The organism is Pseudarthrobacter sp. NPDC059871 (assembly GCF_042731175.1).
GTDB lineage: Bacteria > Actinomycetota > Actinomycetes > Actinomycetales > Micrococcaceae > Arthrobacter.
On sequence record NZ_JBHWJV010000010.1, the window covers coordinates 1 to 111,821 of the forward strand.

General features: G+C 64.7%; 120 protein-coding genes, 3 tRNA genes and 1 pseudogene (1 of these 124 running past the window's edge). 45 read left to right on the top strand and 79 right to left on the bottom strand.

The genetic code is table 11. The features are described from left to right. Positions 1–320 precede the first annotated feature (320 nt). Complete coding sequence (locus ACFV4R_RS13895) at positions 321–794, top strand: hypothetical protein (protein WP_377227112.1); 474 nt, start codon at positions 321–323, stop codon at positions 792–794. Positions 795–859: 65 nt separating this feature from the next. Here ACFV4R_RS13895 and rpsI read toward each other — a convergent pair whose 3' ends face one another. Next, positions 860–1,366: a 30S ribosomal protein S9 gene (gene rpsI / locus ACFV4R_RS13900; protein WP_056075274.1), complete on the bottom strand. Its 507-nt coding sequence runs from the start codon at positions 1,364–1,366 to the stop codon at positions 860–862. 39 nt (positions 1,367–1,405) lie between these two features. After that, positions 1,406–1,849, bottom strand: coding sequence for a 50S ribosomal protein L13 (gene rplM, locus ACFV4R_RS13905; protein WP_015937805.1), 444 nt, complete (start codon positions 1,847–1,849; stop codon positions 1,406–1,408). 318 nt (positions 1,850–2,167) lie between these two features. Here rplM and ACFV4R_RS13910 point away from each other — a divergent pair, with 318 nt between their 5' ends. The 11 genes and pseudogenes from ACFV4R_RS13910 (at position 2,168) to ACFV4R_RS13960 (ending at position 10,215) form a co-directional block, all read left to right on the top strand. Continuing rightward, positions 2,168–2,812, top strand: a complete 645-nt coding sequence (locus ACFV4R_RS13910) for a prepilin peptidase (protein ID WP_377227113.1) — start codon at positions 2,168–2,170, stop codon at positions 2,810–2,812. 279 nt (positions 2,813–3,091) lie between these two features. Beyond that, the gene (locus ACFV4R_RS13915) at positions 3,092–3,292 is read left to right on the top strand and encodes a Flp family type IVb pilin (protein WP_377203021.1); all 201 of its coding nucleotides are present in this window, start codon (positions 3,092–3,094) and stop codon (positions 3,290–3,292) included. Between the two features lie 81 nt (positions 3,293–3,373). Next, entirely contained in the window at positions 3,374–3,772 is a 399-nt protein-coding gene (locus tag ACFV4R_RS13920) for a TadE family protein (protein ID WP_377203022.1), read from the top strand. Then, positions 3,760–3,936: pseudogene (locus tag ACFV4R_RS13925) on the top strand (pilus assembly protein TadG-related protein); the annotation flags it as partial. The gene ACFV4R_RS13920 and the pseudogene ACFV4R_RS13925, both read left to right, overlap by 13 nt. 96 nt (positions 3,937–4,032) lie before the next feature. After that, positions 4,033–4,728: a hypothetical protein gene (locus ACFV4R_RS13930; RefSeq protein ID WP_377203186.1), complete on the top strand. Its 696-nt coding sequence runs from the start codon at positions 4,033–4,035 to the stop codon at positions 4,726–4,728. A gap of 18 nt (positions 4,729–4,746) precedes the next feature. Further along, complete coding sequence (locus tag ACFV4R_RS13935; protein ID WP_377203023.1) at positions 4,747–5,514, top strand: Flp pilus assembly protein CpaB; 768 nt, start codon at positions 4,747–4,749, stop codon at positions 5,512–5,514. Continuing rightward, on the top strand, positions 5,511–6,710 hold the full coding sequence (locus ACFV4R_RS13940) for a CpaE family protein (protein WP_377203024.1): 1,200 nt from the start codon (positions 5,511–5,513) through the stop codon (positions 6,708–6,710). The genes ACFV4R_RS13935 and ACFV4R_RS13940 overlap by 4 nt, the downstream gene beginning before the upstream one ends. Beyond that, complete coding sequence (locus tag ACFV4R_RS13945; RefSeq protein ID WP_377203025.1) at positions 6,707–8,161, top strand: CpaF family protein; 1,455 nt, start codon at positions 6,707–6,709, stop codon at positions 8,159–8,161. The genes ACFV4R_RS13940 and ACFV4R_RS13945 overlap by 4 nt, the downstream gene beginning before the upstream one ends. Continuing rightward, on the top strand, positions 8,161–9,111 hold the full coding sequence (locus tag ACFV4R_RS13950) for a type II secretion system F family protein (RefSeq protein ID WP_377203026.1): 951 nt from the start codon (positions 8,161–8,163) through the stop codon (positions 9,109–9,111). Before ACFV4R_RS13945 ends, ACFV4R_RS13950 begins: the two co-directional genes overlap by 1 nt. Before the next feature lie 10 nt (positions 9,112–9,121). Next, positions 9,122–9,994 carry a type II secretion system F family protein gene (locus ACFV4R_RS13955; protein WP_377203027.1) on the top strand — a complete coding sequence of 291 codons (873 nt, stop codon included), beginning with the start codon at positions 9,122–9,124 and terminating at the stop codon, positions 9,992–9,994. A gap of 8 nt (positions 9,995–10,002) precedes the next feature. Continuing rightward, a complete protein-coding gene (locus ACFV4R_RS13960) occupies positions 10,003–10,215 on the top strand; it encodes a Flp family type IVb pilin (protein ID WP_377203028.1) in 213 nt (70 codons plus the stop codon). 147 nt (positions 10,216–10,362) lie between these two features. Here ACFV4R_RS13960 and truA read toward each other — a convergent pair whose 3' ends face one another. From truA to ACFV4R_RS14000, 8 genes are all read right to left on the bottom strand, one after another. Further along, entirely contained in the window at positions 10,363–11,256 is an 894-nt protein-coding gene (gene truA / locus ACFV4R_RS13965) for a tRNA pseudouridine(38-40) synthase TruA (protein WP_377203029.1), read from the bottom strand. Positions 11,257–11,288: 32 nt separating this feature from the next. After that, complete coding sequence (gene rplQ / locus ACFV4R_RS13970) at positions 11,289–11,876, bottom strand: 50S ribosomal protein L17 (RefSeq protein ID WP_377203030.1); 588 nt, start codon at positions 11,874–11,876, stop codon at positions 11,289–11,291. 69 nt (positions 11,877–11,945) lie between these two features. Next, entirely contained in the window at positions 11,946–12,956 is a 1,011-nt protein-coding gene (locus tag ACFV4R_RS13975) for a DNA-directed RNA polymerase subunit alpha (RefSeq protein ID WP_013601812.1), read from the bottom strand. Positions 12,957–13,083: 127 nt separating this feature from the next. Then, the gene (rpsK, locus tag ACFV4R_RS13980) at positions 13,084–13,485 is read right to left on the bottom strand and encodes a 30S ribosomal protein S11 (RefSeq protein ID WP_009358720.1); all 402 of its coding nucleotides are present in this window, start codon (positions 13,483–13,485) and stop codon (positions 13,084–13,086) included. A gap of 54 nt (positions 13,486–13,539) precedes the next feature. Then, complete coding sequence (gene rpsM, locus ACFV4R_RS13985) at positions 13,540–13,914, bottom strand: 30S ribosomal protein S13 (RefSeq protein WP_003803743.1); 375 nt, start codon at positions 13,912–13,914, stop codon at positions 13,540–13,542. A 184-nt stretch (positions 13,915–14,098) separates the two neighbouring features. Next, on the bottom strand, positions 14,099–14,212 hold the full coding sequence (gene rpmJ, locus ACFV4R_RS13990) for a 50S ribosomal protein L36 (protein WP_009358722.1): 114 nt from the start codon (positions 14,210–14,212) through the stop codon (positions 14,099–14,101). 69 nt (positions 14,213–14,281) lie between these two features. Further along, on the bottom strand, positions 14,282–14,503 hold the full coding sequence (gene infA / locus ACFV4R_RS13995; protein WP_009358723.1) for a translation initiation factor IF-1: 222 nt from the start codon (positions 14,501–14,503) through the stop codon (positions 14,282–14,284). Positions 14,504–14,670: 167 nt separating this feature from the next. Further along, the gene (locus ACFV4R_RS14000; protein ID WP_377203031.1) at positions 14,671–15,627 is read right to left on the bottom strand and encodes a P1 family peptidase; all 957 of its coding nucleotides are present in this window, start codon (positions 15,625–15,627) and stop codon (positions 14,671–14,673) included. Between the two features lie 177 nt (positions 15,628–15,804). Here ACFV4R_RS14000 and ACFV4R_RS14005 point away from each other — a divergent pair, with 177 nt between their 5' ends. The 5 genes from ACFV4R_RS14005 to ACFV4R_RS14025 all read left to right on the top strand — a co-directional run bounded on the left by ACFV4R_RS14005 (position 15,805) and on the right by ACFV4R_RS14025 (position 19,945). Continuing rightward, positions 15,805–16,767, top strand: a complete 963-nt coding sequence (locus ACFV4R_RS14005; RefSeq protein WP_377203032.1) for a carbohydrate ABC transporter permease — start codon at positions 15,805–15,807, stop codon at positions 16,765–16,767. Then, positions 16,764–17,678, top strand: coding sequence for a carbohydrate ABC transporter permease (locus ACFV4R_RS14010; RefSeq protein ID WP_377203033.1), 915 nt, complete (start codon positions 16,764–16,766; stop codon positions 17,676–17,678). The genes ACFV4R_RS14005 and ACFV4R_RS14010 overlap by 4 nt, the downstream gene beginning before the upstream one ends. Positions 17,679–17,784: 106 nt before the next feature. Next, positions 17,785–19,143, top strand: a complete 1,359-nt coding sequence (locus tag ACFV4R_RS14015; RefSeq protein WP_377203034.1) for an ABC transporter substrate-binding protein — start codon at positions 17,785–17,787, stop codon at positions 19,141–19,143. Positions 19,144–19,232: 89 nt separating this feature from the next. Further along, a complete protein-coding gene (locus tag ACFV4R_RS14020; RefSeq protein WP_377203035.1) occupies positions 19,233–19,724 on the top strand; it encodes a DUF2975 domain-containing protein in 492 nt (163 codons plus the stop codon). Then, on the top strand, positions 19,724–19,945 hold the full coding sequence (locus ACFV4R_RS14025; RefSeq protein WP_377203036.1) for a helix-turn-helix domain-containing protein: 222 nt from the start codon (positions 19,724–19,726) through the stop codon (positions 19,943–19,945). Before ACFV4R_RS14020 ends, ACFV4R_RS14025 begins: the two co-directional genes overlap by 1 nt. Positions 19,946–19,998: 53 nt before the next feature. Here ACFV4R_RS14025 and map read toward each other — a convergent pair whose 3' ends face one another. The 23 genes from map to rpsJ all read right to left on the bottom strand — a co-directional run bounded on the left by map (position 19,999) and on the right by rpsJ (position 33,123). Next, complete coding sequence (map, locus tag ACFV4R_RS14030) at positions 19,999–20,826, bottom strand: type I methionyl aminopeptidase (RefSeq protein WP_377203037.1); 828 nt, start codon at positions 20,824–20,826, stop codon at positions 19,999–20,001. A gap of 73 nt (positions 20,827–20,899) precedes the next feature. Beyond that, complete coding sequence (locus tag ACFV4R_RS14035; protein ID WP_171908938.1) at positions 20,900–21,469, bottom strand: adenylate kinase; 570 nt, start codon at positions 21,467–21,469, stop codon at positions 20,900–20,902. A 5-nt stretch (positions 21,470–21,474) separates the two neighbouring features. Next, positions 21,475–22,785: a preprotein translocase subunit SecY gene (gene secY / locus ACFV4R_RS14040; RefSeq protein WP_377203038.1), complete on the bottom strand. Its 1,311-nt coding sequence runs from the start codon at positions 22,783–22,785 to the stop codon at positions 21,475–21,477. Positions 22,786–23,014: 229 nt separating this feature from the next. Then, the gene (rplO, locus tag ACFV4R_RS14045; protein WP_015937838.1) at positions 23,015–23,500 is read right to left on the bottom strand and encodes a 50S ribosomal protein L15; all 486 of its coding nucleotides are present in this window, start codon (positions 23,498–23,500) and stop codon (positions 23,015–23,017) included. Then, positions 23,501–23,707, bottom strand: coding sequence for a 50S ribosomal protein L30 (gene rpmD, locus ACFV4R_RS14050; protein ID WP_091721973.1), 207 nt, complete (start codon positions 23,705–23,707; stop codon positions 23,501–23,503). Between the two features lie 2 nt (positions 23,708–23,709). Then, positions 23,710–24,426 (bottom strand): 30S ribosomal protein S5, encoded by a 717-nt coding sequence (gene rpsE, locus ACFV4R_RS14055; protein WP_015937840.1) that lies wholly within the window; start codon positions 24,424–24,426, stop codon positions 23,710–23,712. Further along, a complete protein-coding gene (gene rplR / locus ACFV4R_RS14060; protein WP_015937841.1) occupies positions 24,423–24,806 on the bottom strand; it encodes a 50S ribosomal protein L18 in 384 nt (127 codons plus the stop codon). The genes rpsE and rplR overlap by 4 nt, the downstream gene beginning before the upstream one ends. Positions 24,807–24,808: 2 nt before the next feature. Then, the gene (rplF, locus tag ACFV4R_RS14065; RefSeq protein WP_056075367.1) at positions 24,809–25,345 is read right to left on the bottom strand and encodes a 50S ribosomal protein L6; all 537 of its coding nucleotides are present in this window, start codon (positions 25,343–25,345) and stop codon (positions 24,809–24,811) included. 18 nt (positions 25,346–25,363) lie between these two features. Then, positions 25,364–25,762, bottom strand: a complete 399-nt coding sequence (gene rpsH, locus ACFV4R_RS14070) for a 30S ribosomal protein S8 (protein ID WP_015937843.1) — start codon at positions 25,760–25,762, stop codon at positions 25,364–25,366. 79 nt (positions 25,763–25,841) lie between these two features. Continuing rightward, on the bottom strand, positions 25,842–26,423 hold the full coding sequence (gene rplE / locus ACFV4R_RS14075; RefSeq protein ID WP_015937844.1) for a 50S ribosomal protein L5: 582 nt from the start codon (positions 26,421–26,423) through the stop codon (positions 25,842–25,844). Beyond that, positions 26,423–26,785, bottom strand: a complete 363-nt coding sequence (gene rplX / locus ACFV4R_RS14080; RefSeq protein ID WP_015937845.1) for a 50S ribosomal protein L24 — start codon at positions 26,783–26,785, stop codon at positions 26,423–26,425. The genes rplE and rplX overlap by 1 nt, the downstream gene beginning before the upstream one ends. Before the next feature lie 3 nt (positions 26,786–26,788). After that, on the bottom strand, positions 26,789–27,157 hold the full coding sequence (gene rplN, locus ACFV4R_RS14085) for a 50S ribosomal protein L14 (protein ID WP_003803789.1): 369 nt from the start codon (positions 27,155–27,157) through the stop codon (positions 26,789–26,791). 613 nt (positions 27,158–27,770) lie between these two features. After that, positions 27,771–28,076 (bottom strand): 30S ribosomal protein S17, encoded by a 306-nt coding sequence (gene rpsQ, locus ACFV4R_RS14090; RefSeq protein WP_015937846.1) that lies wholly within the window; start codon positions 28,074–28,076, stop codon positions 27,771–27,773. Next, positions 28,073–28,402, bottom strand: a complete 330-nt coding sequence (gene rpmC / locus ACFV4R_RS14095) for a 50S ribosomal protein L29 (protein ID WP_015937847.1) — start codon at positions 28,400–28,402, stop codon at positions 28,073–28,075. Before rpmC ends, rpsQ begins: the two co-directional genes overlap by 4 nt. 2 nt (positions 28,403–28,404) lie before the next feature. Beyond that, on the bottom strand, positions 28,405–28,821 hold the full coding sequence (rplP, locus tag ACFV4R_RS14100; protein WP_015937848.1) for a 50S ribosomal protein L16: 417 nt from the start codon (positions 28,819–28,821) through the stop codon (positions 28,405–28,407). After that, positions 28,822–29,652, bottom strand: a complete 831-nt coding sequence (rpsC, locus tag ACFV4R_RS14105; RefSeq protein WP_056075369.1) for a 30S ribosomal protein S3 — start codon at positions 29,650–29,652, stop codon at positions 28,822–28,824. It lies immediately after the preceding gene. Next, positions 29,653–30,018, bottom strand: coding sequence for a 50S ribosomal protein L22 (rplV, locus tag ACFV4R_RS14110; protein WP_009358304.1), 366 nt, complete (start codon positions 30,016–30,018; stop codon positions 29,653–29,655). 38 nt (positions 30,019–30,056) lie between these two features. After that, the gene (gene rpsS / locus ACFV4R_RS14115) at positions 30,057–30,338 is read right to left on the bottom strand and encodes a 30S ribosomal protein S19 (protein WP_003803803.1); all 282 of its coding nucleotides are present in this window, start codon (positions 30,336–30,338) and stop codon (positions 30,057–30,059) included. A 12-nt stretch (positions 30,339–30,350) separates the two neighbouring features. Beyond that, a complete protein-coding gene (rplB, locus tag ACFV4R_RS14120; protein ID WP_015937850.1) occupies positions 30,351–31,190 on the bottom strand; it encodes a 50S ribosomal protein L2 in 840 nt (279 codons plus the stop codon). A gap of 29 nt (positions 31,191–31,219) precedes the next feature. Then, positions 31,220–31,525 (bottom strand): 50S ribosomal protein L23, encoded by a 306-nt coding sequence (gene rplW, locus ACFV4R_RS14125; protein WP_056075372.1) that lies wholly within the window; start codon positions 31,523–31,525, stop codon positions 31,220–31,222. Further along, positions 31,522–32,142: a 50S ribosomal protein L4 gene (rplD, locus tag ACFV4R_RS14130; RefSeq protein WP_056075375.1), complete on the bottom strand. Its 621-nt coding sequence runs from the start codon at positions 32,140–32,142 to the stop codon at positions 31,522–31,524. The genes rplW and rplD overlap by 4 nt, the downstream gene beginning before the upstream one ends. Before the next feature lie 4 nt (positions 32,143–32,146). Further along, on the bottom strand, positions 32,147–32,797 hold the full coding sequence (gene rplC, locus ACFV4R_RS14135) for a 50S ribosomal protein L3 (protein ID WP_015937852.1): 651 nt from the start codon (positions 32,795–32,797) through the stop codon (positions 32,147–32,149). A gap of 17 nt (positions 32,798–32,814) precedes the next feature. Then, entirely contained in the window at positions 32,815–33,123 is a 309-nt protein-coding gene (gene rpsJ, locus ACFV4R_RS14140; protein WP_003803825.1) for a 30S ribosomal protein S10, read from the bottom strand. A 433-nt stretch (positions 33,124–33,556) separates the two neighbouring features. On the opposite strand from rpsJ, the gene ACFV4R_RS14145 reads away from it, so the two are divergent. Beyond that, on the top strand, positions 33,557–34,996 hold the full coding sequence (locus ACFV4R_RS14145) for a GH1 family beta-glucosidase (protein ID WP_377203039.1): 1,440 nt from the start codon (positions 33,557–33,559) through the stop codon (positions 34,994–34,996). Positions 34,997–35,051: 55 nt separating this feature from the next. Here the strand turns inward: ACFV4R_RS14145 and ACFV4R_RS14150 are convergent, their stop codons facing one another. The 9 genes from ACFV4R_RS14150 to ACFV4R_RS14190 all read right to left on the bottom strand — a co-directional run bounded on the left by ACFV4R_RS14150 (position 35,052) and on the right by ACFV4R_RS14190 (position 52,787). After that, a complete protein-coding gene (locus ACFV4R_RS14150; RefSeq protein WP_377203040.1) occupies positions 35,052–35,177 on the bottom strand; it encodes a hypothetical protein in 126 nt (41 codons plus the stop codon). A gap of 29 nt (positions 35,178–35,206) precedes the next feature. After that, positions 35,207–39,169 (bottom strand): hypothetical protein, encoded by a 3,963-nt coding sequence (locus ACFV4R_RS14155; protein ID WP_377227114.1) that lies wholly within the window; start codon positions 39,167–39,169, stop codon positions 35,207–35,209. Between the two features lie 416 nt (positions 39,170–39,585). Further along, entirely contained in the window at positions 39,586–40,776 is a 1,191-nt protein-coding gene (gene tuf, locus ACFV4R_RS14160) for an elongation factor Tu (RefSeq protein ID WP_056075385.1), read from the bottom strand. A 263-nt stretch (positions 40,777–41,039) separates the two neighbouring features. Next, positions 41,040–43,154 carry an elongation factor G gene (gene fusA, locus ACFV4R_RS14165; RefSeq protein ID WP_268156658.1) on the bottom strand — a complete coding sequence of 705 codons (2,115 nt, stop codon included), beginning with the start codon at positions 43,152–43,154 and terminating at the stop codon, positions 41,040–41,042. Between the two features lie 69 nt (positions 43,155–43,223). Further along, a complete protein-coding gene (rpsG, locus tag ACFV4R_RS14170) occupies positions 43,224–43,694 on the bottom strand; it encodes a 30S ribosomal protein S7 (RefSeq protein WP_013601837.1) in 471 nt (156 codons plus the stop codon). A 1-nt stretch (position 43,695) separates the two neighbouring features. After that, positions 43,696–44,070: a 30S ribosomal protein S12 gene (rpsL, locus tag ACFV4R_RS14175; protein ID WP_011692814.1), complete on the bottom strand. Its 375-nt coding sequence runs from the start codon at positions 44,068–44,070 to the stop codon at positions 43,696–43,698. 427 nt (positions 44,071–44,497) lie between these two features. After that, positions 44,498–48,397, bottom strand: coding sequence for a DNA-directed RNA polymerase subunit beta' (locus ACFV4R_RS14180; RefSeq protein ID WP_056075391.1), 3,900 nt, complete (start codon positions 48,395–48,397; stop codon positions 44,498–44,500). 100 nt (positions 48,398–48,497) lie between these two features. Beyond that, positions 48,498–52,007 carry a DNA-directed RNA polymerase subunit beta gene (gene rpoB / locus ACFV4R_RS14185; RefSeq protein WP_377203042.1) on the bottom strand — a complete coding sequence of 1,170 codons (3,510 nt, stop codon included), beginning with the start codon at positions 52,005–52,007 and terminating at the stop codon, positions 48,498–48,500. 306 nt (positions 52,008–52,313) lie between these two features. Continuing rightward, complete coding sequence (locus ACFV4R_RS14190; protein ID WP_377203043.1) at positions 52,314–52,787, bottom strand: hypothetical protein; 474 nt, start codon at positions 52,785–52,787, stop codon at positions 52,314–52,316. Between the two features lie 247 nt (positions 52,788–53,034). Here ACFV4R_RS14190 and ACFV4R_RS14195 point away from each other — a divergent pair, with 247 nt between their 5' ends. Both ACFV4R_RS14195 and ACFV4R_RS14200 read left to right on the top strand, forming a co-directional pair. After that, a complete protein-coding gene (locus ACFV4R_RS14195; protein WP_377203044.1) occupies positions 53,035–54,234 on the top strand; it encodes an acetyl-CoA C-acetyltransferase in 1,200 nt (399 codons plus the stop codon). Next, entirely contained in the window at positions 54,234–54,737 is a 504-nt protein-coding gene (locus ACFV4R_RS14200) for an aminoacyl-tRNA deacylase (RefSeq protein WP_377203045.1), read from the top strand. Before ACFV4R_RS14195 ends, ACFV4R_RS14200 begins: the two co-directional genes overlap by 1 nt. A 125-nt stretch (positions 54,738–54,862) precedes the next feature. Here ACFV4R_RS14200 and rplL read toward each other — a convergent pair whose 3' ends face one another. The 9 genes from rplL to ACFV4R_RS14245 form a co-directional block, all read right to left on the bottom strand. Further along, positions 54,863–55,240: a 50S ribosomal protein L7/L12 gene (gene rplL, locus ACFV4R_RS14205; RefSeq protein WP_056075402.1), complete on the bottom strand. Its 378-nt coding sequence runs from the start codon at positions 55,238–55,240 to the stop codon at positions 54,863–54,865. 77 nt (positions 55,241–55,317) lie between these two features. Then, positions 55,318–55,911, bottom strand: coding sequence for a 50S ribosomal protein L10 (rplJ, locus tag ACFV4R_RS14210; RefSeq protein ID WP_377203046.1), 594 nt, complete (start codon positions 55,909–55,911; stop codon positions 55,318–55,320). A 291-nt stretch (positions 55,912–56,202) separates the two neighbouring features. Then, complete coding sequence (locus tag ACFV4R_RS14215; protein ID WP_377203047.1) at positions 56,203–57,321, bottom strand: GNAT family N-acetyltransferase; 1,119 nt, start codon at positions 57,319–57,321, stop codon at positions 56,203–56,205. An 8-nt stretch (positions 57,322–57,329) separates the two neighbouring features. Then, positions 57,330–58,472 (bottom strand): GNAT family N-acetyltransferase, encoded by a 1,143-nt coding sequence (locus tag ACFV4R_RS14220; protein WP_377203048.1) that lies wholly within the window; start codon positions 58,470–58,472, stop codon positions 57,330–57,332. A gap of 109 nt (positions 58,473–58,581) precedes the next feature. Beyond that, positions 58,582–59,289, bottom strand: a complete 708-nt coding sequence (gene rplA / locus ACFV4R_RS14225; protein ID WP_015937867.1) for a 50S ribosomal protein L1 — start codon at positions 59,287–59,289, stop codon at positions 58,582–58,584. A gap of 178 nt (positions 59,290–59,467) precedes the next feature. Continuing rightward, entirely contained in the window at positions 59,468–59,899 is a 432-nt protein-coding gene (rplK, locus tag ACFV4R_RS14230; RefSeq protein WP_003803853.1) for a 50S ribosomal protein L11, read from the bottom strand. 128 nt (positions 59,900–60,027) lie between these two features. Further along, positions 60,028–60,831 (bottom strand): transcription termination/antitermination protein NusG, encoded by an 804-nt coding sequence (nusG, locus tag ACFV4R_RS14235; RefSeq protein ID WP_377203049.1) that lies wholly within the window; start codon positions 60,829–60,831, stop codon positions 60,028–60,030. 115 nt (positions 60,832–60,946) lie between these two features. After that, the gene (gene secE / locus ACFV4R_RS14240) at positions 60,947–61,231 is read right to left on the bottom strand and encodes a preprotein translocase subunit SecE (protein WP_043794078.1); all 285 of its coding nucleotides are present in this window, start codon (positions 61,229–61,231) and stop codon (positions 60,947–60,949) included. A gap of 83 nt (positions 61,232–61,314) precedes the next feature. After that, positions 61,315–61,387, bottom strand: a tRNA-Trp gene (locus ACFV4R_RS14245). 276 nt (positions 61,388–61,663) lie between these two features. On the opposite strand from ACFV4R_RS14245, the gene ACFV4R_RS14250 reads away from it, so the two are divergent. Beyond that, positions 61,664–62,881, top strand: coding sequence for a pyridoxal phosphate-dependent aminotransferase (locus tag ACFV4R_RS14250; protein ID WP_015937870.1), 1,218 nt, complete (start codon positions 61,664–61,666; stop codon positions 62,879–62,881). Positions 62,882–63,018: 137 nt separating this feature from the next. On the opposite strand, the gene ACFV4R_RS14255 is transcribed toward ACFV4R_RS14250, so the two are convergent. Beyond that, positions 63,019–63,699: a LuxR C-terminal-related transcriptional regulator gene (locus ACFV4R_RS14255; RefSeq protein ID WP_377203050.1), complete on the bottom strand. Its 681-nt coding sequence runs from the start codon at positions 63,697–63,699 to the stop codon at positions 63,019–63,021. Continuing rightward, on the bottom strand, positions 63,696–65,156 hold the full coding sequence (locus ACFV4R_RS14260; RefSeq protein WP_377203051.1) for a PspC domain-containing protein: 1,461 nt from the start codon (positions 65,154–65,156) through the stop codon (positions 63,696–63,698). The genes ACFV4R_RS14255 and ACFV4R_RS14260 overlap by 4 nt, the downstream gene beginning before the upstream one ends. A 125-nt stretch (positions 65,157–65,281) precedes the next feature. Here ACFV4R_RS14260 and ACFV4R_RS14265 point away from each other — a divergent pair, with 125 nt between their 5' ends. The 5 genes from ACFV4R_RS14265 (at position 65,282) to ACFV4R_RS14285 (ending at position 69,439) form a co-directional block, all read left to right on the top strand. Then, positions 65,282–66,880, top strand: coding sequence for a PspC domain-containing protein (locus ACFV4R_RS14265; RefSeq protein ID WP_377203052.1), 1,599 nt, complete (start codon positions 65,282–65,284; stop codon positions 66,878–66,880). Between the two features lies 1 nt (position 66,881). Then, entirely contained in the window at positions 66,882–67,181 is a 300-nt protein-coding gene (locus ACFV4R_RS14270) for a hypothetical protein (protein ID WP_377203053.1), read from the top strand. A gap of 3 nt (positions 67,182–67,184) precedes the next feature. Next, positions 67,185–67,436: a PspC domain-containing protein gene (locus ACFV4R_RS14275; protein ID WP_377203054.1), complete on the top strand. Its 252-nt coding sequence runs from the start codon at positions 67,185–67,187 to the stop codon at positions 67,434–67,436. A gap of 192 nt (positions 67,437–67,628) precedes the next feature. Next, complete coding sequence (locus tag ACFV4R_RS14280; RefSeq protein ID WP_015937876.1) at positions 67,629–68,654, top strand: ATP-dependent 6-phosphofructokinase; 1,026 nt, start codon at positions 67,629–67,631, stop codon at positions 68,652–68,654. A 68-nt stretch (positions 68,655–68,722) separates the two neighbouring features. Further along, positions 68,723–69,439 (top strand): GNAT family N-acetyltransferase, encoded by a 717-nt coding sequence (locus tag ACFV4R_RS14285; RefSeq protein WP_377203055.1) that lies wholly within the window; start codon positions 68,723–68,725, stop codon positions 69,437–69,439. Here the strand turns inward: ACFV4R_RS14285 and ACFV4R_RS14290 are convergent. The 6 genes from ACFV4R_RS14290 to ACFV4R_RS14315 all read right to left on the bottom strand — a co-directional run bounded on the left by ACFV4R_RS14290 (position 69,401) and on the right by ACFV4R_RS14315 (position 74,926). Continuing rightward, entirely contained in the window at positions 69,401–70,930 is a 1,530-nt protein-coding gene (locus ACFV4R_RS14290; RefSeq protein WP_377203056.1) for a DHA2 family efflux MFS transporter permease subunit, read from the bottom strand. The genes ACFV4R_RS14285 and ACFV4R_RS14290 overlap by 39 nt on opposite strands. Before the next feature lie 49 nt (positions 70,931–70,979). Beyond that, positions 70,980–71,426 carry an ankyrin repeat domain-containing protein gene (locus ACFV4R_RS14295; protein ID WP_377203057.1) on the bottom strand — a complete coding sequence of 149 codons (447 nt, stop codon included), beginning with the start codon at positions 71,424–71,426 and terminating at the stop codon, positions 70,980–70,982. After that, positions 71,423–72,508 (bottom strand): YgfZ/GcvT domain-containing protein, encoded by a 1,086-nt coding sequence (locus tag ACFV4R_RS14300; RefSeq protein WP_377203058.1) that lies wholly within the window; start codon positions 72,506–72,508, stop codon positions 71,423–71,425. Before ACFV4R_RS14300 ends, ACFV4R_RS14295 begins: the two co-directional genes overlap by 4 nt. Positions 72,509–72,626: 118 nt before the next feature. Further along, positions 72,627–73,349 (bottom strand): flavodoxin family protein, encoded by a 723-nt coding sequence (locus ACFV4R_RS14305; protein WP_377203059.1) that lies wholly within the window; start codon positions 73,347–73,349, stop codon positions 72,627–72,629. Positions 73,350–73,379: 30 nt separating this feature from the next. Then, a complete protein-coding gene (locus ACFV4R_RS14310; RefSeq protein WP_377203060.1) occupies positions 73,380–73,988 on the bottom strand; it encodes an FABP family protein in 609 nt (202 codons plus the stop codon). A 170-nt stretch (positions 73,989–74,158) separates the two neighbouring features. Then, positions 74,159–74,926, bottom strand: a complete 768-nt coding sequence (locus ACFV4R_RS14315; protein ID WP_377203061.1) for a permease — start codon at positions 74,924–74,926, stop codon at positions 74,159–74,161. Positions 74,927–75,174: 248 nt separating this feature from the next. Between ACFV4R_RS14315 and ACFV4R_RS14320 the strand changes: the two genes are divergently transcribed. From ACFV4R_RS14320 to asd, 11 genes are all read left to right on the top strand, one after another. After that, entirely contained in the window at positions 75,175–75,873 is a 699-nt protein-coding gene (locus ACFV4R_RS14320) for a response regulator transcription factor (RefSeq protein ID WP_015937885.1), read from the top strand. Positions 75,874–75,905: 32 nt separating this feature from the next. Next, on the top strand, positions 75,906–76,877 hold the full coding sequence (gene mshD, locus ACFV4R_RS14325; protein ID WP_377203062.1) for a mycothiol synthase: 972 nt from the start codon (positions 75,906–75,908) through the stop codon (positions 76,875–76,877). A gap of 129 nt (positions 76,878–77,006) precedes the next feature. Continuing rightward, entirely contained in the window at positions 77,007–79,256 is a 2,250-nt protein-coding gene (locus tag ACFV4R_RS14330) for an RNA degradosome polyphosphate kinase (protein ID WP_091722041.1), read from the top strand. 10 nt (positions 79,257–79,266) lie between these two features. After that, positions 79,267–80,235: an NUDIX domain-containing protein gene (locus ACFV4R_RS14335; RefSeq protein ID WP_377203063.1), complete on the top strand. Its 969-nt coding sequence runs from the start codon at positions 79,267–79,269 to the stop codon at positions 80,233–80,235. Positions 80,236–80,352: 117 nt separating this feature from the next. After that, on the top strand, positions 80,353–81,939 hold the full coding sequence (locus ACFV4R_RS14340) for a hypothetical protein (protein WP_377203064.1): 1,587 nt from the start codon (positions 80,353–80,355) through the stop codon (positions 81,937–81,939). Next, on the top strand, positions 81,936–82,340 hold the full coding sequence (locus tag ACFV4R_RS14345) for a GntR family transcriptional regulator (RefSeq protein ID WP_377203065.1): 405 nt from the start codon (positions 81,936–81,938) through the stop codon (positions 82,338–82,340). The genes ACFV4R_RS14340 and ACFV4R_RS14345 overlap by 4 nt, the downstream gene beginning before the upstream one ends. Next, positions 82,330–82,824, top strand: a complete 495-nt coding sequence (locus ACFV4R_RS14350; protein ID WP_377203066.1) for a DUF1648 domain-containing protein — start codon at positions 82,330–82,332, stop codon at positions 82,822–82,824. The genes ACFV4R_RS14345 and ACFV4R_RS14350 overlap by 11 nt, the downstream gene beginning before the upstream one ends. 9 nt (positions 82,825–82,833) lie before the next feature. Then, positions 82,834–83,637, top strand: a complete 804-nt coding sequence (locus ACFV4R_RS14355; protein WP_377203067.1) for a thymidylate synthase — start codon at positions 82,834–82,836, stop codon at positions 83,635–83,637. Beyond that, positions 83,634–84,218 carry a dihydrofolate reductase gene (locus ACFV4R_RS14360; RefSeq protein WP_091722054.1) on the top strand — a complete coding sequence of 195 codons (585 nt, stop codon included), beginning with the start codon at positions 83,634–83,636 and terminating at the stop codon, positions 84,216–84,218. Before ACFV4R_RS14355 ends, ACFV4R_RS14360 begins: the two co-directional genes overlap by 4 nt. Positions 84,219–84,222: 4 nt before the next feature. After that, positions 84,223–84,441, top strand: a complete 219-nt coding sequence (locus tag ACFV4R_RS14365) for an NF038396 family protein (RefSeq protein WP_377203068.1) — start codon at positions 84,223–84,225, stop codon at positions 84,439–84,441. Between the two features lie 124 nt (positions 84,442–84,565). After that, entirely contained in the window at positions 84,566–85,708 is a 1,143-nt protein-coding gene (asd, locus tag ACFV4R_RS14370) for an aspartate-semialdehyde dehydrogenase (protein ID WP_377203069.1), read from the top strand. A gap of 99 nt (positions 85,709–85,807) precedes the next feature. Here asd and ACFV4R_RS14375 read toward each other — a convergent pair whose 3' ends face one another. Next, positions 85,808–86,944, bottom strand: a complete 1,137-nt coding sequence (locus ACFV4R_RS14375) for a winged helix DNA-binding domain-containing protein (RefSeq protein ID WP_377203070.1) — start codon at positions 86,942–86,944, stop codon at positions 85,808–85,810. Positions 86,945–86,998: 54 nt separating this feature from the next. On the opposite strand from ACFV4R_RS14375, the gene ACFV4R_RS14380 reads away from it, so the two are divergent. Further along, complete coding sequence (locus tag ACFV4R_RS14380) at positions 86,999–87,499, top strand: hypothetical protein (RefSeq protein WP_377203071.1); 501 nt, start codon at positions 86,999–87,001, stop codon at positions 87,497–87,499. Here the strand turns inward: ACFV4R_RS14380 and ACFV4R_RS14385 are convergent. From ACFV4R_RS14385 to ACFV4R_RS14420, 8 genes are all read right to left on the bottom strand, one after another. Then, positions 87,480–88,547 carry a UDP-N-acetylmuramate dehydrogenase gene (locus ACFV4R_RS14385; RefSeq protein ID WP_377203072.1) on the bottom strand — a complete coding sequence of 356 codons (1,068 nt, stop codon included), beginning with the start codon at positions 88,545–88,547 and terminating at the stop codon, positions 87,480–87,482. The two genes, ACFV4R_RS14380 and ACFV4R_RS14385, sit on opposite strands and share 20 nt — an antisense overlap. Before the next feature lie 49 nt (positions 88,548–88,596). Beyond that, the gene (locus ACFV4R_RS14390) at positions 88,597–89,868 is read right to left on the bottom strand and encodes an MFS transporter (RefSeq protein ID WP_377203073.1); all 1,272 of its coding nucleotides are present in this window, start codon (positions 89,866–89,868) and stop codon (positions 88,597–88,599) included. 9 nt (positions 89,869–89,877) lie between these two features. Continuing rightward, the gene (locus tag ACFV4R_RS14395) at positions 89,878–90,315 is read right to left on the bottom strand and encodes a MaoC family dehydratase (protein ID WP_015937899.1); all 438 of its coding nucleotides are present in this window, start codon (positions 90,313–90,315) and stop codon (positions 89,878–89,880) included. A gap of 2 nt (positions 90,316–90,317) precedes the next feature. Continuing rightward, positions 90,318–90,779, bottom strand: coding sequence for a MaoC family dehydratase N-terminal domain-containing protein (locus ACFV4R_RS14400; RefSeq protein ID WP_377203074.1), 462 nt, complete (start codon positions 90,777–90,779; stop codon positions 90,318–90,320). A gap of 60 nt (positions 90,780–90,839) precedes the next feature. After that, positions 90,840–91,064 carry a DUF3188 domain-containing protein gene (locus tag ACFV4R_RS14405; RefSeq protein ID WP_045729544.1) on the bottom strand — a complete coding sequence of 75 codons (225 nt, stop codon included), beginning with the start codon at positions 91,062–91,064 and terminating at the stop codon, positions 90,840–90,842. 58 nt (positions 91,065–91,122) lie between these two features. After that, on the bottom strand, positions 91,123–92,064 hold the full coding sequence (locus ACFV4R_RS14410) for a DUF2797 domain-containing protein (RefSeq protein WP_377203075.1): 942 nt from the start codon (positions 92,062–92,064) through the stop codon (positions 91,123–91,125). A 29-nt stretch (positions 92,065–92,093) separates the two neighbouring features. Beyond that, entirely contained in the window at positions 92,094–92,957 is an 864-nt protein-coding gene (locus ACFV4R_RS14415; protein ID WP_056075502.1) for a CoA ester lyase, read from the bottom strand. A gap of 113 nt (positions 92,958–93,070) precedes the next feature. After that, the gene (locus ACFV4R_RS14420; RefSeq protein WP_377203076.1) at positions 93,071–94,171 is read right to left on the bottom strand and encodes a DUF1648 domain-containing protein; all 1,101 of its coding nucleotides are present in this window, start codon (positions 94,169–94,171) and stop codon (positions 93,071–93,073) included. Between the two features lie 135 nt (positions 94,172–94,306). Between ACFV4R_RS14420 and ACFV4R_RS14425 the strand changes: the two genes are divergently transcribed. Both ACFV4R_RS14425 and ACFV4R_RS14430 read left to right on the top strand, forming a co-directional pair. Beyond that, positions 94,307–94,741, top strand: a complete 435-nt coding sequence (locus tag ACFV4R_RS14425; protein ID WP_091722086.1) for a VOC family protein — start codon at positions 94,307–94,309, stop codon at positions 94,739–94,741. 5 nt (positions 94,742–94,746) lie between these two features. After that, entirely contained in the window at positions 94,747–95,388 is a 642-nt protein-coding gene (locus ACFV4R_RS14430; protein WP_377203077.1) for a winged helix-turn-helix transcriptional regulator, read from the top strand. A 38-nt stretch (positions 95,389–95,426) separates the two neighbouring features. Here the strand turns inward: ACFV4R_RS14430 and ACFV4R_RS14435 are convergent, their stop codons facing one another. The 8 genes from ACFV4R_RS14435 to ACFV4R_RS14470 all read right to left on the bottom strand — a co-directional run bounded on the left by ACFV4R_RS14435 (position 95,427) and on the right by ACFV4R_RS14470 (position 102,248). After that, on the bottom strand, positions 95,427–96,368 hold the full coding sequence (locus ACFV4R_RS14435; protein ID WP_377203078.1) for an aldo/keto reductase family oxidoreductase: 942 nt from the start codon (positions 96,366–96,368) through the stop codon (positions 95,427–95,429). A gap of 34 nt (positions 96,369–96,402) precedes the next feature. Continuing rightward, on the bottom strand, positions 96,403–98,115 hold the full coding sequence (locus tag ACFV4R_RS14440) for a glycoside hydrolase family 13 protein (protein WP_377203079.1): 1,713 nt from the start codon (positions 98,113–98,115) through the stop codon (positions 96,403–96,405). 140 nt (positions 98,116–98,255) lie between these two features. Further along, positions 98,256–99,827, bottom strand: coding sequence for a Na+/H+ antiporter (locus ACFV4R_RS14445; protein ID WP_377203080.1), 1,572 nt, complete (start codon positions 99,825–99,827; stop codon positions 98,256–98,258). A gap of 15 nt (positions 99,828–99,842) precedes the next feature. Then, entirely contained in the window at positions 99,843–100,499 is a 657-nt protein-coding gene (locus ACFV4R_RS14450) for an SDR family oxidoreductase (protein WP_377203081.1), read from the bottom strand. A gap of 16 nt (positions 100,500–100,515) precedes the next feature. Continuing rightward, entirely contained in the window at positions 100,516–101,091 is a 576-nt protein-coding gene (locus ACFV4R_RS14455; protein ID WP_377203082.1) for a dihydrofolate reductase family protein, read from the bottom strand. A gap of 67 nt (positions 101,092–101,158) precedes the next feature. Next, a complete protein-coding gene (gene yidC / locus ACFV4R_RS14460; RefSeq protein ID WP_377203083.1) occupies positions 101,159–101,947 on the bottom strand; it encodes a membrane protein insertase YidC in 789 nt (262 codons plus the stop codon). A 94-nt stretch (positions 101,948–102,041) separates the two neighbouring features. Beyond that, positions 102,042–102,115, bottom strand: a tRNA-Met gene (locus ACFV4R_RS14465). 61 nt (positions 102,116–102,176) lie between these two features. Beyond that, positions 102,177–102,248 (bottom strand) — tRNA-Thr (locus ACFV4R_RS14470). Positions 102,249–102,638: 390 nt separating this feature from the next. On the opposite strand from ACFV4R_RS14470, the gene ACFV4R_RS14475 reads away from it, so the two are divergent. Continuing rightward, complete coding sequence (locus ACFV4R_RS14475) at positions 102,639–103,274, top strand: GNAT family N-acetyltransferase (RefSeq protein ID WP_377203084.1); 636 nt, start codon at positions 102,639–102,641, stop codon at positions 103,272–103,274. 95 nt (positions 103,275–103,369) lie between these two features. Here the strand turns inward: ACFV4R_RS14475 and ACFV4R_RS14480 are convergent, their stop codons facing one another. Both ACFV4R_RS14480 and ACFV4R_RS14485 read right to left on the bottom strand, forming a co-directional pair. Next, the gene (locus tag ACFV4R_RS14480; RefSeq protein ID WP_377203085.1) at positions 103,370–105,460 is read right to left on the bottom strand and encodes a DEAD/DEAH box helicase; all 2,091 of its coding nucleotides are present in this window, start codon (positions 105,458–105,460) and stop codon (positions 103,370–103,372) included. A gap of 403 nt (positions 105,461–105,863) precedes the next feature. Then, positions 105,864–106,520 carry an MOSC domain-containing protein gene (locus ACFV4R_RS14485; protein ID WP_377203086.1) on the bottom strand — a complete coding sequence of 219 codons (657 nt, stop codon included), beginning with the start codon at positions 106,518–106,520 and terminating at the stop codon, positions 105,864–105,866. Positions 106,521–106,660: 140 nt separating this feature from the next. On the opposite strand from ACFV4R_RS14485, the gene ACFV4R_RS14490 reads away from it, so the two are divergent. The 4 genes from ACFV4R_RS14490 to ACFV4R_RS14505 are packed head-to-tail and all read left to right on the top strand — an operon-like array spanning position 106,661 to position 111,202. Then, the gene (locus ACFV4R_RS14490) at positions 106,661–107,311 is read left to right on the top strand and encodes a Tat pathway signal protein (protein WP_377203087.1); all 651 of its coding nucleotides are present in this window, start codon (positions 106,661–106,663) and stop codon (positions 107,309–107,311) included. 2 nt (positions 107,312–107,313) lie between these two features. Then, entirely contained in the window at positions 107,314–108,525 is a 1,212-nt protein-coding gene (locus tag ACFV4R_RS14495) for a glutathionylspermidine synthase family protein (RefSeq protein WP_377203088.1), read from the top strand. Next, positions 108,522–110,015, top strand: coding sequence for an APC family permease (locus tag ACFV4R_RS14500; RefSeq protein WP_377203089.1), 1,494 nt, complete (start codon positions 108,522–108,524; stop codon positions 110,013–110,015). The genes ACFV4R_RS14495 and ACFV4R_RS14500 overlap by 4 nt, the downstream gene beginning before the upstream one ends. Continuing rightward, the gene (locus ACFV4R_RS14505; RefSeq protein ID WP_377203090.1) at positions 110,012–111,202 is read left to right on the top strand and encodes an acyl-CoA dehydrogenase family protein; all 1,191 of its coding nucleotides are present in this window, start codon (positions 110,012–110,014) and stop codon (positions 111,200–111,202) included. Before ACFV4R_RS14500 ends, ACFV4R_RS14505 begins: the two co-directional genes overlap by 4 nt. A 130-nt stretch (positions 111,203–111,332) precedes the next feature. On the opposite strand, the gene ACFV4R_RS14510 is transcribed toward ACFV4R_RS14505, so the two are convergent. Beyond that, a protein-coding gene (locus ACFV4R_RS14510; protein WP_377203091.1) for an SDR family oxidoreductase crosses the window boundary here: on the bottom strand, positions 111,333–111,821 show its 3' portion. Its footprint extends 282 nt past the window's final position; the window shows 489 of its 771 coding nt (coding positions 283–771); its start codon lies beyond the right edge, outside the window; it ends in the stop codon at positions 111,333–111,335.

Below are 111,821 nucleotides of genomic sequence, written 5' to 3' on the forward strand. Positions count from 1 at the left end.
CTGCGCCCAAACATCCAATGTGATCACCTTCCATAATGGTCAGTGGCCTCATTTTCAGTTGGCGTTTTTGGCCCTATTTTCGGTTGGCGTCAACATCAGCCGGGGGAATAGTGTGTCTGACTGCCATGACGTCATCATGGCTGGTCTTAAGCGGCACGATTGGTTGGCCAGATTGGTCGCCCGCCGCGGTTCTAGGGACTGGTATCGTCGCGATATCTGCGCTGCTAGTCAGGGCCCCTAACGTCACCGTCGAAAAGTTTGCGGCCGCAGTACTTGCCGTAGCCCTGCTGGCGGGACCCACGATGACATCAATACTGAATGTGACGATTCCCTTTAGTGGTTCAAACCCGGTTTCGGGGCGCCTCACAACAAATCCCGCGGGGATCAGCCACCTTCTACATGCCATGCAGAACAACAATCCAGCATGGGCCCACGATATTGCCTACGGTCGTTCGCCCGATCAACAGCTTGTCGAGACGCTAGCGAATTCCCACGGTTGCACCTGGGCCGCCGCGAGCTATGCTGGCCAGTCGGCGGCCAGACTCCAGATTGAGTCCGGACGCCCCATCATGCCGATCGGTGGTTTCGCCGGAAGTGACGCGTTTCCTGCGCCGGAGGACTTCAAGACGAAGGTTGCCGCTGGTGAGATTTGCTACTTCGTCGCACAGGAGGCAACTCTCGGGGTTCAGCCGTCCGGCTCGGCGGTAGCCTCAATAGCCAAGTGGGTTGCCGATAACTACAGCGCGCGAACCATCGGGAACACAACCGTCTATTCGTTGATCGCACAAGACTGAGCTTGGGCTAGCAGAGAAGAAGCCCGCCCCGCCAGACGGCGGGACGGGCTTCTGTGCAAGCGGATTTAGCGCTTGGAGTACTGCTGAGCCTTACGGGCCTTCTTGAGACCGGCCTTCTTACGCTCGATGACACGAGCGTCGCGGGACAGGTAACCGGCCTTCTTCAGGGTGGCGCGGTTGTTCTCGACGTCGATCTCGTTCAGCGAACGGGCGATGCCGAGGCGCAGTGCACCGGCCTGGCCGGAGATGCCGCCGCCGTGAATGCGGGCGATGACGTCGTAGGCACCTTCGAGATCAAGGATCTTGAAGGGCTCGTTGACGTCCTGCTGGTGCAGCTTGTTCGGGAAGTAGTTGTCCAGCGCGCGGCCGTTGATGGTCCACTTGCCGGAGCCCGGAACAACGCGAACGCGTGCAACGGCTTCCTTGCGACGGCCAACTGCTGCGCCGGCAACGGTCAGTGCCGGGCGCTCCTTCTTGGGAGCGGCTTCGGCAGCCGAGCTCTCAGAGGTGTAGCTGGTGGGGATTTCCTCGGCCTCAACGGCTTCGGTGGTCAGTTCTTCGTTCTGAGCCACGATTCTCCTTGTATTAAGTAAGTTGTTTGGTGGCCAGGACTACTGGGCGACCTGGGTGATTTCGAAAGTCTTGGGCTGCTGCGCGGCGTGGGGGTGCTCAGCACCGCGGTACACCTTCAGCTTGCCAAGCTGCTGTGCAGCGAGGGAATTCTTGGGGAGCATGCCCTTGATGGCCTTCTCAACGGCGCGGACCGGGTTGGATTCCAGCAGTTCCGCGTAGTTGACGGAGGTCAGGCCGCCCGGGTAGCCGGAGTGGCGGTATGCGCGCTTCTGCTCCAGCTTGGCGCCGGTCAGGGCAACCTTCTCAGCGTTGATGATGATGACGAAGTCGCCCATGTCCATGTGGGACGCGAAAGTGGCCTTGTGCTTGCCGCGCAGCAGGATTGCGGTCTGGCTTGCAAGACGACCAAGGACAACGTCGGTGGCGTCAATGACGTGCCACTGGCGGTTGATATCGCCGGGCTTCGGGGTGTACGTACGCACGGTGTTTGCCTCGTTCTTGTTCTGGCGTTCTTTGTTTAGGCGCCACTCAGGGGTGAGCACCTACTTCCTGCGCGCTACCGGAACAGAGGTGAGGGCTCTATGTAACCAGTCATCCTGAGGTTCCGAATGTGCACGTTGAGTAGCTATCCTGCAACCGGATTCTCAATCGGGCACGCACCATCGGAATAGGACACGCACAACGACTTACAAGATTAGCGTGTCAGGGGCTTCAGGGTCAAAATGAGGTAGCCGCAGGCCATTACAGCGGCGCCGGCAGGTTGAGCGCAGGGGGTCGCGGTGTTTACAGAAGGTGCTGGCGTGGGCGCCGGTTGGGCTTTCGTACTGGGCGCAGCTCTCTTGGGGGCCACACTCTCCCCTGCCGCCGAGATTCTGATCACCAGGCTCCTTCCTCGCCTGGGCGGAGCACCCTCGCCATCGGCAAGGATTACGACGGCGGCACTCGCGGGAGTTGTATGCGGTGCCTTTGCGCTGCGGTTCGGAGTTTCCTGGACCCTGCCGGCATTTCTATTCCTCGCCGTGCTCGGAGTTCAGCTGGCCAGGATTGATTTCTCACTTCACCTTCTGCCGAATCCCCTTGTACTAATGCTCTTGGCCGGGGGAATTTTTCTCCTACTGGCACCAACAGTATTTAATCAGCATGCTGACAATATGCTTCGGGCGTTGCTCGGCATGGTCATTTTGTTCGCAGGCTATCTAATTCTGGGGCTGATTTCGCCAGAAGCCATCGGAATGGGGGACGTCAAGCTCGCGGCACCGGTCGGCCTCTACCTCGGGTACCTAGGTTGGACCCCACTCCTCTATGGCGGCCTCCTCGGCTTCATCCTGAACGGCGCCGTCACCATCGCCGTTGTCGCTCGAAAAGGCCGCAAAGACGCTACAGAAGTCGCTCACGGGCCGTCAATGCTTGGCTCGGTGCTGGCCATTAGCTTACTCATTCCCTAGCTAGCCCAGCACTCGCCTAGTATCTCCAGCGGATCGTGACACCTAAGCAATCCAAGTAGTCGTCGGTGTACTCGATTTCGGTTCTGAGTACTGTCAAGCGATTCTGAGTACGCACGTTGGGCACCCGCCAAAAAAGTCGAGTACCACTACGCATTGTTGCTGCTATCCCCTAATGACAATCTCTTCTTAGCGAAGTCCAGCCGCTAAGGAATTATGGGGGCAGCTGGAAATTCGTTGAAATTAAATCAACTCCATTTCACCGAATTAAAGGAAAATACAATGACTTCTCTCATGGTCTCGATGATCGCTTTCGTAGCCGGCGTCAAGGATCGCTTCTCCTCCGAAAAGGGTGCTACCGCCACCGAATACTCGCTCCTGGTCGGTCTCATCGCGTTGGTGATTGTTGCGGGTGTCACCGTGTTCGGCGACAAGCTCAGCCTCTGGTTCAGCACCTTGGGAACCACCGTCGGCACTTGGTAACAAACCTCCACACCCGGTGTGCCGCGCCTCAGGGTGCGGCACACCATATTAATACCAGCTGCAACAGTCCAGGGGGACCACTTGAAACGCAGCCCAAAAAATCAGCGCAACGGCGAATGCGGTGCGGTGGCGGTGGAGTTCGCCCTGGTCGCTCCGATCCTGATTGCTTTGATCGTGGCCATCGTAGAGTTCTCAAACGCCTACAACATCCAAGTCTCCGTGACCCAGGCTTCGCGAGAAGCAGCACGCACGGTAGCCATCACCAAGGACACCGCCAAAGCTACTGCCGCAGGAAAAGCGGGTGCTCCATCAATAAATACCGCTCTATTGTCATTCGACTACTCGGCAGCCTCCTGTCCGACAACGACCCCTACGCCTAATGCCGCAGTAACGGTCACATATACAGGCTCGTCACTGACCGGTTTCTTCGGTTCCTCCTTGGTGCTCAAAGGCAAGGGGTCCATGCAATGTGGCGGGTAGCTAAGAACTGGAAAAAATCCGGGTCGAGTGAGAAGGGCGCGGCCGGCGTTACGGTGGCAGTGTTGATGTTGGTCTTGATCGGAGCCGGAGCCCTCGCAGTCGATGTCGGCCAAATCTACGCCGAGCGTGCGCAACTTCAGAACGGGGCTGACGCAGGTGCTCTTGCAGTGGCACGCAGCTGCCAGCCTGGTCCATGTAACTCCGGGCTCGCCGGACCACTTGCTAACGGCAACTCCAATGACAATGCAAGCAATGCAAGCGTGAACCTGAGTGTTCCAGGAGAAGTAACCGTTCGGACAACGACTAAAAATGGAACGTCCAGCTTCTTGAACAAGATGTTTGCGTCGGCACTGAATGCTGGCCCAGTTTCTGTGGGAGCATCGGCTACGGCTGCCTGGGGTTCTCCAGGGTCGGGGCCGGCCACTTTGCCTATCACCTTTGCGCCGTGCCAGTTCGACGTAAATGGAACGGTTCACACCATTCTTACTCACGGCAGCGAAACTTGCGTCAGTGACAGCCCTTCGGGGGCCGCGATTCCTGGTGGATTCGAATGGCTGATGCCCGATCCCGGCAAGTGCCAGGCAACAGTCTATCCGGACGATACGACAACGGCCGGTCTCATTGATCCTTACGCCAAGACGAATACCGGCTTGAGCATTCCCTCAGAATGCAAGCCCCTCATACCTACATATCTAAACAAAGTCGTTCTCTTTCCAGTGTTCACCCCCGCAACAGGCACTGGCGCTGGCGGGAAGTACTACATCAAGGGTTATGCCGCTTTCCTTCTCCTGGGATACAGCTTCCCCGGAGCTGAGGGCGGCGACCTCACTGGTCTCGGTGGCAGCAAACGCGGCGTACGAGGCAAATTCGTCGAATGGGTCGCTGATCCTGCCAAATACGGTGGCGGCGGCTATGACGGCGGCGGCGCTGATCTGCCGCCACACCTGGTCAAGTAAGAACCTAAGGGGAAAGCAATGAAAGCACGCCTACTGGGAGGCATTGCCGCGCTGGTCGTAGCGGTTATAGGCACAGTCCTCCTCTTCAATTACGTTCAAGGCGCGGACCGTCGCGCACTTGCCAACACGGAAACGGAAGACGTCCTGGTCGTTAAGCAGAACGTTCCCGCAGGAACGCCGGCAAGTCAGCTCAGCCAGTACCTCACCACCAAGGCAGTCCCGCGGACTGCGATTGCAGCGGACGCCGTCGAGGATCTCGGCTCAGTTGGTTCTAAAGTGACCGCCGTTGGTCTGGTACCCGGCGAGCAACTGTTGAGCAGCCGCCTCGTCGATGCAAGCACCTTTATCGGCCCGGCAAGGGTTGATGTTCCGGCAGGTCTCCAGGAAATTTCGGTCCGGCTTGGCATTGACCGCGTGGTGGGCGGTTCGGTTCAGGCGGGCGACACGGTTGGTGTGTTCATCTCCCTGGGAGACTCTGCCGGTGCCGGTAACGGCACCCAGTTGACCTTCCACAAGGTACTTGTCACGGCAGTTCAATTCAGCTCCGGGCAAGCCGTCCAGACACAAGGTGAAGCAACACAGGCAAGCTCTACAGGTGCCCTGAACACCGAAGGCAGCAAGCCGGCATCCAGCGATTCCTACCTGATCACGCTTGCACGGGACGCCGTCGACGCGGAAAAGCTCGTATACGCGGCAGAGTTCGGGAAGATCTATCTCTCCAAAGAACCGGCAGGTGCCACAGAGGGAACCAACGGAGTGGTGAACCAGACCAAGGTGTTCCGATGAGCCGCTTCATCCTCATTACGGCTTCTCCTGAATACGAACGTACAGTTCGTGCGTCGATAGCACCTCTCAGCGGATCACTGCAGTCCTTTCAGGCCAACTACCTGCCGGAGTCCCCGGAAGACATCCTCCGACAGCAAGTTGGTGAACCACCCGAAGTTCTCATACTGGGGGCTGGCCTGCCACGCGAAGAAGCGCTCAAATTCGCTGCAATACTCGATCTGCAATTCCCAGAAATCAGCATCGTCCTCGTGGCGGAGGACGACGGCGAACTTGCCCTGAGTGCAATGCGGTCCGGCATACGCGACATTCTTCCGCCTGCGGCCGAGACCGAGCAGATCCGTGCGCTCGTGGAGCGGGCGAGCCTGGCAGCGGCCGGCAGGCGGCGAGGGCTTGCACCGAACACGGCTGAACGCCCAGCGGCAGAAGGCGGCCGGATCGTTGCCGTCATGTCACCGAAGGGAGGCGTCGGCAAGACAACAGTTGCAAGTAACCTGGCCATCGGTCTCGGACAAATTGCGCCGATGAGCGTCGTCTTGGTCGACTTGGATTTGCAGTTCGGTGACGTCGCCAGCGGATTGATGATCGAACCAGAATTTACGATCTCAGAGGCAGTGGTGGGCGCAGCGAGCCAGGACGCCATGGTGCTCAAGACGTACTTGTCGCTGCACCGTGGCAACATCTACGCCTTATGCGCACCTCGCAACCCTATCGACATGGACAGGATTTCAGGAGAACACGTCAGCCGTCTCCTCCAGCAACTGCGGACTGAGTTTCAGTACGTGGTGGTTGACACCGCCCCCGGATTAGGCGAGCACGTCCTGGCGACGCTGGAGCAGGCGACGGACGCCGTATGGGTTTGCGGCATGGACATCCCGAGTATCCGCGGCCTCCGGACAGGCTTCCAGATCCTTTCAGAGCTCGACCTTCTCCCTGACAATCGGCACGTAGTGCTGAACATGGCTGACCGAAAGACCGGGCTGACTGTCCAGGACGTGGAGGCAACGATAGGGGCTCCCGTGGACGTGGTCCTGCCACGTTCCCGGGCCGTCCCATTCTCAACAAATAAAGGTGTTCCCCTGCTCCAGGATGGCAGCCGCGATGCAGTGGCAAAGGGGCTCCGGCAGCTGGTTGAGCGTTTCAAACCGAATTGGGAAGGCCCCCGCAAGAAGCTTCATAGAAGGGCGGTAGTGCAATGAATCTCTCGAACCGAATTGCAAAGATCCGGGGCGACGAAGTGGCAAGCTCGCCCGATCAGAGTCCCATGCCGAGTGCGGGTCCCGCCACCTTGGGCGCCATACAGCAAGCCCAAGCGGCTGAGCAGGCCCTCGTTCCTACAGCCATCGAGGTGACTGCCGGCAGCTCGAGTGAAGCGCTCACCGGGCTCAAAGACCGTGCAAGCCAAGCCCTCTACGAACGGCTTGGTTCCCGGATCACCGATTCAACGTTGGATGAAGCCGAGCTGCACCAATTCGTCAAGGACGAACTGAAAGCTGTCGTTGACGAGGAACAAGTCCCGCTCACGCAGGGCGAACGGCAGCGACTGACTCGGGAAATTATTGACGATGTCCTTGGCCACGGCCCAATGCAACGGTACTTGGATGACCCCTCTGTAACGGAAATTATGGTGAATCGTGCAGACCAGATCTACGTCGAACGTAATGGCCACCTCTTCCTGACGGATACGAAATTCGCCAACGAGGAGTCCCTGCGAAAGGTCATCGAAAGGATCGTCACGCGGATCGGCAGAAGGATTGACGAGTCGTCACCACTGGTGGATGCCCGCCTGGCGGACGGCTCACGAGTCAACGCCATTATCCCTCCCTTAGCCGTGAACGGGGCATCGCTGACCATCCGTAAGTTCGGTCGCGAGGCGCTGACGGTACAGAAGCTAATCGAGTTCGGCAGCCTCTCCCCGGAGATGGCCGAGTTGCTCCAGGCCTGTGTCCAGGCCCGCATGAACATCATCGTCTCCGGCGGTACCGGCACAGGAAAGACGACCATGCTGAATGTGCTGTCGTCCTTCATCCCCGCCACGGACCGAATCGTGACGATCGAGGACGCTGTGGAACTCCAGCTCCAGCAGGACCACGTTGTCCGGTTGGAAAGCCGGCCGGCAAACATCGAGGGACGAGGCGAAGTGTCCATCCGCGATCTGGTCCGCAACTCCCTACGCATGCGGCCCGACCGCATCGTCGTCGGCGAGGTCCGAGGCGGAGAGTCCCTGGACATGCTGCAAGCCATGAACACCGGCCACGACGGCTCGATCTCAACAGTGCACGCTAATTCGCCCCGAGACGCCGTGGCCCGCCTGGAGACACTTGTCCTGATGGCGGGCATGGACCTGCCGCTTCGCGCCATTCGCGAGCAGATCGCTTCGGCCGTGAACCTCATCGTCCATATCTCAAGGCTCCGAGATGGAACCCGCAGGGTTACACACATTACGGAGGTTCAGGGTATGGAAGGTGACATTGTCACCCTCCAGGATGCCTTCGTCTTTGACTACTCGGCAGGAATCGACGCTAACGGCAAATTCCTCGGAAAGCCTGTACCCACTGGCGTCAGGCCTCGGTTTACGGACCGGTTCGAAGAACTTGGCATCAGGATCTCCCCTGCCGTCTTCGGTGCACACACAGTCAGGGGCAGGTAATGGAGCCAGAGATACCCGCAACAATCGCCGTTCTCGGCGTTGCTGCCATATTCGCTGCAGTCATCCTTCTTTTTGCTGTTGTCCTCAAACCGGGCAATGCCATTCCCTTGTCCCGCCGACGCCCGGACGTCCCGGTTGCCTCCTCCAGGCTGACGGTGCTGACCGACTCCGCTGTCGGCGCCATCAACAAGCAGCTCAAAGGAAAAGATGATTTCATCATCAGCCGGGAAAAGCTGGAACGGGCGGGTCTCAAAACCCAGCCCGCCAACTTCCTGCTCATGATGGGCGCCGGTACTCTGGCAGGCAGCGTCTTTGGTTTCCTTCTTGGCGGCTTCTTCTTTGGGGCGCTCATGATCGCGGTGGTGCCAGTTGGCATGCTGGGGTTCCTCTCCGTTCTTGAGTCCAAGCGGAGAAGCCGGTTTGACGAACAACTTCCGGACACGCTTCAAATGCTGACGGGCAGCATGCGTGCCGGGCACTCGTTGCTTCGGGCGATCGATGCTTCGGCCCGGGAGTCGGACGCCCCGATGTCCGAGGAGCTCGCAAGGATCGTCAATGAGACCCGTATCGGCCGTGACCTCAACGCATCCATGACTGACGTTGCTGTCCGCACCAGGAGCGAAGACTTCGCTTGGATCTCCCAAGCTATCGAGATCCACCGTGAAGTGGGCGGCGACCTTGCAGAAGTCCTCGATCACGTAGGTGAGACAATCCGCGACCGGAACCAGATCCGGCGCCAGGTCAAGGCCCTCAGCGCCGAAGGAAAGATGTCCGCCGCAGTCCTCATGGGACTTCCGGTGGTCCTCTTCTTCGCCCTGATCTTCATCAATGGGCAGTATGCGAAAACCTTCACCAGCACGGTCCCCGGATTCCTGATGCTCGGGGCTGCAGCAATCATGCTCACAGCCGGCGGTTTCTGGCTCAGCCGACTGATCAAACCCAAGTTCTAGGAGGCCGGTCATGTCACCATTGGCTTTAGGTGCGATTCTCGCTATCGTCCTGCCCATCACTTACCTGGTCTGGTCGGTCGCGGCAACCGACAGAGTCGCCATCCGCAACATCCAGGCAAACCTGGGACAGCGGGCAAGAAATGCCGCCCCGCAGAATCTGTCCGCAGAGCTCGCTGCTCTCACCCGCAAGATCACCCCGGCTGGGTATGTTGCCTGGCTGGACAAGCAGCTGGCCGCGATGGGTCGCCCCAAGGAGTGGCCCCTTGAGCGCCTGCTGATGGTCAAGCCGCTCCTGGCGCTTGGCGGTGCCACGCTGGGTATCTTCAATTTCCTCGCTAATCCGGAGCCATCGCGTTTCGCCGTCTTCCTCGGAGCGGTTGCGTTCGGCTACTTCGCCCCCGACCTCCTGATACGCAGCACTGCGGAGAAAAGGCGGGCGAAGATCCGGCAGGAACTGCCGAACACTTTGGACCAGATGCTGATCTCTGTCCAGGCGGGACTCGGTTTCGAGGCCGCTATGGCACGGACAGCCCAAAACGGCGCAGGCCCATTGGCTGATGAAATGACGCGAACCCTTCAGGACATGCAGGTAGGACGCTCCCGGAAAGAGGCCTACCTTGCCATGTCGGACCGGGTCGATGTTCCGGACCTTCGCTCATTCATCCGGGCCATCGTGCAGGCTGACGCGTACGGCATCGCTATCGCCAAGGTCCTCAAGGTGCAGGCGCATGAGATGCGGCTCAAACGGCGCCAACGAGCCGAAGAACACGCCATGAAGATCCCAGTAAAGATCCTCTTTCCGCTGATCTTCTTCATTTTCCCGACCCTGTTCATTATTCTGCTGGGACCCGCAGTCATGAACATCATCGCGGCATTCTCCTAGGACGTGCCGTGAACTATCTGACTCGTCTTGCACTCTGCATCCGAACTTTGGCAGGTCGATTCCAGAGTGACGAGCTCGGTGCGACCGCTACGGAATACGGCATTACCGTCGGCTTCATTGCCATCGTCATAGTGGCCGGAGTGGGTGCGCTGGGACTTGCCGTCAACGATTCCTTTACCAATCTGACAACCGGCGTCAAGGCTGCGCTGGGCATCCCTTAGGAAGCACCTTCTACCCCGCGCCCCCCGCGCCTCAAAGACCGGACCCCCTCGGCACCCAGAACCGAGGGGGTCCTTTTGCGTGCCTTGACCACGGTCAGGCCCTTAGTGCTACCCCACTGTCGCGGCCGCGTTCCACGAACCGGCAGTTTAGTGTTCCCGCCGTGCCCGGGTGAGTTCGGCACGGGACAGCAGTTCACTGGCTGACGGGTAGGCCACTTCCTCGAACACCAACGGGTGCGGGGCGGCCAGGACAGACTTGGCGTCGCGCTTCTGTGCCAGCAGTCGTTCGTACAGCCATCCAGGTTCCACGGCCCCCTCCCCCACATACAGGGCCGACCCGATCAGGGCCCGCACCATGTTGTGGCAAAAGGCGTCGGCCTGCACCGTGGCCACGATGGCACCGTCTTCACTGCGGGCAAATTCGAAGCGCTGCAGTTCCCTGATGGTGGTGGCGCCCTCCCGCGGCTTGCAGAACGACAGGAAGTTCTGCAGCCCCAGAAGCTTGGAGGCGCCCTCATTAAGCAACTCCACATCCAGCGGACTCTTGTGCCACAGCGTGAATGCGCGCTCCAGCGGGTCCCACAGCGCCGGGCCGTCAGCGATCCGGTAGCTGTAGCGTCGCCACAGTGCGGAGAATCGCGCATCAAAACCGTCAGGTGCCGGTGTGATACCCCGGACCTGGACTGCGCCAGTCAGGTCTCCCAACACGCGGTTCAATGCTCCGCGAAGCCTGCGCGTCATCGCAACGGCGGGATCGAGTTCCTGCCCCCGGGCCATCCCGTCCCACTCGCTGTCCGCGAGGTCCAGGTGCACCACCTGGCCACGGGCGTGCACGCCGGCATCGGTCCGGCCGGCGACGGTCACCCGAACGGGTCGCCGGACCAGCAGTTCAAGGGCCTCTTCGAGCGCGCCCTGGACCGTGCGGCGTCCCGGCTGGAGGGCCCACCCGCTGAAGGGTCCGCCGTCGTACGACAGGTCTACCCGGATACGCAAAAACCCGCCGCCCCCTGAAACGGGGGCCGCGGGTTCTTGGTGGTTCACAGACCTAAGTCTATGCGAAGAGAATCAGCGAATTACTTCGCGTCCTTCTCCTCGGCTGCAGGAGCCTCGGCAGCTTCCTCAGCGGCCGGAGCCTCTTCGGTTGCAGCTTCGTCGGCGTCAGCAGAAGGAGCAGCAGGTGCTTCTTCGGTTGCAGCAGCTTCCTCAGCGGCCGGAGCCTCTTCAGCGGGAGCTTCCTCGGCGGCCGGAGCAGCCTTGGCAGCAGCCTGGGTAGCCTCGGCTACGACAGCCTGCTTGGCGGAAACCGGCTCGAGAACCAGTTCGATGACAGCCATGGGAGCGTTGTCGCCCTTGCGGTTGCCGATCTTGGTGATGCGGGTGTAGCCGCCGTCGCGGTTTTCCACTGCCTGGGCGATGTCGGTGAACAGCTCGTGGACGACGCCCTTGTTGCTGATCAGGCCGAGAACCCGGCGGCGGGAAGCGAGGTCGCCGCGCTTGGCGAAGGTGACCAGGCGCTCTGCGTACGGCTTCAGGCGCTTGGCCTTGGTCACCGTGGTGGTGATCCGCTTGTGCTCGAACAGTGCTGCTGCCAGGTTCGCGAGCATGAGGCGCTCGTGAGCCGGGCCGCCGCCGAGGCGCGGACCCTTAGTGGGGGTAGGCATAATTGTTTCTCCTCATGTGGAAGCCGTTGGGCGGCACACCGTGGTGCTGCCCGCCGGCCAAGGTCTGGTTTAGAGTTCGTCGTCGCCGAAGGCGGCGTCGTCCTCTTCGATTGCTGCGGCGCGTGCTGCGAGGTCAAAACCGGGAGGCGAGTCCTTGAGGGACAGGCCCAGTTCAACCAGCTTTGCCTTGACCTCGTCAATGGACTTCGCACCGAAGTTACGGATGTCCATCAGGTCAGCCTCGGAGCGGGCAACGAGTTCACCCACGGTGTGGATGCCCTCACGCTTGAGGCAGTTGTAGGAACGGACGGTGAGGTCCAGATCCTCGATCGGCAGTGCCATGTCAGCTGCAAGTGCAGCGTCGGTGGGCGACGGGCCGATCTCGATACCTTCAGCTGCGGTGTTCAGCTCACGGGCCAGACCGAACAGTTCCACCAGGGTGGTACCTGCGGAAGCAACAGCATCGCGCGGGGCGATGGCCTGCTTGGTCTCGACGTCGACAATCAGCTTGTCGAAGTCGGTGCGCTGCTCAACACGGGTTGCTTCCACGCGGAAAGTAACCTTCAGTACCGGCGAGTAGATGGAGTCGACCGGGATACGGCCGATCTCTGCGTCGCCGGACTTGTTCTGAGCTGCCGAAACGTAGCCGCGGCCGCGCTCGATGGTCAGTTCGAGTTCGAACTTGCCCTTCGAGTTCAGCGTGGCAATGTGCAGATCCGGGTTGTGGAATTCGACGCCGGCCGGCGGAGCGATGTCCGCGGCGGTGACGACTCCGGGGCCCTGCTTGCGCAGGTAAGCCACAACAGGCTCGTCGTGCTCGGAGGAAACCGACAGGCTCTTGATGTTCAGGATGATCTCAGTGACATCTTCCTTGACACCCGGAACCGTGGTGAACTCGTGCAGCACGCCATCGATCCGGATGCTGGTTACAGCGGCACCGGGGATGGAGGAGAGCAGGGTACGGCGGAGGGAGTTGCCGAGGGTGTAGCCGAAGCCCGGTTCCAGCGGTTCGATGATGAAACGCGAACGGTTTTCGGAGACTACCTCTTCGGAGAGGGTGGGGCGCTGTGCAATGAGCACTTAGGTTTCCTTTCGGCGAGCATCCGCTATATGACGCAACACAGGTGGTGGAAATTCGGTCTGAGACTTAACGCGCTGGGCTTGCCCGGCCCATTGCTGGTCCGGGCAAGCTCTGCTGCAGAAAGACTTAGACGCGGCGGCGCTTCGGCGGGCGGCAGCCGTTGTGCGCTGCGGGGGTGACGTCCTGGATGGAGCCAACCTCGAGGCCTGCGGCCTGCAGCGAACGGATTGCGGTTTCGCGTCCGGAACCCGGTCCCTTGACGAAAACGTCTACCTTGCGCATGCCGTGCTCCTGCGCACGCTTTGCGGCGGCTTCGGCAGCCATCTGGGCAGCGAACGGGGTGGACTTACGCGAGCCCTTGAAGCCAACCTCACCAGAGGAAGCCCAGGAAATAACAGCGCCGGTCGGATCCGTGATGGAAACGATGGTGTTGTTAAAGGTGCTCTTGATGTGCGCCTGGCCGAGCGCGATATTCTTCTTGTCCTTCTTACGCGGCTTGCGGACGGCGCCACGAGTCTTTGGGGGCATTTCTTCTCCTACAGAAAGTTATTGGGGAAAGCTCCGTTAATCCCGACGGGGATTTTAACGGGCCTTCTTCTTGCCGGCGACGGTACGCTTCGGGCCCTTGCGGGTACGGGCGTTGGTCTTCGTACGCTGACCGCGTACGGGCAGGCCCTTGCGGTGGCGCAGGCCTTCGTAGCTGCCGATTTCAACCTTGCGGCGGATGTCAGCTGCTACTTCGCGGCGAAGGTCACCCTCAACCTTGTAGTTGCCTTCGATGTAGTCACGCAGCTCAACCAGCTGGGCATCAGTCAGGTCCTTGACGCGGACGTCAGCGCTGATGCCAGTGGCAGCCAGGGTTTCGTGTGCACGGGTCTTACCCACGCCGTAGATGTAAGTAAGCGCAATTTCCAGCCGCTTTTCGCGGGGAATGTCTACGCCAGCGAGACGAGCCATAGTGGCGGTACTCCTTGAATAAACCGGAGGTCGTAGGCAGTACACCCGCACATTACGTACGGCCCCAGCCTCCGACCGGGGGTTAGCTGTCCGGACTCGTTAGAGCTCATGTTCCAGATCAGCTTGTGCTGCCTTTATTTACTTGCGTGGGTTAGCAACCCAGGGTTTCCTTCAGGGAAGGAAATTAGCCCTGGCGCTGCTTGTGGCGCGGGTTCTCGCAGATCACCATGACCCGGCCGTTACGGCGGATCACTTTGCACTTTTCGCAGATCTGCTTGACGCTCGGCTTGACCTTCATGGCATTCCTTTGCGTGTGGCAGTGGTCAACTGGAGCGGCGTTCAGTTCGCACTGAAGCCGCCCAGCAATTTACTTGTAGCGGTAGACGATACGACCACGGGTGAGGTCGTACGGGCTCAGCTCCACCACTACGCGGTCCTCCGGGAGGATCCTGATGTAGTGCTGACGCATCTTTCCAGAGATGTGTGCCAGAACGATGTGCTTGTTGGTGAGCTCAACGCGAAACATCGCGTTAGGCAGCGCCTCGGTCACAACGCCTTCGATCTCAATGACCCCGTCCTTCTTGGCCATACCCTCCGCTAACTGTTGTTGCCGCAGCCCTGCCGGATTGCACCGGGCATGGCCACGAACGTTTTTGTTGGATCGATTGTCATCAGCGGGCCCAAAAGGGCGTGGCAGTCCAGACAACCAACAAGCAACACTACGCCATTTGGCAGCGAAAGTTAAATCCAGCCATGCTAGCGCATCTGCCCGTCGTACGCACCATAGTGGCCCGCCGGGGTACTGACCGGTTCCGCGCTTGCCACACCGTCCAGGATGGCCAGGCGTACGACGTCGGCTGCCGCAGTTTGCAGGGTCACAAGGCTCAGCTGCCGGGCGGCTTCGTCCGAGCGGTCCAGGGCCGCGGCTCCGGTTGCGAGGCAAAACACCGTGTCCCCGTCGGCCAGTGTGTGCGAAGGATTAAGGGCCCGCGCGATCCCGGCATGGGACGCGGCAGCTGTCCGCTTGCATTCCGCCACATCGAGCAGGGCGTTGGTGGCGACCACGATGAGGGTGGTGTTGAGCGGGGCGCCGTGGCTGGATTCCGACCCGCCATCCGAAGCCCTCGGCGTGCTCGTCGTGCCAAACGGGAGCCCGAGGGCGTTGACTATGGCCAGTGCCCCGACCACCACGCCGTTCTCCAGCGTGACCGAAGCCGCGCCCACGCCGCCCTTGAACTGTCCCCTGCCGATGAGTGCTCCGGTGCCGGCTCCAACATTGCCGCGTTCGACGCCGTGCCCTTCCGGCTGTGCCGCAGCGGCCACCGCCGCCGCGTAGCCCATGTCCGGCGTCGGACGCGCCGAAAAGTCGCCTCCCCTGCCCAGGTCGAAGATCGCGGCGGCCGGGACGATGGGCACCACTCCCCCGGGAACGGCGAAGCCGCAGCCATCCTCCTCGCACCAGCGCTGCGCCCCGGCAGCGGAAGCCAGGCCGTAGGCGCTGCCTCCGGTCAGCACCACCGCATCCACCTGCCGGACCAGGGTGGTGGGGTCCAGGGCGTCGGTCTCGTGGGTGGCCGGGCCGCCGCCCTGGACATCCACCGACCCCACCGTCCCGCGCGGCGGCAGGACCACCGTCACTCCCGTCAGCCAGCCTTCACCGACTTTCTGGACATGGCCTACCCGGATACCGGGCACATCCGTCAAAGATCCCATGAGCCCAATTCTGCCCCTTCACCTGCGCAAACAGTATGGAAACGGCAACGGAAGGCTCGGCCAACAGTTCGTGCCCGAGCCGCTTTTCGGGCTTCCCGCCGATGGCCGTGTGGTGGAGTGAGAGTCGACTTCCTGACCGTGCGCCTGCTTCCAGGCACCCCATTCCAGAAGAGACCCATGACTACTTCCCTCGCCGGGTCCAGGACCGACCTGCCCGCCGAACCGCCGGCCGGCCTTTCCGGCTCCGTTCCCCGCCGCCGCTGGTCCGCCAGGTCCCGCCGGGACTTCTTCGTCTTCCTGGCCCTCGCGCTCCCCAACCTGCTGCTGATCGGCACTTTCACGTACCTGCCGCTGATCAATAACATCTACTACTCCACGCTGAACTGGACGCTGGGCTCTGCGTCCGCCACCGTCGTCGGCCTGGAGAACTACCTGACGTTCTTCACCAGCGCGGACGCCGGAAAGGTGCTCGGCACCACTGCGCTCTTCACCGCCACTACCGTGGGCGGCTCGATGGTCCTGGGGCTGCTGGTGGCCTTGGCCCTGAACAGCAAGGTGCGCGGCACCACGTTCGCCCGGGCCGCCGTCTTCGCCCCGTACGTGCTCTCCGGCGTGGGCGTGGGCCTCGTGTGGCTGTTTATTTTCGACCCCGGCTACGGCGTCCTCTCCTGGATCCTCCGCGGGCTGGGCCAGCAGAGCCCGCAGTGGATCAACGATCCCCAGCTCTCCCTGGCCATGGTGATCCTCGTCTACGTGTGGAAGAACCTGGGCTATTGCGCCGTGGTGTTCCTCGCGGGGCTGCAGTCGCTGCCCAAGGACGTCCTGGAGGCGGCTTCACTGGACGGCGCCGGGCGCTTCCGGTGCTTTGCCAGCATCTCCATTCCCCTGCTGTCCCCCACCACGTTCTTCCTGCTCATCACCACCATGCTGAGCTCGCTCCAGGCATTCGACCTCATCCGCATCATGACGCCGCTGGGCTCCGGCACCAGCACGCTGATCTACGAGGCCTACCTGCAGGCGTTTGGCGCCTACAACCGCGCCGGCTACTCGGCAGCGATCTCCGTGGTGCTTTTCGTGATCCTCCTGGTCATCACCGTGCTGCAGCTCCGCTTTGTCGAAAAGAAAGTGCACTATTCATGACCGCGCCCACGGCACCTGCCGCCGGCGAGACACGCCAGGCGCACGACGGCGGCACCCCGCCCCGTGCGCGTGCCTTCAGCCGGCAAAACCTCGCCGCCACACTGCTCACCGGATACCTGCCGCTCGCAGCCGCAGTCCTGGTGGTGTTCCTCCCACTGCTGTGGATGGCCCTCAGCTCGTTCAAGCAGCCCGGGGAGATCGTCACCCTGGACCTCAAGGTCTTGCCCGAAGGCCTCAACCTGGACAACTACGCGGTAGCCATGACCACCGTCCCTTTCGGACAGTTCTTCCTCAACAGCACGGTGGTCACCGTGGTGGGCTCCAGCATCAAGGTACTACTCGCCATTCTTACGGCCTACGCGTTGGTGTTCGTCCGGTTTCCGTTCAAGAAGCTGATTTTCGTGCTCATCCTGGTGGCCCTTATGGTTCCCGCGCAGGTGTCCATCCTGCCCAACTACATCCTGATCGCCGGGATGGGCGGGAAGAACACCCTGTGGGGTATCATCCTTCCCGGCCTCGGCACCGCGTTCGGGACTTTCCTGCTGCGCCAGCACTTCCTCACACTGCCCGCGTCCATCCTCGAGGCGGCCGAGATCGACGGCGCCGGCCACTGGCGGCGGCTGTGGCAGGTGGTGGCCCCGGTGTCCCTGCCCTCGATTGCCACAGTGGCCCTGGTGACTGTGGTCAGTGAGTGGAATGAATACATCTGGCCGCTGATCATCACCGACAAGCCCGAAAGCATGACCCTGCCCGTGGGCCTCACCCTGCTGCAGAACTCCGAAGGCAACGGCGCGGGCTGGGGCATCATGATGGCCGGCGCCGTGCTGGTCATCCTGCCCATCCTCGTGGTTTTCGCCATGCTGCAGCGCTACATCGTCGCCGGCCTGACGCAGGGCAGCGTCACCGGCTGACCCTGCCGGCCATCCGGCGTCGGCCCCTGCTCTTTCCTCCTCCGCATCAAGCCGGCTGATGGGCTGCGCCCGCAGCACCCACCCGGCACCACAGAAAGGCACCACCTTGGCACTCAACATCTTCACCTCCCCGGTGGACCGGCGGCTCTTCCTCTCCCTGGCCGGTGCCGGGGCAGGCGCCGCCGCCCTCACCGCCTGCGGCGGCCCCTCCACCTCGACGGGCTCCGAACCGACTACCGCGGCACTTGACTTCGACGGCGTGAAGCCCGCCGCGTCATTCGACTTCTGGTCCAACCACCCCGGCAAGTCGCAGGACGTCGAGAAAAGCATCATCGCGAAGTTCCAGGCCAAGCACCCGGACATCAAGGTCAACCTGGTCACTGCCGGCGCGAACTATGAAGAGATTGCCCAGAAGTTCCAGACCGCGCAGGCCGCCAAGTCGGGCCTCCCCGCGCTGGTGGTCCTCTCCGACGTGTGGTGGTTCCGCTACTACCTGAACGAAAGCATCATCCCGCTGGACGCCCTCATCAAGCAGTTGGACGTCAAGCTGGACGATTTCCGCACATCATTGGTGGACGACTACAAGTACGACGGCCAGCAGTGGGCGCTCCCATACGGCCGTTCCACCCCGCTGTTCTACTACAACAAGGACCACTTCGCCGCTGCCGGGCTTCCGGACCGTGCGCCCGCCACCTGGCAGGAATTCGCCGAGTGGGCGCCGAAGCTCAAGGCAGCCACCGGAGCCCAGTACGCGTTCATGCATCCCGCACTTGCCGGATACGCGGGCTGGACGCTGCAGAACAACTTGTGGGGAGAAGGCGGCGGCTGGTCCAAGGACTGGGACATCGCGTGCGACTCACCCGAATCCGTGGCGGCGCTCCAGGCGGTGCAGGACTCCGTTTACAAGGACAGCTGGGCCGGGGTCTCCTCGAAGGAGTCCGCTGACGACTTCGCCGCGGGGCTGGCTTCGGCCACCCTGTCCTCCACGGGTTCGCTCATCGGCATCCTGAAATCTGCCTCCTTCAATGTGGGCGTCGGTTTCCTGCCAGGCGGTTCCAAGGCCAAGAGCGGGGTCTGCCCCACCGGCGGGGCCGGCCTGGGCATCCCCAGCGGCGTAACCCGCGAAGAACAGCTCGCTGCTGCGATGTTCCTCCAGTTCGTCACTGAGCCCGAGAACACCGCAGAGTTCTCCGCCGCCACCGGCTACATGCCCACGCGAACATCAGCGGACATGACTGCGGTGCTGGCCAAGACGCCGCAGATCAAGACCGCCATGGACCAGCTCTCCGTCACCCGCGTCCAGGACAACGCCCGTGCGTTCCTGCCCGGCGCGGACCAGGAGATGGCCAAGGCAGCCGCGAAGATCCTCACCCAGCAGGCCGATGTCAAAGCCACCATGACAGAGCTGAAGTCCACCCTTGAGGGCCTGTACACCAAGGACGTCAAGCCCAAGCTGAAGGCATAGCGCTTCGGCTCATCGGGAGCAGGGCAAGGCCGTTGCTTACGCTATCGATTTTCGATAGTATTCCATTGTTATTCGATATAGGAGATGCAATGGGAAAAATGACGGTCCTTGCCCTGCGTGTGGTCATCACTGCAGTCCTGGCAGGTTCACTGTTCGTTCAGGTGCGGATGGTGCCGCTGTTGTCCACCGATTTGCGGGAGGCCGGTGCCCCTGACGCCGCGCGTGCGGCCTTCCTGGTGATTGTTGTGCTGGGCATTGCCTGCGTGCAGATCACAGCGGTGTGTGTCTGGCGGCTGCTGACCATGGTGCGCCGCGGGACGGTTTTTTCGCAGGGGGCGTTCCGGTACGTTGACGTGATCTTCGGTGCCATCTCCGCCGCCTCCGCACTGGTCTTCGGGCTGGCAGTCCTGCTGGCACCGGGGGACGTTGCGCCCGGCGTCGTCCTTCTGGTCTGCGGTGCGGCCCTGCTGGTGGCCGGCGTGGCACTCATCGTGCTGGTGCTGCGGACGCTGCTGGCCCGGGCGGTGGCACGGGATGCCGAGGCCGCATACCTGCGCACCGAGCTCGACGAGGTCATTTGATGCCTATCATCGTGGACATCGACGTTGTCCTGGCCAAACGCAAGATGTCGGTAGGGACCCTGGCCGAACGTGTGGGCATCACGCCAGCCAACCTGGCAGTACTCAAGAACGGCCGGGCAAAGGCAGTCCGGTTCACCACCCTGGAAGCGCTCTGCGAGGTCCTGGAGTGCCAGCCGGGCGACCTGCTCCGGTGGGAACCGGACGTTCCCCCAACTGAGTAGCAGTGAGTGCCGTTTTGAGGCGTCAAAACGGCACTTACTGCTACTTGGATGGGCTACGGAATCGGCACCGGGGTGACGCCGAGCGGCACGAGGTGCTCCGCACCGCCGTCGGGCGCTGAAAGCACCCAGATCCCCTTCTCGTGGACGGCCACCGAGTGCTCCCACTGGCAGGAGCGCTTGCCGTCCGTGGTCACAACGGTCCAGTCATCCTCGAGCACGGCGGTCTCGATGCCGCCGCGCACCAGCATGGGTTCGATGGCAAGGCACAGGCCCGGCTTGATCTTGGGCCCGCGGTGGTTGGTGCGGTAGTTCAGCACATCCGGCGCCATGTGCATCTCGGAGCCGATGCCGTGCCCCACGTAGTCCTCCAGGATGCCCAACGGCTTGCCGGGCACGGACGAAACGTAGTCATCGATGGCGGCGCCGATGTCCCCCACGTGGGTTCCGGAAGCCAGCGCCGCGATCCCGCGCCACATCGCTGCCTGCGTGACGTCGGAGAGGCGCTGGTCCTCGGGGTCTGCGGTGCCCACGATGACGGTCCGCGCCGAATCCGAGTGCCACCCGTTGACGATCGCGCCGCCGTCGATGGAGATGATGTCGCCGTCCTGCAGGACCCTGCCGCCGGGGATGCCGTGCACCACTTCGTCGTTCACAGACGTGCAGATGGTGGCCGGGAAACCGTGGTAGCCGAGGAAGTTGGACTTCGCGCCCGCTTCGCTGAGGACCGCTGCGAAGACGTCATCCAGGTGCTTGGTGGTCACGCCGGGGGCGGCCGCAGCCACGGCGGCGTCCAGTGCCCGGCTCAGGACGAGGCCTGCCTCGTGCATGGTGCGCATCTGGGCGTTGTTCTTGAATTCGATGCGGGGCTGGCCGAAGGCCATGGTGTGTCCTTTCAAATGGCTGAGGCTCCTCCCGGGGTGCCGGGAGGAGCCTCAAATAACCAGTGGCCTGGAATCAGGCCGCCTGTGCGGCCTTGATGGCCTGCATGACGCGGTCGGTCACTTCATCGATGGGGCCGATGCCGTCCACCTGGGTGAGGATGCCGCGCTCGGCGTACTTCGCCACCACGGCTTCGGTCTGCTCGTGGTAGAGGTCAAGGCGGTGGCGGATGACGGCTTCGTTGTCGTCGCTCCGGCCCGTTTCCTTGGCCCGGCCCAGGAGGCGGTGCACCAGTTCCTCATCGTCCGCGGTGAGCTGCAGGACGACGTCGAGCTTTTCCTCGTTCTTGGCGAGGATCTCGTCAAGGTAGTCCACCTGGGCGGTGGTGCGGGGGTAGCCGTCCAGCAGGAAGCCGGATTCGACGTCGGACTCGCTGAGGCGATCGCGGACCATCTTGTTGGTCACGCTGTCCGGAACGAAGTCCCCGTTGTCCATGTACTTCTTGGCCTCGATGCCAAGCGGCGTTTCGCCTTTCACATTGGCACGGAAGATGTCGCCGGTGGAGATTGCCACAACGCCGAGGCGCTCCGAAATCCGCTCCGCCTGCGTTCCTTTTCCGGAACCGGGAGGTCCAATAATCAGCATTCTCGTCATCGCAAAAGCCCTTCGTAGTGACGTTGTTGTAGCTGCGCATCAATCTGCTTAACGGTCTCCAACCCAACGCCCACCATGATCAGGATCGAGGTGCCACCGAACGGGAAGTTCTGGTTCGCGTTGATCAGTACCAGTGCCACCAGCGGGATCAGTGCCACAAAACCCAGGTAGAGGGCGCCGGGCAGCGTGATCCGTGAGAGCACGTACTGCAGGTAGTCCGCGGTCGGTTTACCGGCGCGGATACCGGGAATGAAGCCGCCGTACTTCTTCATGTTGTCCGACACTTCTTCAGGGTTGAAGGTGATGGCTACGTAGAAGTAGGTAAAGAACACGATCAGGGCGAAGTAGAGCGCCATGTAGATCGGGTGGTCGCCGCGGGTCAGGTTGTTGTTGATCCATTCAACCCAAGGCTGGAGCTGCTCGCCCTGCTTCGGCTGGTTGAACTGTGAGATCAGGCCGGGCAGGTAAAGCATGGAGGAAGCGAAGATCACCGGGATAACGCCGGCCATGTTCACTTTGATGGGGATGTAGGTGCTGGTTCCACCAACGGTCCGGCGTCCGATCATCCGCTTGGCGTACTGCACGGGGACACGGCGCTGGGACTGTTCAACGAACACCACCAGGGCAACGGTCAGGAGTCCGATCAGCAGCACGATGAAGAACGTTCCGGGGCCCTGTGAGGTCCAGATGGCGCCCAGGGAGGTGGGGAACTGCGCAGCGATCGACGTGAAGATCAGCAGGGACATGCCGTTGCCGACGCCCTTCTCCGTGACGAGCTCGCCCATCCACATGATCAGGCCGGTGCCGGCCGTGAGCGTGATGATGATCAGGATGGTGGTGATGATGCTTTCATCCGGGATGATCGGCAGCGCACACCCGGGCAGGAGCTGGCCGGAGCGGGCCAGGGACACCAGGGTGGTGGCGTTGAGGAGGCCCAGGGCGATGGTGAGGTACCGGGTGTACTGGGTCAGCTTGGACTGGCCCGAAGCGCCCTCTTCGTACAGCTCCTGGAACCGGGGAATGACCACCCGGAGCAGCTGCACGATAATGCTGGCCGTAATGTACGGCATGATGCCGAGGGCGAAAATGGACACCTGCAGCAGAGCACCGCCGCTGAACAGGTTCACGAGCTGGTACAGCCCACCTGCTGTCTGTCCGTTCTGCAAGCATTGCTGGACATTCTGGTAGTTCACACCAGGCGAGGGAATGAAGGCACCCAAGCGGAAGATGGTGATGATTCCCAGCGTGAACAACAACTTGCGTCGCAGATCAGGCGTGCGAAAGGCCCGGCCAAATGCGCTAAGCAAGCGTCCTCCTGTGGTGTGAAGAAGAGTGGTGTGATGGGGATCTATGAATCCCAACAACCGAGTCTAACGGTTGTATGCGCCATGCGAACAATCCGGGGCAGCGCAACTGCGCCGGAAGGCACCGCAAATGCGCCTAATGGAGCGGTTGGGCGCATGAAAAAACTCCCGGCGACCAGGGCTGGGGCCCCGGTCACCGGGAGTTCAACTACGGGCTCGCGCCCCACCGTCCCTAGAGGGCGGTGGTGCTTCCGCCTGCAGCAGCAATCTTTTCTGCGGCGCTGGCCGAGAATGCGTGGACCGTGACGTCAACCTTGACGGTGATGTCGCCGGTGCCCAGCACCTTGACGGGCTGGTTCTTGCGAACGGCGCCCTTTTCGACCAGGTTCTCCACGGTGACTGCGCCACCTTCGGGGAACAGCTCGTTGAGCTTGTCCAGGTTTACAACCTGGAACTCAACGCGGAACGGGTTCTTGAAGCCGCGCAGCTTGGGCAGGCGCATGTGCAGCGGCAGCTGGCCGCCGGCAAAGCCAGCCTTTACCTGGTAGCGGGCCTTCGTACCCTTGGTACCGCGACCGGCGGTCTTACCCTTGGATGCCTCGCCACGACCCACACGGGTCTTGGCGGTCTTGGCACCCTGGGCGGGACGCAGGTGGTGAACCTTCAGGGCGTTCTGCTTCTCAGCAGCCTGACCCTGTTCAGCAGTCTTCTCTGCCATTTACTTCGCCTCCTCAACGTTCACGAGGTGCGGAACCGTGTTGAGCATGCCCACGGTCACGGCGTCGGCGGTACGGACAACGCTGTGTCCGATGCGCTTCAGGCCGAGGGACCGCAGGGTCTCGCGCTGGTTCTGCTTGACGCCAATGACGCCCTTGATCTGGGTGATTTCCAACTTTGCGTCGGAGGGAACCAGGTTCTTAGCCATGACTACACACCTGCCTTCGGAGCCAGGAGAGCCTTCACCAGTGCCGCAGGAGCAACTTCGTCCAGCGGCAGGCCGCGGCGTGCTGCCACAGCTGCCGGCTCTTCGAGGCGCTTCAGGGCATCAACGGTCGCGTGAACGATGTTGATGGCGTTGGAGGAACCGAGCGACTTGGAGAGGATGTCGTGGATGCCCACGCACTCCAGTACTGCACGGACCGGGCCACCGGCGATAACACCGGTACCGGCGGAAGCCGGACGCAGCATAACGACGCCTGCAGCAGCTTCACCCTGCACGCGGTGCGGGATGGTGTTGCCAACGCGCGGAACGCGGAAGAAGGACTTCTTGGCTTCTTCAACGCCCTTGGCGATAGCTGCGGGAACTTCCTTGGCCTTGCCGTAGCCGACGCCAACCATGCCGTTACCGTCACCAACGACGACGAGTGCGGTGAAGCTGAAGCGACGACCACCCTTGACGACCTTGGAAACGCGGTTGATGGTGACAACGCGCTCTACGAACTGGTTCTTTTCGGCGTCACGGCCGCCATCGCGGCCGCCACGGCCACCGCGGTCGCCACGGCCCTGGCCACGGTCGCCACGCTCACCGCGACGGGCGCCACCACGGCGATCGTCGGTGGCGGGGGCAGTGGTCTCAGCAGCTGCGGCCTCGGGTGCCTTCTGATCTGCAGACACAGTGTCCTTTTCGTTGTTTGCTTCGGTCACAGTGACAGCCCACCTTCGCGAGCACCGTCAGCGACGGCTGCAATGCGGCCGTGGTACTTGTTACCACCACGGTCGAACACAACAGCCTCGACGCCGGCAGCCTTGGCACGTTCGGCAACGAGCTCGCCAACGCGCTTGGCCTTGGCAGTCTTGTCACCGTCGAATGCACGGAGGTCGGCTTCCAGGGTGGACGCGCTTGCTACGGTCTGGCCAATGGTGTCATCGACAACCTGGACAAATACGTGGCGTGCGGAGCGGTTGACCACCAAGCGGGGGCGGACAGCCGTACCGGAAATGCGCTTGCGGATACGAAGCTGGCGACGGCTGCGACCAGCAGCCTTGCTCTTGTTCGTACGCTTCTTGTTAATGGCGATGGCCATGGTTACTTACCAGCCTTTCCGACCTTGCGGCGGATGACTTCGCCGGCGTAACGGATGCCCTTGCCCTTGTACGGGTCAGGCTTCCGCAGCTTGCGAATGTTGGCAGCAACCTCGCCGACCTGCTGCTTATTGATGCCTGAGACAGAGAGCTTGGTCGGACCCTCTACTGCAAAGGTGATGCCGTCCGGAGCCGAAACGTTGACCGGGTGGCTGTAGCCGAGGGCAAACTCAAGGTCAGAGCCCTTGGCCTGCACGCGGTAACCGGTGCCAACGATTTCGAGCTTCTTCTCGTAGCCTGCGGTGACACCCTGGATCATGTTGGCGATCAGGGTGCGGGTCAGGCCGTGGAGTGAACGGGAGGCGCGCTCGTCGTTCGGGCGGCTGACGGTCAGGGTGGTGTCGTCAAGTGCAACCTCGATCGGGCTGGCCACAGTGTGGCTCAGCTCGCCCTTGGAACCCTTAACGCTGACGACAGAGCCGTCAACCTTGACCTCAACGCCGGCAGGAACGGTGATGGGGAGACGTCCAATACGTGACATTATTCTCTTCCTTTCCCGTTACCAGACGTAGGCGAGGACTTCGCCGCCCACGCCCTTCTTGCCGGCCTGCTTATCAGTCAGGAGCCCGGAAGAGGTGGACAGGATTGCGATACCCAGGCCACCCAGCACGTGCGGCAGGTTGGTGGACTTCGCGTAAACGCGGAGACCCGGCTTGGAGATGCGGCGGACGCCAGCGATGGAACGCTCGCGGTTCGGACCGAACTTCAGGTCGAGAGTCAGCTTCTTGCCAACCTCAGCGTCTTCTTCCTTCCAGCCGGCGATGAAACCTTCGGCCTTGAGGATGTCAGCAACGCGTGCCTTCAGCTTGCTGTAAGGCATAGACACGGAGTCGTGGTATGCCGAGTTTGCGTTACGCAGGCGCGTAAGCATGTCTGCGACAGGATCTGTCATTGTCATTTGGGCTCTTGCCCTTCCTCGTAACGGTTTCCGCCGCGTGCTTCAGGAAGCTGTGCGGCCGGACCTTTTACGTAGCTAATTAAGCTTCGGTCTTGAACGGGAAACCAAGCGCCTTGAGCAGCGCGCGGCCTTCGTCATCGGTCTTGGCGGTGGTAACGACCGTGATATCCATACCGCGAACGCGGTCGATCTTGTCCTGGTCGATTTCGTGGAACATAACCTGCTCGGTCAGACCGAAGGTGTAGTTGCCGTTGCCGTCGAACTGCTTGCCACTGAGGCCGCGGAAGTCGCGGATACGGGGCAGAGCCAGCGAAACGAGGCGGTCCACGAATTCCCACATACGGTCGCCACGCAGGGTTGCGTGTGCACCGATGGGCATGCCTTCGCGCAGCTTGAACTGTGCGATCGACTTGCGGGCCTTGGTAACCTGCGGCTTCTGGCCGGTGATTTGGGTGAGGTCGCGGACAGCGCCGTCGATCAGCTTGGAGTCCTTGGCGGCATCTCCAACACCCATGTTCACAACAACCTTCACCAGGCGGGGTACCTGGTTCACGTTCTCGTACTTGAATTCATCCTGGAGCGTTGCCTTGATGGATTCGGCGTACTTGGTCTTCAGACGAGGAACGATCTTCGTTGCCGGAGTCTCGAGAGTCTCAGTCATTAGATGTCCTTCCCGGAGCTCTTGGACACGCGGATACGGACGGTCTTCTTGACACCGTTCTTCTCCACAGTGTCGAGGCGGAAGCCCACACGGGTCGGCTTCTTGGTCGACGGGTCAACCAGGGCCACGTTGGAAATGTGGATCGGGGCCTCTACGACCTCGATGCCGCCGGTCTTGGTGCCGCGCTGCGACTGTCCAACACGGGTGTGCTTGGTGACGCGGTTGATACCCTCAACCAGCACGCGGTTGGTGTCGGTGAAGACGCGCAGAACCTTGCCCTGCTTGCCGCGGTCGCCGCCGCGCTCAGCCTTGGCGCCAGTGATGACCTGAACCAGGTCACCCTTCTTGATCTTTGCAGCCATGGACTAGAGCACCTCCGGAGCCAGAGAAACGATCTTCATGAACTTCTTGTCACGGAGTTCACGACCAACCGGTCCGAAGATACGGGTACCGCGGGGGTCACCGTCGTTCTTCAGGATCACAGCTGCGTTCTCGTCAAACTTGATGTAGGAACCATCCGCACGGCGGCGTTCCTTCTTGGTACGGACGATGACTGCCTTGACAACATCGCCCTTCTTTACGTTGCCGCCCGGGATTGCATCCTTGACGGTGGCGACGATGACGTCACCGATGCCTGCGTAGCGACGTCCGGATCCACCGAGAACGCGAATGGTAAGGATTTCCTTAGCACCCGTGTTGTCGGCGACCTTGAGTCGCGACTCCTGCTGAATCACTATTTACTCCTTGCGTCGCGCCGGTTCTCAGGCCGTGGTCTTGCTACGGAATGAGCCTTGCGGAACGGTTGATCGGGGTGTCTCTTGACCCGCCTGGATTTTGCCAGACCAGGCCTAAACGCCTGTGCCAGAAGCAGTTGCTCCCATCCGGTCCGGGACGGATCCCGGGCGCACAGGGGCACTGTGCTGTGGCACGCTTGTTTACGAGGTTGACGACGGCGCGCAGAAGGCGCCATACAAACTCAATATCCTAGCATGCTTTTCGCCAGTTCCCATATCACCACGAAGCACCGCCCCGCAAGCAGGGCAGGACGTACGACGACGTCACGCAGGGCAGCCGTTCGCCCCACCCAGGGTGCCGCTCCCCACGCGGCCGGGCCGCCGCCGTCGTGATCCCCCACCTCAACGCGCGCTCACTCGTGGCGGCTATGGGACCAACGCCCGCTCACTCTCTTTAAGGGAGTGAGCGGGCGTCTGGTGGGAAGCCACCACAAGTGAGCGGGCGTCTCGTGGGAAGCCACCACAAGTGAGCGGGCGTGCACGCAGCGAAGGTTAAAACGAGGAAGCCCCCGCTCCCGGAAAGGGAACAGGGGCTTCCAGCCAGCAGCAGGTGCTACTTGGCCTTTTCGAGGATTTCCACGAGCCGCCAGTTCTTGGTGGCGGACAGCGGACGGGTCTCGGCGATGACAACGAGGTCGCCGATGCCGGCGGTGTTCTCTTCGTCGTGTGCCTTGACCTTGGAGGTGCGGCGGATGACCTTGCCGTACAGTGCGTGCTTCACGCGGTCTTCAACCTCGACGACGATGGTCTTTTCCATCTTGTCGGAGACCACGTAGCCGCGACGGGTCTTGCGGTAACCGCGCTGCTCAGCCGTGGCTGCAGTAGCAGATTCGGTCACGTTCTGGTCCTTTTCACTCACTTGGCGTCCTCCTCGGACTCAGCCGTTTCAGCCTTCTCGGCCTTCTTGGTTGCAGCCTTCTTGGACTTCTTTTCTTCCTTGGCTTCCACAACCGGTGCGGCAACCTCGGCACGAATGCCCAGCTCGCGTTCGCGAAGAACGGTGTAGATGCGTGCAATGTCCTTCTTTACTGCACGCAGGCGGCCGTGGTTCTCCAGCTGACCGGTGGCGGACTGGAAACGCAGGTTGAACAGCTCTTCCTTAGCCTTACGGAGTTCTTCTACGAGACGCTCGTTGTCGAAACCGTCCAGCTGCGCGGGAGCCAGATCCTTGGATCCTACTGCCATTTCTACTCACCACCTTCGCGACGCACAATGCGTGCCTTCAACGGCAGCTTGTGGATTGCCAGGCGCAGGGCCTCGCGAGCTACCTCTTCATTGACACCGGAGAGTTCGAAAAGAACCCGTCCCGGCTTGACGTTGGCGACCCACCATTCCGGCGAACCCTTACCGGAACCCATGCGGGTTTCGGCAGGCTTCTTGGTCAGGGGACGGTCCGGGTAGATGTTGATCCAGACCTTACCGCCACGCTTGATGTGGCGGGTCATCGCAATACGGGCAGATTCGATCTGACGGTTGGTGACGTATGCCGGGCTCAGAGCCTGGATACCCCACTCGCCGAACGAGACCTCGGTGCCGCCCGTAGCAGCGCCGGAACGACCCGGGTGGTGCTGCTTACGGTGCTTGACTCGACGTGGGATAAGCATTTAAGCCTGTCCTCCTTCTGCTGCTGCAGGTGCAGCCTCAACTGCCGGAGCCTCTGCAGCAGGAGCTGCGTCAGCGGCCGGGCGGTCGTTGCGACGACGGCGGTCACCACGGTCAGCGCCACCCGGGCGTCCGCCACGGTCGGAGCGGGGTCCGCGGGACGGTGCCGAAGCAGCCTGTGCGGCCAGTTCCTTGGCGGTGACGTCGCCCTTGTAGATCCAGACCTTCACGCCGATGCGGCCGAAGGTGGTCTTGGCTTCGTAGAAGCCGTAGTCGATGTTCGCACGGAGGGTGTGCAGGGGCACACGGCCTTCGCGGTAGAACTCCGAGCGGGACATTTCAGCGCCACCCAGGCGGCCCGAGCAAGCGATACGGATACCCTTGGCACCGGCACGCTGTGCGGACTGCATGGCCTTCTTCATCGCGCGGCGGAAAGCCACACGTGAGGTCAGCTGCTCTGCAACACCCTGGGCAACCAGCTGTGCTTCCATCTCGGGGTTCTTGACCTCGAGGATGTTCAGCTGGACCTGCTTGCCGGTGAGCTTTTCGAGCTCGCCGCGGATGCGGTCTGCTTCTGCTCCACGGCGGCCGATGACGATACCCGGGCGGGCCGTGTGGATGTCCACGCGGACACGGTCACGGGTGCGCTCGATTTCGACCTTGGCGATGCCGGCGCGCTCCATGCCCGTGGACATGAGCTGGCGGATGCGGATGTCTTCGCGAACGAAGTCCTTGTACCGCTGTCCGGCCTTGGTGCTGTCAGCGAACCAGTGCGATACGTGATCGGTGGTGATGCCGAGTCGGAACCCGTGCGGGTTTACTTTCTGTCCCACTTAGCGAGCCTCCTCTTTCTCCGGGGTAGCGACTACCACGGTGATGTGGCTGGTGCGCTTCTTGATCTGAAATGCACGACCCTGGGCACGCGGCTGGAACCGCTTCATGGTCGGGCCTTCATCAACAAACGCTTCGCTGATGATGAGGTCGCCTTCGTCAAACGCAACGCCGTCGCGGTCCGCGAGGACCCGGGCGTTGGAGATTGCCGACTGAACTACCTTGAATACCGGCTCCGAAGCTGCCTGGGGGGCAAACTTCAGAATTGCCAGAGCCTCATTCGCTTGCAAACCACGAACAAGGTTGACGACGCGCCGGGCCTTCATAGGCGTTACGCGGATGTGGCGCGCAATTGCCTTGGCTTCCATTGCTTTCCTTCTCTCGTCTTTGACGTAAGTGCAGGCGCCTAGCGGCGCTTGCCCTTACGGTCGTCCTTGACATGGCCGCGGAATGTCCGCGTGGGAGCGAATTCGCCGAGCTTGTGCCCGACCATCGACTCGGTGACAAACACCGGAATGTGCTTGCGTCCGTCGTGTACGGCGATCGTGTGTCCGAGCATGTCGGGGATGATCATCGAACGGCGGGACCAGGTCTTGATGACGTTCTTGGTGCCCTTTTCGTTTTCCCTGGCTACCTTCACAAAGAGGTGCTGGTCAACGAAAGGACCTTTTTTCAGGCTGCGTGGCATGTGTCCAGGCTCCTATCGCTTGTTCTTGCCAGTACGACGGCGACGAACAATAAGCTTGTCGCTCTCTTTGTTGGGGCGGCGCGTGCGGCCTTCACGCTGACCGTTCGGGTTGACGGGGTTACGTCCACCGGACGTCTTACCCTCGCCACCACCGTGCGGGTGGTCAACCGGGTTCATGGCTACACCACGGACGGTCGGGCGGACGCCCTTCCAGCGCATGCGGCCAGCCTTACCCCAGTTGATGTTCGACTGCTCGGCGTTGCCGACCTCGCCGACGGTTGCGCGGCAGCGCACGTCAACGTTGCGGATTTCGCCGGAGGGCAGTCGCAGCTGGGCGAAACGGCCTTCCCTGGCAACGAGCTGGATGGATGCACCGGCGGAGCGGCCCATCTTGGCACCGCCGCCCGGACGCAGCTCCACTGCGTGCACAACGGTACCCACGGGGATGTTGCGCAGCGGCAGGTTGTTACCCGGCTTGATGTCAGCGTTGGGGCCGGCCTCTACGAAGTCGCCCTGGGACAGCTTGTTCGGGGCGATGATGTAACGCTTGGTGCCATCAACGTAGTGCAGGAGGGCGATGCGAGCCGTACGGTTCGGATCGTACTCAATTTCAGCAACGCGGGCGTCAACGCCGTCCTTGTCGTGGCGACGGAAGTCGATCAGACGGTACTGGCGCTTGTGTCCGCCACCCTTGTGACGGGTGGTGATCTTACCGGTGTTGTTACGGCCGCCCTTTTTGGGCAGCGGACGTACCAACGACTTTTCCGGCGTCGACCGCGTGATTTCGGTGAAGTCCGCTACGCTCGAGCCACGACGGCCCGGGGTAGTCGGCTTGTATTTACGGATTCCCATAATTTATTTCCTCGTTAAAGTGGTCTCCGCTACGCGAGCGGACCGCCGAAGATGTCGATGGTGCCTTCTTTGAGGCTCACAATTGCACGCTTGGTGCTCTTGCGGGTACCCCATCCGAATTTGGTGCGCTTGCGCTTACCGGCACGGTTGATGGTGTTGATCGATTCGACCTTGACGGAGAAAATCTTCTCCACGGCCAGCTTGATCTCAGCCTTGTTCGAGCGGGGGTCCACCAGGAAGGTGTACTTGCCCTCGTCGATCAGGCCATAGCTCTTTTCCGACACGACGGGTGCAAGCACGACGTCGCGGGGATCCTTGATGGTGGCTGCACTCACTTGGCATCCTCCTCGTTCTTAGCTGCCTTAGCGGCAACGAATGCTTCGTAAGCAGCCTTGGTGAAGACAACGTCATCAGAGACGAGAACGTCGTAGGTGTTCAGCTGGTCTGCGTACAGAACGTGGACACCGGTGAGGTTGCGCACGGACAGTGCAGCAACATCGTTGGCGCGCTCGATGACGACCAGCAGGTTCTTGCGGTCGGAAACGCCGCGCAGCGTTGCCAGTGCGGTCTTGGCGGAGGGCTTGGTGCCTTCAACCAGGTCAGCGACAACGTGGATGCGACCGTTGCGGGCCCGGTCAGACAGTGCGCCGCGCAGTGCAGCAGCAATCATCTTCTTGGGGGTCCGCTGGCTGTAGTCACGCGGGGTGGGACCGTGGACAACGCCACCGCCGGTCATGTGCGGAGCACGGATCGAACCCTGACGGGCGCGGCCGGTGCCCTTCTGCTTGAACGGCTTGCGTCCTGCACCGGAAACTTCAGCGCGGGTCTTGGTCTTGTGGGTACCCTGGCGAGCAGCAGCGAGCTGGGCAACGACAACCTGGTGCAGCAGCGGCACGTTGGTCTGGACGTCGAAGATCTCGGCAGGCAGGTCAACCTGGACAGTGTTAGCCATTGAACTAGGCTCCCTTCACGGCGGTACGTACGAAGACGACCTGGCCGCGGGCGCCGGGGACGGCACCCTTGATCAGGAGCAGCGACTTCTCGGCGTCAACCGCGTGGACCGTGAGGTTCAGCGTGGTGTGACGCACGGCGCCCATGCGGCCGGCCATTTTCATGCCCTTGAAGACGCGGCTCGGGGTGGATGCGCCACCGATTGAACCGGGCTTACGGTGGTTCTTGTGGGCACCGTGGGAAGCTCCAACACCGTGGAAGCCGTGACGCTTCATAACACCGGCGAAGCCCTTACCCTTGGTGGTGCCGATGACGTCGATCTTCTGGCCGGCAGCGAAGAGCTCAACGGACAGCTCCTGGCCCAGCTCGTACTCGGCAGCATCTGCGGTACGGAGTTCGACGACGTGGCGGCGAGGCGTGACGCCTGCCTTTTCAAAGTGACCAGCCAGCGGCTTGGTGACCTTGCGGGGATCGATCTGGCCGTAGCCGATCTGAACGGCGACGTAGCCATCTACCTCTGCGTTGCGCAGCTGGGTGATGACGTTCGAGTCTGCCTGGACCACAGTGACGGGGATGAGCTTGTTGTTCTCGTCCCAGACCTGGGTCATGCCGAGCTTCGTGCCCAGCAGGCCCTTTACGTTACGGGTTGCGGTCATAGTTTCTCAGCACCTCCCTACAGCTTGATTTCGATGTTCACGTCGGCCGGCAGGTCGAGGCGCATGAGCGAGTCGACAGCCTTGGGCGTGGGATCGATGATGTCGATAAGACGCTTGTGCGTGCGCATTTCAAAGTGCTCGCGGCTGTCTTTGTACTTGTGCGGAGAGCGGATAACGCAGTAAACGTTCTTCTCCGTGGGCAGCGGCACGGGGCCAACTACCGTTGCGCCTGCGCGCGTGACCGTCTCAACGATCTTCCGTGCTGAAACGTCAATGACCTCGTGGTCGTATGACTTCAGCCGGATGCGGATTTTTTGTCCCGCCATGTCGCCTGACTCTCTTTCAGTCTGTGCTTCCCCGGGTTAGGGCTGCCCTGTTCACTTACCTGTTGTATGGCTGCCGAAGCAATTGAGGTCGTAACCACCATCCGCCGCACAAACTGAATCCGGATGAATCCGGGTTCCTCACCTTGCCGGCGCAACCGACCCCCGCGGTCGGGCGTGTCGCGCTCTACACGCAAACAAATCCGCATTTTCCATTGGGGTGGGTTATGTTTGGGCTCCCACTTGGACCCTGACACCCGGCATTATCCGGATCGGGACACGAAGAAGCGCTTGAACAACTCATCTAGTATGCCGGATATCTGCGGCATAAGCCAATCGCCCCCATCGGCCGCGGTGCAGCGCCTGGCGGGCACTCTTCCGTGCTGTTGCAGTCCCACCCATTGCCCCGGCCGCCCGGCGAATGGATGATGGGGACATGACGCTGGAGAGCACCGAATCCGTCACTGAACTGGCCAGCCGCATGCCGCCGTCGTTCACCCTTGGCGTAGCGGCGGCGGCCTTCCAGATCGAGGGCGCACTGGCCGACGGCGGCCGCGGCCCCTCAGGGTGGGACGCCTTTGCCCAAAAGCCCGGAGCCATCGTTGACGGCCACTCCCCCGCCATCGCATGCGACCACTACAACCGGCTGCCCGAGGACGTCGCGCTCCTCAAGGAGCTCGGCGTCGACTCATACCGGTTCTCCCTCGCCTGGCCCCGCATCCAACCCGATGGCCGCGGAAAGCTCAACCCCGAGGGGCTCGACTTCTACGACCGGCTGATCGACCAGCTGCTGGAAGCCGGCATCGCCCCCATGGCCACCCTGTATCACTGGGACACCCCGCTGCCGCTGGAACACCGCGGCGGCTGGCTCAACAGGGAAACCGCGGAACGCTTTGGCGAGTACGCAGCTGCCGCCGGCCAACGGTACGGCGACCGCGTCTCACAGTGGGTCACGCTCAACGAGCCGGTCTCCGTGACGCTCAACGGCTACGCCCTGGGCGTCCATGCCCCCGGCAGGGCACTGATGTTCGATGCGCTCCCCTCCATCCACCACCAGCTACTGGCTCACGGGCTGGGCGTTCAGGCACTCCGCGCGGCAGGCGTCCGGGGCGGAATCGGAGTCACCAACCTGCACGCCCCCATCCGGCCGGCATCCCGCAAAATTGGGGACCGTGTGGTGGCGCACCTGTACGACCTGTTGATGAACAGGATCTATGCAGACCCGGTGCTGCTGGGCCGCTACCCCAACCTTCCGGTGTATGCCCGGCCGTGGCTGCGCTCGATCGGGCGGATCTCCGATTCCGACCTGCGCACCATCCACCAGCCACTCGATTTCTACGGGCTGAACTACTACTTCCCGGTCAAGGTGGCCTTGGGGCGGGGCGTCACCGCCATTCCCGCTGACATGCACAAGGCCGTTGCACGGCTGCCCTTCCACGAGGTGGGTTACCCGGAGTTCAGCAACACGGGCTTCGGCTGGCCTGTGGCCCCCGGGCACCTGGGTGTCCTGCTGCAGGAAATGAGGGACCGGTACGGTGCTGCCCTCCCGCCGGTCTACATCACGGAAGGCGGTGCCAGTTTTCCCGAACCGGACACAGTATCCGGAACCCTTCAGGACGGTGAGCGCGTCAGCTATCTGGCCTCCCACCTGGCAGCCGCGCTGGAAGCGACGGCCCCCGGCGGGATCGCCTCGGGAGTGGACCTGCGTGGCTACTTCGTCTGGACACTCATGGACAATTTCGAGTGGGCCGCCGGGTACTCACAGCGGTTCGGCCTGGTTCACGTTGACTTCAGCAACCAGGAGCGTACGCCAAAGCAATCGTTCTACTGGTATCAGGCTCTCTCCAGGGCCCGCACGGGGCAGCCCGCCGGGTAGGCAGCCGCGGCGATGGCAGAGTCATGCCGCGGTGCGGGGCGCCTTCCAGTGCCGGTTACTGATTCTTGTTGGCCCTGTTGATCCGCTTTGCCCGGTCGATCTCGTGGCGGAAGTGATTCTTCGCCCAGAAGACTCCGGCCACCACGGCAGCGGCAACGATCAGGAAAATAAGCCATCCCATGATGAGCTCCTCTCAATGCTGCAACAGTATCAGGGCACCTTCCTGGCCGGAGCGTCGCTGCCGGTGTCACTCACCGCATCTGGAGTCGCTGGCGGCGACTGAGGCGCTGGCGGCACTGGCGGCGCTGGCGGCAGAGCAGCCTCCGCGGCCTCCGGGCCGGCGCTCCGGTTCAGCCGCCAGACGGCAAAAGCGATGAGGCCGACGGCGATGAGCGCCAGGAGTACGAACGTGTACCCGAGCATCGCCCAAAGAATGCATGCGGCAACACCGGCGGCGCCCCACCTGACAAAGATCTTCTCGCCGGCCAGGAGCCCGCCGACGAGCAGCACAGCGAGCAGTACCAGAAGCCACAGCTGCTGGCCTGCAGTGCCGCCAAACACGGTTCCTGCCCCCGTGAGGGTGAGCAAGACGGCTGCCGCCACAGCGATTCCACGCCCGGCTTTGGGCTGCCCGGATCGGTAGCGAAGGAAGACCAGGGCAGCTCCAAGCACCACGTACCACTGCGCCGCCCAAAAGGGATCCGGCAGGCCGGCCCCGAAACTCCGGCGGCCGTCCAGTTCGAAGATCGCCGCGCGTTGAACTCCGGCCATCACCACCACAGCACTCGCTTCAGAGACCACCCGGCGCAGTTCTGCCGGGGCTTCCGCGATGCAGATGCCGGCCGCGCCCGCCAGTGCGGCGGCGGCAACCCAGGCCGTGGTGTCTGCCGCGATCCCCGCAACTGTGGCCAGGGCGAGCCCTGCCACCGCGGCGCCGGCCAGGGACCAGCGGCGCCACGGGTCAGCCCCCAGCCTGGCGGACGTTGCCACGCGCACACCGTAAAGGGCGGCTCCCGCTGCGCCGGCACCGAGCCAGGGCGCATAGGCCGCCCATACATCCGGGTTTCCGCCGGCCACCTCCCGGACCACCATGAACGTACCAGCCAGGACAGCAGCCGACGCCGGCGCGTACAGTATCGCGGCACGCTCAACGTGGGAGGCGCAAAAGAGTACAGCGGCGAGCACCAGGACGGCGAACCCGGCGATCCACTCGTCGGCCTGCGGAGCGAGGAGCAGCGCAGTGAGGCTGTACCCCAGGGCGGCAATCAGCCACAGCCATCGCTCAGTTCCGGCGGGGACCGGCATCCGGCGGGACCACAATGCTCCGGCCACCGCCGCCGCAAGCGCCAGCGCCAGCAGAAGAAGTGCCACCCCGGAATAGCCCAGCAACGGGGACACAGCAGGCGTTACGAGCGGGCTCAGCGCCAGCACCCCGCCCAGCACAGCAAAGGCTGCAAAGTAGAGTGCACCGCGCGCCGCGAACAGGGTCCTGGCAACGACTGCCGAGATAAGAACCAGCGCGAACTCCACCAGGAGGATCCAGCGTTCGCCACCTCTGTCGGCTGCCCCAATGCGGCTGACGTAGGCCAGTGGAAGGGCGGCCTGGCCTGCGAGGGTGATCCATACCGCCGCCTGCTGGAAGGGAACCTCCTTAAGACGGAAACGCATCAGCCACCGGACGGCGTGCTGGGCGGCAAGAACGCCCGCAAAGGTCAGCGACACAACGTCCGGGGAGGCCGACACGTCGTAACTGAGGACCACGGCCAGTGCCGCCGTCAGTACCTTCGCCGCAATAAAGTATCCGCCCTTCTCCACAGCCCGGGCAGCTGCTGCCACCATCACCGCGGCGAAGGCAGCAAAGATGGCGAGCAACACCTCGACCAGGGTGACGTTGCCAGCGGACAATCCCACCAGGACGAGGAAGGATGCCGGCGCGAACCACTCGGAGCCCCGTTGACCGCGCAGCGACAGCCCGGCAACAGCCGACGACAGCGCAGTAACCCCCGGGATGACCAGATGCTGCCAGCTTCCCTCCGACAACGGCCAGAGCATGGTGCACCCGATGAGTTGAACCGCCAGAACCACACCCGCATCCACGGCCGCGCCACGCGGAGAACGCTTTAGCCGGAATGACACCAGCACCACGGCCATCTGCACGGCCAACACGGCAACCAGCACCGTGGCGGGCTCAAGAGCTTCCCCGCCCACAAATGGCGCGCCCGCGGAGACCACCAGCCTGTCGAACAGCGTCAGCGCCAGCAATGTGGCGGCGATGCGGCAAAGCCACCAATATCCCCAACGGTGCAGCCGGGACCGCAGCCGGAGGCCTGTGACGGCGAGGTATGCCACCACTGCAGCCAGCGCGATGTTCCCTGCATCCGGTGTAATCCACCTGAAAGCGAACTCCACCATGACGCCTGCCATCACAAGCGGCACCACTTCGCCTGCTCGTGGAATCCAGGCGCGCTCCCCGTCCGGCTGCGGTACCAGGAGCAGACCCATGGCAACCGCTGCAGCGAGCTGCAGCAGAATCCCGCCCCACGTCAGCGACTGTCCAGGCGAAGAGTCCACGGCGCCGAGGACAGCGACTCCCACCGTCCCAAGAGCAGAGAAGCCCATCAGGGTAGCCTGTGGCGCAAATTCCCTGCGACTCCCCCGCTGCAGCCATGCAGACAGCAACTGCTGTGCCACGGCCGCTGCCACAACACTGAACCACACGGCCTGCCCCTGTGTGCTCCCCACCGTCAAGGCGGCCGTCACGGCGGGAACGGCAACCGTGCCTGCAATCCTGGTGTTGAAGAGGAGGATCTGCCGTTGCGTGCCGCTTTCGCGGAGCCCACGGACCAGCCAGAAGAATGCGGTGAGGAGCACCATGATGGCGAACTCCCACTCCCCCATCACCCTGCTGACGACTCCGGCCAGGGCAATGCCCGCAAACGGAAGAAACTCAGCGGCCCTGCGCAGCCTGACAGCCAGGGTAAAGCTCGTCAGGAGCAGCAGCAGTACCGGCACCCATAGTGGAATTGCTCCTGCATCAGGTACCCATGCGCCGGCGATGCTGCGCAGCACAGTGCTGCCTGCAAACGCTGCCGTCAGCGCCCAGTGCACCAGGTGGGTCACCATGACGTCGGCACGCCAACGTGGCGCCAATGCTTCGCTCAGGGAAGGAGTGGGCACGGTGGCAGGCACCGGTTCCTTTTCCCCGTCAGGCCGGCGCGGAGGGAACCAGGCCTCCAGACGGCCGCCACCCACGGCAACGCCGATGGCCTGCGCCGCAAGCAAGGCGCAGGCGGCCAGCAGTGCGCCTCTTGAGGTGTCGGTGAGCTCCAGGACAGCCACCGCCCCCGCAACTGTCAGTGCGGCGCGGGATGCATAGAAATTGCGGAGCCTGAAGCTTGCTCCCGGTACTGCGGCCATGGTGGCGAAGTATGCACCGCTGAGCCCGAGGATCAGTGCGTACTCGGCCAGGCTGGTGCGCAGGAGGAACGTCGCAGCCACGGCAACAGCGGGTACCACGACGGGGTGGACAGTGACCAGTGGCCGCAGGAAAAGCGGTGGAAGCCAGCCCGGCCTGACCATGCTCAGCAGGGTAAACAGGACCGCCACAGCGATGAGCGCCACGAAGTACCAAACCAGGGCGGCACCGAGGACTGCCATACCCGACCACGCGGTGGAAACAAGGAAAGTCAGCGACAGATACGCCAGCACGCGGCTTTCGAGCCGGAGGGCGGCCGCAATGTAGGCAAGGGTTCCGACCAGCGAGGTGGCGAGCCACGCCGCGGGCCCGTTTTGCCAGACAAAACTGTAAAGGGCCAAGCCGATGACAGGGACGAGCGCCAGCCCGGTGCCAGTGAAGGCCACGGCGGCAGGCTTCAGGCGCGGGACGCGGTGGTGCAGGATGAACCCGGAACCGTAGAACAGGGCAGCCACGGAGCAGACGCCTGCGAATCTCATCATGGGCGGCAGTGCCGTTCCCACAAACAGGGCCGCTGCGGCAACGAGCAGGAGGCTCGCCACATACAGCGTGACGTTGATGTTCTGGCGGTCACGCCGTTCCCGGCGCGCTGCCACCTCTTCGGCTGATTCTGCCGGCCGGGACGGGCCATCGGCGTATCCGCGGTATGGGACAGGCTGCGTGGTGGGCTTTGGCCGAGGTGTCGCAGCGGCCCCCACGGGCACTGGCTGTAGCGGCGTTACAGGACGTGTCGGCACCCCGGAAGCCCGCTGAGGTGCAGGAGCCGGTTGGGGTGCAGGGGCCGTAACCGTCGGCGGGGCGAACGCCGGCCCTGCCGCCGGGGCCGGTGCGGGGGCCTGCACCCGACCGGGACGTGCGGTGAGGGTTTCTGTCGCCTGGCGCTCGTCCACTTTGGCCATGGCATCCAGCCAACCCTGCAAGTGACCGGCCCGGTAGCCTTCCTCGTACGAATCGTCCGGCATGAGATGGCCTTTCAAGGAGAGCGTGGCGGGAGTCCTGCGGTTTATCCATTGACTGGATTAACGGTAGCAAAAGAAGGCCCCGCTGCACACTGCAGCGGGGCCTCCTGTGGATTACTGGGACATAATCCCGGCTATCCGATGATCAGCAAGAGTTACTTGATGATCTTGGTGACGCGTCCCGAACCAACGGTGCGGCCGCCTTCGCGGATAGCGAAGCCGAGGCCGTCTTCCATAGCGATCGGCTGGATGAGCGCAACGGTCATCTCAGTGTTGTCGCCGGGCATAACCATTTCCGTGCCCTCGGGCAGGGTGATAACGCCGGTAACGTCCGTCGTACGGAAGTAGAACTGCGGGCGGTAGTTCGAGTAGAACGGGTTGTGGCGTCCGCCTTCGTCCTTGGACAGGATGTAGACGTTGGCCTCGAAGTCGGTGTGCGGGGTGATGGAACCCGGCTTGACGACAACCTGGCCACGCTCAACATCGTCGCGCTTCAGGCCACGGAGCAGCAGGCCACAGTTCTCGCCGGCCCATGCTTCGTCGAGCTGCTTGTGGAACATCTCGATACCGGTAACCGTGGTCTTCTGGACCGGGCGGATGCCAACGATCTCGACCTCGGAGTTGATGGCGAGGGTGCCACGCTCGGCGCGGCCCGTAACAACGGTGCCACGGCCGGTGATGGTGAAGACGTCTTCAATCGGCATCAGGAACGGCTTGTCGCGGTCACGTACGGGGTCCGGAACGGACTCGTCGACAGCTGCCATCAGGTCCTCAACGGACTTGACCCAAACCGGGTCGCCTTCCAGGGCCTTCAGGCCGGAAACGCGAACAACCGGAGCCTCATCGCCATCGAAGCCCTGCGAGCTGAGCAGCTCACGAACTTCCATTTCGACGAGGTCGAGGAGCTCTTCGTCATCAACCATGTCGGACTTGTTCAGCGCGACCAGCAGGTAGGGAACACCAACCTGGCGGGCGAGCAGAACGTGCTCGCGGGTCTGAGCCATGGGGCCATCGGTAGCAGCAACCACGAGGATTGCGCCGTCCATCTGGGCAGCACCGGTGATCATGTTCTTGATGTAGTCAGCGTGACCGGGGGCGTCTACGTGTGCGTAGTGGCGCTTCTCGGTCTGGTACTCCACGTGGGAGATGTTGATGGTAATACCGCGCTGACGCTCTTCGGGAGCAGAGTCGATAGACGCGAAGTCGCGCTTCTCGTTAAGATCCGGGTACTTGTCGTACAGCACCTTGGAAATGGCGGCCGTCAGCGTCGTCTTACCGTGGTCAACGTGACCGATGGTGCCGATGTTGACGTGCGGCTTAGTCCGCTCGAACTTTGCCTTTGCCACAGGTTCCTCCTAGAACGATTTCAAATGGCTTGCCCTTCAACCGCGCTTTTCGCGGCAGAAACTCAGGCAAGTCTACTTGGGGGCTTTGGATTGGTGAAATTGCAGATTCAGGAACTAATACTAATCCCCTGAGCCTGTTCGTGCAGATGGCCTGGAGCCGGCTTGACCGGGATGGGTCCTGCCGGCCCCGGCCACCTGCACCGGCTGCGCTGTCCGTTTCCGGCTGCGCACCCGAGGTATTCGCTTTAAGTGCCCTGTACGGACTACTCGCCGCGGCTCTTCTGGATGATCTCGTCGGCGACAGCCTTCGGGACCTCCGCGTAGCTGTTGAACGTCATGGAGTACACAGCGCGGCCCTGGGTCTTCGAACGCAGGTCACCGATGTAGCCGAACATGCCGGACAGCGGAACGTGCGCGCGGATAACCTTGACGCCCTGTGCATCCTCCATGGACTGCATCTGGCCACGGCGGGAGTTGATGTCACCGATAACTTCACCCATGTATTCCTCAGGGGTGCGGACTTCGACATCCATCAGCGGTTCGAGCAGGACAGGGTTCGCCTTGCGTGCGGCTTCCTTGAAAGCCATACGGCCGGCGATCTTGAACGCCATTTCCGAGGAGTCAACATCGTGGTACGCGCCGTCAACCAGCGTGGCCTTGATGCCCACAACCGGGTAACCGGCCAGGACGCCGTCGTTCAGTGCATCCTGGATACCAGCGTCGACAGACGGGATGTATTCGCGCGGAACGCGGCCACCGGTGACCTTGTTCTCGAACTCGTACAGCTCGCCCTCGGCAGTGTCCAGCGGTTCGATCGCAATCTGGATCTTTGCGAACTGGCCCGAACCACCGGTCTGCTTCTTGTGCGTGTAGTCGTGGCGTTCGACGGCGCGCTTGATGGTTTCGCGGTAGGCAACCTGGGGCTTGCCCACGTTTGCCTCGACCTTGAACTCGCGGCGCATGCGGTCCACCAGGATGTCCAGGTGGAGCTCGCCCATGCCGGCGATGATGGTCTGGCCGGTGTCTTCGTTGAGGGACACCTGGAAGGTGGGGTCCTCAGCGGAGAGCTTCTGGATGGCCGTGGAGAGCTTCTCCTGGTCACCCTTGGTGTTCGGCTCGATGGCAACCGAGATCACGGGCTCCGGGAAGCTCATGGACTCAAGCACGATCTGGTTTGCAGAGTCGCACAGGGTGTCGCCCGTGGTGGTGTCCTTCAGGCCGATGGCAGCGTAGATGTGGCCGGCGGTGGCGCCCTCAACGGGCATCTCCTTGTTGGCGTGCATCTGGAACAGCTTGCCGATGCGCTCTTTCTTACCCTTGGTGGAGTTGACCACCTGGGCGCCTGCTTCCACGTGACCGGAGTACACGCGGATGAAGGTGAGCTGGCCGAAGAACGGGTGCGCCGCAATCTTGAAGGCCAGTGCGGAGAAAGGCTCATCAGCGGAAGGTGCGCGGGTCAGTTCCTTCTCTTCGTCGCGGGGGTCGTGACCGACCATCGGCGGGACGTCGAGCGGGTTCGGCAGGTAGTCGACAACTGCATCGAGCATCGGCTGAACGCCACGGTTCTTGAACGCGGAGCCACAGAAGATCGGGTAGAGCTCGGAGTTGATCGTCATCTTGCGGATGCCGGCCTTGAGCTCGTCTACGGTGAGTTCTTCGCCTTCAAGGTACTTCTCCATGAGTTCCTCGGAGGACTCTGCAACGGTCTCAACGAGCGCTGCGCGGTACTCTTCGGCCTTTTCCTGGAGGTCAGCAGGGATCTCGCGGATCTCGTACTTCGCACCCATGGTGACGTCACCCTTGGCATCGCCGGGCCAGACCAGGGAGCGCATGTAGAGCAGGTCCACAACGCCGATGAAGTCGTTCTCAGCACCGATGGGCAGCTGCATGACCAGCGGCTTGGCGCCGAGGCGGCTGACGATGGTGTCTACGGTGAAGTAGAAATCAGCGCCGAGCTTGTCCATCTTGTTGACGAAGCAGATACGCGGGACGTTGTACTTGTCAGCCTGGCGCCAAACGGTCTCGGACTGGGGCTCAACGCCTTCCTTGCCATCGAAGACAGCAACTGCACCGTCAAGGACGCGCAGGGAGCGCTCAACCTCAACAGTGAAGTCCACGTGGCCGGGGGTGTCGATGATGTTGATCTGGTTGTTTTCCCAGAAGCAGGTCACGGCGGCAGACGTGATGGTGATGCCGCGTTCCTTTTCCTGTTCCATCCAGTCAGTCGTCGAAGCGCCGTCGTGCGTTTCGCCGATCTTGTGGTTCACACCCGTGTAGAACAGGATGCGCTCGGTGGTGGTGGTCTTGCCGGCATCAATATGGGCCATGATGCCGATGTTGCGGACCTTACTAAGGTCGGTAAGCACGTCCTGTGCCACGGGGTCTCCTTTTGGGATGGACTACACGTTCGCCGCCGGCTCGGTTGAGCCGGCGGCGTCCGGGGAGTATTACCAGCGGTAGTGTGCGAAGGCCTTGTTGGACTCGGCCATCTTGTGGGTGTCTTCGCGACGCTTCACAGCGGCACCGAGACCGTTGGACGCATCCAGGATTTCGTTCTGGAGACGCTCGGTCATCGTCTTTTCGCGGCGGGCCTTGGAGTAGCCAACCAGCCACCGCAGGGCAAGTGCGGTGGAGCGGCCCGGCTTGACCTCAACCGGAACCTGGTAGGTGGCGCCGCCGACGCGGCGTGAGCGGACCTCAAGCGAAGGCTTGACGTTGTCCATGGCCTTCTTCAGCGCTGCCACGGGGTCGCCACCGGACTTGGCGCGTGCGCCTTCGAGGGCACCGTAAACGATGCGCTCTGCCGTGGACTTCTTGCCGTCAACGAGCACCTTGTTGATGAGCTGGGTTACCAGCGGGGAGCCGTAAACGGGATCCTGTACGAGCGGCCGCTTGGGGGCCGGACCCTTGCGAGGCATATTACTTCTTCTCCATCTTTGCGCCGTAGCGGCTGCGGGCCTGCTTACGGTTCTTCACACCCTGGGTATCGAGGGCGCCACGGACGATCTTGTAGCGGACACCCGGAAGGTCCTTCACACGACCACCGCGAACGAGCACAATGGAGTGCTCCTGCAGGTTGTGGCCAACACCGGGGATGTAAGCGGTGACTTCAACGCCACCGTTAAGGCGCACACGTGCAACCTTACGCAGAGCCGAGTTCGGCTTCTTGGGGGTGGTGGTGTAAACGCGGGTGCAAACACCGCGGCGCATCGGGCTGCCGTTCAGGGCAGGAGCCTTGGTCTTTTTGACCTTCGGCGTGCGGCCCTTGCGGACCAGCTGGTTAATCGTAGGCACTCTCGTGTTCTCCGTTGGTTTGATCTCTACCGGCACATTCAGGCGTCAGCCGTCCCTGCTCCGGTTTTGGCGTTGTCCTTGCAGCCTTGGAGGTTGGAATCTTGCCTAGGCGTGCAAAATGGTGGCATTCGTTGCGCACCTTACCCGCAACCCGGAAACAAGCTCACACCCGGCATCATGAGAACAAAACCAAAATGATGCTGCGGCGGCCTTCATCCACTGCCACACAGAACAATTATAGAAAAGTCTAGCACGGCTTGATCCTGAGCCTTAATCAGGTGTAAGGCAGACGACGGCGGCAGCCGCCCGCCGCCGTCGTCCTCCACCGCCCCGGGTGCCCATGTGCAATGCCCGGTTAACGGGCCAGGCCCCGCACTCGAAAGTGCGGGGCCTGGCCTTGGAATCCAGCCAAGGGCTGACAGCCGTTTTAGCGGAAGTCGTTGCCGAGGTCGTAGTCATCCAGCGGGATGGCGTGGAACTCGGGAGCTCCGTCACCGCCCAGAGTGTCGTACGAGAAGTCACTGAATGCGCTGGGGCCGGTGAACAGGTTGGCCTTCGCTTCTTCAGTGGGCTCCACGGTGACCTCGGTGTAGCGCGGGAGACCCGTGCCGGCCGGGATCAGCTTACCGATGATGACGTTCTCCTTGAGGCCCAGCAGCGGATCGCTCTTGCCTTCCATGGCCGCCTGCGTCAGGACGCGGGTGGTCTCCTGGAAGGAAGCTGCGGACAGCCAGGACTCGGTGGCCAGCGACGCCTTGGTGATGCCCATGAGCTCCGGACGACCGGATGCCGGCGTCTTGCCCTCGGACACAACGCGGCGGTTGGCATCCTCGAAGCGGCTGCGCTCGGCGAGCTCGCCGGGCAGCAGGTCCGATTCGCCGGACTCGATGACCGTGACGCGGCGCAGCATCTGGCGGACGATAACCTCGACGTGCTTGTCGTGGATACCGATGCCCTGGCTGCGGTACACGCCCTGCACTTCGTCCACCAGGAACTTCTGTGCCGCACGCGGACCCATGATGCGCAGGACCTGCTTGGGGTCCACCGGACCGTTGATCAGCTTCTGGCCAACGGTGACGTGGTCGCCGTCTTCGATCAGCAGGCGTGAACGGCGCAGGACCGGGTAAGCGATCTCTTCCGTGCCGTCATCCGGGGTGATGACCAGGCGCATCTGGCGCTCGGACTCTTCGATGGCGATGCGGCCGGCTGCCTCGGCAATCGGCGCAACACCCTTCGGAGTACGGGCTTCGAAGAGCTCCTGGATACGGGGCAGACCCTGGGTGATGTCGTCGCCACCGCCGGCGGACACTGCACCACCGGTGTGGAACGTACGCATGGTCAGCTGGGTACCGGGCTCACCGATGGACTGGGCGGCGATGATGCCGACAGCCTCGCCGATGTCCACGGTCTTGCCGGTGGCCAGCGAACGGCCGTAGCACAGGGCGCAGGTACCGACGCTGGACTCACAGGTAAGGACCGAGCGGACCTTGACCTCGGTAATGCCGGCCTTGAAGAGCTCGTCGATGACGACGTCGCCGCAGTCGGTGCCGGCGGCTGCGAGGACGTTGCCCTCGGAGTCCACGACGTCGACAGCCAGCGTACGTGCGTAAGCGCTGTTCTCGACGTTCTCGTCCAGGACCAGCTCACCGTTGGAGTCGGCGACGGCGATCGGCGTGACCAGGCCACGCTCGGTGCCGCAGTCCTCTTCACGGACGATGACATCCTGCGAGACGTCCACCAGGCGTCGGGTCAGGTAACCCGAGTTGGCGGTACGCAGAGCGGTATCGGCGAGGCCCTTACGGGCACCGTGCGTGGCGATGAAGTATTCCAGCACCGACAGGCCCTCACGGTAGGAGGACTTGATGGGGCGCGGGATGATCTCACCCTTAGGGTTGGCCACCAGGCCACGGATACCCGCGATCTGACGGACCTGCATCCAGTTACCACGGGCACCGGAGGACACCATGCGGTTGATGGTGTTCATCGGCGACAGGCTCTCACGCATCACCGCAGCGATGTCGTTGGTGGCCTTGTTCCAGATCTCGATGAGTTCCTGGCGACGCTCGTCGTCGTCGATCAGGCCCTTGTCGTACTGGCCCTGGATCTTGGCGGCGCGTTCCTCGTAACCGGCAAGGATCTGCGGCTTGGCAGCCGGAACCTCGATGTCGGAGATGGCAACCGTGACGCCCGAGCGGGTGGCCCAGTAGAAACCGGCATCCTTCAGGTTGTCCAGCGTTGCCGCGGTAACAACCTTCGGGTAGCGCTCAGCGAGGTCGTTGACGATCCTGGACAGTTCGCCCTTGTCCGCTACAGCCTCAACCCAGGGGTAGTCCTCGGGCAGGGTCTCATTGAAGAGGACCTGGCCCAGGGAGGTTTCCACGATTGCGGGCTGGCCCTGCTCCCAACCTTCGGGGGCTTCCCAACCGGCGTAGGGCACGAAGCCTTCGAGGCGGATCTTGACCTGGGAGTTCAGGTGAAGGTCGCGGGCATCGAACGCCATGATGGCCTCGGATACCGAACCGAAGATGCGGCCTTCGCCAGCCGAACCCTTCCGCTTGGTGGTCAGGTGGTAGAGGCCGATGATCATATCCTGCGAAGGCAGGGTGACCGGGCGTCCATCGGACGGCTTCAGGATGTTGTTCGAGGACAGCATCAGGATGCGCGCCTCAGCCTGCGCCTCGGGGCTCAGCGGCAGGTGCACTGCCATCTGGTCACCGTCGAAGTCAGCGTTGAAGGCACCACAAACCAGCGGGTGGAGCTGGATGGCCTTGCCTTCAACAAGCTGCGGCTCGAACGCCTGGATACCCAGGCGGTGCAGGGTAGGTGCACGGTTGAGCAGCACCGGGTGCTCGGTGATGATCTCTTCGAGCACGTCCCACACCTGCGGACGGTAACGCTCGACCATGCGCTTTGCCGACTTGATGTTCTGGGCGTGGTTGAGGTCAACCAGGCGCTTCATCACGAACGGCTTGAAGAGCTCCAGGGCCATCTGCTTGGGCAGGCCACACTGGTGCAGCTTCAGCTGCGGGCCAACGACGATGACCGAACGGCCGGAGTAGTCAACACGCTTGCCGAGGAGGTTCTGGCGGAAACGGCCCTGCTTGCCCTTGAGCATGTCGCTCAGGGACTTCAGCGGACGGTTGCCCGGACCCGTGACCGGACGGCCACGACGGCCGTTGTCGAAGAGGCTGTCAACGGCTTCCTGAAGCATGCGCTTCTCGTTGTTGACAATGATCTCCGGAGCACCGAGGTCAAGCAGGCGCTTGAGCCGGTTGTTGCGGTTGATCACACGGCGGTAGAGGTCGTTGAGGTCGGAGGTCGCGAAGCGGCCACCGTCCAGCTGGACCATCGGGCGCAGTTCCGGCGGGATCACCGGGACGGCGTCGAGAACCATGCCGAGCGGGCTGTTGTTGGTGGTGAGGAACGCGTTGACCACCTTCAGGCGCTTGAGGGCACGGGTCTTGCGCTGGCCCTTGCCGTTGGCAATGATGTCGCGCAGCAGGTCGGATTCGGCCTGCATGTCGAAGCCCTCGAGGCGCTTCTTGATGGCCTCGGCACCCATGGAGCCTTCGAAGTACATGCCGTAGCGGTCACGCAGTTCGCGGTACAGGCCCTCGTCGCCTTCGAGGTCGGCAACCTTGAGGTTCTTGAAGCGGTCCCAGACCTGCTCGAGGCGCTCGATGTCGGCGTCGGCGCGCTTGCGCACGTTGGCCATCTGGCGGTCGGCGGAGTCGCGGGCCTTCTTCTTGTCGGCAGCCTTGGCGCCTTCGCCCTCAAGGCGGGCGATTTCGCCTTCGAGGTCGCGGGCGATCGCCGCGATGTCGGAGTCGCGGTTGTCGATGAGCTGCTTCTTCTCGATGTCGTGCTCAACCTGCAGGTTGGGCAGTTCCTCGTGGCGGGCAGCCTCGTCGACGCTGGTGATCATGTAGGCAGCGAAGTAGATGACCTTTTCGAGGTCCTTCGGTGCCAGGTCAAGGAGGTAGCCCAGGCGGGACGGAACACCCTTGAAGTACCAGATGTGGGTGACGGGAGCGGCGAGCTCGATGTGGCCCATGCGCTCACGGCGTACCTTGGCGCGGGTGACCTCAACGCCACAGCGCTCACAGATAATGCCCTTGAAGCGCACGCGCTTGTACTTGCCGCAGTAGCATTCCCAGTCACGGGACGGGCCGAAGATCTTCTCGCAGAAGAGGCCGTCCTTCTCGGGCTTGAGCGTGCGGTAGTTGATGGTTTCCGGCTTCTTAACCTCGCCGTAAGACCAGCCGCGGATGTCTTCCGCGGTGGCGAGGCCGATCTGCATGAGGCCGAAGGAGGATTCGCTGGACATATGGTCCCTGTTCTCTCTTGTTCTCTAAATTCTGAAGTCTTGACGAATGAGGGAGGTCAGGCCCGACGGCGGGTGGGCACCCGCCGTCGGACCGGACCTGCTAGACCTCTTCTACGGAGCTGGGCTCTGCACGAGACAGATCGATGCCCAGTTCTTCCGCAGCCGTGAAGACTGCGTCATCAGAGTCACGCATTTCAATTGTGGTTCCGTCCGTGGAAAGCACTTCCACGTTCAGGCACAGCGACTGCATTTCCTTGATCAAGACCTTGAAGGATTCGGGAACGCCCGGCTCCGGGATGTTCTCGCCCTTGACGATGGCTTCGTAGACCTTGACGCGGCCGTGGATGTCATCGGACTTGATGGTGAGGAGTTCCTGGAGCGTGTAGGCGGCGCCATAGGCTTCGAGGGCCCACACTTCCATTTCACCAAAGCGCTGGCCACCGAACTGTGCCTTACCACCCAGCGGCTGCTGCGTGATCATGGAGTACGGACCGGTGGAGCGGGCGTGGATCTTGTCGTCCACCAGGTGGTGGAGCTTCAGGATGTACATGTAGCCGACCGAGATCGGATCCGGGAACGGCTCGCCGGAGCGGCCGTCAAACAGGCGGGTCTTGCCGGAGGAGTTGATCAGGCGGTCACCGTCGCGGGTCACGTTGGTGGAGTCGAGCAGGCCCGTGATTTCTTCTTCGCGGGCACCGTCGAACACCGGCGTTGCAACAGTGGTGGGACCACTCTCGCGCGGCAGGTTCGGCAGCTGCTTGACCCACTCGGGCTCGCCTTCGATCTTCCAGCCGGTCTTGGCAACCCAGCCGAGGTGCGTTTCGAGCACCTGGCCCACGTTCATACGGCCCGGAACACCCAGCGGGTTCAGGACGATGTCAACGGGGGTGCCGTCGGCAAGGAAGGGCATGTCCTCGATCGGGAGGATCTTGGAGATAACACCCTTGTTGCCGTGGCGGCCGGCGAGCTTGTCGCCGTCGGTGATCTTGCGCTTGGCGGCCACGTAGACGCGGACCAGCTGGTTCACGCCCGGGGGCAGCTCGTCGTCGTTGTCGCGGTCGAAGACGCGGACACCGATGACGGTGCCGGACTCGCCGTGCGGCACCTTCAGGGAAGTGTCGCGGACTTCGCGGGACTTCTCACCGAAGATGGCGCGCAGCAGGCGCTCTTCCGGGGTCAGTTCGGTTTCACCCTTCGGGGTGACCTTTCCGACCAGGATGTCGCCGGCTTCAACCTCGGCACCGATGTGGATGATGCCGCGCTCGTCCAGGCCTGCCAGGACTTCCTCGGACACGTTGGGGATGTCACGGGTGATTTCCTCGGCACCAAGCTTGGTGTCGCGGGCGTCGATCTCGTGCTCCTCGATGTGGATGGAGGAAAGAACGTCCTCGGCAACGATGCGCTGCGAGAGGATGATGGCGTCCTCGAAGTTGTGGCCTTCCCATGACATGAATGCCACGAGCAGGTTCTTACCGAGGGCGAGCTCGCCCTGGTCCGTTGCCGGGCCGTCAGCGATGATGCCGCCGACCTCCAGGCGCTGGCCTTCGTTTACCAGGACGCGGTTGTTGTAGCAGTTGCCCTGGTTGGAGCGTGCGAACTTGTTGATGCGGTAGTTGGTTTCCGTACCGTCATCGTTGAGCATGATGACCAGCTCAGCGGAGACCTCGGTAACCACACCTGCCTTCTTGGCGATGGTGACGTCACCGGCGTCGACGGCAGCGGCGCGCTCCATGCCGGTACCCACGAACGGGGCCTCGGAACGGACCAGCGGCACGGCCTGGCGCTGCATGTTGGCACCCATGAGTGCACGGTTTGCATCGTCATGCTCGAGGAACGGGATCAGGGCCGTAGCCACGGACACCATCTGGCGCGGGGAAACGTCCATGAACTCGACGTCTGCGGCGGGAACCAGAACGGGCTCGCCTCCACCACCACGGGCACGGACAAGAACGGTCTCTTCCGAGAACTTCTTGTCAGCATCCAGCGGTGCGTTGGCCTGGGCGATCAGGACCTCGGCTTCGTCATCGGCCGTCAGGTACTGGACGTCGTCGGAAACGACTCCGCCCTTGACCAGGCGGTACGGCGTCTCGATGAAGCCGAACGGGTTGATGCGTCCGTAGGATGCCAGCGAACCGATCAGGCCAATGTTCGGGCCTTCAGGAGTTTCGATGGGGCACATACGTCCGTAGTGGGACGGGTGCACGTCACGGACTTCCATGCCGGCGCGGTCACGGGACAGACCACCGGGGCCAAGGGCCGACAGGCGGCGCTTGTGGGTCAGGCCCGACAGCGGGTTGTTCTGGTCCATAAACTGCGACAGCTGCGAAGTTCCGAAGAACTCCTTGATGGCTGCCACGACGGGGCGGATGTTGATCAGGGTCTGCGGCGTGATGGCCTCGACGTCCTGGGTGGTCATACGCTCGCGGACAACGCGCTCCATGCGGGACAGGCCGGTGCGGACCTGGTTCTCGATGAGCTCGCCGACGGCGCGGATGCGGCGGTTGCCGAAGTGGTCGATGTCGTCGATTTCGACGCGCAGGTCCACTTCCTGGCCGTCGCGGGTGCCCTTGATGGTCTTCTCGCCGGCGTGCAGCGCAACGAGGAACTTGATCATGGCAACGATGTCTTCAACGTGCAGGACCGAGGCTTCCTTGTCGCCAAGGGAGCGGTCGATGCCAAGCTTGCGGTTGATCTTGTAGCGGCCAACCTTGGCCAGATCGTAGCGCTTGGAGTTGAAGTACAGGTTGTCCAGCAGGGACTGGGCAGCCTCGACTGTGGGCGGCTCGCCCGGACGCAGCTTGCGGTAGATGTCCAGCAGGGCGTCTTCGCGGGTTTCGGTGGCGTCCTTCTCCAGCGTTGCGCGCATGGAGTCGTACTGGCCGAACTCTTCGAGGATCTGGCCTTCGGTCCAGCCGAGGGCCTTCAGCAGGACCGTGACGGACTGCTTGCGCTTGCGGTCGAGGCGTACACCGACCTGGTCGCGCTTGTCGATCTCGAGCTCAAACCATGCACCGCGGGACGGGATGATCTTGGCGGTGAAGATGTCCTTGTCGCTGGTCTTGTCAGCGGCGCGCTCAAAGTAGGCGCCCGGCGAACGGACCAGCTGGGAGACGACGACACGCTCGGTGCCGTTGACCACGAAGGTACCCTTCTCGGTCATCAGCGGGAAGTCGCCCATGAACACGGTCTGCTGCTTGATTTCGCCCGTGTTGTTGTTCATGAACTCGGCCTTGACGTACAGCGGAGCCGAGTAGGTTGCGTCCCGGTCCTTGCATTCGGCCATGGTGTACTTGGGGTCAGCGAACTCCGGATCGGAGAAGCTCAGGGACATGGTGCCCTGGAAATCCTCGATCGGGGAGATCTCTTCGAAGATGTCCGACAGGCCGGACGTCGTAGCGACGCTGAGATCGTTTTCTTCGACGGCCTTCGCTACGCGTGCCTGCCAGCGTTCGTTGCCGACGAGCCAGTCAAAGCTGTCCGTCTGCAGGGCAAGCAGATTCGGAACGTCAAGAGGTTCGTGAATCTTTGCGAATGAGAGCCGGCGAGTGGCACCATCAGTGCTGTCGGCGGTGTTAGCGGTTTCGTTATTAGAGGTGCTCGAGGCGACCAAGAGGGATCCTTCCACAGACCTTCAGGCGTTTTCAGATCTCCCCCGCTGTGCACCCTGCAGAAGTTACTCCGCAGCGCTACCATCCGGTTCCGCTATATGACCCGGGGCCCGGCTGGCTGTGTTGTGACGTATCGACGGCACGTTGATTGCCAGCTGCCAGGCAAAGCCCACCGCTATATGAAGGCTGAAGGTAAACAGGGAAGACGCAAATATCTACGATACGGCAAAACAACCCATGTGTCTACCCCACTTCGCGCAGGATTGCAAGCACCCGTTTCCGGCCGCTTTCCGGTCCCCGGTGGCCGGCTAGAGCTTGAGCGTCACGCCTTCGGCAGAGCATGTCCCCGAGTTGGCAAACACCGCGTCGCGCACGGCGTCCTTGGAAGCCTGGGCGGGCTCGCCGCCACTTTCGGCCGCGCTGGAGTGGTCAATAGCCAGGAGGCTGAGCGAGGCGAACAGGCCTTGGAGGTCGCCGGTGACGGTGTCCTTGGCGTCTTCTGCCTGCAGGTAGATGTCCTCGTAGCCGTTGGCGTCGCCGGAGGGCACAGCGGCGTAGTCGGCGAAGAGCGAGTTGAAGCGTTCGCAGGCTTCCTTGGCGCCGCCGGACGGGGCGGAGGACGCCGACGGGCCGTCACTGGCCGAGGCGGTGCTGCTGGCAGCCGGGCCGGCGGACTGGCCCGCGTCAGAGGTTTCGGCCGGAGCGGGCGCTGAAACTGAGCAGGCAGTCAGCCCGGCGACTCCAACAACTGCTGCCAGGGCGAGGATCTTCTTCACTGTCATTGCTCCATCCGTCCCGGGTGCGGCATGGCTGCCCCCTGCATGAGTTTCCGCCGTCCACCCTACGCAAGCGGCCGCCGTCGTGCACATCCCGGCCATGGGGACCTCTCCCCTGCCGTCTTCCAACTGCCGCGGCTGCACGCGGCGGCTGCCCGGAATGCACATGGCTACTGCCGCGTTTGAATAGATGGGTGACCAGGGTCACGATAACCTTGGTGGCTTACACCGGATGAGATCGGAAGAGATAACCATGGGCAACTCCCCCGGCAACAGCGACGTTGTCATCCTTGCAGCAGTCCGCACCCCGCAGGGGCGGATCAACGGACAACTGGCCAGCTTCACGGCAGTAGACCTTGGCGCGCACGCCATCCGCGCTGCCCTGGACGCCAGCGGCGCCGCAGTGGGTGACGTGGAAGCGGTGATCATGGGCCAGGTCCTGCAGGCGGGAGCGGGCCAGAACCCGGCCCGCCAGAGCGCCATTGCCGCCGGGATCGGCTGGAACGTCCCCGCGGTGACAATCAACAAGGTGTGCCTGTCGGGACTCACCGCAGTCATCGACGCCGCCCGGATGATCCGCGCCGGCGAGGCCGCAGTGGTGGTGGCCGGCGGCCAGGAATCGATGACCCGGGCTCCCCACCTCCTGCCGGGGTCGCGGCAGGGCTGGATCTACGGCTCCATCCAGGCGCTGGACGTGGCCGCCCATGACGGGCTCACCGATGCCTTCGACGGCCAGTCAATGGGCCTGTCCACCGAAACCGGCAACCTCGCCCTCGGCATCGACAGGCCGTCACAGGATAACGTTGCGGCCCAGTCCCACCAGCGTGCGGCGCTGGCCGCCAAGAACGGAACGTTCGACGACGAGATCGTCGCCATCAGCGTCAAGCAGCGGAAGGGTGACCCCTTGGTGGTGGACACGGACGAGGGCGTCCGGCCCAATTCGTCCGTGGAGTCCCTCGCAGGGCTTCGCGCCGCCTTCGTCACCGACGGCACCATCACGGCGGGCAATTCTTCCCCCCTTTCCGATGGCGCCGCGGCCCTGGTTCTCTCATCGCGGGCTTATGCCGAAGAGCGCGGGCTGGAATACCTCGCTGTGGTGGGCAAGCCGGGCCAAGTGGCCGGGCCTGACAATTCCCTGCACTCCCAGCCTTCGAACGCCATCATGAACGCCTTGGGCAAGGCCAGCTGGAGCACAGCCGATCTCGACTTCATCGAGATCAACGAAGCATTCGGGTCGGTGGCAGTCCAGTCGTTGAAGGACCTCGACTATCCGCTGGAGAAGTGCAACATCCACGGCGGCGCCATCGCCCTGGGCCACCCCATCGGGGCGTCCGGAGCACGCCTCGCGGCGCATGCCGCGCACGAGCTGAAGCGGCGCGGATCCGGCAAGGCAGCGGTGTCCCTGTGCGGCGGAGGAGGGCAGGGCGAAGCGCTCCTGCTCTACCGCAACTGATGGCGGGCCTTGCGGCAAACGGAACGGACGGCGTCGGACGCGAACGGTTCCTGGCCGACGCCGCCGCCCGGGGCCTCCACGTGGAGGTGGTGGAACGGCCCGCGGCGAGGAGCCTCGAAGAGGCTGCCGGAATCCTCGGCATCACGCCGGCGGACATCGTCAAATCCCTGGTGGTGAAGCACAAGGACGGGACATTCCTGTTCGCCCTGGTACCCGGTGACCGGCAGATCTCCTGGCCCAAGCTGCGGCAGCTGGTGGGCGTCAACAAGCTGTCCCTGCCTCCGGCCGACATTGCCCTCGAGGCAACGGGCTACGAACGCGGAACCATCACTCCGCTGGGGAGCACCAGCCCATGGCCCGTGTACGCAGACGCCACCATCACGGGGCGTCGGATATCGATGGGTGCCGGCGCCCACGGCTACAGCGCTTTCGTGGACGCCGACGCACTCACGTCCGCCCTCGGCGCCGTCGTCGCGGATATTTCTGACCCCAACCCGATGTAGGTAACAGCAGGTGCCGTTCTGAGGGCTCATAGCGGCACCTGCTGCTACCCACTTGGGTCCAGACGCAGAAAAACCCCGCCACACTGCCAGGCAGTGGGACGGGGTTTTTCGTGGAGAAACCGTTGTTACTTGACAGTAACGCTGGCGCCTGCAGCCTCGAGCTGCTCCTTGGCCTTCTCGGCAGCTTCCTTGGTGGCGCCTTCGAGAACAGCCTTGGGTGCGCTGTCAACGAGGTCCTTGGCTTCCTTCAGACCCAGGGAAGTGATGGCACGTACTTCCTTGATCACTGCGATCTTCTTTTCGCCAGCGGACTCGAGAACGACGTCGAATTCGGTCTTCTCTTCGGCCTCTTCAGCAGCGCCACCGGCGGCGGGGCCGGCAACGGCTACAGCAGCAGCGGTTACTTCGAAGGTCTCTTCGAAGAGCTTGACGAACTCGGAGAGCTCGATGATGGTCAGTTCCTTGAAAGCTTCAATGAGCTCTTCGTTGCTGAGCTTCGCCATGGTAGGCGTCCTTCCTGTTGTGGTGTCCGAACCGCGCGGAGCCGGACAGACACCGGAGTCTGGTGGGGTAAAGAGAATTAGTTCTCTTCGGCAGCGGGAGCCTCGGCGGGTGCCTCGGCTGCTGCTTCAGCTGTAGAGTCAGCAGACTCTTCAGCGGCCGGCGCTTCGGCAGCTGCCGGTGCACCGTTCTCTTCTTCAAGCTTGAGACGCAGCGCATCGATGATGCGTGCAGCTGCGGCAGCAGGAGCCTTGAGGATGCCTGCAACCTTGGCGAGCTGCAGCTCACGGGACTCGAGGGCAGCCAGTGCGGCGACCTCGCTGGCGTCCAGTGCCTTGCCTTCGAAGTAACCGGTCTTGATGACCAGCTGCTTGTTGGCTTTGGCAAAATCCGTCAGGCTCTTGGCAGCGGCAACTGCGTCACCCTTGATGAACGCGATTGCAGTGGGGCCGGCAAGCTGGCCGTCGAATGCTTCGACGCCGGCTTCCTTGGCTGCAATGGCGGTCAGGGTGTTCTTGACGACCGCGAACTTGGTGTCCTGGCCGAGAGAAACACGCAGCTGCTTGAGCTGTGCAACGGTGAGCCCGCGGTATTCGGTCAGGACAGCGGCGTTCGATTCCTTGAAATCGTTAGTGATCTCAGCTACTGCTGAAACCTTGGTAGGCGTTGCCATAACCCTCCTTCCGGGGATAGTGCCGGTATTCGAGGGTCCCGCTCAGGTGAGCTAAAACTAAAAACGCCCCGCGCAGATGCACGGGGCTTGGCTCAACATGTTTCCATGGAGCGTTGCTTCGTTCACCTGCGCCGGCCGCCCTATGTCAGGGTCCTTCGTCCAGAAAGCCACTTCGTCTCCCGCGCACAACTGCAGAGTTGAGCAATGCTCGAAAGAGTGGATTTCCAACAACCGACGGTCTTTGGTTCTCCAAGTCTACGGGAGCCCGTGGCAGGACACCAAATCGGGCCCTCAGCTGGTGCTGGTACGGAGCTTCGGCAGCTCTTTCTGCCAGATCCCTGTCACCCCGGCAATGCGGAATCCGAGCTGCTGGTTGACGGTGAGGAGGTACCTGTTCTCCGGAGCGTTCCAGGTGTAGATGACACGCGCGTCAGGGAACTGCTCGGTGAGCCGCTCCATGTTGGAGACCTTGATCAGCAGGCCCAGCTTGTTTCCCCGGTGCTCCTGCAGCACCAGCGTGTCGTCCTGGAACACCACGTCCGCCCGGTGTGCCAGCACAGTGATGGTGGTCAGCCCCACCAGCGTGCCCGAGGCGACGTGCTCGACGGCGGTGACCACCGTCCGCCGGCCCTGCGCGATGGCGACGTCCTCGGCTTCGCGCAGGATGCCGCCGTCGAACACCATGTCCTGCTCCACAGGGATGTCAAGATCGGGGTCGACGTCCGCACCGGCCTGGTTCTCGAGTGCCGCGACGGCCTCAAGCCAGCGGTCCGGGCAGCGGTCAGTCCAGTGGTGCAGGCGGTAGCGGCCGTTGTTGGCGTCATCGGCCTCTGCCTGCAGGTCCGCCACAAGCTTCGAATCCAGTGGCAGGATGCAGGCGCTGAACTGCTCGATGTGTTGAAGCGTGTACCCGGTCTTCTGCGCGAACTCCACCTCCCGGCTGTCGAGCGGGACGAAGCCCGGCCCGGTTCCCGGCACCAGGAGGGCCTGCTCGAACTCGTCGAGCGAGGCGCCAGGATGGTTGGTGTCCACCAGGATCATGGTGCGGCCCTCGCCGCGGGCCAGCTGCTCGGCGGCCTCCAGGAGCCGCCGCCCAACGCCCTGCCGCTGGAATTCGGGCAGGATGTCCAAAGTGAATTCAGCGAGATCCAGGTGGTCGGTCAGGGGCAGGGCGATGTCCACGGTGCCGACTATTTCGCCGTCCACTTTGGCGACGAGGATGAGTTGCCGCTCGTACGGATCCTCAAACTCCAGGAGCTTCTCAAGGGGGCCGTAGGCAAGGTCGTCACTCCCCCAGGTGGCCATCCGGACCTTCCGGCCCACTTCGAGGGCGGCAAGGAAATCGGCAGCGTCCGGCGCCTCAAGGGAGTCAGGAATCCAGAGCTGCTCGATCCTCACGTCTTTTGCCATACGGGGCATCATCCCAGCCGTTTCTGCCACTCCCCTTCATAGCCGGCAGGCCTGAATCCAAGCGCAATATTAATCGAAAGCATATGCTGGTTTTCGCTTGCGTTCCATGTCAAAACCGAGCGGACAGAAGGCCATCTGGCCTGCGCCCGGCCAAGGTTTGCGGCTTTGACCAGCATGCCCAGCCGGTGCCCACGGTGCGGGCCAGCCACCAGCGTGTCCTGCTGGGTGGCGGATCCCGGTACTTCCGGACGCCAATTCAGGACCGTGTAGGCCACCAGTTCACCCGTCCCGCGGTGCCGGGCCGCTGCCACTACGGACTGCGCACCGCCGCGGACCATGGCGGCCTCCTCGTCACGAACCCGGGCCGGATCCCAAGCCTCCCGTTCCCAGCCCAGGCCTGCAATGGGGACATCGGTGCTCATGGTCTCCTTCAGCGCGGCGAGGCCGTCAACGAATTCGTCGGGGCACTGATCGTCCCAGCGGACCACAGTGTATTCGGAGGCCCGGGCGGCGGCTTCGGCCTCAATCCGGGCCATCAGCCCCGCAGGCACGGGCAGGTCCAGCCGGCTGGACCGCTCCACCTGTTCAAGCGCGTAGCCGGACGCCGTTGCAAAGGCAGTGGCGGGGTCCGCGAGGGGCAGCGCCCCTGAACCGGACTTCGCAGGCAGCATGGCAGCATCCGGGCCGAAGCGGTCCATCGGGATCTCGTGGTAGCCGTCCAATGAGGTGCGCCCCCGGCTGCGGGCGAGGGCTTCGGCGAACTGCAGCAGCGTGCGGCCAACGCCTTGCCGCCTTTGGGCAGGGTGGACCAGCACATCGATTCCCGCGGTATCAGTGTTCTCCCGCAGTGGCAGGGTGACCGAGCACAGCCCCACAGGACTGCCGTTGCGGCGGGCCAGAAACAGATGCCGTTCTTCGTACCGGTTCCCCCGCCAGAATTCCAGAGACTCGGCCAGCGTGGGGCACCGGTCCAGGTTGCCCCAGAGGGAGAGTTCGTGGGTTTCGCGCAGGGCATGGCATGCACGGAAGTCTTCGGAAGGTACGACGCCGGGCGGTTGCGTTCGGCTGCCCAGCGCGGGGATGACCACGGGACTGATGGTGAGGCCGGCGGCGACCGCGTCCGGCGGGAGGGGAAGCGGTATCCCGGTCATTTCCCCAGCTTAGGCAGGAGGCGGGAACAAGTTAAGCAAAACCGCCCGGCGCATGCGCGCCGGGCGGTTCTCAATGCTCGGAAGGTTCCGGGCAGGTGTTCTGTAAGGCTTAGGCCTCGGTGAGCACCTTGGTGACGTTCGGGTCCACGGAGATGCCGGGGCCGAAGGTGGTGGCAACGGTGGCCTTCTGGATGTAGCGGCCCTTCGAAGCGGAAGGCTTCAGGCGAAGCACCTCTTCCAGTGCTGCTGCGTAGTTCTCAGCCAGCTTGACGGCGTCGAACGACACCTTGCCGATGATGAAGTGCAGGTTGGAGTGCTTGTCGACGCGGAAGTCGATCTTGCCGCCCTTGATGTCGTTGACAGCCTTGGTGACATCGGGGGTCACGGTGCCGGTCTTGGGGTTCGGCATCAGGTTGCGGGGACCCAGAACCTTACCGAGGCGGCCAACCTTGCCCATGAGGTCAGGGGTGGCAACAGCGGCGTCGAAGTCGGTCCAGCCGCCGGCGATCTTTTCGATCAGGTCGTCGGAGCCAACGAAGTCGGCGCCGGCTGCGATTGCTGCCTCTGCCTTGTCGCCCGTGGCAAAGACCAGGACGCGGGCGGTCTTACCGGTGCCGTGGGGCAGGTTGACCGTACCGCGGACCATCTGGTCAGCCTTGCGGGGGTCCACGCCGAGGCGGAAAGCAACCTCGATGGTGGCGTCGAACTTGGACGGGTTGGTGTCCTTGGCGAGGGTCACTGCCTCGAACGGCGCGTAGGACTTCTCCGCGTCGATCTTGGCGGCTGCTGCCTCATATGCTTTGCTGCGCTTTGCCATGCTGCTCTTTCTCCTTGTGCAGTTGTGGTCTGCGGACCGCGCTGGGCCCTGCCACAGCCGGTGATCCGGACGGTTATTCGTCCCGGATGAACGGCATTTCAATTGTTGGTGGTGCCGGAATTCCGGCGGTGCCACTCGGCGCCATGCTGATGCGCGGCGTCAGGCGGCGGTAGGGGTACTAGCCCTCGACGGTGATACCCATGGAGCGGGCGGTGCCGGCGATGATCTTCGCTGCGCCTTCGAGGCTGGTGGCGTTGAGGTCTTCCATCTTGGTGGAGGCGATCTCGTTGACCTGTGCCTGGGTCAGCTTGGCAACCTTGACGGTGTGCGGGGTAGCCGAACCCTTGGCAACGCCTGCAGCCTTCTTGATGAGCTCTGCAGCCGGCGGGGTCTTGGTGATGAACGTGAAGGAACGGTCCTCGTAGACGGTGATTTCCACGGGGATGACGTTGCCGCGCTGGGCTTCCGTTGCAGCGTTGTACGCCTTGCAGAATTCCATGATGTTGACGCCGTGCTGGCCAAGTGCAGGACCGATCGGCGGGGCCGGGTTAGCGGCACCTGCCTGGATCTGCAGCTTGATGAGGCCGGTGACCTTCTTCTTGGGAGCCAATGTAGGGTCCTTCTCTCAATAACTTCCTGGGGCACAGGAGCGTGGCCCAGGTTTTTGGCCGCCATGGCAAGGCGGCCTGCCGTTCCGGAACCGCTAAGCGGGCGGCGCCGGAACGAATTCTCGGGTAATCAGATCTTGGTGACCTGGTTGAACGCCAGGGTGACCGGCGTTTCGCGCTCGAAGATGGAAACCAGCACCACGAGGGTCTGGGATTCGACCTTGATCTCGGAGATCGTGGCGGGAAGGGTCTCGAACGGGCCTTCCTTGACGATGACGGACTCGCCGACCTCGAAATCGACGTCCACCGGGGCCTGGTGCTGCTTGTTGACCGGCTTGCCCTTCTCGGCCTGCTCTTCTTCGAAGACCGGCGCGAGCATGGAGAAGACCTCGTCGAGGCGCAGCGGCACGGGGTTGTGGGCGTTGCCCACGAAGCCGGTGACGCCGGGAGTGTGGCGGACGGCGCCCCAGGAAGCGTCGGTCAGGTCCATGCGGACCAGGACGTAGCCGGGAATGCGGACGCGGTTGATGACCTTGCGCTGGGCATTCTTGATCTCGACGACCTCTTCCATGGGCACCTGGATCTCGAAGATGTAATCTTCCATGTCCAGGGTCTGGATGCGGGTCTCAAGGTTGGCCTTCACGCGGTTTTCGTAACCGGCGTAGGAGTGGATGACGTACCAGTCACCTTCCTGGCGGCGCAGTTTGGCCTTGAATTCATCTGCCGGGTCAACGGCAGCGGCGGCTGCCGCGGCGGCGAGGGCGTCAGCGTCGGCATCGCCGGACTCTGCTTCGCTGTCAGCCTCCGCGTCGGCATCGGCGTCATCGGATTCGGGCGCGGAGGACTCAACCTCAGACTCTTCACCGTTTTCTGCGGTGATGTCCACGGCCTCTTCCTGCTCAGTCCCGGTTACCTCGAGCTCCTGCTCAGACACTTGGTCTCCTGCTTCCTCATTGCCTAACATGCCTATTTAAATGGCTCAATTCCGCACACCGGCGCTTCCCTCCGGTTTTCCCGGACGGAGCGCGCAGCCTGCGGACCCTGCAGCCTTAGTTGTCCGTGGGGCCTGTCCCGCCGAAGAGCCAGCCGACTGCGGTTCCAAAACCGATGTCCAGCAGGCTGACGATGACCATCATGATGGCCACGAACACCAGCACCACGAGCGTGTAGTTGATCAGTTCCTTGCGGGTGGGGGCAACGACCTTCTTCAGTTCGCCAATGATCTGGCGGACAAAAAGTGCAATACGGGCGAAGATGTTTGCCTTGGCATCCTTCTTAGCTGGGCGGCCCTTGGAGCTGCTGGCAGCTGTTTCGGTCACCTGGTCCTCGCTCATCTTTGCAATGGTGGATTACCCGGCCCTGATCAGAACCATGGTTGCTGCGCTTGCCCCGGATTTATTGCCCGGGGCAGCTTGCGCAGGGCAGACAGGACTCGAACCTGCAACCTGCGGTTTTGGAGACCGCTGCGCTACCAATTGCGCCACTACCCTATGGAGTGAAAACCAAACAGCAACGGCGATTCGCCAGCTTTCACTGGGGCGCACGCCATCATCTGTGTTTCAACACCGGTGAATCAGTCTACGGCAACATCTTCGCGTTCGTAAAACCGACCCGTTCCAGCCCCTCCGCAAGCCGGCGTGTCCGTGCCTGGCGGGCCAGTCACATTTCACATCCGGCACCCCGGAGGGTCCGGTGAACAGCATAGAGTAGAAAACGTCGAATCCCACATTCCAGCCATCCGGCTGCAAGCGTAGAACGGACCTGCCATGTCTGCCGCCCGCGTTTCCCAGCGCATATCCGCAATTGCCGAATCCGCCACCCTGGCCGTTGATGCCAAGGCGAAAGCGCTGAAGGCTGCTGGGCGTCCGGTAATTGGCTTCGGCGCAGGCGAGCCGGATTTCCCCACCCCGGACTATATTGTCCAGGCTGCCATCGAGGCCGCGGGGCAGCCGAAGTACCACCGCTACTCCCCCGCCGGCGGGCTTCCCGAACTGAAGAAGGCCATCGCAGAGAAGACGCTCCGGGACTCCGGATACGCCGTCGACCCCTCCCAGGTGCTGGTGACCAACGGCGGCAAGCAGGCCGTCTACAACACGTTCGCCACCCTGGTGGATCCGGGTGACGAGGTCATTGTCCCCGCCCCGTTCTGGACCACCTACCCTGAAGCAATCCGGCTGGCCGGCGGCGTTCCCGTCGAGGTTTTTGCGGGGCCGGAGCAGGGCTACCTGGTGACTGTCGAGCAGCTCGAAGCAGCCGTGACGGACCGGACCAAGATCCTCCTGTTCGTCTCGCCGTCGAACCCCACCGGCGCCGTCTACTCCCCCGAGCAGGTGGCCGAGATCGGCAAGTGGGCAGCGTCGAAGGGCATCTGGGTGGTGACCGACGAGATCTACGAGCACCTGACCTACGACGGCGTTCCGTTCACCTCCATCGCCACGGCCGTTCCCGAGCTTGGCGACAAGGTGGTCATCCTCAACGGTGTGGCCAAGACCTATGCCATGACCGGGTGGCGCGTCGGCTGGATGATCGGCCCGGCGGATGTCATCAAGGCCGCCACCAACCTTCAGTCGCACGCCACCTCCAACGTGTCGAACATTCCGCAGATCGCCGCCCTCGCCGCCGTCTCCGGCCCGCTGACCGCGGTCGACGAGATGAAGGTTGCCTTCGATCGCCGCCGGAAGGCGATCGTGGCCGGCCTGAACGCCATTGAAGGCGTGGAATGCCCGACGCCGAAGGGCGCCTTCTACGTCTACGCGGACGTCCGCGGGCTGCTGGGCAAGGAATTCCCCACGGCCGCCGGCACGGCCACGCCGCAGACCTCGGCTGAGCTGGCGTCGCTGATCCTGGACGAGGTGGAAGTGGCAGTGGTTCCGGGCGAGGCGTTCGGCCCGTCAGGCTTCCTGCGCCTCTCCTACGCCCTGGGCGACGACGACCTCGCCACCGGCGTGCAGCGCCTGCAGGATTTCCTCGGCAAGGCCCAGTAAACGCGCGCTCACTTTTAGTGTCGTAAACCCAAACGCCCGCTCACTCTCCTCAAGAGTGTGAGCGGGCGTTTGCGTTTTTCCCGCCGGAAGTGAGCGGGCGTTGACGGAATAGCCGCCGGAAGTGAGCGGGCGTTGGGCTAGAGGAGGCGGCGCTCCGCGGCCCACTTGGTGAGTTCGTGCCGGCTGGAGAGCTGGAGCTTCCGCAGGACCGCCGAAACGTGGGTCTCCACCGTTTTGATGCTGATGAACAGCTCCTTGGCCACCTCTTTGTAGCTGTACCCGCGGGCGATCAGGCGCATGACCTCAAGCTCGCGGGCGGAGAGCCTGTCCAGTTCGTCATCGGCGATGTCCGCCGGCGCGGTGCCGAAAGCATCCAGAACGAACCCTGCCAGGCGCGGTGAGAACACGGCGTCCCCGCCGGCAACCCGGAACACGGCGTCGGTGATTTCGGCCCCGGAGATGGTTTTGGTGACGTAGCCCCTTGCCCCCGCCCGGATCACTGCCACGACGTCCTCCGCAGCATCGGACACGCTGAGGGCCAGGAAGCGGGTGGCGCCAAGCAGTGGAGCGGATCCGGCGATGACCTCACGGCCGCCGCCGCCCAACCCGCCGGGAAGGTGCACGTCCAGCAACACGACATCGGGCCGCTGTTGGGCGATGACGGCAATGGCCTGCTCTACGGTGGCCGCCTCCCCCACCACGTGGATGCTGGGGTCGAGATCGGTCTTGAGCCCGGAACGGAAGATGGCGTGGTCGTCCACGATGACCACCCGGACGGAATTGGCGGCCTGCGCGGCTGCCCCCTGCTTGACGTTCATGACTTTCCTTCCACGTTGTCCGTGCTTGCAGCCGGCAGCCGGAGGCGGACCTCCGTGCCGTCCCCGGTGCTGAGGATGGCAGCCGATCCGCCGTGCCGCTTCATCCTGCCGATGATGGATTCCCGGACGCCCAGCCGGTCCTCGGGCACATCGGCCAGTTCGAACCCGGGCCCACGGTCCTTAATGAAAATTTCAGCCTGGCCGTCCGATGCTTCGAGGTATACAGAGACGGCGCCCCCGCCGTGCCGGGAGGCGTTCAGCATGGCTTCCCGGCTTGCCTGGACCATGGCTTCGTGGCCTTCGGTCATGGCGGCATCGCCGACGCTGACCACCTCCACGGCATTGCCCAGCAGGTCTTCCACCTCGGCTGCCACGGCCTTGATCCGGTCCGAAAGCTGGCCTGCTTCCCTGCCGGGATCCTGGAACAGCCAGCCGCGGAGCTCGCGTTCCTGCGCCCGGGCCAGCCGGACGACGTCGTGCTCGCTGCCTGCCCGGCGCTGGATCAACGCGAGCGTCTGAAGCACCGAATCGTGGAGGTGCGCGGCGATCTCGGCGCGTTCGGTTTCCCGGATCCTGCCGGCACGCTCAGTCTCCAAATCCCGCCAGAACTTCAGCGCCCACGGCAACAGGACCAGCACCACACCACCGAGCACCGCCACAGAGGCCAGCAGCGCCAGCCAGGTCTGCTCCCACGAGCCGGAACCGGACACCATCACCAGCACGCCGGCCACCACCAGCGCCAGGCCCGCCGCGAGCCGTGCCCAGCCGCCGGCCTGGTCCGCCTTGGTCTTGTCCACCAGCCCGGCCCGCCGCGTTTCGTCCAGCTGCATCCATGCGATGGACGCGCCGCCCAGGACGGCGGCGGCAGGGATAAGGGTTCCCAGCGGCACATCGACGCCCAGCAACTGCGCGATCATGATGCCGGCCACCAGCAGCAACCCGCAGCCGAGGAGGATTTCCTTGCCGTACTTCATGCTTTGCCAGCGGAACCACGGCGCCTCGGCAGGCCTTGCCGCCCCGGGCAGTGCCGCGCCGTCCGCGTCCTGGGGAGCGCCGCCGTCGGAAGCCCGGCTCCAGGATGCCTGTTTCGAGGGTGACTGGCCCAATGGCGCTTGGCTGAACGCTGCCGTGCCAAACGGTGCCGTGCCGGGTGAAGCGGGAAGCGACGCCGGAGGTGTGTTGGACGCGGCGGGAGCAGGCGCCTGGCTCACCGCAGGCGCAATCGGCGACGCCGGCCGCCGGGCATTGCGCCGGGCGGCCTCATCCGCCGTGGGAACCATGATCCACAGCCAGGCGTAAAAGACGAGGCCGGCCCCGCCCGCCAGGGTTGCGAGCGCCATGCCTACCCGGACGTTCTTCACCGGCCAGCCCAGATGAACGGCCAGGCCCGAGCAGACACCGGCAATCATGCGGTCGCTGCTGCGGGCCAAAGGGGGCCGGGCGGGGACGGTTGTCATGGGTCAATCCAAGCATGGATCAGGGTTTCCCGGACCCGGATCCGGCGCGAACCGGGGGCAACTCAGGGACCGCTCAGGGTATCCCCCAGTAGAGCGCAGAGGGCGCTGGGCGGAAGGATTGGGGTATGAACTCGCAGACCCCACTCCCCGACGACGGCCAGCCCACCGAGCCTCTGCCCGGCGCACCGCGGCCCACCGAACCCCTGCCGTCCGCGCCGACCACGCCGGACCCGTCCGAGGGCCCACGGGCTTCCGAATCCAGCCAGCCAGCTGCAGGCCACCCCGGCACCGAGCTGCCCCGCACCGAGGTCCCCGGCGCTGATCTCCCCAATACCGATCTCCCCGGCGCCGGACAGGCGTACACGGGCCGCCCCGGCACCGCACACGCCGCCCCGGGCGAAGCCGACTTCTTCTCCTGGATCCGCGGCCATGGCATCCAGCGTGGCCGCGACCGGTGGATCGGCGGCGTCTCCAGCGGGATCGCGCAGAAGCTGGGCGTGGACCCGCTGATCATCCGCGGCGTCTTCATCGTCCTGACCCTGTTCGCAGGCATCGGCGTGCTGGTGTATGGCCTCGCGTGGGCGCTGCTCCCGGAGCCCGACGGACGGATCCACGTCCAGGAGGCCGCCGCGGGCCGGTGGACCACCGGGATGACAGGGTCCCTGATCGCCACGATCCTGGGCTTGACCGGACTGGGCGGCGGCTTCTGGGGCTGGTCACACAACGGCTTCGGCGGCTTCCTCTGGACGGTCTTCTGGGTGGGCGGGGCCATCTACCTCATCTACTACCTCTCGCAGCGCAACAAAGCAGGCCGGCCCGCGATGGCCGCCCCGCATGCGGCCGCTTACGGCACGCCGGGCGCACCCGGCACCCCAGGTACCTCCTACACCGCAGGCAATCCCGGGACCGCACCGTTCTCTTCCACGGGCACCTCATATGGAGCGGGCCCCGCTTCCCCCTCCATGCCCTCCTACGGCGCCGGTAGCTATTCCGGCAGCGGCTCTTACTCCGGCGGCGGCTCCGGTGCCGGCGGCGGATTCGAGGGCGGTGGCCCCTACGGCGGTGCCCCCGCACCGCAGCGCACCCCGAAACCACGGCCGGCCGGGCCCGGCGCTCCCGCAGTGGCCGTCGCCGCCGGATCGGCGCTACTGGTGGGCGGCGGCCTCAAGGCACTCGACGTCACCAACGTCATCGACCTGGGCGACTCCGCCAACGCCATCGTCTGGGCAAGCGCCGCAGCCGTCCTTGGCCTCGGCATCCTCATCGCCGGCCTGCGCGGCAGGACCGCCGGCATCCTGAGCTTCTTCGCCGTGGTGGCCCTGATAGCGGGCGGCGTGTACAACGTGGTGGGCAACGGCGACAGGATGCGGTTCCAGCAGGTGGACTGGGCACCGGCCAGCATCACGGAAGCCACGCGCGGCTTCGACATCACCGCGGGCCGCGGAACCGTGGACCTGACAAACCTTGCCGGCGGCACCCCGCTGCGCTCCGACGTCGTCATTCCCCTGGACATCACCGCCAGCAACGTGACCGTAGTGATCCCGGAGGACGTGCCTGTGGACATCAAGGCGGACATGACCATGGGCAACCTCAACGAGGGCTCGGGGCAGCGCGGCGGAACCACCACCCGGGAAAGCACCTACAACTCCGACCGGCCCGGCAGCCACCTGGTGGTCCAGATCGACGGCACCTTCAGCAACGTCACCATCCAGGAAGGCAATTGAGATGAGCACCAGTAACCAGGCACCGGATCCCACGGGCCGCAGCGGCTACTACCCGGACAGCACGACGACGGCGGGCTCAGACCCTGCCGGCGCCTCCACCACGAGGGTGGGGACGGTGGTGTGGGGCCTGATCGTCCTGGCCCTCGCCGCCCTGATCATCGTTGCCCAGCTGGGCATCGTGACCCTCAACGCCACGTACGTCCTGATCGGGCTCATGATCGGAGCCGGCGCCGCACTGGTGGTGGGCGGCCTGCTCTCCGCCCGGAAACGTGACAACCAACCGACAACAGGGAAGTCTTGAACCATGGACAAGTTTTTCAGCATCGTCAGGGGCTTCGGCCTGCAACGCGGCCCGCAGCGCTGGGTGGGTGGCGTCCTGGGCGGGATCGCCGCTAAAACCAACCTAGACGTGGCCTTCGTCCGCATCGCGTTCCTCGTGTTCTGCCTCCTCCCCGGACCCGCCGTGGTCTTCTACCTCCTGGCCTGGGCCATCCTTCCGGACCAGCGGAACGTGATTCCGCTGCAGACGTTCCTGGAGCGTCGGTCCCTCAGCTAACCTGCAGGCGACATCCGAAGGCTCCCGCCGTTCACTACGGCGGGAGCCTTTGCCATGCCCGGCTGGCGACCCTGCGGGCGGCGTACCGCGTGTAACGGGTTTGTGTCGTACCCCACACCTCCCACTACACTTCTAGGTGAGCTCAGCGTGGCGCTCTGCCAGTAGACCCTCTTCCAGGATTTGAGCCGAAACATGAAAATTGGAATCCTCACCAGCGGTGGCGACTGCCCCGGACTGAACGCGGTTATCCGCGGCGCCGTGCTGAAGGGTATCGCCATCCACGGCCACGAGTTCGTCGGATTCCTCGACGGCTGGCGCGGCGTGGTGGAGGGCGACATCATCGACATCCCCCGCACCATGGTGCGCGGCATCGCCAAGCAGGGCGGCACCATCCTGGGCACGTCCCGCACCAACCCGTTCGAAAACGGCGGTGGCCCCGAGGTCATCAAAGCGCACATGGACCGGCTCGGCATCGACGCGATCATCGCCATCGGCGGTGAGGGAACCCTCGCCGCGGCCAAACGCCTGACCGACGCCGGCCTGAAGATCGTGGGCGTCCCCAAGACCGTGGACAACGACCTCGATGCCACCGACTACACCTTCGGCTTCGACACCGCGGTGCAGATCGCCACCGAGGCCATCGACCGTCTCCGGACCACCGGCGAGTCCCACCACCGCTGCATGATCGCCGAGGTCATGGGCAGGCACGTTGGCTGGATTGCCCTGCACGCCGGCATGGCGGCAGGCGCCCACGCCATCCTCATTCCGGAGCAAAAGGTCAGCATCGAGCAGATCACCGAGTGGGTAAACGAAGCCCACGCCCGCGGCCGCGCGCCTCTGGTGGTTGTCGCCGAAGGGTTCGTGCCCGAGCACATGGAATCCCCGCACTCCGAGCGCGGCCTGGACACGTTCGGCCGGCCCCGCCTGGGCGGCATCGCCGACCAGCTCGCACCCGAACTGGAAGCCCGCACAGGCATCGAAACCCGCGCCACCATCCTGGGCCACATCCAGCGCGGCGGCGTTCCCTCAGCGTTCGACCGCGTCCTCGCCACGCGCCTGGGCATGGCCGCCATCGACTCCGTGGTGGAGGGCTTCTGGGGCACCATGGTGGCGCTCAAGGGAACCGACATCCAGCACGTCGCCTTCGAGGAGGCCTTGGGCCAGCTCAAGACCGTGCCGCAGAACCGGTACGACGAAGCCGCAGTCCTGTTCGGCTAAGCACAGCGCAGTGCCTGGCCGGGCGTGATGTCCGGCCGGGACAGCCGCCGGCACCCTAGGCTGGGACCATGACACTCGATCCCGGCTCTGCCGCCATCATCCAGCTGGCCTGGGCCCGCCGCCTGGGCCTCGACGACGACGCTTTTGGCTCCGCGCTTGCCTCCGGCGAACGCATCGTCCGGGCCGATGACTCCGCCGGCACCGTGGAGTTCGTCAGGCTGTTCGGCAGTTCCGTACTGGTGGGGCCGCAGGACGTCATCGATGCGGCCGCGGATATCCCCGACGCGGAAATGGCCCAGCACGTCACCCTGCTGACGCTGACCCGGGCTCGCGGCGGGCACGGCCTGGGCGCTGCGGCACTGTTCTTCGCCGATGACCTGCCGCTCCAGCAGCCCTCCGAGGAGATGACGGTGTCGCATGGTAACGCCGAAGCAATTGAACTGGAGGGCCACTGCCCGCCGGACGACGTCAACGAGGTGGGGCTCTCCGACCTTGAGAACCGCTTCACCATCGTCCACGAGCTCGACGGCAGTCGGGTGCCCCTGGCCTGCGGCGCCTACACGGAGTGGCAAGGACTGCTGGCCCACCTGGGGGTCCTGGTGGATCCTGAGTGGCGGCGCCGCGGGCTGGGAACGCTGGCCGCTTCCATCGCATCCCACGAGGCCCTGGCCGCCGGGCTGACGCTGCAGTGGCGGGCGGACGTCAGCAACACAGGATCGCTGGCGCTGGCCCGGCGCCTCGGCCTGTCAGCCGGCGGAATCCAGACCAGCGTCCACCTTGGCTGAGGGAGCTGATCCTTCAGCGGCGCCCCACCCCTGAATGGGCTTGGGTTTGGCGAAGAACAGCACCACGACTGCCCCGGCCAGCACCACAGCGGCAGGCAGCAGGATGGACTGCGCCATCGCCGTCGAGAATCCTGCGTGCAGGAATTCGGGCAGCGAACCGCCCATAGCCATCCCTTCGCCCGCCCCGCCGGCCTGGCCGCCGGGGCCGGCCGGGAGCTCAGCCGCCAGCCGCGACTGGATCAGCACAGCGATGGCAGCACTGCCCAGGACCGCGCCGAACTGGCGGGTGGTGTTGTAGACGCCGGAGCCGGCGCCCGCCTGCCGCGGCGGCAGGTTCCTGGTGGCGGTGGTGCTCAGGGGCGCCCAGATGCCGGCGTTGGCGAAGCCGAGAACAGCGCTGGGTAGAAGGAACAGCCAGATTGGCGTGTCCGGCTGCATCAGCAATCCGTTCCATACCAGCGCCACGGCCATGAGCGTCAGGCCCGCAGTGGCCAGGTATTTGGGGTTGACCCGGTCCACGATTTTTCCCACCACGGGGGCCATGCCACCCGAGATGAGGGCCATGGGCACCATCAGCAAAGCCGACTGGGTGGGAGTCAGGCCGCGGACCATCTGGTAGTAGAAGATCAGCGGCAGCCCGAAGGACGTCACCGTGAACCCCACCATGGTGATTCCAAGGTTGGCCAGCGAAAAGTTCCGGTCGCGGAACAGGCCCAGCGGCAGCAGCGGCTCGCCCTTGTTGAAACGCTGCCAGGCGACGAATCCGGCAAGGACTATGATCCCGGCGATGATCAGCGACCAGACGCTGATGGGTCCGGCGATGGTTCCCCAGTTGTACGTCTCGCCTTCCTGGATGCCGAAGACCAGCAGGAAGACCCCGACGGCGCTGAGCAGCACACCCGGGATGTCGAAGCGGTGCGGGTGGGTGGTCAATGCGGGCACGTTGCGCACCGCAAGGATGAACCCCACGACGCCGATGGGAACGTTGATGAAGAAGATCCACTCCCAGCCCAGGCTGTCCACCAGGACACCGCCCAGGATCGGGCCCACCAGTGTGGCCATGCCGGCGGTGGCGCCCCAGATGGCCATGGCGGCACCCCGGCGGTCCGGCGGGAAGATGCGGGTGATGACGGCCATGGTCTGTGGTGTCATCACCGCAGCGCCGAGGCCCTGCAGGACCCTGGCGGCGATGAGGGTCTCCACGTCCTGGGCCAGGCCGCACCACAGCGAGGCCAGCGTGAAGACCACCAGGCCAAGCAGGTACAGCTTCTTGGGCCCGAACCGGTCGCCCAGCCTGCCGGTGATCAGCAGGGGAACTGCGTAGGCCAGCAGATAGGCACTGGTCACCCAGATCACGGAGTTGATGTCGGCGCCCAGGCCCTCCATGATCCGCGGGTTGGCAACGGACACGATGGTGCTGTCGATCAGGATCATGAAGAACCCAATCACCAGCGACCACAGCGCCGCCCAGGGCTTTTCTACGTTTTCCATCCGGTCATCCTTCAGAGTCAATTTGTGGTGGCCGGGCGGACCCGGGGGCTCAGCCCAGGAGGTCGAGGATCTCCTGGCGGGCAAACATTTGCGCGGCCGCGCGTGCCGACGGGGCTCCAGCATCGGGATCTGCGCCGGCGTCCAGCAGGACCCGGGCTACGTCCGTGTATCCCTTGAACGCCGCGCCGGCCAGCGGCGTCTGGCCGCGGTCGTTGGCGGTGTTCGCCTCGGCTCCGTGTTCGAGCACCAGGCGCACCGTGTCGGCATGGCCGTGGTAGGCGGCCAGCATCAGGAGGGAATCTCCGGCGGCATTGGTAAGGGTGGCGGGAGCACCGGCGCCGAGGTAGGCGCGGAGCAGTTCGGTTTCCCCGTCCCTGGCTGCCTGGAAGAGGCTGTGGGCCAGCGCAACGGCGTCGTCGTCCTGATCTGCTCCTGCGGCCCCGGTTTCGCCTGCAGCGTGGTGCTGTGCCGGCGTGGCGTTTCCGTGTTCTGTCATGCGCGTGGCCCCCTAAGGAATCCGGTCTGGCGCCCCACCACCTGGCCGGCGTCGGGGGCAACGATGAGTTCCTGTCCGGCGGTGTACGGCTCGTCTCCGTCCAGGACCGTCAGTATTTCATCCGGCGCTACGGACCGCTTTATGACCGCCAGCGCCACCGGCCCCATTTCGTAGTGCTGCGCCACGGATGTGACGGCCCCTACCTTACGGTCGCCGGCAAGGACCACGCTGCCTGCGGCCGGGAGCGTGTGCTGCGAACCGTCCAGCTGGAGGAACACGAGGCGCCGCGGCGGGTGCCCCAGGTTGTGGACGCGGGCAATGGTTTCCTGGCCCTTGTAGCAGCCTTTGGCCAGGTGGACTGCGGTACGGAGCAGGTCCAGTTCATGCGGAATCGTCCTGTCATCGGTTTCGGCACCGATCCGGGGACGCCAGGCGGCGATGCGCAGCGCCTCGGACGACATGACGCCGGCGAGTGGCCGGTCCGCCACCGTGTGTTCCAGATCGGCGGCGGGGACGAGGTACTCGAACCACGGCCGTTCCAGCCCTGGGTGGTTCTCTTCGGCAACGGTGGCGTAAGAGAAGCCGCCGGCAGAGACGTGCGGCCAGGGGTCCTGCCAGGCCACCAGCGAGGCCCACTCCGGCACGGCCGCGGTGCTGCCCACCACCGCCCAGTCGGCCGAGGCGTCGGCGATGTCCACCCGCAGCATGAACTTCATCCTGTTGAGGTACTCAGCCAGCGGAGCGGCCTCGGCGCCTTCGACAATCAGCCAGGCGGTGCCGCCGTCGTCAACGATGCGCGCGTCGAATTCGATGCGCCCCTGCACGCTCAGGAGGAGCAGTTCGCTGGACTCCCCCGGCTGGAGGGCCGTCACCTGCTGGGAGGACAGCGTGTTCAGCCAGCTCAGCCGGTCCGGCCCGGTGACGGTGACAACTCCGCGGGAGGAGAGGTCGACGACGGCGGTTCCGGCCGCGAGGGCACGCTGCTCCCGGAGGGGCTCACCGTAGTGGGCCGCGACGCCGGCATCCGCACCGGCGGCCTCGACAGCTCCGGGGCGCGACAAAAGGGGGCTGGGAGTAGTCATATTGGGGAGAACGTCCTTCAGTCAGTCTGTATTCCGCTTTGTCGCCGGAACTTGAACCAGCGGCCCGGCGCCTCTGATCCATGGCCTGGCCTGCGGGCATTGCGGAGCGGTTAAGTGTTTACCGGTACTCGGGGTTTTCGAAGTCGAACCGGGTCCCGGCGGTCCATTCCTTGGGCAGGTTGCCGTAAGCAGGGTATCCGCCGGCGTCCTTCAGGGTCCTGGCCAAGTGCAGGAGGTTCCACGTCATGAAGGTGGTGTTCCGGTTGGTGAAGTCGCTTTCCGGTCCGCCTGAGCCTTCGTCAAGGTAGCTGGGGCCGGGGCCCACGGGCCCGATCCACCCGGCGTCGGCCTGCGGCGGAATGCTGAAACCGATGTGCTGCAGGCTGTAGAGGACATTCATGGCGCAGTGCTTGATGCCGTCTTCGTTGCCCGTGATCAGGCAACCGCCCACTTTGGGATAGAACGCCCACTGGCCCTTGCTGTTGAGCTCGCCGGAATGGGCGTAAAGGCGTTCAATCAGCTTCTTGGTCTGCGATGAGTTGTCGCCCAGCCAGATGGGCCCGGCCACCACCACAATGTCGGCATCCTGGACAGCGGGGTAGAGTTCCGGCCATTCGTCGGTGGCCCAGCCGTACTGGGTCATGTCCGGGTACACCCCGCTGGCGATGTCGTGGTCCACCGTGCGGATAACCGTGGTGCTGACGCCCTGCTTCTCCATGATCAGCCGGCTGATGTTGATCAGGCCGTCAGTATTGGAGGTCTGCGGCGACCTCTTGAGCGTGCCGTTGAAGAAGACAGCCTTGAGATCGCTGTAGTTTCCGGGTGTACCTTCATCTGCCACGGCGCCGCTCCCTGCTGGTGGACCTTCTGGTTATGAAACCCGTGCCAGGAACGCCGAGGCATGGGCTTCAAGGCCCTTGCCCGCGTCCCCTCCTGTTGCGACGTCCCACCGCCACAACAGGTTGCCGTCCACCAGTCCGAAGATGCGGGTGGCGGCGCTGTAGTCCTTGGAGTGGCTGCCGCGCATCACCATGTCGGTGGTGAGCTGGATCTGCGGGCCCTTGATCTGGCCGTAGTACAGCTCCGAGATGCCGCCGGGGTGGGAGATGGACACCGAAATGTCGAATCCGCCCTCACTGTTGCGCAGGGCTTCCACCTCGTCGGCGCTCTTGAGCGCAGGAACGATGTCCGCGGGCACCAGGCCGGGGCCGCCGTCGGCATCAAGCTGCTTGCGCTCCAGCGCCCAGAAACCGGTCTCAACCGTGAGGGGCCGCAGGCGCGTACCGTCGTCGTCCGTCAGCCAGCTCTCGGCCCGGTACTGAAGGTACGGCAGGCCGTTATGGGTGAAAGAGACATGCTGCAGGAAATGCTCGGAATCCTCGTCCCCGGTGCCGAGGCGGCCACGGCCTTCCCACTCACCAATGAGCCAGGAAAGGGGAACAAGTTCCGGAGTCAGATCTGTGGGAATCTCAATGGGCACGGCATTAACCTCGAGAAACTGCGGGATCGGAAGGCTGGTCTACTTCTGGCCCTTGAAGAGGCGGTAGACCACAAAGCCGGCGAACCAGGCCATGGACAGGCTCGCGATGCCGAGCAGGACAAGGAAGAAAATTTCAAATGCAAGTACGGACATGATGCCATCCTAACCCGTCAGAAGATGAGTAGTTTGTCTATGAAGTAGGCCAGCGAGCCGACGGCAGAGACCGGCGCGAGACCCATGCCAAGGGCCGCCGCAAGGTTCAGCGGCGCACCGCGCAGGGTGACCAGGCGCCGGAAGCTGGCAAGGACCGCTCCCACCACCACACCGAAGATGGCAGCCGGCAGGACTGCGATGTCTGAGAGGACCAGCCCGGCAAGCGGACCCGCCAGACCGGCAAGGACAATGCACAGCGGGGCGATGACGTTATCAGGCCAGCGGATCAGCCCGGCAAGCAGCGCCACTGCTGCGCTGATCGCGGCCACCAGGAGCATCTCGCGGACGCCGTTGAACCGGGCGCCGGCAACCCATCCCGCCCCCAGGCAGGACAGCAACACGCCCACGCAGCAGCCCAGAGTGGACTCCAGCCGCTGCGCCTGGCCTGTACCGCGGATGAGCTGCACTACAAAGACGGCCATCATGCCCACCGCCACGAAACCGGGGGTCCAGTCCAGGTAGCCCGGAGCGGGCGCCCACAAAGCGGCCAAGGCTGCACCGGCACCGGGCAGGGCGATGACGGCCGCGAGGGTCTTTTTGGCCGGAATCCGGAGGAAGTGCGGCCAGCCGATCCCCACCGCCAAGGCGATCAGTACGGCCACGGCCGCCAGGGCTTCACGGGAGACGTAAACACCGGCGATGATGGCTGCCAGGCCGGCGATGCCGACGGCACCGATAACCCAGGAACCAAGGGAGCGGGCAGGCGCCTGCAGGTCCGCCGTCATGTGGAAACCGGCCTGTGAATCGTTACTGCACTCACTGCGCTGTCATCCCGTCCTGGCATTGGCACTAGGCGTGGAACCGCCCCTTCCAAGGGCACGTCCGCCCCCGCTCAATCCTGCCCTATATGAACGGCATATGTCGCAAAACGGACTGTTGGGGTGCTGGAATCTCTGGTTCGGGAGGACCTGCCGGGTATACTCAAGCATCAGCTCAGTCGCCCGATGATGCGCGGACAGCCCATGGAGGAACAATGTCGCACATCCTGCTCTTAACGAACAGCACCGGCTCGTCGGTAGACATCCTGCCTGCCCTGGAACTGCTGAACCACCGCGTGCACATCCTCCCTGCGGAGCCCACCGCCCTCCTCGAAACGGACCCTTGCGACATCGTCCTGCTGGATGCGCGCAAGGACCTCGTGGGTGCCCGCTCCCTCACCCAGCTCCTTAAGGCCACCGGCCTCAGCGCACCGCTGGTCCTGATCCTGACTGAAGGCGGCATGGCCGCTGTTTCGTCGGCTTGGGCTGTGGACGACATCGTCCTGGATTCCGCCGGCCCCGCTGAGGTTGAAGCGCGCATCAGGCTCTCGGTAGCCCGCGCCGTCCCGGAGCAGGACGATGCGCCCAGCGAAATCCGCGCCGCCGGCGTCGTCATCGACGAAGCCAGCTACACCGCCCGGGTCAACGGCGCTCCCCTGAACCTGACGTTCAAGGAATTCGAGCTCCTCAAATACCTGGCCCAGCACCCGGGGCGCGTCTTCACCCGGCAGCAGCTGCTGACCGAGGTGTGGGGCTACGACTACTACGGTGGCACCCGCACCGTTGACGTGCACGTCCGGCGCCTGCGCGCCAAGCTGGGCGCCGACCACGAGAACCTCATCAGCACTGTGCGGAACGTCGGCTACCGCCTGACCCTGGTGCGGCAGCAGGAAGACGAACTGACCGAAGCCTGAGCCGCCGGCCCTTGATCCCGTAGCCTAGCTTCATGACTCCAGCGCACCCCGAGAAGTGGCCCGTCCATGTTGTCCAAGGCGGGGTTGACCAGCAACTCCTGAAGGACTGCCGCGACCTCCTGGTTGCGGCCGAAGAGTCCGACGGCAACCCCTCGATCTCCGAGCAGACACTGGTGACCATGCGCGCCGGGGATTCTGCAGACCACTCGCTGCTGACCCTGGCGCTGTATGCCCCGGACGAGGACTCGGATCCTGCCACGGGCCAGGACCTGGCGGGATTCGCCGTCGTGGTGGAAGAACCGGATCACAGCGGGGTACTGGAAATTGCGGTGCACCCTTCCTACCGGAACCAGGGCGTGGCTGACCGCCTGGTGCGGGCGCTGCAGGACCGCCGGGGGTTTGACGGGCTGAAGGCCTGGTCCCACGGCAACCACGAGGCCGCCGCCGACCTCGCCGCACGGTACGGCTACGCGCCGGTGCGGGAGTTGTGGAAGATGCGGATGACGACGGCGGAGGCGGACCTTCCCGAGGCAGTGCTTCCGGATGGCGTGTCGCTGCGTCCGTTCGTCCCGGGCCAGGACGAGGACGCGTGGCTGGCCGTCAACCGTGCGGCCTTTTCGCACCACCCGGAACAGGGCAGCCTCACCCGGGCGGACCTGGCGGCACGCATGGAGGAAGACTGGTTCGACCCCGCCGGCTTCCTCCTCGCCGTGGACGCCGGGGGCCGCGTCGTGGGCTTCCACTGGACGAAGGTCCATCCCCGCCACGGCTCGCACCCCGCGATCGGCGAAGTCTACGTAGTGGGCGTGGCGCCTGAAGCTCAGGGCTCCGGGCTGGGGAAAGCCCTGACCCTCGCCGGCATCAAGTACCTGCAGGACCTCGGCCTGCACGCAGTGATGCTGTACACGGACGCGGACAACACACCCGCGGTCTCGCTGTACCGCAGGCTGGGGTTCACCCGCTGGGACATGGACGTCATGTACGGGCCGGTCAAGGAAGGTTAGTCCAATCGGCTGATTCACCGGGCAGGGCGCGGAAATCAGGGGCTCCGCCGCGGTGAATGCTTGTAAGGTTGAAACAGAACCGCGCAGGCCGGAAGCGCCAGCATCAAGCGCCAGGTAAAAGGAGATCCCATGAACCCGGAACCGTCCGGAACAGCCACGTCCCAGGATGCTGCACCCCCGGTCCGTGCCCGCTTCGGCTCCTCCGAGGTTCCGGCCTCCCGGGCCACGCAGGACCGCATCGACATCCCGGAGTTCGCTCCGAACCTCGAGCCGGAGGGGGACATCAGCCCGGACCGTTTCCTGGACCGTGAGCTGAGCTGGCTCAGCTTCAACTCCCGGGTGCTGGAATTGGCTGAGGACCCCACCCTGCACCTGCTGGAACGTGTTAACTTCCTCTCCATCTTCGCCTCCAACCTCGATGAGTTCTTCATGGTCCGGGTGGCAGGCCTGAAGCGCCGTATCGCCACCGGCCTGGCTGTCCCTTCCCCGGCCGGCCTGAGCCCGGTGGAAGTGCTGGAACAGATCAGCGCCGAAGCCCACCGGCTGCAGCAGCGGCACGCCCAGGTGTACGCCGAACAGATCCGGCCGGCCCTGGCGTATGAGCACATCCACCTCATGCACTGGGACGAACTCGACGACGCCGCCCAGCAGCAGCTGAGCGTCATGTTCGCCGAAAAGGTGTTCCCCATCCTCACGCCCCTCGCGGTGGACCCGGCGCACCCCTTCCCCTACATTTCCGGGCTGTCCCTCAACCTGGCCGTGGTGGTCCGGAACCCGGTGAGCGACAAGGAACTGTTCGCCCGCGTCAAGGTGCCGGACCAGCTCCCGCGGCTGATCTCCATCGACGGCCCGCGTGCAGGCGCCGTGGCCGGACGAGTGGCACGATTCATCGCCCTGGAAGACGTCATCGCCGTCCATTTGGACAAGCTTTTCCCCGGCATGGAAGTCCTGGAGCACCACACCTTCCGCGTCACCCGCAACGAGGACGTGGAGGTTGAGGAGGACGACGCCGAGAACCTCCTCCAGGCCCTGGAGAAGGAACTGTTGCGCCGCCGGTTCGGCCCACCGGTCCGGCTGGAACTCACCAACGACATCAACCCCAACATCCGGGCCCTGCTGATCCGCGAACTCGGCGTGGAGGAGTCCGAGGTCTATTCGGTACCTGCTCCCCTGGATCTCCGCGGCCTCGCCGTCATCGGCGGCATCGACCGCGCCGACCTGCACTACCCCAAGCACGTTCCGCACACCTCCCGGTACCTGAACGAGTCAGAGACATCGAAGGCCGCCAACGTCTTTGCCGCCATGCGCCGCCGCGACATCCTGCTCCACCACCCATACGATTCGTTCTCCACGTCCGTCCAGGCTTTCCTGGAGCAGGCTGCGGCGGATCCCAAGGTCCAGGCCATTAAGCAGACGCTGTACCGCACGTCCGGCGACTCCCCCATCGTCGATGCGCTCATCGACGCCGCGGAGGCCGGCAAACAGGTCCTGGCCCTGGTGGAAATCAAGGCCCGGTTCGACGAACAGGCCAACATCTCCTGGGCCCGCAAGCTGGAACAGGCCGGCGTGCACGTGGTGTACGGCATCGTGGGCCTGAAAACGCACTGCAAGCTGTCCCTGGTGGTCCGCCAGGAAGTGGATGGCCTCCGCCGCTACTGCCACATCGGCACCGGCAACTACCACCCCCGCACCGCGCGGTACTACGAGGACCTCGGACTCCTGACGTCCAACGAGCAGGTTGGCCAGGACCTGTCCAAGCTGTTCAACCAGCTGTCCGGCTACGCTCCCAAGTCCACGTTCAAGCGGCTGCTGGTGGCTCCCCGTTCCGTGCGCTCCGGGCTGATCGACAGGATTGAAACCGAGATCCGCAATGCCAGGGCCGGCAAGCCGGGCCGCGTCCAGATCAAGGTCAACTCCATGGTGGACGAAGCCATCATCGACTCCCTCTACCGCGCGTCCCAGGCCGGCGTGAAGGTGGACGTGGTGGTTCGCGGAATCTGCTCGCTGCGCCCCGGCGTGCCGGGCCTGAGCGAGAACATCACGGTCCGGTCCATCCTGGGCCGGTTCCTGGAGCACTCCCGCGTGTTTGCCTTCGCCAACGGCGGGGAACCCGTGGTGTACATCGGCTCGGCCGACATGATGCACCGCAACCTCGACCGCAGGGTGGAGGCCCTGGTGCAGCTTGCCAGCCCCGATGACGTCACCTACGTCCTCGACCTGCTGCAGCGCTACATGGCACCGGAAACGTCCAGCTGGCACCTGGACAACGACGGCCACTGGATCCGCCACCACCTCGGGGAGGACGGCAAGCCGCTGGAGGACGTCCAGTCCTGGCTGCTCGCCTCGCGCCCCCGGCAGCGCAGCCTGAGCCGGCGTTAGGGCCCCGGCGTTGTCGAGCGATGCACTCGTAGAAGACCAGACAGACCATCCGGGGGAACCAGTAGCGGTCACTGCTGCCGGAGCTATCCCCTGGCGGGCCACCCGGGAAGGCCTTGAAGTCCTCCTGATCCACCGCCCCCGCTATGACGACTGGTCCTGGCCAAAAGGCAAGATCGACGACGGCGAGACGGTACCGGAGTGCGCGGTCCGGGAAGTGCGGGAGGAAATTGGGCTCGATGCCTCGCTGGGCATTCCCCTGCCGCCGATCCACTACCACGTGGCCTCCGGGCTGAAGGTGGTCTATTACTGGGCCGTGAAGGTCAATGGCGCACGCCTCGTACCGGATGGCAAGGAGGTGGACTCCGTCATGTGGTGCAGCCCGGACAAGGCGGCTGCGCTCCTCTCCAACCCTTCGGATACGGCGCCGCTGCGGCACCTTCGCGAGGCGCATGCCCGCGGCGCGCTGGACACCTGGCCGCTGTTGGTTGTCCGTCATGCCAAGGCAAAGCCCCGTTCGTCCTGGACCAAGGCCGAAGGTGAGCGGCCGCTGGCCGCCACCGGTATCCGGCAGGCGCAGGCCGTGGGCAGGTTGCTGCAGGCCTGGAAGCCGCCGCGGGTGGTCACCAGCCCGTGGCTGCGCTGCGTCGCCACAGTGGCTCCTTACGCCAAGGCCAGCGGTGCGAAGGTCAAGATGGCGGAGGCACTGACGGAACACCGGCATGAGCGCAGCCCCAAAAAGACGGCCGGCATAATCGAGTCGCTTTTCGACAAGCAGCGGCCCGTGGCAGTTTGCACGCACCGCCCGGCCCTTCCCACGGTCCTCGCCCAGCTGGCCAAGCACATGCCGGCGCGGCTGAACAGCCTCCTCCCCTCGTCGGACCCGTATCTGTCGCCCGGAGAGCTGGTGGTGTGCCACGTGGCCTACGCCAAGGGGAACAACGTTGTAGCGGTGGAGCGGTTCAAACCCTTCGACGACTGACGGTACTGGCTGGCCCGCCCGGTTGACCTCGCGCCACTTTGTATCAAATACTTGATACAAAGCCGCACGATTTTGGGGGAAGATGTGCCAGGCCTCGATGCCTTAGCGTTCAATGCAATGCAGCCGACGGTGATCCTGTTTCCGTTCCTGCTGGCCGCAGGTGTCTATCTGCTGCTCCGGTGGGTCATCTGGCAACCGGGGAAAACCGGTTCAGCGGACACGGCGGCCAAGCACGCACTCTGGATCGGGGTCATCGGCTGGCTGGTGAGTTCGCTCCAGCCGGCGGCGAAGGCGGGCCTGATCCCTGTTTCCGGGCTGTACCAGGCGCCGTCCGCCGTCGAACTCCTCCCTGTCCTGGCGTGGCCAATCCTGGGTTGCCTTGCGGTGCACGCCATCGGCCAGCTCAGCTATCCGGGCCCCCAGCTTCCGCGCCGGCAGGCAAGCCTCGAGGTGCGCAGGGTCCGGGACTTCATCCCACGCCGCCTGGCCTGGACCGTCCTCGCCCTGTTCATCGTTGCGGCAGCACAAATTGCTTGGACTGCCACCCTTCCGGGCTTTGACCCGGAACTCTACGTTCCGCGGCCGGAACCTTCCGGCGGATACGTGTACTACGGCGGGGACGGCCGCGTGCCGGGGGCAGACCTCGCAGCGCCGCTGGGCGGTGCGCTGCTGGTCCTGGCCGCAGGAACCGTCGCTGTCCTGGTACTGATCGCCCGGCGTCGGCGGCTGGAAGATATGGGTCCGGAGAACAACGGCCTCCTGCGGACCATCGCGATGAACCGGCTGCTCCGGACCGTGGCCACCATAGCGTCCGGGCTCACTGCCATCGCCGGCAGCCATGCCTCACTACCGGACCCGGCAGAAGCCACGGGTAACTGGTTCAATCCGGCAGTCTTGGTGAACCTCGTGGTCCTGCTGGCCATGTGGTGGTGGGCGCCGCCCAAGCTGTCCCACGGACTGACGGAACGCCGGGCCCGGCGGATCCTTGACCCGCAACCGGCTACGAAACTGGTGGTTTCGATCGGGCCGGCCATGGGGTTGGCCGCGCTGCTTCCGCTGGTGGCAGCGGCGGTGATGCCGGGCGTCCTCACCGGCCACCCGGCGCTCTTCGTAGCACTGGCGGCCATCGCTGTCCTGGCGGTAGTGGCCGGCGGCGAGGTCCTCCTGCACCGCAACCACGGCACGGACAGCGAGCCCCGCCACTGGCCCCGCCAGCTCGTCTCCCCCGCACTTATCACCACCGCGATTGCTGCCATGGCCATCCTGCTCATCGTCCTGGTGTTCATCGCAACACGGCAGGCAGAAACTGGCGCACCACCGCTGTGGCCGGCAACGGCGTGGACCACCGCTGCTGCCATCGGAACCGCCGCCGTGCCCGTTGCCGTGGCACGGCGCCGCCGCAGTATCCCGGGTGCGGTTCCCGGACTGGACGCCGCACTTCGGGCCATCACGCTGCACAGGGTGGCCCGCACCGTGGCTGCTCTCTTCGCCGCCCAGGCCGGGGCGCTGCTCATGAGCGCAGCACCAGCGCTGCAGCGCTTTTCCCCGCCGGGCACCGACGCCACGTCGGTCCTGTGGCAGATCGCACCGGGAGCCGGGGTGATCCTGGCTGCTGGCGGTGTAGTCATTGCGGTGATCCCGGTCCGCGGAATCACCGCCCAGCCTGCCGCCGCGGCAGCGCCCGCGCCCGAAACGGTGCCGTGAGCGCCGGAATCACCGTGGACCTGCGGTCCGCCACCCCGCCCTATGAGCAGATCCGGTCACAGATCAGCTCCCTGGTTGCGGTTGGCGTACTGCAGGCTGGAAGCAGGCTGCCCACCGTCCGCAGCCTGGCCGCGGATTTAGGCATTGCTGCCGGCACCGTGGCCAGGGCGTACAAGGAGTTGGAGGCGGCCGGGGTTGTTGAATCACGACGCCGGGGCGGCACCTTTATCGCCGCCCTTCCCGGCGGTACCGGGAACGGCAGCCCGGGTACAGTACCGCCGGAGGTGACCTCCGCCGTCGAACGCTATCTGGAGGCCGGCCGGAAGGCGGGACTCAGCGACGGGATGCTGCTGGACCTGGTCCGCGCAAGGCTCGGAAGGGAGCGGACCGATGGACGCTGATCCGCGCCCGCCCTCCCGGCGGACCTGGTTTGTGCCGTCCCTCCTGCTCCTGGCGGCCACCGCGGTCCTCGGGACTTACCTGTACCCGGAAATGCCTGATCCCGTCCCCGTGCATTGGAACGGGGCGGGCATCCCGGACAGGTTCGCCGGCAAGTCAGTTCTTGCCGTTTTTTCGCCGCTGCTGATCGGTACCGGCGTGGTGGCGTTCCTGTGGCTGCTGTACCGGTTCCTTCCGGCCATGGCCGCCAAAAGAGCCCAGGATCCGGACCGGGCGGCGCTCGAGGCCCGCGCGGGCAGGGACGTCCTGGCCAAGCTGACCCCGGCATTGGCTATCCTCTTCTGCTGGCTGTGCACCACGGGCTGGCTCGGACTGGCAAGCCCCTGGACCATCTGGGCGCCGATGCTTCTCCTGATGGGCTTCACCCTGTGGCTGGTGGTCCGCGCCACCCGCGCGGTCTCCGTCCCGCCGGCTCCGCCCCGGTAGACTGGGACGGTGAGCATCCCCACGCCTTATGAAGACCTTCTGCGCGACGTCCTGGCCCAGGGCACGCACAAATCCGACCGTACGGGAACCGGAACCACCAGCGTTTTCGGCCGCCAGATCCGTTTCGACCTGGCCGAAGGCTTCCCGCTCATCACCACCAAGCGGGTCCACTTCAAGTCCGTGGCAGTGGAACTGTTGTGGTTCCTGCGCGGCGAAACCAACGTGAAATGGATGCAGGACCAGGGCGTCACCATCTGGAACGAATGGGCTGACGAGGACGGCGACCTTGGCCCGGTGTACGGCGTGCAGTGGCGCAGCTGGCCCACCCCGGACGGCGGCCACATCGACCAGATCGCCGAGCTCGTAGAGAACCTCAAGGCCAACCCGGACTCCCGCCGGCACATCGTCTCGGCCTGGAACGTCTCCGAGCTCAACGACATGGCGCTGCCGCCCTGCCACGCGTTCTTCCAGTTCTATGTTGCAGACGGCAAGCTTTCCTGCCAGCTGTACCAGCGTTCGGCGGACATGTTCCTGGGCGTCCCGTTCAACATCGCCTCCTACGCCCTGCTCACGTACATGCTGGCCCAGCAGGTGGGCCTCGAGCCCGGCGAATTCGTGTGGACCGGCGGCGACGTCCACATCTACGAGAACCACATGGACCAGGTCCTCAAGCAGCTCGAACGGGAGCCGTACGAGTACCCGCAGCTGTTGATCAACAGGAAGCCCGCCTCCATCTTCGACTACACGCTGGAAGACTTCGAGGTGGTCGGTTACAAGCACCACCCCACCATTAAGGCGCCGATTGCCGTATGAGCACCGAGAACTCCACCGATCCCCAGTCCTTCACCGAGGAACTTGCCGCTTCCATCACGGGCGTTGGCCTGGTCTGGGCCCAGACACCGGACGGCGTCATCGGCAAGGACGGGGACATGCCCTGGCACCTGCCGGAGGACCTCAGGCACTTCACCCGGCTGACCACCGGGCACCCGGTCATCATGGGCCGCAAGACCTGGCTGTCCTTTCCGGAGAAGTACCGCCCCCTGCCCGGGCGGACCAACATCGTCATCACCCGGCAGAAGAGCTGGGCCGATACGCCCGAGGCGGAGGGCGCCGTCGTGGTCCCTTCGCTGGATGACGCGCTGCTGGAGTCCCAGTTCGTCGACGGCGGCGACACCGTCTGGATCCTTGGCGGCGGCGAGATTTTCCGCCAGTCGACGGAGCTCGCCAACGTTGCGGTGGTCACCACCATCGACGTGGAGGCCGACGGCGATACGTACGCTCCGGAGCTCGGCACCAGTTGGGAGGCCAGCTCCTCCCTCCCGCCGGACGGATGGCTGACCGGCGCCAACGGCACGCGCTACCGATTCACCAAATGGTCACGGACCGAAAGCTAGGACGATGCTGAAGAAACCCGAAACCCTGTTCGTCCTGGGGTACATGCTCCTTCCCCTCCTGGCGCTGCTGTCCGCAATTGTTGGACTCACCATGATCCTGGGCGGCAACAAGATCGCCGGCGCCATCGTGCTGGTGATGGTGACGCAGGCCTTCGCCTTTGGCGCGTTCTTCGCCCTGCGCGCCCGCAAAACCGCCATGCTGGAAGAGTCCGACCCGAGCTAGCCCTTCGCGGCTGCCGGCCGCGGAAAACCGCTTCAGGTCCGGGCCGCCGTCGTACTCCGCCGGAGCCTGCCGGCCGTGACGTAACCGACTGCGCCCTTCCGGTTGCGAAGTCTAAACTGTACGAATGACTACAGCAGCTACCCCTTCCGTCGGCCTGGTCGGATGGCGCGGCATGGTGGGCTCCGTCCTCATGCAGCGCATGCAGGACGAGGGCGACTTCGCCAACATCAACCCGGTGTTTTTCTCCACGTCCAACGCGGGCGGTGCCGCCCCCACCCTTGCTGGTTCAGCAGGTGGGAGCGCCGGCAAGCTCGAGAACGCGTTCGACCTTGACACCCTGGCGAAGCTGCCCATTATCGTCACCGCCCAGGGCGGGGACTACACCAAGCAGGTCCACGGCGAACTGCGCGGCCGCGGCTGGGACGGCCTCTGGATCGACGCCGCCTCCACCCTGCGCATGAACGACGACTCGATCATCGTGCTGGACCCCATCAACCGCGATGTCATCGACAAGGGCCTGGTCAACGGCACCAAGGACTTCATCGGCGGCAACTGCACGGTTTCCTGCATGCTCATGGGCCTCGGCGGACTCTTCAAGAACGGCCTCGTCGAATGGGGCACATCCATGACCTACCAGGCCGCCTCCGGCGGCGGCGCCCGCCACATGCGTGAGCTCCTCAGCCAGTTCGGCACGCTCAACGCCGAGGTCAGCACCGAACTGGACGACCCCGCGTCGGCCATCCTCGAGATCGACCGCAAGGTCCTGGCCCACCAGCGCAGCGACATCGACGCCACCCAGTTCGGCGTCCCGCTGGCCGGCTCACTGATCCCCTGGATCGACGCGGACCTGGGCAACGGGCAGTCCAAGGAGGAGTGGAAGGCCGGGGTTGAGACCAACAAAATCCTGGGCACCGCCGAGGACAACCACGTGATAATGGACGGCCTCTGCGTCCGCATCGGCGCCATGCGCTCCCACTCGCAGGCACTGACGCTGAAGCTCCGCGAAGACCTCTCCGTGACCGTGATTGAAAAGCTGCTGGCCGAGGACAACGAGTGGGCCAAGGTGGTTCCCAACACCAAGGAAGCCTCCATGGCCGACCTCACGCCCGTAGCCGCTTCCGGCACCCTGGACATCCCGGTGGGACGCATCCGCAAGATGGAGATGGGCCCGAACTACATCAGCGCCTTCACGGTGGGCGACCAGCTCCTCTGGGGCGCCGCCGAGCCGCTGCGCCGCATGCTGAAGATCGCCACCGGCAACCTCTAAGCCCCCCCCGGCTGCTTCACGGGCGGCCCTGACCCGCAGGACCCTTGGTGCCCCGGCACCGGTCATGCGCGGCGGGGCCGCTTCTGCATTTCCGCGGCGTCAGGCTGCCAGGAAGGCCTCGTACCGGCGGGCGGCTTTGGCCAGGGCTGCCTGCGCTGCCGGACCCAGCGGCCGGATCCCGTCGAAGAATTCGGGTACGACGGCGGCAGTACGGCCGGTGCCTTCCCGCGCCCAGGTGCCCACCACCTCCCCCGCCGCAACCACAGTCTTCTTGAAGACCCCGTTGCCGCCGGGAACAATGCTGTTGAAGTGCTCCGGTGCCAGCACAAGGCCACGGTCCTGGTAGCCGAGGACAAATTCGTCGAAGCCGGGCAGCAGCAGGACCGATCTGGACGCCGGGACCCCGCTGTCCAGCAGGGAGGCCGTCTCCGGCGACATCCAATAGCTGACGCCGCCGAACTCAACCTCTACTACCTGGCTGCGGATGGCATCGAGCGCTGCCCTGGCCTCGGTGAGCGGGATCTGCGTCCACCAGGCGAAGTCCCTTACAGTGGCCGGCCCGTGGCTTCGGATGTAGCGCAGCAGGAACTCCGCCACCGCCTCGGCCCGTTCGAGGCGCCGTGACACGGGAATCCATTCGTCGAAAGCGACCAGCAGCTGCTGGTTTCCCGCCAGCGGCCCCTGCACCAGCCAGGCGTGCCGGCACAGCGTGCCCAGTATGTGGATGCCCCGCTGGCCCGTAGTCGGCTGGCCGGCGGCATCGAACTCCTTGAACAGGTCTGCACGGCTGACAGGACCGCCTGCAGCGATCCGGGCCAGTGCCACATCCCGGCTCGCCTCGATATCGGCCCAGCTGATGGCCAGTTCCCGGTGCCTGGCGGCGATGCTCCTGGTAAGGCGTTCGGCAGTGAGGTCCAGCATCCAGCCAAGGTCCTCGGGGGCCACCAGGTGCAGCGTTCCGCGCATGGGCCAGGAACGGACGATCAAGCCTGCATCCAGGGCGGAACGTACATCACCCAGGCCCAAGCCCGGGTGCCGTACACCCACGGCCCACAGCGACGCCTGCAGGTCCTGCGCCTGCATCGCCGTCATCCACCGCACCACGTCCTCGGCGGAGCCGGGGACAACACCGCCAGGCCCGGCCACTGTCGCGGACCCGGAAGCTGCGAGCCCCTGGGACGCCAGCCGGAGCCGGCCCATGACGTTGCGGCTCAGCCGCACTGCGGTTGGTGACATTGCTTCATCCTAGGTGCCGCACCCTTGGGCGCCTACGCCGGTTAGGGTGGAACCATGACTTTGGGGAGTTTGTGGCTGTTGCTCGCGCGTAAAACCAGGATGTGGATGATCGGCGGGACGCTCAGCGTCCTGGCCGGAACGGCGCTGGGAGGCCTTTCCCTCACCAGGTTCCTGGGCAGCGGACAGTCTGAACCCCGGATCCTTCTGCCCTCATTGGCCCTGAGCCTGGGCGGAGGTTACGCGGTCCTCTTTCCCGGCCTTAGCACGGGCTGCCAAGGCGTGCGGATCCGCCGGGACTGGCGCCGCCACCCGATGACCGGACGGGTGCTCTGGGTCCTGTCCCTGGCGGTCGCCACCGCCGGCCTGGCCACGTGCATCGTGGCCGGGACAGTGAGCCCGCTGGCGCCGGGGCAGCTGGTATGGATCTTCATGGGCATCTACCTGTCCCTGGCCGGATGGGCCTCGGCCGTCATGGGTGCGGCGGCATCCCTGCGCCAGGACCCGGCAGCCACCCCAGTGGCCGCCGAAGAAGAGGCTACAGTTCCAGGCCGATAAGCAGCGGCTCGGGGTGCAGCCTGACGCCAAAGCGGCGTTCGACGCCGGCACGCACCTCGCGTGCCACGGCCACCACATCGGCGGCGCCTGCGCCGCCGCGGTTCGTGATGGCCAGCGTGTGCTTGGTGGACAGCGAAGCCCGTCCCCCGGACACGCTGTCCGGTTCGAGCCCGAAGCCCTTGCCGAAGCCGGCTTGGTCAATCAGCCACGCAGCGGACAGCTTCACCATTCCGTCCTGGCCGGCAGGGTACCGCGGCGCGTTCTCCGGCAGCGACGCCGCTTCCGCCTCGGGAACAATCGGGTTGGTGAAAAACGAACCGGTGGAATAGGTGTCCCGGTCCGCAAGATCCAGGACCATGCCCTTGGAAGCCCGCAGCCGCAGTACTTCCCGGCGCACATCGTTCGAGTAGGCCCGCTTGCCCGCCTCAACGCCGAGGGACCGTGCCAGCTCGGCGTACCGGATGGGGGCGCTCATCCGGCCCAGCGGCAGCTGGAATTCAACCGTCAGCACCACGTACCGGGGCGATCCGTTCACGGTGGTCTGCTTCAGGATGGAGTCCCGGTAGCCGAACTTCAGCTCAGAGCTGGTGAAGGTCTGCACGGCGTTCCGCTCGCGGTCCCACGTCCGGACCACGGCAATGGTCTGCGAGACGTCGGCGCCGTAGGCACCCACGTTCTGGACCGGCGTCGCGCCCGTTGACCCCGGGATCCCGGACAGCGCCTCGAGTCCGGACCAGGCATGCCGGACGGCGTAATCCACCAGTTGGTCCCAGTTGTGCCCGGCCTGGACCACCACAGCCACGCCGCCGCAGGAGTCTTCCGCGTTAACCGTGAAGCCCTCGGAGGCGATCTTCACCACCGTCCCGGGGTACCCGTCGTCGGAGATCAGGAGGTTGGAGCCGCCCGCGATGATCAGCACCTGTTCCCCGGCGGCATCCGCGGTGCGGACGGCATCGATGATCTCAGCCTCGGTCCGCGCCTCGATGTACTTGCCGGCGGGGCCGCCGACAGCGGAGGTGGTCAGGGAAGAAAGCAGCGTGGAAGTCACCGCTCCACGTTACCCGAAGTTGCACTACGGCAAAGGTAATGCGGGGTAGTCAGGAAAGCTTCCGGGCCACCGGCGACAGGAAGAAGCTGACGGCCAGCATCACCATGACGGCCAGCAGCGAGTGCAGGATGCCCACATGCTCGGCCAGCAGGCCCAGCAGCGGCGGTCCGCACAGGAACGCGCCGTAGCCGATGGTGGAGACCACGGATACCCTGGCGGCGGCTTTGGCGGGGTCGTCGGCCGCGGCGGACATGCCCACGGGGAATCCCAGCGAAGCACCGAGTCCCCAGACGGCGAGGCCGATGAAGGCAAGCCACGGTACCGGTGCGAAGACGAACAGGCCCAGGCCCAGGACCGCCAGCGCGGCACACCAGCGCATCACCGGAACCCTGCCGTAGCGGTCCAGGACGAGGGTTCCGGCGAACCGGCCGATGGTCATGAACGTCACGAACAGCCCGTACCCGGCGGCGCCCGCGGCGTCGCTTTGGCCGTGCCCGTCCGCCAGCGCCAGGGCCACCCAGTCCCCCGCTGCCCCTTCGGCCAGGGCCAGGCCCAGCACCAGGACACCCAGGAGGAGCGTCCTCCGGTCGCGCCAGGCCTGGGCAATTTTGCGCTTGTTGTCGAGGGGTGCCTCCCCTTCACCGGCGGTGATGAGGGGAATGGGGCCGGTGGTGGGGTCCTCGAAGTGGTCAGGAGTGTAGGTCCGCTCCCCCGCTACCGGAGTGACGTCCGCCCGGAACCAGGACGCCGCCGTCGCCACCGATACTGCGACCACCAGGCCTGCCGCGCCGAGGTGCCAGGCCACCGGCAGGGACACCGCGGCAGCGGCAGCCCCCAGGCCAGCACCCGCCACGGTCCCCAGGCTGAAGGCACCGTGGAGCCGGGGCATGATGTGCCGGCCCACGGCCCGTTCCACCGCCGCGCCCTCCACGTTCGAGGCCGTGTTCCAGCTTCCGGTGCCCAGCCCGATGACGGCCAGCCCTGCCGCGGTCACCACGGGACTGGCCAGCAGGGAGGTGCCTATGCCGGCGAGCAGGAGGCCGAAGCCCACCATGATGCTGCCGGTCCGGATGGTCTGCTTGGAGCCCAGCCGGAGCACGATCAGGCCCGAGGCAGACACCGATGCAAACGAGCCCAGCGTCAGGCAGAGCAGCAGGACGCCCACGTTACCCGGGGTCAGGTCCAGGGCGTCACGGATTGCCGGGAGCCGGGACACCCAGGACGCGAAGGCGAGTCCGCTGGCGCCGTAAGCCACTACGACGGCGTTGCGCCAGTGGGTGACGTTGGCCGCGGTGGCTTGGGGTGCTGCCGTTTTGGTCAAGGGGTTCCGCTAGGAGAGCTTGACGACGGCCTGGGCCTTCATCAGGACCTTTTGCCCGGCCGCGGTGACGGTGAGGTCCACGCGGGCGGTGCCGGCCTCGGCGTCGAGCTTTCCGATGGTTCCGCTGACCTCAATGGTGGCGCCGGGCTCTGCGGTGCCGGTGGTGTCGGTGACCAGGACGGGCTTGGTGAAGCGGGTCTGGAAATCGACGACGGCGGCCGGGTCGCCTGCCCAGTCGGTCACCAGCTGGACGGCCGAGCCCATGGTGAACATGCCGTGCGCGATGACGCCTGGCAGTTCGACGCCGGTGGCGAAGGCCTCGTTCCAGTGGATGGGGTTGAAGTCGCCGGAGGCGCCGGCGTACTTGACCAGGTCCGTGCGGGTGACCTCGACGGTGCGGCTGCCGATCTCCTGGCCGGCAGCCAGGTCGGTGATGCTGGGGCTCATGGTTACTGTCCCTCTCCGCGGACCAGGATGGATGACGTGGTGGTGGTGACCTGCTCGCGGGAGTCACCGTCGCCGAGGGCGAAAATCTCGGAGCGGGTGGTGATCATGGCGCCGCCGCCCATGGCGCGGACGCCGTCCACGTGCAGTTCGGCTACGAGCCGGTCACCGGCGAAGATGGGCCGGTGGTGGGTGAAGCGCTGGTCTGCGTGGACCACGCGGGAGAAGTCGATGCCGGCTTCCGGATCCTCGATGAGCTGGGCGTCGGCGCGCTGGGCAATGATGATGGCGAAGGTGGGCGGTGCCACGAGGTCGCGATGGCCCAGTGCCGTGGCGGCATCGACGTCGAAGTGTGCGGGATGGGTGGCCTTGACCGCCCGGGCGAACTCGCGGATCTTCTCGCGGCCGACGTCGTACACCTCTGCGGCAGGGTAGCTGCGGCCCTGCAGATCCGGATTGATAGTCATGGCCTCAAGCCTATCGTCCGCGTCATGGCGGGCCGAAAACGGGAGTCCCTGGCGGCTCGGCTAGCGGCGGAGGTTCTTCCGGATCGACTGGCCGCGGACCACCATGCCCACCACGTGCAGGACAAGGCCCAGTCCGATCAGCGGCAGGGATGCCATGGCCAGGCCCTGGTTGCCGCTGGTGTTGCCCACGAGGTTCAGGATGATGCCGACGGCGATCAGGCCCATGGCGCTGAAGACCATGACTTTGTAGGACGTTGGCGCGGTGGCCCAGAATTCGTTCAGCACCGTCCAAGTCTACCGGGGTTGCCCTGCCCGGACTGCCGGGCCCGCTCTCACGCAGGTCCTAGAACAGGGCTTCCTGCACGGCCGGCACCGCCGAGGCGAAGTCCCCCGGCTCGATGGTCCGTGCCGTCAGGTGCGCCAGGTTCACTACGAACATCGACTCGGTGCCATCCAGCCGGGCCAGCACGTTGGCCCCGCTGATGGCTGCGACGGTAAAGCCGTGCTCCCCGCCGTCCAGTGGATGGGGGTAGGCGTGGCGGGACGCCGGACCGTAGACGGCGTCTGCCTGGGCGGGACGCACCCACGTTTCGTAAACCACGGTGAAGCCGCCGACGGCGGTGCGGGCCAGCAGGTGCCGCACCTCGCCTGCGTGGCGGCTGCTGATGGCGTCCAGGTCTCCTGCGGCCAGAGGCTGCAGGAGCGCCTCGGTTTTGGCGCTGGAGCGCACCAGCTGGGTCAGCGCCAGGCCGGCCGTGACCAGGTCCTCCAGGACCCGGACCACCCGGCCGTCTTCGGCCCGTGCCACGTATCTGGCCACTGTGGCGCCCTGCTCGGCCAGCCTGTTCCACTTGCGGGGGCCGGAGGCCGTACCCACCTTGGTGGCGCCTCCGGCGAAGGTGGCAACGTAAAGCCAGTGCTCCTGCATCAGGTAGTCACGGAGACCGGGAGTCACGCGGCCGCCGCGGTGGAAGTCGTGGATCAGCCGGGATTCGTCCAGGACGAAGCAGCGTTCGCATTGCCGTCCCCTTGCGGCCGGGGCGGCTGCTTTGCAGAGGATGTGGTCGCGCCGGGTGGACGAGTGGACCACCAGGTGCCCCAGGCAGGACTTGGCCGGCCCCGCCACCCGGAATCCGAGCCGTGCGCCAGGACGGAGGCTCAACTCCCGGAAGTCCCCGGACGGTGACTGGAGGCGCAGGACCGGGGCGCCGCCGTCGTCCGCTGCCGTGGCGGCCGGCGGACCATCCCAAAAGACCCCGTGGACCAGATATCGGGTATCGGTCACGGGGTCTCCTGAAGTGCTGGGGGCGTACGCTACAGCGCGGGCTGCACCCCAAAGGCTACAGCCAGCTTCATGATCTTTTCGGCGCGGCCCAGGCGGGGCAGGTCCGAGCCGTCGCGGATGACGCGGCCGTTGGCTTCGAAGTCGGCCATGAAGTCGGTGGCCCAGGCGACGTCGGACGGCGTGGGGCTGATGACTTCGTTGATCACGGGGGTCTGGTCGATGGCCAGGCACAGCTTGCCGGTCATGCCCATCATCACGGTGATGCCGGTCTGCTCTCGCAGGATGGGGTGGTTGGTGCCCACGGTGGGTCCGTCGATGGGGCCGGGCAGGTTGCCCACGCGGCTGGCGACCACCAGTTTGGCGCGCGGGTAGGCCATGGCCTCCGGGGTGGCGGCCATGCCGGTGTCGCGGCGGAAGTCACCGGAACCGAAGGCCAGGCGGAAGGCACCCTGGGCCTTGGCGATGTTGTTGGCTTCCTCGATGCCGACGGCGGACTCCACCAGGGGAATAACGGGGGTCTTGCCGTCCATGCGGTGGAAGCTTTCGGTGACCTGGTCCGCGGATTCGGTCTTGGCGAGCATGACGCCCAGCAGGCCGGGGGTGCCACGGAGGCCGGCAAGGTCATCTGCCCAGAACGGGCTGGTGGCGTCGTTGATGCGGACCCAGGCCTGGCCGCCGCGGGTCAGCCAGTCCACCACGTTGCCCCGCGCCGTGTCCTTCTGGGACGGGTCCACGGCGTCTTCGATATCAAGAATGATCGAATCTGCGCGTGAGACGGCGGACTGGTCGAAGAGCTCGGTCTTCATGGCGTTCACGAGGAGCCAGGAGCGGGCGATCTCTGCGGGGATGTTGCGTTCAGGCCGTACGGTCTCGGCGGCGGTGGTAGACGTCATGGCTTCTACAGTATCTGGCCCGCCACCGGCACGAGGAAGAAATGGGCTCCGGTGTGAGGATCAATACGAACTAAACGGGTTGTGACTGCGTTCTGTGAGCGGCGCCAGCCGGGTCAGCCGTTCAGGCGCAGGGCTGCCACGATGCTGATAACGAGGCCAACGAACGCGAGCACGCCCACCAGGAACATCGCCGCCCCGGGATTGCCGAAGTTGAGGGTCCAGCCCAGGCCGAACCGGCGCGGCACCATCAGTGCGGGGTCGTCACGGTTGACGTAAACCAGGCCGCCGCGCCAGAACCTGTCGTCATCCACGTGCGTCAGGCCGGTATCCGGTTCCCCCTCATCGGGCACCCGGTTATTCCGTGCCAGGACGATGGCAGCAACAATGACTCCGGCCAGGACCGGAAGCACGGCGGCGAGCGGTGCCCAGGTGCTGACGGTGCCCGTCCACATCAGCAGCGATGAGAAGAGCATTCCGAGATCGATCATGGCCACCAGTCCCAGCAGGGCTTTGACGCTCTGCGCCGTGTACCGGCGGTGCCAGCGGGCGGAGGAAACCGGGTACGCGGGGTCGATATCCGGGCGGCTCCTGTGGACTGCCGCCGCCACTCCTGCCAGCAGCGCCGTCAGGCCGCACTGCACGAAAACCAGCGAGAAAGCGCTCCCGACCGACTTGGCGGCAAGCCGGTCAGGCACGCCGTCCGCGCCATAATGCACGGCGAGCAGGCCCGGCATCGATGGATAGCGCAGAACACCTATCAACAGGGTGGCAGCCGTGATGGCGAGCGCCGGGACCAGCCAGGGCCAAGGGAAGGGCGCCCGCTGTGGCTGCGCCTCCGCACCGGCCTCCGCTGCGGTTGCCTGCCGGACGCCTTCGAACCATCCCCCGGCGGCCTTGGCGGCGCGGATTGCGTGGTTGGCCAGGACAAAGCAGGCGTACCACGTCCCGACGAGGACCAGGACGGACAAGGGCAGCAGCAGCGCCTCCCCGCTGGCGGCGGAAACGGCAGCCGTTGCCGCAGCCACAACCACTGCGCTGGCCAGCACCCGCTTGCGGTAGGTGCGGGTCTGCCGCACGATCACTGGATCGGCAGTGTTGCGGGACGGCACCCGGACCCCGAACGGCACCGTGTCACTGTTGATGGCCGGCAGGGCGAGGGTGAGCACTGTCACCATGGCCAGCAGCGCTGACGTCAGGATGATGGCGACGGTCACGGCATGTCCTTTCTCCTTCCAGTTGTAGAAGAAATGTCCGCCAAAAGGAATGCCCCGCCTAAGACCCTTGACCTGTCACTTGTTTTTTGCAAGTGTTACTTCCGTCACCCAAAGTGCCTACGAAAGAAGACCATCATGACTTCCATGTTCGTCAACCTGCCGGTCACCGACCTGGACCGCGCCAAGGCGTTCTACACGGCCATCGGATTCACCATCAACCCGCTCTTCACGGACCACAATGCTGCCTGCGTGGTTGTTGAAGAGGACCACAGCTACTTCATGATCCTGGTCCGCGACTTCTTCCAGACCTTCACCGACCGGCCCATCGGAGACCCGGCCGCCGCAGTGTCCGTTTCAACGGCCATCTTCCTGGACGACAGGGAAGCCGTGGACACGGCGGTCGCCGCAGGCCTGGCCGCGGGCGGCTCCGAGGACCACCCGGCTACTGACCTCGGCTTCATGTACCAGCGCCAACTCACGGACCCTGACGGAAACGTCCTGGAGTTCGGCTACATGCACCCCGCCGCGGCCGAACAGGGACCCCAGGCTTTTGTAAACCAGCAGTCCTGAGGCCAATGGCAGCGCGGGACTACGGCCAGTACTGCGGCGTCACACGGGCCCTTGAGCTCGTGGGCGAACGCTGGGCCCTGCTCATCGTGCGCGACCTCCTGGTGGGGCCGCGCCGCTACGGCGAACTCGCCGCGGGACTTCCGCGGATTCCGAGCAACATCCTGGCGGCGCGGCTCAAGGAACTGCAGGCGGCAGGCATCATCCGCCGGGTACCGCACTCCCGGGTCATCGTGTACGAACTGACGCCGTACGGCAGCGAACTTGAGCCGCTGGTGCTGGCCCTCGGCGCCTGGGGGTTCAAGGCGATGGGCGAGCCCCGGGAGGACCAGGTCATCACCCCCGACTCAATGACCATGGCGCTGCGTACGGCATTCCGTCCGGAGGTGGCTGCCAGCCTGCCCCCAACCTCCTACGCCGCAGATTTCGGCCCTGCAACCTTGCTGATCCGGGTGGCCGGCCGCATCCTTGCCGTGGAGCGCGGAGACGGCCCTGCCGACCTCGCCTTTTCCGCAGGGCCCGATGTCCGCCGGCTCATATCCGGGGAGCTTGCGCCGGGCCGCGCCATCACCACCGGCGCGGTGAGGGTGCTGGCCGGCAGCGGCGACCTCCTGGAGCGCTTCGCCAGCACTTTCCACCTGGCCGCCTAGCCTCCCAGGCAGTCCCCGGCTGCCCTCGCCGGGGCCGCTCAGGGGATATTGCTCCCCCTCGCGGTGACCCACAGCCGGTACCAGTCGGCGCGGGTCAGGGCTTTGGCAACGCGGGCAGCGTCCCCGCACGCCCTGATGCGGCCGGGGTTGACGGTGCCAATCACCGGCGAGATGCCCGCAGGGTGCTTCATCAGCCACCCCAAAAGGACCGACTCACGGGACGTACCGTATTCGGCTGCCAGCTCAGCGACGAGGTCCGCGGTGGCGGCTTCGGACGGTGTCGGACTGTCCGGATCAGCTCCGGTGTAGAGACCCCGCGCCAGCGAACCGTAAGCCTGGAGCGTGACGTTGTTGCGCGTGCAGTACTCCAGCGTGCCGTGCGGAAAGCTGTAGTCCAGGTGTTCGGCGTGGTTGACCAGTACCTGGCTTTCGAGCCAGGCCCGCTTGAGCAGGCTCATCTCCAACTGGTTGGCCACCACGGGCGTCTCCAACCGGTCCTGCAGCACCTCAATCTGCGCCGCGGACATGTTCGAAACACCCAGCTGCCGCACCTTCCCTTCGGCCATGAGCTGCCCGACGGCGGAGGCCACCTCGGCGGGGTCAGCCAACGGATCCGGCCGGTGCAGCAGGAGGATGTCCACGTAGTCTGTCCGGAGCCGCGCCAGGCTGCCGTTCACGCGTTCCAGGATGGCGTCCCGGCTGAGGTCGTAGTGCGTCTGGAGGCCCCGTTCGTTCAGCCTGATGCCGCACTTGGTCTGGAGGCGGATCCGCCCCCGCAGGCCTGGGGTGGAGGCCAGCACGTCGCCGAAGACGGCCTCGGACTTGCCGCTGCGGTAGATGTCGGCATGGTCGAACAGGGTGATGCCGGCGTCCAGGGCCGCCTGGACGGCAGCTGCTGCCTCGTCCACATGGCCGGGGCCATGCGGTTCGTCGGTCCAGCTGCCGCCCAGGCCCATGCACCCGTAGATGAGTTCCTGCATCAGGAATTCGCGTCCGGCCGGCCGTGACCGATCATCAGCGCAGCCATGCGGTGGTGTTGGCCGGCAGCTTTCCGTCTTCCAGCGGCGCGCTGCTGACCAGGACGTCACCGGCGGGAAGCGCCACGGCTGTGTCCCCGAAGTTGGTCACGGACTGCCAGCCATTGGGGCGCTTGAAGTGCAGGATGTCCGGGTTGCCGCTGTCCAGCCACTCGAGTTCCTCGCCGGTCTGCAGTTCCCGGCGGAGCTTCAGGGCCTTGCGGTAGAGCTCCAGGGTGGAGCCGTCCGTACCGTCCTGGGCTTCCACGGCGTACTTGCTGAACCAGTCAGGCTGGGGCAGGTGGGAGCCGCCCTCGCCGAACCCGAACGACGTGCCCTCAACCTTCCACGGCAGCGGCACCCGGCAGCCGTCACGGCCGATTTCCACGCCCTTATTGCGGAAGAAGGACGGGTCCTGGCGCTCCGACTCGGGGATGTCGGCCACTTCCTGCAGGCCGAGTTCCTCGCCCTGGTAGAGGTATGCGGAACCGGGGACGGCGAGCATCAGCAGCGTTGCCGCCCGGGCACGGCGTTCACCCAGTTCAACGTCCAGCTGGTCGGCAGGGGCGCCGGCCAGCAGCCAGTCCTTGCCGTCCTGGCCCTTCGCCCCGGCCTTGGTCTTCGCGATCTGGGGCAGCCCGTAGCGGGTGGCGTGCCGGACCACATCGTGGTTGGAGAAGACCCATGTAGAGGAGGCCCCGGTGGCGGCGGCTTCGGCGAGGTTGCGGGTGATGATTTCCTGGTACTCGGCGGCGTCGAAGTCGGACTGCAGCAGGTCGAAGTTGAAGGCCTGGCCCAATCCCTGCGGGCTGGCGTAGCGGGCCCGTCGGCTGGCGTGCACCCAGGCTTCGGCAACGGCCGTGCGCGGCGGGTTGTATTCGTTGAAAACTTCGCGCCATTCCGTGTAGACCTCGTGGACTTCGTCGCGGTCCCAGAACGGGTGCGTGCCGTCGTCGAACCCGTCCACGCCCGTGTTGGCTGCGCTCAGTTCCAGCTTGGACAGCAGCGGCTCGGTGAGGTCCTTGGTGAGGGCATGCGCCACGTCGACCCGGAAGCCGTCCACGCCGCGGTCGGACCAGAAACGGAGGGTCTTCAGGAAGTCGTCACGGATTTCGCGGTTGGCCCAGTTCAGGTCCGGCTGTTCCTTGGCAAAGATGTGCATGTACCACTGCCCCGGCGTACCGTCCGGTTCGGTGATCCGTTCCCACGCAGGGCCGCCGAAGACCGAGTCCCAGTCGGACGGCGGGAACTCGCCGTTGGGGCCCTTGCCATCGCGGAAAATGTACCTGTCGCGGGCCGGGGATCCCTTCGGCGCGGCAAGCGCCTCCCGGAACCACTCGTGCCGGTTGGACGAGTGGTTGGGGACGATATCGGCAATCAGCTTGATGCCGGCCTCGTGGAGGGCCTTGGCCATGGCGTCGAAGTCCTCGAGCGTGCCCAGCTTGGGGTCCACGTCGCGGTAGTCGTCCACGTCGTAGCCACCGTCTGCGAGTGCCGACGGGTAGAAGGGGCTCAGCCAGACGGCGTCGATGCCCAGCGTCTTCAGGTACGGGACCTTGGCGGTGATGCCCTTCAGGTCGCCGATGCCGTCGCCGTTGGAATCGGCAAAGCTGCGGGGGTAGATCTGGTAGACGGAGGCCTGTCGCCACCAGTTCGGATCGGACAGGCGATCGGAGTCGGACAGGGTTGCCAGGGTGGCGGTGGTGGACAAGGAGGGATCCTCTTCTGCTGGTCGCGTGGTTTTTATATTGGATCTAAATTTACTTGCCTAAGTATTATCTGGTGCTTTGCACCGGGAGGTCAACAGTGCTGGCCGGGGACAGTTTGTGGTTCCGGCGCTGGGGGCCGGGGTCACTCCGGCATGATCATGGTCCTCAGGTCCAGCTGGCGGAGCACCCGGTCCGCCACCTCGGGGTCCATGTCAGGTTCGCTCCGTGCGGCCACCACTTCCTGCCGGGCTGCGTCCAGGGCGATGGTCTGGACCGCGATGGCCAGTTCCCGGCCGCGCTGGCGTTTCTCCGGCAGGGACTCGTTCCGGAGGCTGCCGTCCAGGAGTTCGGCCTGCAGCCGCTTCATCCTCGCCTTGACCAGTTCCACTTTCTCGGGCGGCAGGTCCTTCATGAGGTCGTGGTCCTTGAGCGCTGCGACCGCAGCACCCTGGGCGCGCTTGGCCAGCAGCCGTGCGGCATCGCGTTCCTCCGACCCGTCGCCGGTGGCCTTCAGGACCCGCATCAGCCACGGCAAGGTCAGCCCGGGCAGGACCAGGGTGGCGAGCAGGACGGCGCAGGCGATGACCAGCAGGTAGTCCCGTCCCGGGAACGGGCTCCCGTCCGCCAGGGTCACCGGCAAAGCCAGGGCAAGGGCCAGCGTTGCCAGTCCGCGCATGCCGCACCACGTCAGGATGACCACTTCCTTCAGGGACGTGGGCTGCAGCAGGTTCCGCCGTTTCCGGGCCCCGAGGGCCAGCACCGCAAGCCACAGGAACCGCACGGCGAACACCAGCACGCAGACCACCAGGGCCACGCCGATCATGCCGAAGATTGCCGTTCCCTCGTCCCTGATCACGTGCCGGATTTCCAGGCCCACCAGCCCGAAGGCCAGCCCGGTGACCAGGAGCTCCACCACGTCCCAGAAGGCATTGCGGGTAACCCTCTCGGCGGCGTCCTGCGGCCGGGAGTGCCGCTGCATCTCCAGGGCGGTGACCACAACGGCGATCACGCCCGAGGCATGCACCTCCTCGGCCAGGATGTACGCAGCAAACGGCACAACGAGCGTGATGGCACTGCGCGCCACCATCGAGTTCACCAACCGGTACGCGAGGGCAATCACCCAGCCCATGGCGACGCCGACCACCACGGCAAGTGCCGCGCCCACCACGAACTTCAGGACGACGTCGGCCTCCACTTTGGTGCCGCCCACGGCCGCCGCGACCGCCGCCTGGAAGATGACGATGGCCGCGGCGTCGTTGAACAGCCCCTCGCTTTGCAGGACGGTGGTGAGCCGGCGCGGCATGTGCACGCGGCTCGCCACCGATTCGACGGCCACCGGGTCCGGCGGTGCCACCATAGCGCCCAGGGCGATGGCAGCGGGGATCCCGATCCCGGGGATCATGAGCCACGCGGCGCCTGCCACCGTTGCTGTGGTGATGACCACCAGCGCCACGGCCAGCATGATCAGCGTCCGCCACCGGACCCGGAACACAGCCCATGAGCTCCGCTGGGCCGTAGCGAACAGCAGCGGCGGCAGGAAGATCGGCAGGATCAGTTCCGGCTCTATTTCGAGGTCCGGGAATCCCGGAATGAAGGTCAACGCCACCGCAAGGAGCAGCATCAGGACCGGGTACGGCAGGCGCAGCCTGTCCCCCAGCCCCACAGCTACAACGGTGGCCAGGAGGAGCCCAATAATCAGTGCCAGCTGGTCCATCTGCTGCGGTTCCGCTTAGGCCTGCGGCTCCAGTGCTGCCGCCACCGGAAGCGACCCGTCACGGAATTCGATGGTCCGGCCCGCGGTTTCGGGCAGGTCCAGCACCGCTGCGGCAACAATGGCCGTATTGGCACGGGACGTTTCGCCGCCGCCTTCCTTGGGCGGGTTGACGTCGATGCGGCCTGATCCCGGCTTTTCCGTCAGGGAGCCAGGGCCAAGGATGGTCCATGCCAGTTCCGTGCCGCGCAGGTACTCATCCGCATCCGCCTTGGCTTCGGCGTAGGCGTAGAAGCTGTTGTCCGCAGGCACCCCGTGGTCCTTGCCGGCGCCCAGGTAGGACACCATGACGTATCGGTTCACGCCGGCCTGCGCTGCCGCATCCATGGAGCGGATGGCCGCGTCCCGGTCCACGGCGTAGGTGCGGTCCGGGTTGCCGCCGCCGGCTCCGGCCGACCACACCACGGCATCGTGGCCCTGCAGCGCTTCGGCGATGGCCGGCGTCGGGGCGTTTTCAATGTCCAGGACCGACGGCGTGGCGCCGGTTGCCGTGACGTCGGCGGCGTGGTCCGGGTTGCGGATGAACGAGGTGACGCTGTGGCCTTCCCCGGTGAGGAGGGTGGACAGGTGCAGGGCCACTTTGCCGTGGCCGCCAATGATTGCGATTCGGGTCATGGACCCATTCTGCCCCCTAGCCGTAGTTCCCACTGAGGCTGCGGTAGCGGAGGTACATCACACCGTTTCCGAACCGGCGCTCCTCGAGGAGTTCGAGGTTGAGCTCCAGGCCTTCCGGGAAGAAGCGCAGCCCGCCGCCCACCACCACCGGGCTGACGAACACCTGGCACTCGTCCACCAGCCCCGCGGTGAGTGCCGCCACCGCGATGGTGGCACCGCCGATGCCGATGGTCCCATCCGCCCCGTCCTTGAGCTTCTGCACGGCTTCCGGATCGAACCGGCGTTCGATCCTGGTCCGCGGGGTGGCGGGGCGTTCGAGCGTGGTGGAGTAGACGATTTTGTCTGCCGCCCGCCAGATCCGGGAGTAGTCCTGGATCACCGGCGGCTCGTCCGAGGGCGGCGCGCCAAAGGTTTCCCAGGCGGACATCACCCCGTACATCCGCCGCCCGTACAGGTACGTGCCGGCGTCCCGTTCAAGGTCGTTGACGAACGCGTGGACTTCCTCGTCCGGGGCGCTCCAGTCGAAGTTGCCGTTGCGGTCCGCCAAGTAGCCGTCCAGCGAAATGAGGCCCGAGTAAATGAGCTGCGCCATGCCTTACGCCTTTCCTGTACCGGACGCGCCCATTGTTGTCCGGGTGCGGGTTTTTGTAAACAGCCCGTCAGGCCCTGCGGTTCACCAGGTACTGCTGGGCGAGCGTCCAGAGGTTAGACACCGTCCAGTAGACCAGGACCCCGATGGGGAAGAACGCCCCGCCGGCGGCAAAGACCAGCGGCAGCGCCACGAGGATGAACCGCTGCTGGCGCAGCAGCGGTTCGGGGACGTCAGCCCCAAGGGCTGTGCGTGCGGTGACGAGTTTCTGCGTCATGAACTGGCAGGCGGTCATCACCAGGATCATGGCGAGGGCGAGCACCGCGACGGCGGCGGGGTCGCCTCCGCCATGCAGCAGGGAGGCGGACAGCGGCGCACCGAAAATGGTGGACGCGTTGAACTGCACCGCCTGGGCGGCCTCCATGGCGCCGATGCCTGTCCCCCGCCCCACTGCGTCCGGGATGCCGGCGAGAACCTGGAAGAGGCCCAGGAAGAACGGTGCCTGGATCAAAAGCGGCAGGCAGGCAGAGAACGGGTTGGTGCCGTGCTTCCTGTACAGGGCCATCTGCTCCTGGGCCATGGCCTGCCGGGACTGCTGGTCCGTCCTGCCTGCGTATTTCTCCTGAAGCGCCTTGAGGTCAGGCTGCAGTTGGCGCATGCGCCGCTGGGCCCGCACTTGGGCCAGGAACACGGGGATCAGCGCGGCGCGGACCACCAGCACCAATCCGATGATGGCCAGCGTCCAGGTCCATCCTCCGTCCGCGGGCAGGCCCAGGGCGGCCAATCCGTTGTGGAAGGCCACCAGGACGGCGGACATCAGCCACCTGAACGGCTCCATGACCTGTGCAACAACGTCCACCGGTTCCCCCGTTCGACAGTTGCTGCAAAACTACTGCCCTTCGGACAAACAGGAAAGCCCCCGGAATCTCGGGGGATTCCGGGGGCTTAGCCTGTAGCGGTGGGGAGGCTCGATCTCCCGACCTCACGATTATGAGTCGTGCGCTCTAACCAACTGAGCTACACCGCCACGAATGAGAAAAACCTGCGTCAAGCCGGTCAAAACCGCCTTGACGCAGGCCCTCATTCAGAGCCCCCCACCGGAATCGATCCGGTGACCTCGTTCTTACCAAGAACGCGCTCTACCACTGAGCTAGGGGGGCAACGAGTAAATACTCTACCGGAAGATTTACGCACCAACAAATCGGCCCGAACGGCCGTCCGGGTGGCCCGCAACAGTTGCGATTCCGACTGGAAGAACCGCTGAATTCCGCGTGTTTCCGGGGTGCCTGAGCATTCAAGGGACAGGACGAACGACGACGGAGGGTGCCTTTGGGAGCCTCCCCACCGCCGCCTGGGGTACCGAATGTGTCCAGCCCCACACCGCGTGCCGGGAGCCTGCACGGCCCAGGAGTGCAACTGAGCCCGGCACTCTTCTCTGATGGCTTTGGAGGGCCGGGGCTAGGCTGGGGCTATTCGTTCCCGGGACACCCGGGGAACGGTGCTGACGTGGATCGACACGAGGCTAACGGTGCCAGCATCGACACTGGAACATGGGACGGGGACCCCGGCGCATCGTCGCGGACGTCGGTGACCCGGCGGCCGGTGTCCTGGCCGCAGGCAGTGCGACGATTGAGGCGCGCGGCGCCCGGGCCCTGTCATCGCAACTTGCAAAGGCAGCGTGGCAGCCCGACGAGCCGTGGATACCGCTTCAGCGTTCACTGGCAAAACCCGTCGAAGTTACAGGTCTCAGGGTCGAAACCGTCGAACCGGACTGTACCGGCGAGTGGGCCTCCATTCACTGGTCGGCTTTCCGTGGAACGCCCCTGCCGGACCAGCGGCTCCGCGCCTTCGTAGAAGGATGGCGGGCAGCGGCGGAGGGACCCTTCTTTGACTCGGCGCGAATCCTGACCCTTCACGACGGGGACCAGGCAGTCGCCGTCGCCGCGGCATGGTCGGCAGGTGCCGGCCGCCCCGGCCTCATCGAGCCGCTGGGGGTGCATCAGGAGCACCGCGGACACGGGTACGGCACCTTGATGACAAGGGCAGCCGCTGCGGCGCTTCGTGAGATGGGCTGCTCGAGCGCCACAGTCTGCGCCGAGGGCTCCAACCCTGGCGCCGTAGCCGCCTATCGTGGCGCCGGATTCACGGCACACCCTGAGGTTGCTGACTGGCGTCGCGATGCGTGACGGTACCCAGCCCATGGGCAGCCCCGTTAAACGCCGATGGGCCGGCTCGAAAGCCGGCCCATCGCCGTCGTGCATGGATCTAACCTACTGAAGGTTTACCACTTGCCCTTGCGGTTGAAGTCGCGGTGACCGCTGTCGCCGCCGCTGCGGGGCTTGCGGGAGCCGTCGCCGTGGCCGCCGAAGCGGGAATCGCTGGACTGGCCTCGGTCACCGAAGCTGCGCTCGGAACGCTCGCTGTAGGAGCGCCCGCCGCGGTCAGCTGAGGAACGCTCGCCGTCGTTCTTCCGGAATTCCTTCTTGAACCCGCCGTTGCCCTTGAAGTTGCCGCCGCGGTCGCCGCCACGGTTGCCCTGGTAGGCGCCACGGTCACCGGAAGGCTTGCGGCCGTTGTCCAGTTCGAGGTGGATCAGCTCGCCGCCGATCCGGGTGCGGGACAGTGCACGCAGCTGCTCGGGGCTCAGGTCCGCGGGCAGCTCCACCAGGGAGTGGTCCGAACGGATGTCGATGCCGCCGATCTGTGCGGAGGAGATGCCACCCTCGTTGGCGATGGCGCCCACGATCGAACCGGGCATGACGCGCTGGCGGCGGCCCACCGCAATGCGGTACGTGGCGTTGCCTTCGGTCAGCTGGCGGGTGGGGCCGCGGGAGCCGAAGCCGTCCTTGGAGCGCTCGCGCTTCTGGAAGTCCGGAGCTGCAGCCAGTTCCTTGACCAGCAGCGGCTGTCCGCCCTGTGCCATGACGGCCAGTGCAGCAGCAATCTCCGCAGCGGGAACGTTGTGCTCTTCTTCGTAGGAAGCGATGAGGTCGCGGAACGCGGAGATATCTTCCGAGGCAAGGGTCTCGGTGATTTTCTCGGCAAACTTGCCCAGGCGCAGGGTGTTGACCGTCTCGGCAGTGGGGAGGTGCATCTGTTCCACCGGCTGGCGGGTGGCCTTCTCGATGGAACGCAGCAGGTACTTCTCGCGGGGCGTCATGAACAGGATGGCTTCGCCGGAACGGCCTGCGCGTCCGGTGCGGCCGATCCGGTGCACGTAGGACTCCGTGTCGTGCGGGATGTCGTAGTTGACCACGTGGCTGATGCGCTCAACGTCAAGGCCGCGGGCCGCGACGTCGGTGGCCACGAGGATGTCGATCCGGCCTTCCTTCAGCGCGTCAACAGTGCGCTCGCGCTGCTGCTGCGGGATGTCGCCGTTGATGGCGGCAGCCTGGAATCCGCGGGAGCGCAGCTTGTCAGCCAGGTCCTCGGTGGCCATCTTGGTGCGCACGAAGGCGATGACGCCGTCGAACTCTTCAACCTCGAGGATGCGGGTCATGGCGTCCAGCTTCTGCGGGCCCATGATCTGCAGGTAGCGCTGGCGGGTGTTGGCACCGGTGGTGGTCTTGGACTTGACCTGGACCTCGGCGGGATCGTTCAGGTACTGCTTGGACATCCGGCGGATCTGGCCCGGCATGGTGGCCGAGAACAGCGCCACCTGGCGGTCCGAGGGGGTCTGCTGGAAGATCTGCTCCACGTCTTCGGCGAAGCCCATCCGCAGCATCTCGTCGGCCTCGTCCAGCACCAGGTACTGCAGCTCAGACAGGTCCAGGGAACCCTTGGAGATGTGGTCGATCACACGGCCGGGGGTACCAACAACAACCTGGGCGCCGCGGCGCAGGCCGGCCAGCTGGGGGCCGTACGCGGAGCCGCCGTACACGGGCAGGACGGTGAAGTCGTCGATGTGCTTGGCGTAGGAGGTGAAGGCCTCGGCAACCTGGAGCGCCAGCTCACGGGTGGGGGCGAGGACAAGGGCCTGGGTCTTGCGGGACGGGCCGTTGAGGTCGTGGAGTTCAGCCAGGCGGGACAGTGCCGGCACTGCGAATGCTGCAGTCTTGCCGGTACCGGTCTGCGCCAGGCCAACAACGTCGCGGCCTTCGAGCAGCAGCGGGATGGTGGCGGCCTGGATGGGCGAAGGCTTCTCGTATCCAACATCCTGCAGGGCGGCCAGGACGCGGCCGTCGATGCCGAGATCGGCGAACTTGACGGAGTTGTCGTCCTCGTCGGAGTCAGCCTTGGCGTCGTTTTCAGCTTTGGCGTCGGCGTTGGTTTCAGCGTCAGCTGCGGGGGCGGCAGCCGGGGCGGCTTCCTCAATCGCGGGGGTTGCTGCCTCGTCGATGACGTCGGTGGTTTCGTTCTGGTTTTCGGGCATAGGGAAATATTCCTCATCCATAGGGGGCCAGGCGGCACTACCCGGGGGTGAGCGGAGCCGCAGTACGCGTGCCGTGGGTGCCGGGCAAACGCTGACCGGCCGGTCACAGAAGTCCGGCGCTTTCGCAATCCCCGTGGCAGGACTTCGCGCTGCATCTCTTGGCTGCTATCCCAGCAGTCTGTACAGCGTTTACTTCAGCCGGCTCTCCCTATGAAAATGCCCGTCAGATGCGGGCCCCAACACTTGCCAGTCCTGCCTCAACAATTGGGCAGGAAAAAGGGATTTCCGGAGTGGGGGATGTTTCAAGTGTAAGGTATGCGCGCCCCGCGTTGGTAATTCAACGGGCGGTGACGGCGGTGAGGTTGCGCACATGGCCGCCGTGACCCGGCACTGCTGCCCGGCGTTACTGCCCCAGCCGGCGCAGCAAAGCGTCGAACTTCTTCCCGAACTCGGGCTGCTGGAGCCTGATCTCGCCGTCGGCCTCGGCGTCCCGGAGCGCTTCCATGGACTCCAGGTCCGGGTCGCTGAACCACTTGCCCACGGTGACACCGTGCCGCGGAACGTACGTGCGGTGGATGTGGTCTCCCGCCTGGATACTGCCGGTCTTGATGACACGCAGGTAGGCTCCCACCCGCCCTTCGTCGGTGAAGCGCTTGACCCACTGGCGCTCCCCCAGCCGCCGCTGGAACGTGGCACACGGGGTTCGCGGCGAGGTAACTTCCAGCTCAACGTCCAGCCCGATCCTCCACCGCTCACCAATCACGGCGGAGGTGGCATCGATGCCGGCCACGCGGAGGTTTTCACCAAACTCCCCCGGCGGAACCTCCCGCTGCAGCACGCCGCCCCAGTAGTCGGCGTCGGCCTGGGAGTACGCGTAAATGGCCTGGTCCGGGCCGCCGTGGTGGACCCGGTTGGCCTGGATGTCCCCCGTCAGTCCCAGCCGGTGAACCTTGACCGGCCCCTCCGCCGGTCGCTTGTCGATGGCAGTCACACCCACGTTTGAGGCATCCGGCAATAGCTGGTGGACACGGCAGACGGCAAGCAGTGAAGCGGTTTCCATGGCTCCAGTCTAGGGTCCGGCCCTTTGGCCCATCGTGTGGGCAGTTCTCCCCTGTTTCAGGCTCGCAGCGGGCACCGGCAGGGACTACGCTGATGTGCAGATCACAACTTGGGGTGCAGCGCTGTGCCCAATTCACGTGGATGACTGAGGGGGACGCCGTGGATCCAGACGATAAAGGTCCAAAGAACGAGCCGGACAACCAACCGGGCAGCAACGCCGGCAACGGCCAGCCCGGCGACGGTGCCCTTTCCCCAGGTGGCGGCAGTACCCCCAAACCTCCCCCGTGGCAGGTGCCCAAGCCGGAGCTCCGCCCTGACCTCCTTAATGAACCCGTCACCCCGGTGGACCCGTTCGCCCGTGACCGGGAGAAGCAGCAGAACGAGGCAGCAGCCCGGAAGAAGCGCTCCCAGCGGCGCACCGTCGTCGTCGGCCTCGGCGTGACCGCCCTGCTCGCCGGCACCATCACCGCCGTCGTGGCGAGCAACCAGGACGATCCCGAATACGCCCAGGTGTGCTTCAACGACGAAACCGGCGAACGCGTAGAGGACGCCAGCTGCAACAGTTCGGCGGGACGCAGCGGCGGCATCTACGCCTGGTACTTCTACTCCCGTGGCGCCTCCGTCCCGGCCGTCGGGCAGAACCGGTCCACGGCACCGAACTACACACGGACCATGCCCAGCGGGGCGAAGGCCTCCACCGGCTACAGCAGCAAGGGCGGCACCGTCAGCCGCGGGGGCTTCGGCACCAGCGCCAAGAGCGGCACCAGCGGCGGCAAGAGTTCGGGGGGCTGAGCGTGAAGAGGTTGCTGTCAAACCCACGCCCGGGCTGGAAACAGAAGATTGAAGAACAGGGCCTGGTCTTCTCCACCACCACCATGGATGACGGCCGGAAGATCGAGTACTGGAACGAATCCGCCTACTACGAGTTCACCGAAAATGAGGTGGAACGGCTCGAGGAGACGGCCGAGGAGATGCACCGCATGTGCCTCGAAGCCGCCAAGTTCCTGGCCACCGGCGCCATGGGCCCTATAGGCATCGGACCGCAGGCCCTGGAGCTTGCCGCCGAATCGCTCCAGGCCGGCGACGTTGATGTCTACGGCCGGTTCGACTTCATCTACGACGGGCAGGGCGGCCCGGCCAAGATGCTCGAATACAACGCGGACACCCCCACCGGCCTGATCGAGGCGGCTGTGGCCCAGTGGTTCTGGCTCCAGGACGTGTTCCCGGAAAAGGACCAGTGGAATGGCATTCATGAAGCGCTGATCCGGCAGTGGAAGAAGTTCCAGTACCGCACCGGCATGTCCACCCTGCATGTGGCCCACTCCGAGGTGGAGGAATCCGGAGAGGACTGGATGACCGCCGCGTACATGCGGGACGCCGCCAGCCAGGCTGGCTGGACCACCATCGGCATCAACATGTCCGATATCGGCTGGGACCCCAACCTGAACAGGTTCGTGGACATGGACAACTTCATGATCAGCACCATCTTCAAGCTCTACCCGTGGGAGCTGATGATGAAGGAACCGTTCGGACCGCGTTTGCTGGAGCGTGCCCACAACCCGCGCTGGGTGGAACCGGCGTGGAAAATGCTGCTCTCCAACAAGGCGCTCCTTGCCGCGCTGTGGCACCTCTACCCCAACCACCCCAACCTGCTGCCGGCCTACCTGGACAACCCCGGTCCCCTGAAGGAATGGGTGGCCAAGCCGCTGCACGGCCGCGAGGGTGACAACATCAAGATCCATGCACCGGGAATCAACCTGGAACAGCCCGGCGGGTACGGCCGGGAAGGCTGGTGCTACCAGCAGTACCAGGAGCTGCCCGACTTTGACGGCAACCATCCGGTGCTGGGCCTGTGGGTGGTGGATGGCGAATCCGTGGGCTGCGGCATCAGGGAATCGGACGGGCCCATCACGGACTACTTCTGCCGCTTCGTACCGAACACCATCGACGCGCCCGCACCGCTGGGCGCCGGAACTTCCTCCAGCAAGGCAGGTATCACCCTATGAGCACAGACATGACGACGGCGGGAGGCCAGGGCGGTGCGCCCGGCACCACCGTCCAGGCCAAGGGGCTGCGCGCCGGCATCCTGGACCTCGGGGATTCCGTCATGCTCGGCCTCGCCTCCACGGCACCGGTGTACTCCCTGGCGGCGACGCTGGGCCTGATCGTGGCCGTCAACGGCAACTACACACCGTTCGTGCTGCTGCTCGGGTTCATCCCGGTCCTGTTCATCGCCTATGCCTTCCGGGAACTGAACAGCGCCATGCCGGACTGCGGCACCACCTTCACCTGGTCGCGGCGGGCCTTCGGTCCCTGGGCGGGCTGGATGGGTGGCTGGGGTGTGGCGCTCGCCGGAATCGTGGTGCTGGCGAACCTCGCCCAGGTAGCAGGGCAGTACCTCTGGCTGCTCATTGGTGACGGATCCGTGGCCCAGAACAAGCCGGTGGTCACCGGCACCGGCGTGCTCTTCATTGTGCTCATGACCCTCGTGAATTACCGGGGCATCCGGCTGGGCGAGCACGTCCAGCGGGTGCTGACGTACGTGCAGTACATTGCCCTGGGTATTTTTGCGCTGGCCATCGTGATCAGGATTGTGGGCGGCCCGCCGGAGGGGCAGGCGTTCGACTTCGAGTGGTTCAACCCGGTGGGCGCGTTCGCCGACCCCGGGGCCGTGGTCCATGGTGCCCTGTTGGCCCTGTTCATTTACTGGGGCTGGGACACCTGCCTGGCCCTGAATGAGGAAACCGAAAACCCGTCGAAGACCCCGGGCCGCGGCGCCGTTATCTCGGCGTTCGTGCTGGTGGCCATCTACGTCTCTGTTGCTTTGCTGGTGATGATGTACGCCACCGTTGGCAGCGACGGCATCGGCCTGGGCAACGAGGCCAACCAGGCCGACGTCTTCCTGGCCATGAAGGACGTGGTGCTGGGCCCCTGGGGCTGGCTGATCGTCGTCGCGGTCCTCGCCTCGGTGCTGTCCTCCACGCAGACCACCATCCTGCCCACGGCCCGCGGCACCCTCTCGATGGGGACGCACGGCGCGCTGCCGCCCAAGTTCGGCGAGGTACACCCGCGGAACCAGACGCCCGGCTTCTCCACCAAGGTGATGGGCGCCGCGGCCGCTGTCTACTACGTGGCCATGAGCTTCCTCAGCGAGAACCTGCTGGCCGATTCCATCAGCGCCATCAGCCTGTTCATCGCGTTCTACTACGCGCTCACCGGGTTCGCCTGCTTCTGGTACTTCCGGGGCACCCTCCGCGAATCGGCACGCAACCTGTGGTTCCGCGGCATCCTCCCGCTGCTGGGCGCGCTGCTCCTCACCGCGGCGTTCTTCATCTCAGCCGTACAGATGTGGGACCCGGCCTACGGCGATACGCAGATCTTCGGCGTCGGGGGTGCATTCGTCAGCGGCGTGGTGCTGCTGGCCCTGGGCGTGGTGCTCGCCGCCGTCTGCAGGTTCCTGCCCTCAACCCGCGGCTACTTCCTGGCGAAGCGATGACCCGCGACCCCGTGACAGCGGGTATGTCGGACATCCTGGACCTCGACGCCCTGCTCAGCGGGGAGGAACTGGCGCTGCGGCAACGAGTCAGGGACTTCACCGCGCAGCGCATCAGGCCGGACATCGCCCGGTGGTACGAGGAGGGCGTCTTTCCCGTGGAACTGGCGCAGGAACTCGGTGAGCTCGGCGTACTGGGCATGCACCTGGAGGGCTACGGCTGCCCGGGCCGCACCGCCGTCGACTACGGGCTGGCAGCCATGGAACTGGAGGCCGGCGACTCCGGGATCCGCACGTTCGTTTCGGTGCAGGGCTCGCTGGCGATGACCGCCATCCATACCTGGGGCTCCGAGGAACAAAAGCAGGAATGGCTGCCGCGGATGGCCGCTGGCGAGGTGATCGGCTGTTTTGCGCTGACCGAGCCGACGGCCGGTTCCGATCCGTCCTCCATGGCTACATACGCCACCAGGGATGGCAGTGGGGACGACGCCGGGTGGGTACTCAACGGTGCCAAACGCTGGATCGGGCTCGCGTCCGTGGCAGGTGTGATGGTGGTGTGGGCCAGGACGGAAGACGGTGTCCGCGGATTCCTGGTCCCCGCAGGCACCACCGGCGTCACGGCCACGCCCATCGGGCAGAAGCTGTCCATGCGCGCATCGATCCAGTGCGACATAGAGTTCGACGGCGTCCGGCTGGGGCCCCAGGCGCTGCTTCCCGGCGCGTTCGGCCTGCGCGGCCCGTTCACCTGCCTGAACGAGGCCCGGTACGGCATCGCCTGGGGCGCCATGGGTGCCGCCCGTGATTCCTACGAAGCGGCACTGGCCTATTCGCAGGACCGCCTGCAGTTCGGCAGGCCGCTGGCCGGCTACCAGCTCACGCAGGAGAAGCTGGTGGACATGCTGGTGGAAATCCAGAAGGGAACCCTGCTGGCACTGCACCTGGGCCGGCTCAAGGACGCCGGAACCATCCGGCCCGAGCAGATCTCACTGGGCAAGCTGAACAACGTCCGCGAGGCCATCAAGATCGCCCGCGAAGCCCGCACCATCCTGGGCGGCAACGGCATCACCCTGGATTATTCTCCGCTGCGCCACGCCGCCAACCTTGAGTCGGTGCGCACCTACGAGGGGACAGACGAGGTCCACACCCTCATCCTGGGCCAGCACATCACCGGACTGCCCGCCTTCCGCTGACCCTCCCCAGGCCCTACATTCCCCAACCAGGTAGCAGTAAGTGCCGTTTTGGGGGCTCAAAACGGCACTTGGCGCTACCTGGTTGGGGAGGGGAGTCGGGAAAGGAAACGGCGGGCCGGGCGGGATGCACCTACGCCGAGAAGCCGCCGTCGGCCTTGATCAGCTGGCCGGACACCCAGCGGCCCGCCGGCGACAGCAGGAACGCCACGGTCCCGGCCACGTCAGCAGGGGTTCCCAAGCGTCCCGTGGGCTGCCGGGCCACCACTGACTCCCGCACCTCGTCGGACATCCAGCCGGTGTCCACCGGGCCGGGATTGAGGACGTTCGCGGAAATGCCGAGGGGTCCCAGTTCGCGTGCAGCGGCGATCACTATCCGGTCCAGCGCCCCCTTGGACGCGCCGTAGGGAAGGTTGAAGGCTGTGTGGTCGCTGGTCAGCGCAACGATCGCGCCGCCGTCGTCTGTTGCCTGCCGTGCGAACGCGGCGATCAGCTGCCAGCTGGCCCGGGTGTTGACGGCGAAGTGCCGTTCGAAGGATTCGAGGCTGGTATCGAGGATGCCGGAGTCCACGGATTCGGCGTGGCTGAGCACGAGGCCCTGCAGGGGGCCGGCGAGCTCCAC

Coding starts and splice junctions, on each gene's coding strand:
- ACFV4R_RS14215 (WP_377203047.1), bottom strand. CDS start 57,321: ATGGCAAAAGACGTGAGGATCGAGCAGCTCTGGATTCCTGACTCCCTT.
- rplE (WP_015937844.1), bottom strand. CDS start 26,423: ATGACTGAGACTCTCGAGACTCCGGCAACGAAGATCGTTCCTCGTCTG.
- ACFV4R_RS14505 (WP_377203090.1), top strand. CDS start 110,012: ATGACCCGCGACCCCGTGACAGCGGGTATGTCGGACATCCTGGACCTC.
- ACFV4R_RS14340 (WP_377203064.1), top strand. CDS start 80,353: ATGCAGCCGACGGTGATCCTGTTTCCGTTCCTGCTGGCCGCAGGTGTC.
- map (WP_377203037.1), bottom strand. CDS start 20,826: ATGGCCTTCGGCCAGCCCCGCATCGAATTCAAGAACAACGCCCAGATG.
- ACFV4R_RS14380 (WP_377203071.1), top strand. CDS start 86,999: ATGACTTTGGGGAGTTTGTGGCTGTTGCTCGCGCGTAAAACCAGGATG.
- rpmJ (WP_009358722.1), bottom strand. CDS start 14,212: ATGAAGGTCAAGCCGAGCGTCAAGCAGATCTGCGAAAAGTGCAAAGTG.
- ACFV4R_RS14025 (WP_377203036.1), top strand. CDS start 19,724: ATGCCTATCATCGTGGACATCGACGTTGTCCTGGCCAAACGCAAGATG.
- ACFV4R_RS14275 (WP_377203054.1), top strand. CDS start 67,185: ATGGACAAGTTTTTCAGCATCGTCAGGGGCTTCGGCCTGCAACGCGGC.
- ACFV4R_RS14480 (WP_377203085.1), bottom strand. CDS start 105,460: ATGCCCGAAAACCAGAACGAAACCACCGACGTCATCGACGAGGCAGCA.
- ACFV4R_RS14445 (WP_377203080.1), bottom strand. CDS start 99,827: ATGGACCAGCTGGCACTGATTATTGGGCTCCTCCTGGCCACCGTTGTA.
- ACFV4R_RS14200 (WP_377203045.1), top strand. CDS start 54,234: ATGGCGGGCCTTGCGGCAAACGGAACGGACGGCGTCGGACGCGAACGG.
- ACFV4R_RS14290 (WP_377203056.1), bottom strand. CDS start 70,930: ATGGAAAACGTAGAAAAGCCCTGGGCGGCGCTGTGGTCGCTGGTGATT.
- ACFV4R_RS14260 (WP_377203051.1), bottom strand. CDS start 65,156: ATGACAACCGTCCCCGCCCGGCCCCCTTTGGCCCGCAGCAGCGACCGC.
- ACFV4R_RS14425 (WP_091722086.1), top strand. CDS start 94,307: ATGACTTCCATGTTCGTCAACCTGCCGGTCACCGACCTGGACCGCGCC.
- ACFV4R_RS14500 (WP_377203089.1), top strand. CDS start 108,522: ATGAGCACAGACATGACGACGGCGGGAGGCCAGGGCGGTGCGCCCGGC.
- ACFV4R_RS14285 (WP_377203055.1), top strand. CDS start 68,723: ATGACACTCGATCCCGGCTCTGCCGCCATCATCCAGCTGGCCTGGGCC.
- ACFV4R_RS14375 (WP_377203070.1), bottom strand. CDS start 86,944: ATGTCACCAACCGCAGTGCGGCTGAGCCGCAACGTCATGGGCCGGCTC.
- ACFV4R_RS14250 (WP_015937870.1), top strand. CDS start 61,664: ATGTCTGCCGCCCGCGTTTCCCAGCGCATATCCGCAATTGCCGAATCC.
- mshD (WP_377203062.1), top strand. CDS start 75,906: ATGACTCCAGCGCACCCCGAGAAGTGGCCCGTCCATGTTGTCCAAGGC.
- ACFV4R_RS14315 (WP_377203061.1), bottom strand. CDS start 74,926: ATGACGGCGGACCTGCAGGCGCCTGCCCGCTCCCTTGGTTCCTGGGTT.
- ACFV4R_RS14020 (WP_377203035.1), top strand. CDS start 19,233: ATGGGAAAAATGACGGTCCTTGCCCTGCGTGTGGTCATCACTGCAGTC.
- rpsK (WP_009358720.1), bottom strand. CDS start 13,485: ATGCCCCCAAAGACTCGTGGCGCCGTCCGCAAGCCGCGTAAGAAGGAC.
- rpsS (WP_003803803.1), bottom strand. CDS start 30,338: ATGCCACGCAGCCTGAAAAAAGGTCCTTTCGTTGACCAGCACCTCTTT.
- ACFV4R_RS13945 (WP_377203025.1), top strand. CDS start 6,707: ATGAATCTCTCGAACCGAATTGCAAAGATCCGGGGCGACGAAGTGGCA.
- secE (WP_043794078.1), bottom strand. CDS start 61,231: ATGAGCGAGGACCAGGTGACCGAAACAGCTGCCAGCAGCTCCAAGGGC.
- rplD (WP_056075375.1), bottom strand. CDS start 32,142: ATGGCTAACACTGTCCAGGTTGACCTGCCTGCCGAGATCTTCGACGTC.
- rpsH (WP_015937843.1), bottom strand. CDS start 25,762: ATGACAATGACAGATCCTGTCGCAGACATGCTTACGCGCCTGCGTAAC.
- ACFV4R_RS14010 (WP_377203033.1), top strand. CDS start 16,764: ATGACCGCGCCCACGGCACCTGCCGCCGGCGAGACACGCCAGGCGCAC.
- ACFV4R_RS14350 (WP_377203066.1), top strand. CDS start 82,330: ATGGACGCTGATCCGCGCCCGCCCTCCCGGCGGACCTGGTTTGTGCCG.
- ACFV4R_RS14300 (WP_377203058.1), bottom strand. CDS start 72,508: ATGACTACTCCCAGCCCCCTTTTGTCGCGCCCCGGAGCTGTCGAGGCC.
- rpsJ (WP_003803825.1), bottom strand. CDS start 33,123: ATGGCGGGACAAAAAATCCGCATCCGGCTGAAGTCATACGACCACGAG.
- ACFV4R_RS13935 (WP_377203023.1), top strand. CDS start 4,747: ATGAAAGCACGCCTACTGGGAGGCATTGCCGCGCTGGTCGTAGCGGTT.
- ACFV4R_RS14280 (WP_015937876.1), top strand. CDS start 67,629: ATGAAAATTGGAATCCTCACCAGCGGTGGCGACTGCCCCGGACTGAAC.
- rplJ (WP_377203046.1), bottom strand. CDS start 55,911: ATGGCAACGCCTACCAAGGTTTCAGCAGTAGCTGAGATCACTAACGAT.
- ACFV4R_RS14220 (WP_377203048.1), bottom strand. CDS start 58,472: ATGACCGGGATACCGCTTCCCCTCCCGCCGGACGCGGTCGCCGCCGGC.
- ACFV4R_RS14365 (WP_377203068.1), top strand. CDS start 84,223: ATGCTGAAGAAACCCGAAACCCTGTTCGTCCTGGGGTACATGCTCCTT.
- rpmD (WP_091721973.1), bottom strand. CDS start 23,707: ATGGCTAAGAACCTGGTTCCCTCCGACGCAAAGTTGGAAATCACCCAG.
- ACFV4R_RS14475 (WP_377203084.1), top strand. CDS start 102,639: ATGGGACGGGGACCCCGGCGCATCGTCGCGGACGTCGGTGACCCGGCG.
- ACFV4R_RS14005 (WP_377203032.1), top strand. CDS start 15,805: ATGACTACTTCCCTCGCCGGGTCCAGGACCGACCTGCCCGCCGAACCG.
- ACFV4R_RS14435 (WP_377203078.1), bottom strand. CDS start 96,368: ATGCAGGAACTCATCTACGGGTGCATGGGCCTGGGCGGCAGCTGGACC.
- ACFV4R_RS14415 (WP_056075502.1), bottom strand. CDS start 92,957: ATGACGTCTACCACCGCCGCCGAGACCGTACGGCCTGAACGCAACATC.
- rpmC (WP_015937847.1), bottom strand. CDS start 28,402: ATGGCAGTAGGATCCAAGGATCTGGCTCCCGCGCAGCTGGACGGTTTC.
- asd (WP_377203069.1), top strand. CDS start 84,566: ATGACTACAGCAGCTACCCCTTCCGTCGGCCTGGTCGGATGGCGCGGC.
- ACFV4R_RS14295 (WP_377203057.1), bottom strand. CDS start 71,426: ATGACAGAACACGGAAACGCCACGCCGGCACAGCACCACGCTGCAGGC.
- rpsM (WP_003803743.1), bottom strand. CDS start 13,914: ATGGCTCGTCTCGCTGGCGTAGACATTCCCCGCGAAAAGCGGCTGGAA.
- ACFV4R_RS13915 (WP_377203021.1), top strand. CDS start 3,092: ATGACTTCTCTCATGGTCTCGATGATCGCTTTCGTAGCCGGCGTCAAG.
- ACFV4R_RS14485 (WP_377203086.1), bottom strand. CDS start 106,520: ATGGAAACCGCTTCACTGCTTGCCGTCTGCCGTGTCCACCAGCTATTG.
- ACFV4R_RS14195 (WP_377203044.1), top strand. CDS start 53,035: ATGGGCAACTCCCCCGGCAACAGCGACGTTGTCATCCTTGCAGCAGTC.
- rplQ (WP_377203030.1), bottom strand. CDS start 11,876: ATGCCTACCCCCACTAAGGGTCCGCGCCTCGGCGGCGGCCCGGCTCAC.
- ACFV4R_RS14150 (WP_377203040.1), bottom strand. CDS start 35,177: ATGGGATGGCTTATTTTCCTGATCGTTGCCGCTGCCGTGGTGGCCGGA.
- rplP (WP_015937848.1), bottom strand. CDS start 28,821: ATGCTTATCCCACGTCGAGTCAAGCACCGTAAGCAGCACCACCCGGGT.
- rplV (WP_009358304.1), bottom strand. CDS start 30,018: ATGGAAGCCAAGGCAATTGCGCGCCACATCCGCGTAACGCCTATGAAG.
- ACFV4R_RS14270 (WP_377203053.1), top strand. CDS start 66,882: ATGAGCACCAGTAACCAGGCACCGGATCCCACGGGCCGCAGCGGCTAC.
- ACFV4R_RS14265 (WP_377203052.1), top strand. CDS start 65,282: ATGAACTCGCAGACCCCACTCCCCGACGACGGCCAGCCCACCGAGCCT.
- rplX (WP_015937845.1), bottom strand. CDS start 26,785: ATGGCTGCAAAGATCAAGAAGGGTGACCTGGTTCAGGTCATCACTGGC.
- rplB (WP_015937850.1), bottom strand. CDS start 31,190: ATGGGAATCCGTAAATACAAGCCGACTACCCCGGGCCGTCGTGGCTCG.
- ACFV4R_RS14145 (WP_377203039.1), top strand. CDS start 33,557: ATGACGCTGGAGAGCACCGAATCCGTCACTGAACTGGCCAGCCGCATG.
- ACFV4R_RS14190 (WP_377203043.1), bottom strand. CDS start 52,787: ATGACAGTGAAGAAGATCCTCGCCCTGGCAGCAGTTGTTGGAGTCGCC.
- ACFV4R_RS14330 (WP_091722041.1), top strand. CDS start 77,007: ATGAACCCGGAACCGTCCGGAACAGCCACGTCCCAGGATGCTGCACCC.
- rplC (WP_015937852.1), bottom strand. CDS start 32,797: ATGACCGCAACCCGTAACGTAAAGGGCCTGCTGGGCACGAAGCTCGGC.
- infA (WP_009358723.1), bottom strand. CDS start 14,503: ATGGCCAAGAAGGACGGGGTCATTGAGATCGAAGGCGTTGTGACCGAG.
- ACFV4R_RS14400 (WP_377203074.1), bottom strand. CDS start 90,779: ATGACTATCAATCCGGATCTGCAGGGCCGCAGCTACCCTGCCGCAGAG.
- rpsG (WP_013601837.1), bottom strand. CDS start 43,694: ATGCCTCGCAAGGGTCCGGCCCCCAAGCGGCCGCTCGTACAGGATCCC.
- ACFV4R_RS14000 (WP_377203031.1), bottom strand. CDS start 15,627: ATGGGATCTTTGACGGATGTGCCCGGTATCCGGGTAGGCCATGTCCAG.
- ACFV4R_RS13940 (WP_377203024.1), top strand. CDS start 5,511: ATGAGCCGCTTCATCCTCATTACGGCTTCTCCTGAATACGAACGTACA.
- ACFV4R_RS14395 (WP_015937899.1), bottom strand. CDS start 90,315: ATGAGCCCCAGCATCACCGACCTGGCTGCCGGCCAGGAGATCGGCAGC.
- ACFV4R_RS14320 (WP_015937885.1), top strand. CDS start 75,175: ATGTCGCACATCCTGCTCTTAACGAACAGCACCGGCTCGTCGGTAGAC.
- ACFV4R_RS14490 (WP_377203087.1), top strand. CDS start 106,661: ATGACTGAGGGGGACGCCGTGGATCCAGACGATAAAGGTCCAAAGAAC.
- ACFV4R_RS13950 (WP_377203026.1), top strand. CDS start 8,161: ATGGAGCCAGAGATACCCGCAACAATCGCCGTTCTCGGCGTTGCTGCC.
- rplR (WP_015937841.1), bottom strand. CDS start 24,806: ATGGCCATCGCCATTAACAAGAAGCGTACGAACAAGAGCAAGGCTGCT.
- ACFV4R_RS14455 (WP_377203082.1), bottom strand. CDS start 101,091: ATGGCGCAGCTCATTTACTCGGGCCTCATTTCGCTGGACGGCTACTTG.
- rplF (WP_056075367.1), bottom strand. CDS start 25,345: ATGTCACGTATTGGACGTCTCCCCATCACCGTTCCTGCCGGCGTTGAG.
- rplL (WP_056075402.1), bottom strand. CDS start 55,240: ATGGCGAAGCTCAGCAACGAAGAGCTCATTGAAGCTTTCAAGGAACTG.
- ACFV4R_RS13955 (WP_377203027.1), top strand. CDS start 9,122: ATGTCACCATTGGCTTTAGGTGCGATTCTCGCTATCGTCCTGCCCATC.
- ACFV4R_RS14430 (WP_377203077.1), top strand. CDS start 94,747: ATGGCAGCGCGGGACTACGGCCAGTACTGCGGCGTCACACGGGCCCTT.
- ACFV4R_RS14035 (WP_171908938.1), bottom strand. CDS start 21,469: ATGCTGATTATTGGACCTCCCGGTTCCGGAAAAGGAACGCAGGCGGAG.
- ACFV4R_RS14255 (WP_377203050.1), bottom strand. CDS start 63,699: ATGAACGTCAAGCAGGGGGCAGCCGCGCAGGCCGCCAATTCCGTCCGG.
- rplO (WP_015937838.1), bottom strand. CDS start 23,500: ATGGCAGAGAAGACTGCTGAACAGGGTCAGGCTGCTGAGAAGCAGAAC.
- rplA (WP_015937867.1), bottom strand. CDS start 59,289: ATGGCAAAGCGCAGCAAAGCATATGAGGCAGCAGCCGCCAAGATCGAC.
- ACFV4R_RS14450 (WP_377203081.1), bottom strand. CDS start 100,499: ATGACCCGAATCGCAATCATTGGCGGCCACGGCAAAGTGGCCCTGCAC.
- ACFV4R_RS14360 (WP_091722054.1), top strand. CDS start 83,634: ATGAGCACCGAGAACTCCACCGATCCCCAGTCCTTCACCGAGGAACTT.
- ACFV4R_RS14180 (WP_056075391.1), bottom strand. CDS start 48,397: ATGTCCAGCGAATCCTCCTTCGGCCTCATGCAGATCGGCCTCGCCACC.